Here is a 93,448-nt window from a genome sequence, read left to right as displayed (position 1 = left end):
CCGCCCTCTCACGGCGGCAACACCGGTTCAAATCCGGTTGGGGTCACACTAGGAAAAAGCCTTGATTCTTCGGGATCAAGGCTTTTTTGTTTATATCTGTCTTTTCCAAGAAAGATCAAAAGCGAGAAGCCACATGTGTTTCGAAAAGCAACCATAATGGTGGCTTCTCGAAACACATGTGGCTTCTCAGCGGTATAGGGGGGCTGGATTTACTGTGCCGATGCCTCAGCAGAAGCAGTAGTCGCCTCCGCCGAACCTGCAGCAGTCGCCTCAGCAGAAGCGCTCGGGCTCAGCGACGGAACCGGCGAAGCAGACGCAGTACCCGGAGCACGACGCACCATACGCCAGGTGCCGTCCTGGTAGTGCGCCACAATCTGACCAGCCACCGGCTTGCCCGGGTACTTGAACACCTCGGTCAGCGGCTGCACACGATCGTTGGTCTTGCTGTACACACCAGCACCCTCAGCACCATCAATCACCATCTCGGTTGCCCAAGTGTAGTAGCCGGTGCGGGTGTCCTTGGTCGGGCGGTCAGCGGTCAGCGACAGAACCATCGGACGCTCCGAACCAATAACCCAGCCGCTCTCCGAAGCGTACATGCTCTGGAAGAACTCAGCCACGGTCGAGTAGTCGCCGGTGTGGTCAATGTTCGTGAAGCGGGTACCGTCACCGGTCAGCAGCAGGTAGTTCAGGGTAGCCTGCCAGTACGCAATGAACGCGTGCAGACCCTCAACACTGTTCTCACGCAGCTTCGCGGGCTCCACGGGGATCGCAACGTTCACTGCCTTGTGCTCCTTGGTGCCCGGCTCAAAAGTGCCGGTGGAGGAGTAATCGGCAAGAACGACCTCACCCTTCATGCTGGGGCCGGGCTCAACGGTGGTGGTTGCCTCCGCCGTGGGGGAGACGGATGCGGTAGCGCTCGCGGTCGCCGAAGACTCGGTAGTGGATGCGCTTGCGGTCGCCGAAGACTCGGAGGAGTTCGAGGAACATGCGGCAAGAAGCGCGGCGGTACCCAGACCCAGTGCGGTCAGGGCGGTGCGGCGGGTATACATGGTAGACATGGGGCTCTTTCTGAGGTGAATAAAGTATGTGCCGGTATTGAACTAATTCCAGAATATCGCAGGGGAGCGGCCAGCCCAATGTTGTGTGCGCCTCCATGACCCTAAAAGCGGCGGGAGATGACGAAAAACACGGGCTCTCGCTAAGGCAGTAATATTGTTGCTTCTACGCCGGAGAAGAACTGCTTGCTGTAGGCTGGGGTGAATTCGTTGCGTTGCTTCCTCCTGCAGGACCGACTGTCCATGCACCATTTTGGTGTACCAACTCAAAAATGATTTTGCTGGGACCGTCTGGGTTATTTGTGTAGGCTAGCGAAATCTCCAAGCCCTGTGCCGTGGTGTGGACTACGGCCCTACTGTGCATGTAGGTCGTAGCTTTCCAATGGTAGCGGTCTTCGTCAATCTTTTGAGGAGATTCCTCTGTCAACTGGTATAGACAAGGTGTTTCGGTGCCGTATAGCCAGCCGCTGCCGTCTGAATACATTTTCACGTACGCCTTCTTCATCTTTTCCCAGTATTGGTCTACGGTTGCGTCTACAGACTTTAAAGGCTCAATATCCCCAGAAATCATGAGATAGTTCTGAGAAGCCATCCAATATCCCAATGCTGCATACATGCCGCCCTTTGTCTTGTTGCTCATGTTTGCAGGGCGTACGGGTTTGCGCGGATTCTCGGCTTTCTTCTCATGGGTTGCCGGAACGTAAGTTCCTTGCGACTCGTAGTTGTTGAACTTCAGCTCGCCCTTATAGATACGCTGAGCGTCGAGCACACTCGGGTCGCTGAGCGGGCGGACATCGCTAGCACAGGCAGTCAAGGAGGCGAGCGCGGCGGTGGCGGCGATGCCAAAGGCGGCGCGTCGGGTCACGAAGGTAGACATAAGGTACCCTTCAATAGATTATCGGTGTATCTATTTCAGGGTACCTTAGTGTATTTGGGTATGTTTATGATTTTTTCGTTGTCAAACCTTGGAAAATGCTACAAAAGATACGTTAGCTAACGAAAAGCACCGTTTACTAGGGGAAAAGCCATTATCTTCCTATACAGTCGTTTCCCGCGTCTGTATCTTCCTATACCGCCGCATCCTAAACGTTGAGGCCGGAGCCGCTTCCGCCCGAGGAACCGGGAGAAGTCGTCGAGGAACTCTTCGTCTCAACGGTGACCCTCCACGCATCGTTTCGGTATTTCAACACAAAAGTGACCTCATCATTACTGGAATCACCGCTCGTCTCAGCCAGACGAATGTCCCTGTCCTCGGGTACGTAATGGAGAACAGCATCCTTATGGCTACGGGCAATACCCTTCCAGCGGTACTGCTCATCGTTAACCTTCTGCGGAGTCTCTTCGGTCAGGTCAGCCACGAGCGGCGTCTCGGTGCCGTACATCCACCCCTCATTCTTTGCGTACAACTCTACGTATGCCTTCATCTTCTGCACGTAGATGCCGTCCAGGTCCACGTCCTTGAACGGGGTAGCGTCGCCAGTAACCGTCAGGTAGTTCAGGGCTGCGACCCAGTAGCCCAGCGCCGCATACATGCCCGAGGTCGTCTTTGACTTTATATTCACGGGAGGAACGGGCATAGGCGGGTTCTCCGCCTTCTTCGTGCTGCTTGCGGGGTGGTACGTTCCGGTGGACTTGTAGCTATTGAACTTCAACTCGCCCTTGTAGGGGCGCATCGGGTCAACTACGCTCGGGTCCTCCAGCGGGCGGATATCGCTGGCGCAGGCAGTCAAGGAAGCGAGCGCGGCGGTGGCGGCAACGCCCAGAGCGGTGCGTCGAGTAACGAAGGTAGGCATGGGAACCCCTCAATGGTTTGTTCGTGTGCTTTTAAGCGTACCCGAAGAAACTGATACATGTTCAAAGCCGGCACCTGCTCATCTGGGGGAATAGTTCAACACGACCGTACGCAGGCCATGCAAACAAAAAGGGGAAGCTCCCGCACGCAGCCTCAACTGCATTCGAGAGCTTCCCTCATCACTATAAATGACTAGGAACGCGGGTTAGGCACTAGCGCTACTCGCCTCTGAAGAGGGGGAATCAGCTTCTTCATCACTGAGTAAGAACCAGGCGCCATCCTTATAGTCAAACGGAAAATTGGTTGCCTCGCTCTTGGTCGATCCATCAACCAGAGGAACAGGGTCATGACCCTCAACGTGAGCCTTTGCATTGGGATCATAGATAATGCGTCCGAGCCAATCGTAACGGTTGGGACCGCCCTCAACTTTTTTGGGAGCATCAGTCAGCAGCTGAATGGTAACCGGCGCATCCGTGTCATACACCCAGCCCTTACCGGAAGAGTAGATAAGAACAGCATTGGCGTGATCGTTCGCATAGCGGCCTTCAGGGTCAGCCTTCTTGAGCGGCTCGAAATCGCCGGTCATGAACATGTAGTTGAAGCTTGCCACCCAGTAGCAGAGGAACTGGTACATGCCCTCAACGGTCGCCTCGTTCATCTTCTCCGGAACAACAGGCTTCGGCACGTTCTGCGCTTTCTTCTCAGCCGTGGCAGGAACGTACTCGCCGTTCTTCTCATACTTGTCGAGCTTTACGGTACCCTTGTACGACTTCTTAGCGGAAGACGACGCAGATGCTGAGGCGGATGCGCTTGCAGACTCAGAAGCGCTAGCGCTCGCCGAAGCCTCACCGGAAGGGGAAGAAGAGCTATCAGCCAGCGGGCGGATATCGCTAGCGCAAGCAGTCAACGCCGCAGCCGCGCCGGCACCGGTAGCGGCAGCTAGTGCTGCACGTCGAGAAAGAAAAGTTGCCATGAAAAATCCTTAAGTAATGTGTGGGGTTATGAGACTAAATCCTAGAGCCTATGTGCGAGGTAAATCTCCGCCCATAAGATGAACTGAGCAAAGATGCTCTAGGCGTTATTAGGGGTAGCCTCATTTGATGCTTTAGTGCTTGGGCTTGGAGTGCTCTGCTCGCCGCCCTTAGTGGCGGCATAAAACCATCTACCGTCCTTATAGGACAACTTCAGCTTGGCGTGGTCAGGAGTCAAAGCCTTACTAGGGAACATAGGCTCATCTGCTCGCCCTTCAATGCGAGACATTGCATTAGGATCCCTAACAAATCTGATAGGCCAAATGAGGGTGTCGCTACCTGATGCCTTTTCAGGCCGGGGGGTTAGCATCTCAGTTTGAACTGGTTTCTCCGAACCGTAAAACCACCCCTCATTGGTTTCGTATACAGTTACATAACCTTGAAAAGCTTTGACGTCCTTGCCAACAGGGTCAGCTTCTTTCAACGGTTCAACATCGCCGGTAAGTACTAAGTAGTTGAGGCTTGCTTCATAAAAACTATAGGCCGCGTAAGCTCCATCAACAGTATTCTCGTACATATTCGCTGGCGGTCGAGGCCTAGGCATGTTCAGCGCCTTATGCGTCTCATCCGCGGGAACGTACTCGCCCTTCTTCTCATAGTTGTCGAACTTTACCGGCCCCAGATAAGACTTCGCAGAAGAACCGCCTCCAGAGGAGGAGCTAGCGGAGGCAGAGGGGCTAGCAGAGGCGCTAGGACTTGTGGAAGAGGAAGCCTCACTGGAAGGAGCAGAGGAGCTATCCGCCAGCGGGCGGATATCGCTAGCGCAAGCAGTCAACGCCGCAGCCGCGCCGGCACCGGTAGCGGCAGCTAGTGCGGCACGTCGAGAAAGGAAAGTCGTCATCAGAAATCCTTAAATAGTGCGTATCAGAAGATGAAGAAATTTAGCTGTTGTTGTCCAGAAGCATGCGCCACATGCCTTCCTTGTACTCCATGATGAACTTCGTCGTGCGAGGAATCGTCTTTTCTTCCTCAACGATAGTCGCATCAGGCTCACCCTCAATGTGGTACTTAGCGGCAGCGTCATACGCGACGGTCACAAGCCACTCGTAACGGTCCGGCTTATTAGCAACCGGCTGAAGCTCATTCTCCGCAATCTCAATCTTGTACGGCTGATCCGAACCGTAAATCCAACCCAGACCCGACTCATAGAGCTTAATCATGGTCCTAGAGTTGCTCAAAAAAGCCTTCGCCGGATCCGCCTTCATCAGCGGCTCAACATCGCCGGTCAGAATCAGATAATTCTGGGAAGCAAGCCAATAACCCATCAGCGCGTAGGCGCCCTCGGGGCTGTTTTCCTTCATCTTCTCCGGGATCAGAGGCTTCGGCACGTTCTGCGCCGGCGCATTCGCAGTCGCAGGGATGTAGGTGCCGTTCCGCTCGTAGTTATTGAACTTAATCGGACCAACATACGAGCCGGGAGTGTGATCATCAGTCGGAGAAGGCGACGCCGAAGCACTCACAGAAGAGGACGCCGCACCAGAAGCCGCGCCAGACGCAGCATCAGAAGCTGAACCAGAGGAACCGCCGGAACCCTGCGACAGCGGGCGAATATCGCTAGCGCACGCAGTCAGCGCCGTAAGGATGCCGGTCGTACCCACGCCCAGGAGAGCACGTCGAGTGAAGAAGGTAGTCATCGGAAGCCCTTCGTTGGAGCCAATACAGAACAAACAACGACGCCGCGCACCAGAGCAGGCGTAGACGCCCTGTAAAGACCTATCAGTACGTCAATGTATACACCTTTAAGGTTACCCGAGAGCCACCACATAGCCCCGCGACCACCTCAATTGTTCAGAAAATTAAGACCCCACACCCAGCGTTTTACCAGGTGCGGGGTCTTATCACATGAGAAATCACTACGAGAGCGAACCCTCTGCAAAGCGGCAACTACGCGGCGCTCGACAGCTCCCACTTGCCGTCCTTGTACTCCAGGCGGAACCTCGCCACTCTCTTCTTCGACTCATCAGCGCTCGTTGCCTTCTCAGGCTGATTCCTATAATGCCGCATCATCTTCGGGTCCATGTAGGAATAGCCTTCCCAAATAAAGCGGGTATTGTCGCTACCCGGCACCTCACGAGGAGCATCCGTCAGCAGCTCAACAATATACGGAGTTTCCGTACCGTACACCCAACCAGCACCCGACGCATACAGCTTAATCGTGCTCTGATACTTCTCCCAACCGTAGCCGTTGTAGTAGATATGTTCAATCGGGGCCGGGTTACCCGTCATCATCAAATAGTTCAAGCTCGCCAGCCAGAAACTCAAGAAAGCGTACGCACCATCAACGCTGTGCTCCTTGATATTCGCCGGAGGAACAGGCTTCGGCATATTCTCAGCCGGATTCGTAGCGCTCGCCGGAACGTACTCGCCGGTCTTCTCGTAGCTATCGAACTTCATCGGACCCTTATAGGACTTACCCGAAGACGGAAGACCCGAAGCCGCAGAGGCACTCGCAGACGCAGAAGGAGAAGCCGAAGCGCTCGCAGATGCCGATGCGGAAGCAGTCTCGGAGGCGGTCGCCGCCTCCGACGGAGAAGCCGAGCCGGTGCCGCCAGCCAACGGGCGAATATCACTAGCGCACGCAGTCAATGCAGAAAGCGCACCCGCAACAGCAACACCCAGAGCGGTACGTCGAGTGAAGAAGGTAGTCATCGGAAGTCCTTCGTCGGATCCATCACCCACAAAGCCGTCAGCACGAGGCTCACAACCTGCAGGTAAAGACCACATGTAGTACGTCAATGTATATACGTTAAGCGTACCCGAGGCACCCTCCGGCAACCCCGACCATCCGCCGGGTTTTCTCCTGGGTGTTCCCTGGATTTCCGCAGAGCTTTGGCAGCGTTTCGGCAAAAAGAAACCCCGCCCACGGTGCATTACCGCAGGCGGGGGAGAAGCCTATTCACGCTGTCAAAGACAACGGCCTAGACAGACGAAGAGCTACCAGAAGAAGCAGATGCAGAAGAGCTCTCCTTGCCGGTCAGCATAAACCACTTACCGTCCTTGTACTCCACAATGGCCTTCATCAGCTTGCCGTTCGGGCTCTCCGCCGTCTTGAAAGGCTGATCCGACTTACCCTCAAGGTGAATCTTCGCATCAGGGCTGTAGTTCATGTAAGCCGGCCAGTAGTACAGGGTACCGCTACTGGAAGGCTTCTGCGGTGCACTACTAATCAGCTCAATAGTAATCGGGGTATCCGAACCGTACAGCCAGCCAAGATCGTCTCCATACATCACCGCGTAATCCTGCAGCATGTCAACGTAAATATCCGCAGGGTCCGCCTTCTTCATCGGCTCAGTGTCACCGGTCAGCACTGCATAGTTGAAGCTTGCCAGCCAGTAGCCAATGAACGCGTACATGCCGTCAACGTTCTGCTCGTTCATGTTCGCCGGAACGAGAGGCTTGGGTACGTTCTGTGCCTTCTGAGTAGCGGTCGCCGGAACGTACTCGCCCTTCTTCTCGAAGTTATCAAACTTTACGAAGCCCTTATAGGACTTGCTGGAAGAAGCAGAAGCCGAAGCGCTTGCCGAGGCACTAGCTGAAGCACTAGCGGATGCACTTGCGGAAGCGGAGCTTGACGCTGAGCCATCAGCCAGCGGGCGGATACTACCAGCACACGCAGTCAACACAGCAAGTGCACCGGCACCGGTCGCACCCAGCGCCACGCGGCGGCTCACGCGGGTAGATATGAGGGAAGGGCTCGTCATTATCAGCCTTTCAAAAGAAGTCAACAAAGGAAAGAGAGTGAGTTGACACCCTTATCATACCCTAAACGCGCAAATAGATATCAAATATCGCTACTTGTATCCTTTTGCAGAGAAAAGATCAAAAAGCTGCAATTAGTGCACTAGGAAGCCGAAGGGCTCGCAGAATCCGAGCTCTTATCAGCATCCTTATCCTTCTGAGTGCTCATAAACCAAGCACCCTCCTTATACTCCACAACAATCCGCATCGCCTGGCCCTGAGAATCCTCAGCCCCCACAAGGGACTTATCGCGGTTATCGCCCTCCGTCAGATGCCTCTTCGCATTCTGATCAACTAGGGAACGAGCACGCCAGAAATAACGAATACGGTCGCCCTCAATCTGCGTGGGAGTATCCGTCAACAGGTACACAGACATCGGCTCACTCGTGTCATAAATCCAGCCGCGCCCCGTCTCATAGAGCTTAACCATCGGCTCAAGCTCCTTATAATAATCGCTGCTCGGGTCCGTCTTCTTCAACGGCTCAATATCACCCGTCAACGCCAAATAATTAAAACTAGAAATCCAATAACCAATCAGCGCATAAATACCGTCAATACTCAGCTCCTGCACCTTCTCTGGCATGATCGGTTTGGGTACGTTCTGCGCCTTCTGCTCAGCCGTGGCAGGAACATACTCGCCGTTCTTCTCAAAGTTATCGAAGGTGACCTTACCCTGATACGACTTATTCGCAGGCGGTAGCGCCGACGAAGCAGACGGGCTCGCTGAAGCACTCGCGCTCGCCGAGCCAGACTCAGCAACATCAGCTGGCGGATGCACCGTACGCGCACACGCAGACACCACAGCGGCAAGACCAATACCGCCCACACCCAATACGGCGCGGCGGCTCAAAGCGATGGACTTAGAAGAAGAGCTAGTCATCAGCAGTCTTTCGAAGAGGTCAACAGATGAGGGGGGGGAGTGAGTCGACACCCCCATCATACCGGGCGCACCTTAGAGCCACCGGAAAACACAGGCGAACATCAAGTAGCCGAACACAGCCGAGCACAGGGGAGCACAGACGGGCATAGACGAAGAAACCCCGCGGCCGTTATTCCGAATATTTTCGAAGAAAGAACAACAGCCGCGGGGCAAAACAACAGGAGAGACGTGCAACCTAGCGGAGCAAATGCGCAAAATTACGGCGCGCATGAGCTACCTTCGGGCTCACCACAAACGCACAATAACCCTGCGCCGGATTCAACGCGTAATAATTCTGGTGATACTCCTCAGCCTCATAGAACACACCCAGCGGCTTAAGCTCCGTAACAATCGGGGAGGAATACAGCTGCTGAGCACGCGCCACCGCACGCTCAAACGCCTCACGCTGCTGCTCATCAGCGTAGAAAAGCACCGAACGGTACTGCGAACCGGTATCCGCGCCCTGACGATCCCAACTGGTCGGGTCGTGGCTCGTGAAGAAAATATCCAACACCGTATCCAGGTCAATCACCTGCGGGTCAAAGCTGAGCTTCAGCGCCTCCTGATGGCCGGTCGCACCCGAGCACACCGAACGATAATCAGGGTCGGGAGTCTCGCCACCCGTGTAGCCGCAGACGCTCGCCTCAACCCCGCGGAACTGGCGGTACACCGCATCCAGGCACCAGAAACAGCCGCCGGCAAGAACAACATCAGTCATGATTCCTCCTCGAACTATAAATCCACACTACCTGAAGAACACCGCTGAGCCGCATAATATTCCCGAGTTACCGCCGCGCCACCTGCCACAATAGAGGTATGACTGAAAAACTAGAAACCCCCACCCTCGCAGAAGTCGTTGACGCCTTCCACACGCTCTTCCCGCCGCAGCTCGCCGCCGGTTGGGATGCCTCCGGTCTCGTTGCCGGTCGCGCCGCCGCTAAAGTGAGCACCGTCCTTTTCGCAGTGGATGCCCTCACCGCCACCGCTGAAGAAGCCGTAGTCGAAGGCGCACAGCTACTCATCACCCACCACCCGTTGCTGCTCCGCGGCGCAAAGTTCATCCCCGACAGTGACTACAAGGGCAACGTGCTACACACCCTCATCGAAGGCGGATGCGGTCTGCTCGGCGCGCACACCAACGCAGATGCCGCCGTCGAAGGCGTAAACGAAGCACTCTGTGACGCTATCGGCCTGATCGATCGCGAACCGCTCACCGAAGCGCAAACCCAGGTACTCGACGGGCAGGAACACGCGGTAGGCACCGGCCGCATCGGCACCCTACCTGAAGAAATCACCCTCAAGGAACTCGCGGAACGCCTCGCAGCGGCACTGCCCGCAACCGCCGGTGGCCTGCGCATTGCGGGACGCGCCGACCAGCTGATCCGCCGCGTCGCCCTCTGCGGTGGTGCCGGTGATTCCCTCTTCGACGCGGTGCGCGCCACTGACGCGCAGGTCTACATTACCGCAGACCTGCGTCACCACCCCGCCAGCGAATTCCGCGAAACGGCACGAGTTGACGGCAGCAACATCGCGCTGATTGATTGCTCCCATCCGGCCAGTGAATCGCTGTGGTTGCGTTCGGCGGCTGACCGTCTGCGTGCCCTGCTCGCCGAGCGCGGCTACGGCATCGAAACGAAGCTGTCCGCGCTCAACACCGACCCGTGGGACTTCACCGTCTCCACCGGCGTGGCAACCGGTCAGGATGCGCACTCGGCAAGCACCGAACCCGCCGCCGCATGGACTAGCCTGGCTGAAAAGTAAGCGCTGAAAAATAGCCGCTGAATAGCTACCAAGAAGCAGTCTTCAAAAATTTAGGCACAGTAAAGCCCGGTCTATACGAACCCGACAGGAACCTCTCATCAAGGATCCTGACGGGAACGTGCAGACCGGGCATTACTTCTGCGGGAGCAATACTCTGCAGGGCTTGGGGTGCCAAGCGCAGGCGGTCTAAATGACCTTACTTAGCGCGAGCCTGGAACGCCTCAATCAGAGTCTCCAACTCACCATGAGTCACCATGTGCTGAGCATCAAAAGCGCCGCTAGCGTTCAGCACCACCTTGTTCTGCTGAGCCCACAGAATCTCGCGGTAGAACGCCGAACCGGGAGCCACATCGCTGTAGGGGGAGTTGCCCGTCACTGCGGGCGAACCAGCCGCACGGTAGGCGAACGCCGCAACAGTAGCATTCGAAATGCCGGCATCAGCATGGAACTTACCGTCCGACCAGCCAAAAGTAATGCCCTTCTGACGAGCCCACACGTAGGCGGGGAAGTTCGGGTCGTCGGTCTTCACATCCGGCCACGGGGAAGTCTCGGGCAGCTTCACCTCGGGAGTACCCGCCTGGATGTACAGGGCAGCTGCGAGCTCACCGCGAGTTGCGGGGGTCTTCAGCTTCTCATCGGAAGGATCAGGCTTCTGGTTGTCGTCCTTCTTGGGATCCTGAGCGTTGGGCAGGTTTGCATCCTTGTAACCGTTCGTGCCGTTCAGATCCAGGTCCTGCCATGCGAGCAGGGTACCGCGGCCCTCAGTGGACTTGCCCACGACCGGCGCGAGCAGCTCGCCCGTCTCGCTGTAACCGTCGTTAGCCCAAACCTCAATCACGTACTTCTTCGAAGCATTCAGAGTGTTTGCCGGAAGATTCACGGTACCGTTCAGGTTGCCGTCACGGTACGCCGAAGCCTGGGTGGGGTGGTCAAACTCGATAATGTCGCTGGTTGCCAGAACCGGGGTGTTCGAGCCCTTCTCGCGAACCACGAACTGGACACCCTTAACGGAGTGAATATCGCCGTTGAACCCCTGGCCACCAACGTTCAAATCCTGCGACTTTGCGGTATCAGCCACAGCGTTGTAACTCAGGCGCGGTGCGAACGGCGCAGGCTTCTCACCCAGAGTGTTCAGCACCTGAGTGCTTACCACGTTCTTGCTGGTCCACAGCTCCTGAGCGGTCAGAGGCTTCTGGCCCTTCTGCTCAGAAACCACGTGAATCTCGTAGCGGACATCGTACTTGGTGCCGCCGGTCGGATCGTGGAAGTTGTCATCATCAACGAAGTAGTAGGCGGCAAGATCGTACGCCTCAACCTTCAGGTCAGCCTCAAAAGTGCCGTCATCGGCAACGGTGAAGTCCTGACCCTCCACAAAGCGCAGCATCTTCGAAGTCGGAATCTCGTAGCCAGACGGTGCGTAGTTCGCGGGAGCAATGTACAGCGCCACGGTACCGTGCTGAGCGCGCCACTCCTTGGTGTAGCCTGCGCCCTTCACATGGACGGTACCGCCCTCGGTCGTGATGAGGAAGGGGTTCACGCCGTCGTACTTGTAACCGTCAGGGATGGAAACGTTCAGGGTCGGGGTATCCGCAGCGTCCTGGTGAGCAGCCTGCGGGGTAGCGGCAGCAACGGCTGCATCAGCGGCAGGAGCCGCATTCTGAGCCAGCGCCGGGGCCATCGGCAGAACCATGGCACCAGCCAACGCCAGCGCGCCGCAACCCTGAGCTGCGCGGAGGAAAGAGGACTTAGAGTTCGGAAGCGAGGACATAATACATCCTTAAAAGTTGTTTCTCGTGGAGCTGTGCCGGCTCACCGGCGGGTAGGGAATTCGCCGTTGAATCTGCATACACCCTATGAGAAAAGTGGTTGGAAGCCCCGTCGGTTTCGGGGACATTTTCACCCTATCAAACCCTCTAAACGATGTCAGGAAACACTCAAGAGAAGCTTGAAGGTTCTGAGGTATTTCACAGGTTGATCAGCCGATAAAAACCGAACCCCGTGCATCCTGAGAAGAAGACTCTCAGGGTTCACGGGGTACTAAGGCTAGAGCCAGTCCGGCTTACTTAATTAATTTTGCTCAGGGTGAAGAAAACGAGTCGAAAAATAGTACATCATCCATTCCAGCTCGCCACGAGTCACGGGGGATGCTGAATCAAACACGCCGCCCCCAGGATTGATAATACTCTGCTGAGTCACCCACAGAATCTCGCGGTAGAACGCGGAACTCGGCGTAATATTCGGGAAGGACGAAACACCCTGCACCTCCGGCGAACCAGCCGCACGGTAGGTCAGCGCAGCTACGGTAGCGTTCGAAATGCCGGCATCCGCGTGGAACTTGCCGTCCGACCAGCCGAAGGTAACACCCTTTTCACGAGCCCAAATGTATGCGGCGTAGTTCGGGTCGTCCGTCTTCACATCCGGCCACGGGGAGACCGCCGGGAGGTCCACCTTGGGGCTTTCCTTCAACCTATAAAGGTAGGAAACCAGCTCGCCGCGGGTAGCGGGCTGTTTATCTTCATCGCCGTAAAGATTTGTCGAAAAGGTCTCACGGCGTACATCGCGAGGGTTAGCAAGCGTGAACTGGTGAACACCCTCGAACTTCAAGTCCAAACTGGCCAAATAGCCACCGCGGTGCTCCGGTGCATAACCCACCAGCGGGGTGATCAGAGTCTTATCCGTCTCGCTGGCATAGCCGTAATCACTCCGCGCCTCAATAACGTACTGCTTGGAAGGGTCCAGAGTGTTCGCCGGAATCTTGATGGTGACGAAAGCGAAGCCTCCCTCCAGAATGTTCGAGTAGGTTTCCTTGTCGTATTGGTAGTACTTTATGTCACTCATGGCCAAGACAGGGGAGCCGGTACTCTTCTCACGAATGAGGTACATCATGCCCTTCGATCCATAGAGATCCCCGTTGAAGCCCACGCCCTGAATCAGCAGCTCCTGATCCTTCGTGGTGTCCTTCAGAGCATCGTACTTAAACATGGGTGAGAACGTACCAGGGTGATAATCATTGGCGTTCAGAGCCTGATGAGCCACAACATTCTTGCGAGCCCAAATATCCTGAACGGTCGACTGCTGCTGACCCTTAGGTTCGGCAAGGATACCGACCTCGTAACGCACCTTCTCCAGGGTCATATCCGGGGCGTACTCCGTGAGGGGGTAGTAACTCTCCAAAGTGTCGGGCTTGATCTTCAGGTAAGCGTCAAAGGTGCCGTCATCTTCGATGGTGAAGTCCTTACCCTCTTCAAAACGAAGCATCGACGTGGAAGGCTCCACATTACCAGGACGGTCCTGAGTAGCAGCAATATAGATGACCACGGTGCCGTGCTGCTCGCGCCACTCCTTGGTGAAACCGGTGCCCTTCACCGTCATTTCGTTGTACTCACCGGTGTACAGGGCGTCGCTCTTTTTCCTGAAGAGGTCACGTCCGTCCAGGAAGTCGTACTCCCCATAATCAACGGTGAAAGACGGCTCAGCCGCAACATTCTGGGTTGCAGGGGTATTGGCAGTCGGCGCGTTAGCCACAGGTGCGTTTGCGGCGGGTGCTGCATCCTGCGCGAGAACCGGGGTCATCGGCAGAACCATTGCGCCCGCCAGCGCCAGTGCACTGCAGTTGCGAGCCGCGTGCAGGAATGAAGACTTAGAGTTCGGAAGTGAGGACATGAGACATCCTTAAAGTCGTTTCTCCGGGGCTGTGCAGTCCAGAGCTGTGCAATCCGGGGAGGCGCAATCTGAGGTGGTGCGAGCTCACCGGCGGGTAGGGAATTCGCCGTTGAATCTGCATACACCCTATGAGAAAAGTGGTTGAGTACCCCCGTCGGTTTCGGGAGTACTCCCACCCTAGCAAAGTGTTGAACAGTTGTCAGGAAACACTCAAGGAACGCTTTAAGGTTTTCGAAAATCTCACACAGTGAGTAGCTGTTAAACGCTGAAACCCCGCGCTCCCAAACAGAAAACCTGTTCGAGAACACGGGGTATTCAGCTCAGAACTAGTCCGCCTTACTCAGCGTGGTTCTACTTGGCACCGTTCTACTTAGCTCGATTCTGGAAGTTGAACAGCATCTGCTCCAGCTGACCACGATTCACCAGGTCCGTCGCATTAAAAGCGCCGAAATCCGGATTGATGACATACTGCTGCGTGGACCACAGAATCTCACGGTAGAAGGCGGAACTCGGATTAACATCCGTGAACGAAGAAACACCGGAAACAGCCGGGGAACCCGCTGCGCGGTAGGTGAACGCCGCAACGGTAGCGTTCGAAATGCCGGCATCCGCGTGGAACTTACCATCAGACCAGCCGAAAGTAATGCCCTTCTGACGAGCCCACACGTAGGCGGCGTAGTTCGGGTCGGTGGTCTTCACATCCGGCCAGGGGGAGGTCTTAGGGAGGTTCACCTTGGGGCTACCAGCCTGAGCGTACAGCGCCGCAGTCAACTCGCCGCGAGTAGCGCGCTGCTGCTGCTCCTGGTAGGTGAGCTTCGAGGTGAAGGTCTTGTATTCTCGCGCGGGCGCAGTAGCATCCATGAAGTCCGGAACACCCTCAAACTTCAGATCCTGACGGCCCATAAGAACACCGCGGTGCTCCGGCGCCAAACCCACAATCGGGGTGATGAGAGGCCTGTCCTTCTTGGTGAGGTCGTAGTCGTAGTCGCTCCACGCCTCAATGACGTACTGCTTAGACGAATCCAGGGTGTTTGCGGGGATCTTGATGGTGCGGTAAAGAGTGCCTCCCTCCAGGCGGGTTACGCCATCGGGACCTTCATAGTAGGACTTCATATCGCTCATCGCCAGGACGGGGGTGCCGGTGCCCTTCTCACGAATCACGTACATGGCACCCTCACGGCCGGGCAGCTCCTCACCAACGAAACCCTCACCCTGGACCAGCAGTTCCTGATCCTTCGTGGTGTCCTTCAGAGCATCATACTTCCACTTAGGTGCCATGACTTCAGGATGGTAGGCGCGGGTGTACATCGGGTGGTGGGCGATAACGTTCTTGCGAGCCCAAATATCCTCAATGCTCGACTGCGGCTGGCCCTTAGCCTCGGTCAAAATACCCGTCTCGTAACGCACCTCATCCAGGGTGATACCCGGGAAATAATCGATGGGAGTGTAGAAACTCTCCAGAGCCTTAGCCTTGATGGTCAGCTTTGCCTCAAAAGTGCCGTCATCGGCAATGGTGAAGTCCTTACCCTCTTCAAAGCGAAGCATCGAGGTTGAAGGCTCTGCGTTACCGGGGCGATCCTTCGTAGCGGCAATGTAGAAGACAACGGTGCCGTGCTGCTCACGCCATTCCTTGGTGAAACCGGTACCCTTCAGGGTCACGGTGCCGCCCTCACCGGTGTAAAAAATGGTGTCATAGTCGGTGGAGTACGTCGGCTGCGCGGCAACATCCTGAGCCGCAGGCTTGGGGGTCACAGCATTTGCCGCCGGTGCATTAGCAGCAGGTGCCGCATCCTGGGCGAGTGCCGGAGTCATCGGCAGAACCATCGCACCAGCCAGCACCAGTGCGCCGCAACCCTGCGCCGCACGGAGGAACGAAGACTTAGAGTTCGGAAGCGAGGACATACATCATCCTTACGGGTCGTACCCACCGGGATGATGCAGTTTCATAGGGTTTCGGGGTGAGAAATCTCCGTCGAATCTGCGCCAACCCAATGAGAAAAGTGGTCGAATATCCCCGTCGGTTTCGGGGACATTTTCACCCTATCAAAGGGTTGGACAGATGTCAGGAAACGCTCAAGAAAAACTTGAAGGTTCTGAGGGTTCTCACAGGTTGACCAGCCACTAAGAACTGAGAACCCAGCACGCTAAACTCAGCACGCTAAACCCCAAAAACAGAGCCCCGCGCTCCTGGGCAGAAAACCTGCTCGGGAACACGGGGGTGTTCAGCTGGCTATGTTTAGCGAGACTGGAAAGCAGCCAGGACAGTCTCCAGATGACCGCGAGTCAGCAGCTGCTGAGGAATGAAATACTGACCACCGTACACCGTAGTCAAATTCTGGCTAGCCCACAGAATCTCACGGTAGAACGCAGAACCAGGCTTAACATCCACGTAGGGGGAATTACCCGTCACCGCAGGAGAACCAGCCGCGCGGTAAGTGAACGCTGCAACGGTAGCGTTCGAGATGCCAGCGTCCGCGTGGAACTTGCCGTCCGACCAGCCGTAGCTGATACCCTTCTCACGAACCCAAATGTACGCAGCGTAGTTCGGGTCGTCAGTCTTCACATCCGGCCAGGGGGAGGTCTCGGGCAGCTTCACCTCGGGCGCGCCGGCCTGAAGGTACAGAGCCACCGCCAGCTCACCGCGGGTAGCGCGCTCCTTACGCTGCTCATCGGTCAAGCTAGGCTTCTTATCCTCAACAGCGTCAGAGCCCTTGAACTTCAGGTCCTGAGAAGCCAGCAGAGTACCGCGGCCCTCGGGTGCCTTACCCACAACGGGGGCGACGAACTCGCCGTTCTCGTAACCGTTGTTACCCCAAACCTCTACGACATACTTCTTCGCGGGATCCAGAGTGTTCGCCGGAACCTTTACGCTACCGGACAGCTCACCATTCACAAACTCAAAGGCGCGGTCGTGATGGTTGTACTCAATGAGGTCGCTCGTCGCCAGAACCGGGGTGTTCGAACCCTTCTCACGGATTACGTACTGAACACCCTTAGGGGAAGCAATCTCACCGTAGAAGCCGGTACCCGAGAAGTAAATATCCTGATCCGCGGTGGTGTCGCCCAGAGCCTTGTACTTCACCTCGGGGGCAAACGGGCTGGGGCGGAACGCCTGAGTATGCACCGCAATACGGCGCACCACGTTCTTGCCAGCCCACAGATCTTCAACGGTCAGCGGGGGCTGACCCTGCTTCTCAGCAACCAGGTCAACCTCGTAACGCACCTCGTAACGCGGGATACCGGGGAAGTAGTTGCGAGGCTCGTAGTAGCGCTGAAGCACGTCCGGCTTGACCGTCAGCTGAGCATCCAGGGTGCCATCCTCGGCAATGGTGAAGTCCTTACCCTCCTCAAAACGGAGCGGCGTATCATCAGCGGGCAGAAGGTCACCATCGGGAACACCCTGAGAAGCGGCCAGGTAAACCGCTACATTGCCGTGCTTTTCACGCCACTCCTTGGTGAAACCCGAACCCTTCACGTGGACGGTGCCGCCCTCAAAGGTGTACAGTAGCGGATTCTTGCCGTCGTACAGAACGTCGAATGTCGGAGCGTCCTCCTGGACAGCCTTAGCGCCCGGAACATCCGCAGCCTGCGAACCATCGGAACCGTTAAAGTTCAGCGTCTGAGAAGCGAGCAGGGTGCCATGACCCTCGGGTGCCTTACCCACGACGGGGGTAATGAACTCGTCGCCCTCGTAGCCGTTGTTGCCCCACACCTCGACAACGTACTGCTTTGCCTTATTCAGGGTGTTCGCCGGAATATTGACGGTACCGGTCACATAGCCGCCCTGGTAAGCAAAAGCCAGTTCCTCGTGGTTATATTCGATGATGTCGCTAACCGCCAGAACCCGCGCCCTCAGGGTCTTCTCACGCACAACAATCTGAACACCCTTCGGGGAGTTAATATCGCCATTGAAACCCCAACCTGAGAAGTTCAGAACCTGATCGTTACCGGTATCCTTCAGAGCGTTGTAGCGCCAGTGCGGGGCGAAAGCATCAGTCTTCTGGGCGACAGCGGCCTTCGGAGCAGGGTCAGCCGGCAGAGAACCAGCCGCCGCAACTGCAGGAGCATCTGCGGCAACATTCTGGGCAAGCGCCGGAGCCATCGGCAAAACCATCGCGCCAGCCAACGCCAATGCACCGCAACCCCGTGCTGCACGGAAGAAGGACGAAGCCTTGAAATTCGGAAGAGCGGACATAATCATTCCTTATCGGTCGAACCCATCGCGCCAATGCAGTTTCTAAAAGGGAGTGAGAAATCTTCGTCGAATCTGCGCCAACCCAATGAGAAGTGGTCGAATATCCCCGTCAATTTCGGGGACAATTTCACCCTATCAAAGGGGCGAATAGAAGTCAGGAAACACTCAAGAGAGACTTGAAGGTTCTGAGGGTTTTCCCAGGTTGACCAGCCGTTAAAAACTGAACCCAGCATGCTGAACCCCGCGCACAGTCCTCAAAACAACAGTCTTCAAAAACACAAGCGGCCCCGCACTCCATTCAAGGAGTACGGGGCCACCAAACACACACTAACCAAGCGCTAAAACTAGGCAGTGTAAAAACTACGAAGTGCGGAAGTACAGGTACATCATCATCGCAACACGACCACGAGACGTCTGAGCCGTCGGCTCAAAAGCATTACCCTCAGACACCGTCGACACGCCATGGCGAGACGCCCACACAATCTGACGGTAGAACGGAGTCGCAGACGAAACATCGCTAAACGGGGAAGTACCCGACATCTGAATCTTCTGCGCACCATCAGCACGGTACAACAAAGCCGCAGCAGAAGCATTCGACAGGCGCGCCTCCGCATGGAACTTACCATCAATCCAACCGGACGTAATACGCTCCTGACGCGCCCACAGGTACGCATCATAGTTCGGGTCAGACTCATCAACATCCGCATACGGCGAATGCTCCGGACGGGTCACCGCTGGCGAACCCGCCAGCTTATAGAACATGGTGATCAACTCGCCACGAGTCACTGGATCCTCAGCACCAAAATGGTCCTCAGAAAGCGGCTCCATCGTCTGGGTACGAACAGCCCAACGGATACCCGCATAGTATGAAGAATCCTCGGGAGCATCAGCAAAAATAGTGTTCGCATCCGGCGCGGTCACGGACGGACGCAGAATCTTCGGGCCCTGGGTCGAAGAACTCGACACCAGAGCAGAAGTAGAAGTCGCCGAAGCGGTCGCCGGCGCAGCAGTATCCGCCGAAGAAAGACGCGCCTCCGACGGATCATAAAAAGAGAAAAGAGGTGAGAACGGCAGATACAAAACACCCGCCAGCGCCACAGCGCCAACAGCCAGCTCAATACGGCGGCGCTTACGCTTCTTCGACTCAGCCTGAGAAGAAGCCTCGGGGGTGCCCTCCGGTGCCAGCAGAGGTGCAGAAGAATTATGGGCAGTATCAGTCGACTGCTTAAAATCCTGGGACATAAATCCTCAATGTGGTTGATGTGTCGGTGTGTGATGGGCTCCCTCTAGTTCTACGCACCCAGCCGGATAAGGGCGCGCACCAAGGGGGCGCAACAGTCCTAAGCATAAACCACAGCTTGAAAAATATTAATTTACACTCCACAGAACATTCTTAAAAAAGGGGAGTAGAGCACCCCAAAAATCCGCCCAATAGCGGGTACCGCATGAGGCGCGCCCCACATGCGGTACAGCCCACATTAGCGTGTTAGCCGGCAAAAATACCTCGAAAAACCGCGGAACAGCACCGGGCGACAGTCCCGCACGCGCCCCTACAGATACCTTGCAGGCACCTCATAAACGCCCTGCAGGAGACACAGAAAGCCGGGCCGGCGGGATAAAACCAACGTTTCATCGCCGCCAGCCCGGCATAATCTCTAGAACCTAGAAGCTAAACCCAGTGAACTAGCAAAACCCTAGCGGACCTTGTAGTTCATCAAGAAACCAGCCAGCTCACCACGGCTCACCAGCGCAGACGGGTGGTACTCAGAGCCCGGGAAAACCTGCAGCTTCTGCTGCTTAGCCCAAGTGATCTCGCGGTAGAACGCAGAACCGACCTTCACATCGGTGTACGGTGCCTCAGCCACAGCAACCGGCTTCTTACCATCGAAACGGTACAGGAACGCCGCAACAGTAGCGTTAGAGACAGACGCATTCGCGTGGAACTTACCGTCAGACCAGCCGAAAGTAATGCCCTTCTGACGAGCCCAAATGTAGGCGGCGTAGTTCGGGTCATCAGTCTTCACATCCGCGTACGGGCTAGTCGCCGGCAGATTAACCTTCGGGGAACCAGCCAAACGGTACAGCGCAACGGTCAGGTCGCCGCGGGTTGCATCATTATTAACGCCGAACCAATCCTTCTCACGAGAATCAATCAGCTTCTGATCAGCAGCCCACAGAACAGCCTTGTGGTTCGCGTGAGCAGCCGGAACATCAGCGAAACGCTCACGAGCCTTCTTGTTCGCAGACTCACCAGTCAGAGTCAGGTAATCGGCAGCGATGCGCTCGCGCTGACCATCGGCGTAGTTAATGGTTACGAAAATAGCGTAGCGGCTATCCTCATCCAGCTTGGTGCCGTCAACGTTAACGGTCGTCTCAAATGCGCCGGTTGCCACGCGGTCAGCGTTCAGAGTGATGCTATCCAGAGCCTCACCGGTCGGGTTGCCGTCAGCCTCAGCCTCAGAGAACAGAACGTTCACGGTAGCGCCAGCCGGAACCTTGAAATCCTTACCCTTTACACGGATAGTGGTCGAAGAGCTCAGATCAACCTTGTCAGTGCTCAGGGACACCGAAGGCGAAGCAGTCTTAGCGTTCTCGCCGTTCACCGGAACAAACGCCTGAGTGCTCAGCGCCTGGCCGTTCGCCTCATCGTTATCTTCCGGAACGTTGAACTCAAAAGTCTGCACAACATAGGAGCTGCCGGACTTCAGGGTGCCTGCCGGGATGTCCAGAACGGTCGAGAAACGGCCGTTGGTGTAGCCCATGTACTGGCCGAAGAAAGCAGAGTAAGAGGTGAACTTAGCCTCCGACTGAGCCAGCGCCGGGCCGGTCGCCTTGCCGGTTGCAGGATCAACCGCACGAACCGCCACAATTAGCGACTCGCTACCGTTGTACGAAATGTTCTGGAAACCGGCACCGTTCACGGTGACCTTAGTGTTCTCAGAAGCATTCACCGACGAAGCGTCGTACGACAGGGTCGGGGAATCAACGGTGGGAACATCCGCAACCTTCAGTTCAGTACGAACCTCATCCGCGGGAATCCAGCCGTCTTCAGCGTCATCGCGGTAACCGAGCACAACATCGAAGGACGAGCCATTGGCCTCCAGATAGTTAGCGCCGATAGAAGCGGTCAAGTTCACGGTGCCGTCAGCCGCAAAAGCGGAGGCGGGAACATCCTGAACGTAGAAGGGGTAATTACGCGGGTGGTGCGGCGGGAAAGCAACGCTTTCACCCTTCGGAACAACGTACAGGCGGAACGACTTGCCCTTGACGAAGTCCTTAGAGAAACCGGAGCCGCTAACGGTCACGTTGCCGCCCTTGAGAATGTCAAAAGTGCCGGAGGTAACCTGCAGACGCTGCGCACCCTGAGCCTCACCCTGCGCAACAGCCTGAGCTGCTACCGGAGCAGCAGGTGCGGCAAACGCGGGGGAGAGAGGCAAGAGCATGGCGCCAGCCAGGGTGATGGCACAGCTGCTCTTAGCCATGTTTTTGGGTAGCGCAAAGCGCATGTGGTTGGGAAGTGAGGACATTGTAATCCAATCAGTTTTTATCGGTGTCACGCATCGAGTGTGGTGCGCATAAACACCGTAGCAAATAGTTAAGACGTGCTGGAACCTGAAAGGTCATCAGCGCGAAAATGTCTGTGTGTTTTGTTGCATATCTTAAGGTGAAGTATAGCTTTAAAAAGTATGTGCATGACGTGGAAAATATGCCTAAATATTGTGCTGATAAGCACAAACACTGGTCACTGTACAAAAAAGAAAGCACAAAAAACCCACCGCATTCGAAAAATTCACACCTATGCAACCTCTGCAGGTTGAGAATATTCACAATGCGGTGGGCAAGGCAACATAAAAGTCACCCACAATAAAAATGGCACATAAACAGAGCCATAAAGTCGCCTATTTGACGAAAGCTGCCCAAAATAGCTAACACCGAGAACGGGACACTATGTGAGACTGCTGCCGCCGTGCTCCATGCGGTACAGCATCGTAGCGAGTTCCGTGTGCCCAATAAACGACGGCACATACGCCTCATAGGTAGACTGTTCGCTGATATAACCCCAAATGTGCTGATCAATCGCCCACTGGGACTCCTTACGGAACGAGTAATGCCAGCCAAGAACAGTATTCCACCCGCGTTCAGAAGAACCACCCGGCAGACTACTCTTCTTTGACGCCGAAGAAACAGGACGAGGCTTCGCCGCAGGAACCTTACCCTGCGCCCTCTGATACCTATACAGGAACGCCACTGCCGAAGAATTGTAAACCCTCGCCTCCGGGTGGAAATTACCATCAACCCAACCGAACGTAATGCTCTGCTGACGAGCCCACACAATCGCAGCATAGTCCGGGTCGTTGGGCTGAACATCCGGGTACGGGCTGGTCTCCGGAAGCTCAACCTTCGGCGAGCCCGCCAACATATAAAGAGCCACCGTTAGATCACGGCGCGTCATATTCTCAGAAGAATAGGACTCTGACTTGGGAAGCTGTTGAGCCTTGTACCACCTCTTCGCAGCCTCACTCTCCTCAAACGCGTTCACCACCAAACCAATGTCAGTAGAAACAACCTGCTGCACAGAATCCGCGGCACCACCCTGACCGGGAAGAACCTTCTCCACCACCAGCTTGTAACCGCCCTGATAATTCAGCGCCTCACCGGGAACAGTGAGCGTAGCCTCCGTGTAACCGCTCTGGATACGGTCAGCCGAAATATCCTGCTCCAGCGCCTTCTGACCCGTCAGATTGCCAGAAGCATCCGTAGCCTGTAGCGAGAAACGGTAATGGCCCTCGGTGAGCTTTGGCAGATTCACGGCACGCACCTGCAACGTGTTCTTCTCCCAATAGGGGCTCACCTGCGGTGAATCAGAATAATATTGGTCCCTCTGCTGCGGCTCAACACGCAGAACCGGGGCGGCATCCTTCACCTCGGTGTTCGAGTTGGGTGAGCGCACCGGAATAAACGGGGCAACATCCGTCAGGAGGCTACCGGGGACCTTCTCCTCATCTGGATTCGGGAAGAAGCCGCTGTAGACGCCAATCATGTACGACTTGCCCGGCTGCAGAGTGCCCGCAGGAATTGTCACATCCGCAGAGAAATAGTTGTTGAGGAAACTCCAGCAATAGTATTCGCCGCAATCCGTATAACGAACTGCATGCGTGAAAACGGGTTTGCCCACCATCTTTCCCGTTGCAGGGTCAACCTCATACAGCATCAGATACGCCGGGGCGCTCCCCGGCTCAAGAAGCTGCTTAGAGAGAATATGGTAGCCCTCAATCTTCAGCTGCGTATCAACCCAGGGGTTATCAATCGCCGGCATGCTGTACACATAAGTAGTCTGACCCGGCTCAGGGTCCTGAGTCAGGCTGAGCGGAGTGTGGGCAGTAAGACGGGGATCCTCATACTCCTCGGCGTTCGGCTCGCGCTCGCCCGCCGGGTAGTAGGTCAACACCACGTCAAGGGCAGGCGAAGGGATCGCCCGGATGGTCTGCTTCTTGACCTCGAAGGTGAAGGTGAGGCTTCCGTCCGGGTTGTCGTGGACGATACCGTCTTCTCGAAGATGATCGACCTTGCCACGGTACAGGGGATTTTGGGTTGCCTCACTGGTACGGGACCACCCGTAATCGGTACCACGGTTCACGAGGCCGAACTGGAAGAGCTTGTACTTCTTACGGAACTCGGGGCTCAACGGGGAGGTCGTCACGGACACCGTGCCTCCCTGAGAAATGTTGAGGGTGCCGGTAGTGACCTTCAAATCAATCTTGTCAGCATCGCTAATACCGGTTGCGGCATCCGCCTCAGCGGCGCCGGGGACGGCAGCTACGGGGGTTGCCTGCAACGATGCGGCAGGGGAGACGGGGCTCGCCGGATCCGCTTGAGCAGGCTCCACCTGTGCGGGTTTCGTCTGTGCCGCATCAGCATGCGCAGCAGGGGTGACCGCCAGAGCCGGGGTCATGCCCAGCAGCAGGGAGAGGCTAATTGCCTTCTTACCCCGGGTATTTTGGAGGCGGTTTTTCTGGGCAGGCGTCTTAGCGCCCTGAGCTGTGGTTGGTCGGAAGAAAGAAGACACGGTTATCCCATCTAATGTTCTGCACTGTGCTTTCTATACCGGGCTCTCTACACGGTGGTTTTTGCACACCGGGTTTTCTGCACAGTGGTTTTCTGTACGGTGATTGAAGTGAGTGAGGGAAAAGCTGAGTGAAAGGGGAGAAATGAACGGTGAAAATGAACGAAAAGTTGAGTAAAAGGGGGGGGCACCAGGGGCCTTAGCGAAAGTGTTGGCGGGCTGAAAAGCCGGGCGAATTAGCCCGAAATTTTCAGCCCGCCATCACACCGATTGTAAAGCAACACAACAACATGCTGTGTTGCCGCAGGAGGCGACTCTCAAATAGCTACTTCACGGCAACTACTTGAGACGACTGCCGCCGTGCGTCATACGATAGAGCATCAGTGAGAACTGCCAAGAGGAAACAGTATCCAAGCTGAAATTCTCACCGTGGCCTCGATAATATTCTGCGTATCCCCAGATAATCTGCTGGGTAGCCCACAACGATTCCCGCCAGAATGCAGTATCCATACGCTCATACTCGGGCCAGTGCACGCGCGAACGTGAATCCGGTGTGGGAGACTCCTCCGGTACATTACTGCTATCTGACGTATCGCTCTTCGGTACAGGCGAAGACGGCAAACTGCTCGACTCCGGCGAAGACGCAGGGGTTAGCGCTCGTTGGTACCTGTACAGGAACGCCACCGTCGAGGCAATCGAAAGGTTCGCCTCCGGGTGGAACTTACCATCGACCCAACCGAACGTAATACCCTTCTGACGAGCCCAAATGTACGCGGCATAGTCTGGATCATCCGGGGCTACATCCGCATAAGGGCTGGTTGCAGGCAGCTCAACATGAGGTGCGCCCGCAAGACGGTACAGCGCCACCGTGACATCGCGGCGACTCAGCACAGCCTTATGATCATCCAGAAGAACCTGCTGCTTAACCCACTCAACAGCCGCTTCCCGCTCCGCAGTGTAGCTTACAAAGAGCTCAAGGCCCTCAGAAGTGACCTGCTCGACCGCATCCGCGGCACCGTCCTTACCAGGGATTACCTTCTCCAGAACAACCCTGTAAGACCCCTCATAATTCAGCGCGCTACCGGGAATATTCAGCTTCTCATCCGTAGAACCATTCAGAAGGTGTTCAGCAGGGATAACCTGTTCCAGAGCCTTCTCGCCGGTTGGCTCGCCAGAATCATCCGTCGCTTGAACCGAGAAACGGTAATGGCCATCGGTAAGCTTCGGAAGATTCGAGACGCGTGCGGTGAGGGTATTCATCTCCTGGTACGGGCTGATGCGCTTATTCAGAATGTACAAGTCCGGACGCGCTACAGGCTGGTCAGGGTTAGGCTGCGTAGACCGGACGGGAAGGAACTCAGCGACACTGGTCAGCAGGCTACCGCTGTACTCCTCTTCGCCAGGACGAGGCAGATTAGAACCGTAGATACCAATCATGTAGAGCCTGCCCGGCTTCAACGTACCCGCCGGAATCGTCATCTCCGTGCTGAAGTAACGATTATGGAATCCGCCGCAAAGTTGTCCGCAACTTGTCAGCGGAATCATGTCGGAGAAAACAGGGCGTCCCATAATCTTTCCGGTGGCCGGGTCAGCCTCGTAGAGGGTGAGGTGCGCAACCGATTCATGACCACCTACCGCATGAGGATCGAGGATATGGTAGCCCTCAACTGTCAGAGTGGTATCCTGCCACGGCTTATCGATCGCCGAAATGCTGTAGCGGTACGTTGGCTGAACAGGCTCAGGGTCACGCACTACCGGCAGAGAAGCTCGTGCCGTAAGACGGCGGTCTGTCGACTCCCAACGCAAATCCGGCTCAGCTTCATCAGACGGGTAGAACGTCAACACGACATCGAAGAGAGTGCCCTCGGGTACATCAAAGATTTGCTTGCGAACATCAAAGGTGAACGTAATGCTTCCATCAGGGTTTTCATGAACCTTCCCCTGATTTCGAAGGGTAGCGACTCTCTTACCGTACTGGGCTTCAGGTAGCTTACTGCCGTAGCTTGACCACTCGTAGTCCTTCCCTCGCTCCACAATGCCGAACTCGAAGAGCGTGTACTTCTTGCGGAACTCAGCACTCAGCGGTGCAGTCGTCACAGAGACAGTGCCGCCCTCAGAAATATTGAGGGTACCTGAAGTGACCCTCAAACGCACTTCATCAGATGCGGGAGGATTTATCGGGGTCGGAGGAGCAGCCAGCTGCACGGGCGCAGTGACCGTAAAAATGTGACTACCCTTCTGATAAAGAGAATCTGAGAAAGCTACCCTCAGCTCTGCCTCAGAACCAAGGTACACATTCTGCAACTCCTTGATGACTGCAGAGTCAATTTCAAGTTCTACGGTGCGGGTACCGTCAGGGTTACGGACAACAATAATGTCATAATCAAAGTAAGGAATGTCAGTAATTCCGACGATAGTCTTTCGAGCGGTTTTACTATAAATGTCGACGGATTTGACGTAATACCCCAAATCAACTTCCGGAGAAATGTTAGAAATAGTAACTTTATATTTCCCTGCATGGTACGGATCAAGCGTCTGAGGAGACAGTGAAACCTTGGGAAGGGTATTGCGGTACGTATTGCTCTGGTAAGGCATTTTCGCGGGGTTCTTACCCACAGGAATGAAGGGGAAATCGCGCGCTACAGCGTTAATGCCGAAGGGAGAAGAATCAACCCCAGAGGGATAAGATCCAACCACGCTCAGATAATACCCCTTACCAGGCTTTAAAAAACCGGCAGGAATCGTAATCTTACGCTGAAAACGACCGTTAGGAATCAGACCATGAAAAACCCGCTTCAAGTACGGAGAATCTGCAGGAACTAAATCCTCGAAATCTAAATAACGATGATAACTTTCAGGATTATTCGGGTCGATTTCCACAAGGGTGAAACGCAGCTTATTCATCCCGTCAAAACCCGAACCCGTCATATTGATTTCAATCGGTTTTCCGGAATTAATCTGCTCCTCAGAAATAGAATCCACATCATAGGTAATAGAAGGCAAAGCAGACTGCGGGAAATTACTCGTCACGGCGAGTGCTGTGCGAATACGGTCCTCAGTGCTCCACTGATAGGGGTGTGCGTCATCCAGCGGACGGTAGGTCAAGATAACTTCGTACTCCATGCCTGCAGGTATACCGTTGGAGGATACTTCCAAGTCGGCGCTGAAAGTTCCGTCTGCTGAAAGCCTCGGAACATCAAAGCGCGGCCCCTGGTATGTGGGCTCCTGGTAAGGACCGACATAGGTAGAGGAACCCTTGGGCGCAATAATGAGGCTACGCAGCTCATGGTGTGCCAAGAATTCGGGAGTGAATCCAGTACCCTCAACATGCACCGTGCCACCAGTCTCAATTTTTAACGTGCCACTGGTGACACGCAAAGTCGGTAGCGAACTGGTCTGCTCGCCCTGGGCTACAGGATTCTGCTGGTTTTCTGTCTGGCGCTGGTTCAAAGCTGCAGCGGGAGAGGCGGGGGTCGCCTGTTCCGGGTCTGCCTGAGCGGGGGCAACCTGAGTCGGCCGGTCAGATGCCGCCTGGGCCGGTGTTGCGAGCGCCGCCGGAGTAATACCCGCAAGCGGGCTCAAACCCAGCAACAGTGACAGGCTGAGCGCGCGGGCGCTCGCCGGGTGGCGCGGCGCAGTTGAGCGGCACCGGGCGCCTCGTGGTGTGAAGAATGAAGACATCATTATCCCATCTACAAAAAACTATACGGTGAGTGAAGCGAGCGAAAAGGTTGAGCAAATCAAAGGTCGGGAAACCGGGGCGCTACTCGCGGGAAGACTCCCATCAGGTAACGCTCCCGATTCCCCTCGCCGGTGCCTGTAAAGGATGCTAGGGGCGGGACAGGTCCAGCTGTTGAGCCTGCGGCACAACGACTCGAAGAATACAGCCCGCCAGACCCCTCACGCACCGAAACTAACTAAGACGGCTGCCGCCGTGCGTCATGCGGTAGAGCATGACCGAGAACTCCGAAGAGGAAACAGCGTCCGAGCTGAAACTCTCGGCGTAGCGGTGATCATAATCCGTATAACCCCAGATGAACTGCTGAGTAGCCCACAGCGACTCCCGCCAGAATGCAGTATCCGTACGCTCATAATCGGACCAATGCGAACGCGAAACCCGAATCGGAGAATCACCCGGCACGCTACTGTTCTTGGGCACAGACGAAGGCGGCACACTGCTCGACTCCGGCGCAGGAGCCGGCGCGACCATCCGCTGGTACCTATACAGGAAGGCCACCGCAGAACGCGTCGAAAGGTTCGCCTCCGGGTGGAACTTGCCGTCCGCCCAGCCGAACGTAATACCCTTCTGACGAGCCCAAATGAACGCGGCGTAGTCCGGGTCGCTCGGCGCCACATCCGCATATGGGCTGGTTGCAGGCAGTTCAACATGAGGCGCACCCGCCAGACGGTACAGCGCCACCGTCACATCGCGGCGACTCAGCACAGTCTTACTCTCATCCAGAAGAGCCTGCTGCTTAACCCACTCGACAGCAGCCTTCTGCTCCTCAGCAGTATTCGCCAAGAGATCAAGATCCTCAGAAGCCACCGACTCGACCGCATCTGCGGCACCGTTCTTGCCGGGGGTTACCTTCTCTAGAACAACCTTGTACGATCCCTCATAATTCAGCGCGCTACCGGGAACGTTCAGCGTCTCCTCAGCGGCACCATCGTGGATGCGCTCAGCGGGAATAACCTGCTCCAGAGCCTTCTCACCGGTCAGCTCGCCGAAAATATCCGTTGCCTGAATCGAGAAACGGTAATAGCCCTCGGCAAGCTTCGGAAGATTCGAGACACGCGCGGTGAGAGTATTCATCTCCTGATACGGGTTGACGCGCTTATACGGAATGTACAAATCCGGACGCGCTACAGGCTGGTCAGGGTTCGGCTGGTTATCGCTCGGCTGCCCCGACCGCACCGGAAGGAACTGCGCAACACTGGTCAGCAGACTACCGCTATAATCCTCCTCACCAGGGTGAGGCAGATTAGAACCGTAGATACCAATCATGTAGAGCCTGCCCGGCTTCAACGTACCCGCCGGAATCGTCATCTTCGTGCCGAAATAGTTATTGCGGAAACCCGTACAGTGATGCAAGCAGTTGCCCGTCAATGGAACAACATGGGAGAAAACAGGGCGTCCCATAATCTTTCCGGTAGCCGGGTCTGCCTCATACAGAGTGACGTACGCCTGGCTGTCGTATCCACCTACGATATTCGGGGGAAGAATATGGTAGCCCTCAACCGTCAGAGTCGTATCCTGCCACGGCTTATCAATCGCCGAAATGCTGTAGCGGTACGTCGGCTGGTCAGGCTCAGGGTCGCGCACCGTGGGCAAGGGAATTCGTGCCGTAAGACGATAATCTTCATACGGGTAGTCGTGCGGGTCAGGCTTATCGGACGGGTAGTAAGTCAGCACCACATCGAAGAGCGTACCCTCCGGAACCATCATCCACTGCTTCGGGATGTCAAGAGCGAACGTGACGCTCCCGTCAGGATTATCGTGGGCCTTACCCTCAGCACGGAGGCTGGCAACCTTGCTGCCGTACTGCGCCTCAGGAAGGGGATTGCCGTAATATGGCTCAAGGTAATTCTCACCGCGCTCCACAATGCCGAACTCATACAGCGTGTACTTCGAGCGGAACTCGGGGCTCAACGGGGAGGTCGTCACGGACACCGTGCCTCCCTGAGAAATGTTGAGGGTGCCCGAGGTGAGCTTCATGCCAACCGGGTTGTCAGGTTTCTTATCCTCAGCAGGGGTGGGAGGGGTCAATGGGGTAGGGGAATCCGCCAGCCGAACTGGTGCAGTAACCGTAAAATTATGAATCTCTGAACCGTAGTAAGGATTATCTGAGAAATAGACCCTCAGTTCCGCTTCGGAACCCAAATACACGCCCTGTAGCTCTTTAATATCCTCAGCATTAATTTCAAGTTCTACGGTTTGGGTGCCGTCGGGGTTACGGACCACAATTTTGTCACGTTCATAGTAATGGTCACTATTAACGCTGAGGTTGGCAATCGTTTTTTGAGCAGTTTTATTATAAACACTGATTGACCCGATATAGTACCCCAAATCAACTTCCGGGGAAATATTAGAAATAGTAACTTTATATTTCCCCTCATGGTACGGGTCAACCGTCTGAGGGGACAGCGAAACCTTCGGAAGGGTATTGCGGTACGTATTGCTCTGGTAAGGCATTTTCATGGGGTTCTTGCCCACAGGAACGAAGGGGAAGGCACGCCTCATAGCAATCGGGCCTGAAGGAGAGTCTCCCTGTACCGACAGATAATAACCCTTGCCTGATTTCAAAAGACCGGCAGGAATCGTAATTTTATGCTGAAAATGACCGTTAGGAATTAGGTCATGAAAAACACGCTTAGAATACGGAGAATCCGAAGGGTCAAAAGGTTCCAGCTCCTTGATATATTTATGGGTAACATTTGCAGACGGGTCATATTCTACGAGAGTAAAACTTAGCTTATTCATCCCGTCAAAACCCGAACCCGTCATATTGATTTCAATCGGTTTTCCGGAATTAATCTGCTCCTCCGAAATAGAATCCACATCATAGGTAATAGAAGGCAGAACAGACGCCGGAAAATCATTCGTCACAGGGAGCGCCGTACGAATACGATCCTCAGTATTCCACTGATAGGGGTGCGCTTCATCTAGCGGGCGGTAGGTCAAAATAACTTCGTACTCCATGCCCGCAGGTATGCCGTTGGAAGATACTTCCAAGTCAGCGCTGAAAGTCCCGTCTGGGGCAGGCGCCGGAACGTCAAAGCGCGGCCCCTGGTATGTTGGCTCCTGGTGAGGACCCACGTAGGTAGAGGAACCCTTGGGCGCAATAATGAGGCTACGTAGCTCATGGTGCGCCAAGAATTCGGGAGTGAAGCCGGCACCCTCAACATGCACCGTGCCTCCGGCATAAATTCTTAGTGCTCCGCTAGTGACGCGCAGAGTCGGTAGCGAACTGGTCTGCTCGCCCTGGGCTACAGGATTCTGCTGATTGTCTGCTTGTTTCTGAACCAAAGCTGCAGCGGGGGAGGCTGGGGTCGCCTGCGCCTGCTGCTCAGGTGCCGCCTGGGTCGGTGTTGCGAGTGCCGCCGGGGTGATACCGGCCAGCGGACTCAAACCCAACAGTAGCGACAGGCTGAGCGCGCGGGCGCTCGCCGGGTGGCGCGGGGCGCCTCGTGGCGTGAAGAATGAAGACATCATTATCCCATCTACAAAAAACTGTGCGGTGATTGAAGCGAGCGAGTAGATGAAGCGAGCGAAGAAGTCGAGCGGATAAAACGTGAAAAGAAAACCCCGAACAGGGGAGAAGAAGCCCCGTAAAGCCTGGTGCCGGGCAAAAGAACTCGCAGAAGGCAGGGAAGAAAAATCGGGACGGTACCGGCGGGCTGAAAAGTCGAACTAATCCGAACATTCCAGCCCACCGGTTACCCCTCACCACAACTGGGCGCTACTTGAGATGGCTACCGCCGTGCTCCATGCGGTAGAGCATCAACGCCAAGTCATAGACAGACGTTGTCTCCATGAAAAAGCGTTCGTGTTCCCAACCCCTGGTGTAGCCCCAAATGCGTTGCTGCACAGCCCACCGAGATTCACGCCAAAAAGCACTACCCTCCTCCAAATCCAGAACCCATGGGTTAGCGCTCACCTCAGATTCATCCGACCCCGGCAGGCTACCGTTACGAGACTGCGGTGCGGCAGTCGGCAAGCCGGGAGACATCATACCGCGCGAACGCTGATACCTGTACAGGAACGCCGCCGTCGAATAATTGTGCATGTTCATCTCCGGGTGGAAATTCCCATCCGCCCAACCGAACGTAATGCCCTTCTGACGAGCCCAAATATACGCGGCGTAGTCCGGATCATCCGGAGTGATATCTCCATAAGGACTCGTCGCCGGAAGCTCCACTCTCGGCGAACCCGCAAGACGGTACAGCGCCACCGTCACATCGCGGCGCGTCATATAGCTGTTCCTACCTGAATCAGAAAACTCAGGAAGAACCTGACGGCGCTTAAACCATGCCCAGGCGGCGTTGACCTCCTTATTCTTCGTAAACTGCAGCTGTAGATCCTTCGAAGTAAGCTGCTCAACCGACTCAACCGTACCGTCCTTGCCGGCAGTCACCTTTTCCAAGAAGAGCCTGTACGAGCCGTCATAATTCAGCGGCGCACCGGAGATGGTCAGCTTCTCATCCATCGTGCCGTCATGGATGCTCTCAGCAGCAATCTCCTGCACCAGCGTCTTCTGACCGGTCAGATGTCCCTGCTCATCAACATGTTGTACCGAGAAACGGTAAGAGACCCCAGGCTGCTTCTTCAAACCGACGGCGCGTACCGGCAAGATATTTTCCTCATCATAAGGGCTCACCGTCGTAGCCTTCAGAAACATCTCAGGGCTAGCCGATTCCTTATTAAGCGAACGTACCGGAATGAAATCTGCAACATCATTCAGCAACTCACCGGGGTAATTCTCATCCTCCGGACGGTCTTTACCGTAGAAACCAATCTTATAGACCTTACCCGGCTTAAGCGTTCCCCCAGGAATCGTAATAGACGTCTTAAAATGCCAATTCAGGAAATAAACGCGCTCTCCACTACGGGAAGCCGGGTACGGAATCCGAGTGGTGAATTCTGGTTCGCCTACAATCTTTCCGGTCTTCGGGTCGACTTCATAAAAAGCCAGAAGCGCGGGGCCATCCTTGCCCTCTCGACTACCGCTCGTAAGGATATGGAACCCCTCAATCGTCAGAGTCGTATCCTTCCACGGGTCATCAATTGCGGGCACACTGAAAATGTACGTCGTCTCAGTCGGCTTAGGGTCCTGCACAACATTAATAGGTGCACGCGCCACAAAACGGAATTCGGACGGCCAAGAATCCTCCCGGTGGCCCTTCTTGTGGTACGTCAAAATGACGTCGAAAAGAGTGCCTTCATTAGCCTCAATAATGTACGGCCCAATATTGAGAAAGAAGGTGTAGCTCCCGTCTGGGTTTTCTACCATCTGCTTCGGGTTGGGATCACGGTCAAAGAGGTAGCCAAAGTAGGCATATCCGTCAATGCGGGCATACGCGGCTTTGAAGTACGAAGAACCGCGGTCAACCAGAGAAAATTCGTAGAATTCGTAATTCTGGCGGAATTCAGCACTGAGCGGAGGCGTCGTCAGCGTTACTGTGCCGCCTCGAGAAATGTTGAGAGTCTCAGGAGAGACTTTAAACCCTTCCATTTCAGGATGGCGAGATTCATCTACCTTCGGAAGCGAAGACGTGGCTTCGTCAGCATCTTCTTGAGCTGCGGCGGGGGAGGCGGGGGTCGCCTGTTCCGGGTCTGCATGAGCAGGTGCAACCTGTGCCGGTTGTGCCGGGTGTTCGGGAGCCGCCAGCGCCGCCGGGGTGATACCGGCAAGCGGGCTCAAACCCAGCAGCAACGACAGGCTGAGCGCACGGGCGCTTGCCGGGTGGCGCGGAGAGGTGGAACAGCGCCGGGCGCCTCGTGGTGTGAAGAATGAAGACATCATTATCCCATCTACAAAATTTATACGGTGATTGAAACGAGTGAGTAGATGAAGTGAGTGAAAAAGTTGAGCGGATAAAGCCTGAAAAGACCCCCCCAAAAAAACAGAGGAGAAGTAGCCCCGTAAAGCCTGGTGCTAGGCAAAAGAACTCGCAGAGGCAGGGAAGAAAAACCGGGGTGGCACCGGCAGGCTGAAAAGTCGAACTACGTCGAGCATCCCAGCCCACCGGTTACCTCACTCACCACGACCCGGCGCTACTTGAGGTGGCTGCCGCCGTGCGCCAAGCGGTACAGCATCAACTTCAAATCACCAGAGGAAACGAAAGACCTATCAAAGTCCTCATAGACGTATTCCCCATCAACGCGGTAACCCCACATGCGGTGATCAACAGCCCACTGAGCCTCACGCCAAAAAGCGCTACCCTGACGAACCTTATGCTGCCAGCCGCTAGCACTCCGAGGCGCATCCTGGTTACCCGGCACAGACAAGCTACGCGGCAACGAGGCAGAGGTCGGCGCCTTCGGCGTGACCTGACCCATCGCCTTCTGGTACCTGTACATGAACGCCACCGTCGACGGGGTCGAAAGCTTCGCCTCCGGGTGGAACTTGCCGTCCGCCCAGCCGAAGGTAATACCCTTCTGACGAGCCCAAATGTACGCGGCGTAGTCCGGGTCGTTCGTTGCCACATCCGCGTACGGGCTAAAAGCAGGCAGCTCAACCTTCGGGGAACCAGCCAATCGGTACAGCGACACCGTCACATCGTGGCGCGTCATACCGCTATGCCAGGACATCGGCGAAGGATTAGGCAAAATATCACGATCAGCAAACCACTGCTCAGCAGCCTGCAACTCACCCTCACGCGTCAGCTTCAGAGGAATATCCTCGAAAGCAAGCTGCTCCACCGACTCGCCGGCACCATCCTTACCGGGGGTGACCTTCTCCAAGACCAGACGATAAGCACCCGAATAGCTCAGCTGCTGAGCGATCGTCAGATTCAGCTCCACCCTGCCATCCTTGATGAGGTCAGCCGGAATCGCCTGCTGGAACACCGTCTGACCGGTCAAACGCCCCTGCTCATCAACATGCTGCACTGAGAGGCGGTACGATCCTTCACCCGGCGCAAAGAGCCCGGTAGCGCGTGCCGTAAACAAGTTCGTCTGCGCGTACGGGTTCAGGCCCACCGACCCAAGGTGCAGTGTGGGCCCCGCGGACTCCTGCTCGGGAGAATGCACCGGAAGGAACTCGGCAACATCATTCAGCATAGAACCCGGAGAATCTTCCATGCCGGGGTAAGGCAACCCGTTCCCATACATACCAATAAAGTAGAGCTTGCCCGGCTTCAACGTACCCGCAGGAATCTTCAGCTCCGCACTGAAATAGTTATTGCGGAACCACCTGGTGTTAACCCCGTAGTACGTGTAGTCATCCCGCTGAGTGAACACAGGCTCACCCACCATCTTTCCCGTTGCAGGGTCAGCCTCATAGATAGCGATGACCGGCCAATCATTACCAACCATTTCACTAGCCTGGGAGAGGATATGGCGTCCCTCAACCCGCAGCGTCGTATCCTTCCACGGGTCATCGATAGCGGATTGACTGAAGGTGTAGGTCCCACGGGTCGGTTGCGCATCCTGAACCACATCAATATGGGCGCGGGCATACAAACGGTTGGACCTACTCGAAGGTTCCGGCTCAGCTTCATCCAACGGGTAGTAGGTCATCACTACATCGAAGAGCTCACCGTCGGCAGCCTCAACGTACTGCGGGGGAACCTTAAACGTGTAGGTGAGGCTACCGTCCGGGTTCTCCCGCACCTGATGATCCAGATCCTTGAGCATCCCGCCGTACTCGTCGAGAGGCGCATAAATATTGTGTTCCGCATACACGTACACCGACCCGCGCTCCACCAGAGCCAGCTCGTGGAAAGTGTACTTCTTACGGAACTCGGCGCTCAACGGGGAAGTCGTCACCGACACCGTGCCACCCTGAGAAATATTGAGGGTTCCCGAATCGACCTTCAACTTAACATTCGCCGGGTTCTCCCAATCAACAGCATCAGCGGCAGGAGGGGCCATCGGAAGCTGCGCGCTCACCGTGAACTTATGGCTACCGTACGAATACTGAGAATCCGAGAACACCACACGCACTTCAGCCATCGAACCGCGAGAAGAAGGCCTATTGTAGGAATCACCGTGAACCTTATACTCAACCTCCACGGTCAGAGTGCCGTCAGCGTTGCGGGTTACCAGCTCGTCACGCTTATAGTATTGACCCGCTACATCATTCCTCGCAAAATATCCCTGCTCACCAGAGGTAGCGTTATAAATCGACACAGAGTCAAGGTAGTACCCCAGGTCCACCTCGGGGGAAATATTAGAAATAGTTACCTTATAGACGCGGTCCTGACCGGGATCAAAATCCTGCGCGGCAACAGATACCTTCGGCAGGGTATTCCTGAACGAATTATCTTGGTACGCCATGTGCGCAGGGTTATTGCCCACAGGAACGAAGGGGAACTTGCGCGTCAGCTTATTCCACCCGTGGGTTTCTACACCGGAAACACCCAGGGAATACCCCTTACCGGACTTCAAAACTCCCGCGGGGATAGTGACCTTTTTCTGGAAATAGCCGTTAGGAATCAGGCCCTTGAAAATGCGCTGATTCTCTTCCGTATCCGGTGCCTTCAGTTCACCAAGCGAAGCCACATTATCGTTCGTGACCTTTCCCTGCTCATCATGCTCGGACAAGGTGAACTTCACGGAGCTGACATCCTGAAAACCGGTACCCGTCAGCGTCACCTCAATCGGCTGACCTGAGGCAATCTGCTCCTCAGAAATAGCCGAAACATCATAGGTGATGGAGGGGAGCACAGCCTTCGGGAGGTTGAACTCCACCGGCAACGCCGTACGGACGCGGTCCTCAGTGTTCCACGCGTAGGGGTGCGCATCGTCTACGGGGTGGTAGGTCAGGATGACCTCGTACTCCAGGTTCGCCGGCAGGCTATTCGCCGGAACCGTCAGGTCAGCGCTGAAACTGCCGTCAGTAGCCGGTTTCGGGGCGTCAAAAACGAGGCCGCGGTGATCGACCTTCTGATAGGGGTTAGCGTAGGTCGAAGAGCCCTTCGGGGCAATCGTGAGGCTACGTAGCTCATGATGTGCCAAGAACTCGGGGCTCAGCCCGGTGCCCTCCACGTGGACGGTACCGCCGTGAAGAATGTCGAGGGAGCCGCTGGACACGCGCAGGGTCGGCAGGGGTGCATCCTGCTTATCGCCCTGTGCAGGTCCGTTCTGCACGGGTGCTGCTTGAAGTGCTGCCTGCTGCTTGCCTGTCTGCTGCGTATCTGCCTGCTGGGCGGGGGAGGCGGGCGCCGCCTGAGCCGCCACCGGCGTCAAAGCCAGCAGCGGAGTCAAGCCCAACGCCAGGGAAACACCCACAACTTTTCGGTGTGTACCATGGGGCGGTTTAAAGAATGAGGACATCATTATCCAATCTGAATTTTCTGCATGAAAGAGGGCGAATGAGAAAAGAAGTTGAGAGGATAAATGAGTGACAGTCCACCGCACCGAACTCGCCCCGAATCCATATCGTAGAGGAGCCGTAGCGGCGGCATGCTGAAGTGCAATTTCAGCCTACCAACCCGCGTCTTAAACAATCAATGAAAACACGAGAAAAACATGCCGATGAGAGTTATAAGACAAAAAATTCAAAAATTACGCCCCGGTTTTAGATAAAGCCCAAACCCCCAAAAGACCACACAATAGAGAGGCAAAAATTGGATACATAACCATCACTAAAAACGGTGCCTAACAGCGTCCGCACTAGAAAACAGGCACACGAAAAGGGGCGGTGAAAGAAAAACTCTCACCGCCCCTTCTATAGGCTATAGGCCACTATCTTCAGCTGCTGTTCTTAGAAGTCAACCCAAGCTAAAACACGCAGGGGCAACCGTACGGTTCAAGGCACCTGCCGAATCCTAATCATCGATATAGGGGCTACTGGGGATGGTGTCAAGCATGTCGAGCATTGACAGGACACGAGCCAGCTCCTCGCGGGTAGCAGTCTTGGTCGGACGGAAATCCTTGCTCTTATAGTGATATCTCGTATCGATATTCACCGACGAGTGCAGCCACACCGACTCGGTGTAGAACGGGGCACCCGGCTTCATATCCTGCGGGGTAGTGGGACGGAACCAATAAGAACGACGACCGGGGGTAAGCATAAAGTAACGGTAGAAGAACGCAGCCATCGTAGCGCGGCTAGCCACCGCCTCCGGGTGCATCTTACCGTCAGACCAGCCGGAAGTCAGACCGTTCTGATACGCCCAAATATACGCCGGGTAACGCTCATCCTTCGGAGACAAATCCGGGAAAGGAGAACGCGCAGGAAGCTTCACCTTCGGCGAGCGGGCGCCTCGGTAGATTGCATCCATCAGGTCGCCACGGGTCACCGCACGCTTAGGGTAGAAGCAACGTTCCTTATCGAGCAGCAGAACCTTTGCCTTACATGACCTGTAGATATCGGGGGCGTACTCGCCATCCATATCAATGTCCACAATGAAAGGTGCCCACGCGAACTCCGTGTCAATCTTGGGGCGAACTTCAAGAGTGCGCAGAATGGTGTACTGCTCACGGCGCGGACGAAGAGACAGGCGAACACCAAAGTCTGCATTCGGGCCACCGGTGATCTCAGGATCAATGACGTGATGCCTAATGTAGACATCATTCTCGATGCGCTTCTTCGGCTCAAGAGAGAAGAAATAGAACTGGGTGAAGCCCTTCTCCTTGGTGTAGTAGCCAACCTCAATGTACGGGGTGTACAGGCCGCTATCAATCACGGCCTGCAGGCCGGTAATCTCGTAGCTGAGGTTGAAGCCGCTAATATCAAACGACGCCTCAGTAATCTTGAACGTCAGCGGAGTAGTCTTAACGTCCAAGGTGGCAGCCTGAGCGCCCTGCTCACCGGCATGGTGTGCGCCCAACGCGCCGGCGACTGTTAGCGCTGCCGCACCCTTAATGAGGGCGCGACGAGAGGAAAAATTAGACATATCGTTGTCCCATCGATGTGTTTCTGAGTGGTTACTTCTACGCTAGCAAACCAATAACCGTTGGGTAAGCCTCTAGTCGTTTGCTATACGTACGTGGCGTGACGTGTTTCCATGTGTGCTGAGTTGAGAATATGAGTGTTTGTGAGTGAAATACCCACCATCAATGGCGAGCCGTTTAATACTATAAACATTTTTACTCGCAAAAAGAAGGCGGATAGTTGGACACTAACCGCCTTCTCTGCTCATCAAAAGCTACCCCTAAAATGTGGGGAAATGTGGTTTTACAAGGGGTAATACAGATTTAAGCCACTAGAAAAATAGTTAAAAAATTTTCAATATGATGCAAAAAATAAGCGGAAACAAATAGTTGGGCAACCTACTGCTCATGCACCAGCAGCGTCAAAATACCCGCCTTACGCGCCGTCGGCAGGGTACACTCCACCGACCAATCCTCGCTGACCGCTTCCAAAAATTCGGCAATACCAGCCGTAGAGCCATCAATTGGACGAGCCGCCAAACCCGACTGAATCAGGTAGCGTGCAAACAGGCCGCGGTAATGCTTCGCCATGTGCGAGACGACCTTACGCGAACCATCAGCAGCCACACGCTCCACACGAACCGCCAGAGTCTGCGACGGGGGAGTCACCCACGACTTCGCGTAGGCGGCAGAACGGCAGTCCAGAATCAGCTGGTCCTTCGCAGTCGACTCCAGAGCAGTACCCAGCGCACCTTTCCAGAAGGAGGCGAGCGCACCCACCGATCCCAGCTTCACGCCCATCGAGAGGCGGTAGGCGGGGATTGCGTCTTCGGGGCGCAGAATACCCCACAGTGCCGAAGAAATCAGTAGCGACCAGTGCGTGGCATCGCGTTCGGCGGGGGAGAAGCTCGCATAATCCAGCGCCTCAAAGAGCACACCCGTGTAGGTGCGGATCGCGGGCTGTGCCGGTTCGGTCAGCAAGCGGGTATTGCGTTCCACCTCTGCTGCGAGGGATGCACCCACCTTGAGCTCCGTGAGAGCATCGGGGCCCGAGCTAACTGCCGCCAGCTCCTCCAGGACGCTCTCACGCTCGGCGGTCAGCTCAGGGAACGAGAGGTCAGCGAAGCATACGGGCGCGTTGCCAGCCGGGGCGGGGGTCTTACCTTCAGACGGGGGAAGAAGAATCAGCATCTCTCCAGTGTACCCGCGAGACGCAGGGTAGCTACGAGGCGCAGTGTAGTTGCGAGGTTCCTGCATATGCCCGCGAGGCTGCTTGTGCGCCTCCTCGTATCCCCGTGTACCCGCGAAACGAACCCGGAAAATAGCCACCTCCAAGGGTGTGCGTATAATGGGTTGGGTGAAACGGGCCGTCTGGGCAATCGCGAGGCACACGTGCTTCGAGGAAAGTCCGGGCTCCACAGCACAGGATGGTGGATAACATCCACTCGGGGTAACCCGCAGGCCAGTGCCACAGAAAGTAAACCGCCGCGGTTCGCCGCGGTAAGGGTGAAAGGGTGGTGTAAGAGACCACCAGCGGGCGCGGTGACGTGCCCGGCTAGGTAAACCCCATTCGGAGCAAGGTCAAACAGAATACGCCATGGTAGGGTAGTGCGCCCGATCCCCGTCAGCTTCCTTCACGGAGGTGGGGTGCGTATTCGGGTAGACTGCTTGAGACGTGCGGCAACGTACGTTCTAGATAGATGATTGCCTCGAAACGCCCCTTCGGGCGGCGTTTTAGACAGAACCCGGCTCATAGGATGACCCGTTTCACGCTACCGTTGGCTGATGGAAAACATCATCGGCTGATGGGAAAACGAAGACCGCGAATGCGCCTTGAGAGTGCATTCGCGGTCTTCGTTTTAAGCTCTGTCTAAGAGTCCTCTGCCGAAAGCTGGAGGGGCTTAGAAACTTGGGTGAGCCAGCGATTAGTGGCCGAACGGGTCCGGATCCACGCCGGGCATCCACGAGTTACCGTCGACGGTCCAGCCTTCCTTCTTCACGACCTTCTTCATCTTGCTGGTCCACTTCTTATTTAGGCGGTTCACGTACAGCTTGCCGTCCAGGTGATCGGTCTCGTGCTGCATGCAGCGTGCGAACCAGCCGGTCGCCTCAAAGTGGACGGGGTTGCCGTGCTCGTCAAGACCGTTCACGGTCACCCACTCGGCGCGCTTGAGGGGGAAGCCGTAACCGGGGAAGGACAGGCAGCCCTCCTCCTCCTCGTACGGGTCCGGGTCAGCGGTAGAAATCTTGCCCAGGGTCAGTACCGGGTTGATGATGCAGCCGCGCGGGGGAACGCCGTCCTCATTCTCCATCTTGTAGGTGAAGATGCGCAGACCCACACCAATCTGCGGTGCCGCCAGGCCCACACCGTTGGATGCGTCCATGGTCTCGTACATGTCAGCCACGAGCTCCTTGAGTTCATCATTAAACTCGGTGACGGGTGCCGCGGGGCGGTGCAGAACGGGGTTGCCGTGAATAACGATGGGGCGAATAGCCACGGAATTATCCTTTGCTTGTGTTGAACGGGAACTGCTGAACGGGAACTTGCCGGGTGCCCCTGTCGCATGAGGATGCGGGGCGTGCCCTGTTCCCGCTCGCTGGTTTAAAGTGCGGGTGTAAAAGCTCTATTCCGGTAAACCGTGTGCGGGGCAACCGAACAGGGGATAACGCGAACAGAGGGTAAAGCGAAAGGGCCGTTACGGATAACCATAACGACCCTTTCCATCGGGGTGATCGACGGGGGTTGAACCCGCGACCTCCTGGACCACAACCAGGCGCTCTGCCAACTGAGCTACGACCACCATGTGCTTCGCTTGGTTTCCCTTGCGATATGCAACGGATACTACTGTACAGGAGATTCAGAAACCTGCCAAGTTGAAAAGCCGTGATGCTCGTTACATGCTGTGCTTACGCCTCGGACGCCTCTGCCGCCTCAGAAGCGGATGCCTCAGCCTCGCGCTCAGCCGCCTCGCGTGCGGCACGCTCAGCCTCCACCTCACGCGCAATCTGCGCCGAAGCAATCGCGTCCGGGCCCTGCGGCACAAAAATGGCGCGGCGGTAATACTTCAACTCATCAATCGAGTCCTTGATATCGCCCAGTGCGCGGTGGTTACCGGTCTTCGCAGGGGCGCTATGACGAGCCGCCGGGTACCAGCGCGCCGCCAGCTCCTTAATGGTCGACACATCAATCACGCGGTAGTGAAGGTGCGCCATGACCTCGGGCATGTAGCGCTCCAAGAAACGCTTATCCATGCCCACCGAGTTGCCGCCCAGCTGCGCTTTGCCCGCCACCGGAACATACTTCTTGATGTAGCGAAGCACCTGCTCCTGCGCGTAATCCATCGACACACCGTGCTCAATATCGGGCAGCAGACCCGACGCCTCATGCATCGAACGGACAAAGTCATTCATGTTCTCCAGCGCACCGGCAGGAGACTCATCACCGGGCTTAATGACGAACTCAACGCCAGAACCCAGAATGTTCAAATCGGCATCCGTGACCAGAACACCCACCTCGACGAGAGCGTCGTTCTCCACGTCCAGGCCGGTCATCTCGCAGTCAATCCATACAATACGTTCACTAGAAATACTCACCCTCCCACTCTACCCCCAAACGCCGCCGACCCGGCGGGTAGCACGTCACAAAAGGGCACAAGATGGTGCAAGACGGCACAGGCGGATGGGCAAACGGCGGCAATGGGGGAGAACTGCACCCCTCTGCGGGCCCTTGAGGAACGTCCACAAGTGCCTTCGCAACAGTGATTCTCGCAAGTGCATCCAAGGGCTCCGGTATGATAAAAACCAGAACGACGATGCAGACAGAAAGGGAGTTATGCGCGCACCAAAGGAGCTAGCACACCGGCTCACCACCCCCGGCGCACACGACGCACCTCTCTCACCCAAACTCTTGGACTACGTCAATAATCACCGTCTGCGCACGCTGATTATCGGCACCATCGGCTCCATCATGGTCACCCTCGGCTCCTACGCCGTCGGCTGGCTCGCCGACAGCTCCAACTTCTGGCGTTACGAAATTATTCGCGCCATCCGATTCGAAGCCGCGTGGGTCATCACCGGCATTATTCTGCTCGCCCTCGGCGCCATGATCATGTGCCGTGAATGGCTGCGCATCTACCAGAAAATGGGCGACTGGAACGAACCCAACACCATGCGGTGGATGATTGCCGTCACCGTCAGCTGGTCCCTGCCACAGGTCTTCGCGTTCACCATCTACAGCCGCGACATGTTCTCCTACTACGGTCAGGGCATGGTCATGGCGCACGGCCTCAACCCGTACAAGCACGGTGTCTCCGAAATCTCGAACTTCATGCAGAACGGCGCGGACCCCATGTGGGCGGAATCCCCGCCGCCGTACGGCCCGGTCTCACTCAAACTCGAAGAGTGGATCGTGCGCCTGGCGGGGGAGAACATCGACCTCTCCCTCTTCTACTTCCGCCTGCTCTCCGTGCTCGCGGTTATCGGCATCCTCTTCTACGTGGCAAAGCTCGCCAAGGCGCACGGCTTCAACCAGGTCCGCGCCCTCTGGCAGATCGGCCCGAACCCGCTGTTCATCGCATCGTTCATCGCCAGCGGCCACAACGACTCGCTCATGACCATGTTCATGCTCGGCGGCCTCTACTACGCCAAGCGCTACCGCGACACCCGATGGGGCGGACCCCTCGGCGTGACCTTCGTAGCTCTCGGCGTTGCCGTCAAGCCGCTCGCCCTCGTGGTGCTGCCCTTCGTGGGTCTGCTCTGGGCGGGTAAGAACGCCTCCTGGCCGCGCAAGTTCATCTTCTGGGCGCTCTCCGGCGTGCTGCTGCTTGCCGAAATGGCGCTCATGGGCTGGGCAACCGGACTGGAATTCGGCTGGATCAAGGCACTGTCCACCACCGGCGGCCAGTACATCTGGTACACCCCCTTCGGCCTGGTCATCGGCGCAGCATCCCTGTTCGTTCAGGGTGATGCCTTCGAGGTCATCCGCAAGCTCATCGAAACCGTCGGCAAGGGCATCGGTATGCTCGGCGCGGTAGCCATGGCATTTGTTGGACGTGACCGCAACATCGTGCGCCACGCCGGCCTCGCCATCCTGTTCATGCTCCTGTGCAGCCCCATGATTCAGCCCTGGTACCTGCTCTGGGCAATCCCGATGCTCGCCGCAACCGGCCTGCGCTCGCACTTCCAGCTCATGTGGTACTTCATCACCACGCTGTTCTTCATGGCGTACGGTGTGAGCGACCAGCTGAACGTTTCGCCCTACCTGCGCGACTTCAACCAGGACATGGGCCGACTCATCGCGACGGTCATCTGCCTGGGCTACATCATCTACCTGGTCGCCCTCGACCCGGCAACCCGCCGCCTGGTGTACGTGAGTCTGCACCCCACGCAGATTCGCCGCACCACCATCCGCTTGTGGTGGCAGTTGTTCCCCGGCGCATCTAGCCGCCGTGCACGCCGCCGCGAGGTGAAGAAGGCAGAACGGGATGCCGCTAAGGTAGGCTCCTAACGGCTAGCTGGATGGATTGCCCATTGGAACGACTTCCGTACGAGAAGTGCGGTGCATGAGAAGCGCAAATTCTCATGTACCCTAGAGGAAGGCCTCAGTAGCTCAGAGGATAGAGCAGGAGCCTTCTAATCTCTTGGTCGGGGGTTCGATTCCCTCCTGGGGCGCCAGATACGAAAACCGCCCCGCACCCTAAACTCAGGGTGCGGGGCGGTTTTCTTTATGCATTTACGTTTGTGTGCCGCCGTATGTAAGGAGGCGGTGCCGGGAGGCTATTTCTTGGTTGGGACTATTTCTTCTTAGTAGGGTTCGTGTCCTTGCAAGAGTTGAGGACGCGCTCCATGACCTTCTTCTCGTCCGCGGTGACCCACAGCTTGTACTTCGCCTTCACGTGCACCTGGCGTGCCACGTAGGTGCAGCGGTAGGCGGTGTTGCTCGGCAGCCACTCGGAGGCGTCCGCATCGGACTTCTGCTGGTTCGCCGGGCCGTCCGCGGCGAGCAGGTTCTCCGGGTCGTTTGCCAGCTGGCGGCGCTGCTCGGCGGTCAAATCCTGAGCGCCGGTCTGCCATGCGTTCGATAGTGCCACCACGTGGTCAATCTGCACAGCCGAGGAGGTCTTCTTACCGCGCTTGAACTCGATAGTCTTGCCGGTGTACGGGTCAGCCAGAGTGCCGCTGATGACGGTGCATGCGTGGGTCCTGACCTTGAAACGAACATTGGTCAGGTCGCGGCGCAGAATATCGTCGCGGGTGTTGCACTTGTTGCCGTCAACGTCATCCCATGCGGGACCGAACTGGTCGCGAGAGTAGCCGGCCTTCGAGGCGCGATCCTTCACCTGTAGGGACGCCAGTTCGCTCTTCGCGGTCGCCAGATCCGGTGCGAGCGCGGTTGCGGGGTCAACCGCCTTGTAGGGGTTCTTGACCTCGGCGAGGGTTTCCGTTGCGACGTTCGCTTCTTCGTCATCTGCGGTGGAGGAGGTGCTCTTATCGGTGCCGAGCAGACCGTCCACGCCGTTCTTGCTCACGTAGACCAGACCAATAATCAGCACGATCACGGCAAACACAGCGAGCAGGCCGTAAATGAGGCGCTTCTTCTGCGGGTCCATCGAATCGGGCAGCTTGGGCAGGTTGCGTTGCAGCTGCTGAAGTTCCTGCAGGGAAGGCAGGTTGTTGTTCGCGGGCTTTTTGCTCACGGGTTCTCCAAGGCGGGTAGACGGGATGCGGCTGAGTGCACCGCATCATCAAGGATAGAGGGCACGGAGCTGAAATAGTGAACTGGAGGGCAAAAATAGCCGCCCCGACGCTGAGATACCTGTCACCATGTCGGGTGGGGTAGGGGTTGCGGAGGTTTTGGTGAGGGGGATGGGGGTCTTTGCCGTGGGGGAGCAGTCGTCATATTTCTGCAGGGAGCGTGCTACTGACGGGTAAATTTTGAAAAAACGGGGCGAAAAGTTCAAAAAATCTATCCACAGGCGGCACTCAAAACTGCAAAACGCGAGGTTATCCACAGAAGCGGTAACCGCCGGGTGCAAGGTCGGCATAGCGCTGGCAAGGTGAAGGAACCCACCCACTAGTTCTAAGGAGAAACCATGAGCGACACCATCCTGATCCGCGGATTCACCGCCTCCGACCCGGCACTGAGCACCCTGCCCAACGGGGTGCCCGTCGTGAACTTTCGCCTCGCCAGCACCCCGCGCTGGCAGGACGCCACCGGCACCTGGAAAGAAGGCACCACCAACTGGTACACCGTGAAAGCCTACCGCCGCCTCGCGCAGAACATCGCCACATCCATTGAGAAGGGGCAGCCGCTGGTCGTGAGCGGTCGTCAGCGCATTAGCCGCTGGAACCGCGAAGACGGCACGCAGGGCACCACGGTAGAAGTGGACGCCCTCGGCATCGGTCACGACCTGAACTACGGTACGAGCACCTTCGCCCGCACCGTGGAGAAGCGTACGGTCAACGAGGGAGCCATGCAGGGCGCGCCGCAGCAGGGTGTGTCGTTGCAGAACCCGGTGCCCCAGAATCCGGTGCAGCAGGAAGCGCCTCAGTACGCACCCCAGCAGAACGCGGAGGCGCCGGGCATGACCGCTCCGAGTGCTTCGGTGCAGAACGGTGCATCCCAGAGTGGGGGAGCCCAGAGTGACGAACCCCCCTTCTAAAAGTGCTCCCCGGATGCTTGCATAAACGCGGGTGCATTGGGATAATGGAGCATTGTGTTGACATCGGGCACGCCCCTGCCGCAGGGGGGAGAGCGACCAACGATGTCAGCCTTCGGGCACCAATCCTGTCCGAAGCATCAAGTTTTCTGTCCCGCAGTGGGGCAGAGCAATCTGAGTCTATTTGACCTGCGGCAGATGGCTCTGGAGATCTACAACTATGCAGACTCTTGACTTCCTCGACAAGAAGTCCCTCCGTGACGACATCCCCGCATTCGGCCCCGGTGACACCCTGAACGTTCACGTTAAGATCGTTGAAGGTAAGAACCACCGTATCCAGGTCTTCAAGGGCTTCGTCGTTGGCCGCCAGGGTGCAGGCGTTCGCGAGACCTTCACCGTCCGCAAGGTTTCCTTCGGCGTTGGTGTTGAGCGTACCTTCCCCGTTCACTCTCCCTCCATCGAGAAGATCGAGGTTGTGACCCGCGGTGACGTCCGTCGTGCAAAGCTGTACTACATGCGCGACCGCCACGGTAAGGCTGCTCGTATCCGCGAGAAGCGCGAGTTCTAATCTTTATAGATTCAGAATTCTGTTGCAAACCGCTCCCCAACCGCATTCCGCGGGAGAGGAGCGGTTTTTGCATATTCTGAGAACCTTGCCGCTCTCAGGAAACAAAAGCCCAAGAGCGCAAACACTCTCGATACAATAGCTAGGTACCGTTTCACTCGAGCTAGGTATCTCTCAAACGAAAGGCTCACTCCAGCATGGCAGACGACAAGAACACTGCGAACACCAGCCCCTTCCCTGAGGGATACCAGCCTCAAAGCCGCCGCGAGCGCCGGGAAATGGAAGAATACTTCGCGCGCCTCGCCGCCGAAAAGGCAGCAGCTGAGAAGGCTGCTGCCGAGCAGAGTGCCGCAGCGAAGAATACCGAGCGCGAAGAAACCGCCGATGAGGAGACTGCCGCAGACGTGGAAACCACCAAAGACTTCTCCGAAATGACCCCCAAGGAACGCCGCAAGGCAAAGCGCGCCGAACAGGCAGAGCTGACCTACTCCCAGGCACAGGAAGAAGGCCGCCTCGGCGAATGGTTCTGGGTGCAGGCACGCGAGGGCGGCACCGTCATCCTCTACGCGCTGGTCATCGCATTCCTGGTCAAGACCTTCCTGCTGCGAGGCTTCTACATTCCCTCCGGCTCCATGGAGCAGACCCTGCAGGTCAACGACCGCGTGTTCATTAACGTGGCGGGCTCCTACTTTAGCGAGCCCAAGCGCGGCGACGTGATCGTCTTCAAGGACTCTCAGGGCTGGATTCCCTCCACCCAGAAGACCAGTAGCCCGCTCAAGGACGCCCTGTCCTTCGCGGGTATTCTGCCGGATACCTCCTCGAACTTCCTGGTCAAGCGCGTTATCGGCACCCCCGGTGACGTGGTCGAGAGCGACGGCACCGGCAAGATCAAGGTCAACGGTGTAGAAATCACCGAACCGTACCTGTACCCCGGCAACCCGCCCTCGGAGGTCCCCTTCAAGGTGACCGTGCCCGCCGGCAAGTACTTCGTGATGGGTGACCACCGCAGCAACTCCGCCGACTCCCGCTACCACATTAGCGACGGCACCGCGTTCATCTCCAAGGACGACGTGCAGGGTAACGTGTTCGTGGTGGCGTGGCCGCTGAACCACTTCGGTCTGCTGCAGGATCAGAGCTCGGTGTTCTCCTCGATTCCCGAGCCGACCTCCACCCCCTCTAAGTAAGCGAGCTTGGGAATGATGGTGAGCGCCCAGAAGAACGCAACGAAACCCGCACAAGCTAAGCCTGCGAAAGCAACCCCGCCCGCCGCCGACCTCGAGTACGAGCAGCAGCTCTTCGCCTCCGGCGCCCGCACGGTTGCCGGAATTGACGAGGTGGGCCGCGGCTCCATGGCGGGCCCGGTCACCGTGGGCGTCGCAATCCTCACCCCGGACGCCACCCTCGATGTGGGCGGGCTGATCGACTCCAAGGCGCTCTCACCGGCACGCCGCGAATCCATGGTTCCCGAAATCCGCCAGTGGTGCGCCGTGGCGGTCGGGCACGTGGAACCGGCAGATATTGACCGGCTCGGCATGACCCTCTCGCTGAGGCTTGCCGCCCAGCGTGCGCTCGCCGAGCTGGCGCGCCGCGGATACCGTGCCGACGCCGCCCTGCTGGACGGTAAGCACGACTGGTTCACCCCTCCGCAGGAGGACCTGTTCAGCGCGCTGGCACCGGATCCGGCGCAGGCACACTACAACGCGCTGCTCGCCCAGGCGTGGGAAGGCGCAGGTGAGGGCGGTGCAGGTGAGCCCGCGCAGATGCCGGTGACCATGGTCATCAAGGGTGACTACAAGTGCGCCTCCATCGCCGCCGCATCGGTGGTTGCGAAGGTGGAACGTGACGAGCTGATGGTTCAGCTGGATACCCACTACCCGGGGTACGGCTGGGCAAAGAATAAGGGCTACGGATCCGCCGCTCACCGCGAGGCGATTAGCGTGCAGGGCCCCAGCCCGCAGCATCGACTCTCATGGTCGCTTCCGGCGACCGCCGAGTAGATTGAGGCCGCCGCGGCACAGCGCGGCTAGGGCGCGTGGTGTTCCTGAAAACCGCGCCTCGGAAGCCTGCGAAAGCCTAACGTGCCACCGCTGAATCAGTACTACAAAAGCCCAGGAAAGGAAGAGTAGTGAGCGCAGAAGACCTCGAAAACTACGAGACCGACGCCCAAATGGCGCTCTACCGCGAATACAAAGACGTCATGTCACTCTTTAGCTACGCGGTAGAAACCGACCGACGCTTCTACCTGGCGAACCAGGTGGACGTCACCCCGCACGTGCAGGACGGCACCCTCTACTTTGAGGTGAGCATGAGCGACGTGTGGGTGTGGGATGTATTCCGCTCCAACCGCTTTGTGAAGAAGGTGCACGCCTACTCGGTGCGTGACGTGAACGTGGAGGAGCGCCTGCCCAACCAGGAGTTCACCGTGCCGGAAATGCCGGACTTTAACGCCTAGCTCACGCCTGATTTACCGCCTTGCCGGGGGTAAGCACGGGTAGGCGCGCCGGTGCCGGGCGGCAGAGCTGGGTGTTGAAACCGCGTGATGAAGCTGCGTTATGAAACCGCGCGAATATGACGCGTCGAATCGGCACCCGAGCGGCGTTTTTAAAAAATATGCCCCAAAATTTCAAATAAATGGCTGTGGATAACCTCTAATTCCTTCTAGGAGCCGAGGTTATCCACAGTTTTTCGTTAACCGCGTTCGGGCACGCGCGCGGCGGGCACAGTAGAAGCACTACCGCTATCTACCGGGGGAGAGACCCATGACAACAGCCCGAATAACAGCCCGCGCCGCAACCCGAAGCGCACCCCGCAGAACCCTGATTCAGAGCGCTCAGCCTCAGCGAACCCAGCCCCGCGCCCACAGCGTCGGTCGTTGGGGTGAGGAGCTGACCGCCCGCATCTTGGAGGCGAACGGCTACCGCATCCTGGAGAGGAACTGGCGGCCGCCCGCCGGACTGGAACACGAGCAGATCCGCGGCGAGCTCGACCTGATTGCTATCGACCCCGAGGACGAACTGGTTTTCGTTGAGGTCAAGACCCGCAGTAGCGAAGACTTTGGGCACCCGTTTGCGTCCATTGACCGCGATAAGGCGCGCCGCACGCGCTCGCTGGCGATTCTGTGGTGCAGGCTGTGCGAGAACCTGGATTTTCCGCGCTTTCGCATCGACGCCATTGCGGTGACCGGGACCTGCGAAACCTTCACCTTCGAGCATCTGAAGGCGGTGGCGTAATGGGATTCGCACGCACCTATTCCGTTGCGCTCGTGGGCTTGCGCGGGCACATCGTTGACGTCGAGGCAGACATTTCGCAGGGCCTGCCCGGCTTCGTGCTGCTGGGCCTGCCGGACACCGCCCTTAACGAGTCGAAAGAGCGTGTGCGCTCCGCGGCGAAGAACACCGGTATTACCCTCACTCAGCACCGGCTCACCGTGAACCTGACCCCGGCAACCCTACCCAAACGCGGCTCGGCGTTCGATCTAGCCATTGTGGTTGCGGCGCTGCAGGCGGAGAAGAAACTGCACCCCAGCGGCGATAGCGTCTTCCTGGGTGAGCTGGGTCTGGACGGAACGCTACGCCCCGTGCCGGGCATCCTGCCGGCGGTCAAAGCCGCCGTGGATGCTGGACACCACCGCGTGATTGTGCCCGCCGAAAATGCTGAGGAGGCGGCGCTCATCCCCGGCGCGCAGGTGAGCGGTTTCCGCTGCCTGGCTGAGGTTTTTGCCGCTCTCGGCGCGGAGAGTCAGAAGCTGACCTACCCGCCCGCCCCGCAGACGGAGGCGAGCGCACCGGTAGCGAAACCGGCTGAAATTCCCTCGGACATGAGCGATGTTGCCGGTCAGTCGCAGGGTCGTTTCGCCCTGGAGATTGCCGCCGCGGGTGGTCACCACATGCTGCTGACGGGACCTCCCGGTTCGGGTAAAACCATGCTGGCGGAGCGCCTGCCGAGCATCCTGCCGACCCTCGACAACGATGCCGCGATGGAGGTGACCGCGATTCGTTCCCTCTGCTCGGCGGGGGAGCACCTGAGCGAGCTGGTGCGTCAGCCGCCGTTTGAGGCGCCGCATCATAGTGCCTCCGCGCCGGCGATTCTGGGCGGCGGCAGCGGTATTCCCCGCCCGGGCTGCGTGTCTAAAGCGCACCGCGGCGTGCTTTTTCTGGACGAGGCGCCGGAGTTCAAACGTACGGTGCTCGATTCGCTCCGTCAGCCCCTGGAGTCGGGGACCGTGACCCTGGATCGTTCGAGCGCGTCGGCGACGTATCCGGCGCGTTTTCAGCTGATTCTGGCGGCGAACCCGTGCCCCTGCGGCATGAACGTTGGCACCGGTACGGAGTGCACGTGTGCCCCGCGTGAGCGTCGCGCCTATTTTGGGCGGCTGTCAGGCCCGCTGGTGGACCGCATTGACGTGAATGTGACGGTTCCGAAGGTGTCTTCCACGGAGCTTGCGGGCGGTCAGGTGAATGAGAGTTCGGCGCAGATTCGCGAGCGCGTCATGGCGGCGCGGGAGGCTCAGCGGGAGCGTCTGGAGCCGTACGGGTTGAAGACGAATGCGGAGATGAACGGCAAGATTTTGCGCGGCCCGCTGCGTCTGGATGCGAAGCTCACCGGCGAACTGAACGCCGCCGTGGACCGCGGAACGCTGACGGCTCGCGGCTACGACCGGGTGCTGCGTATCGCCTGGACCCTCGCCGATTTGGAGGGCGCCGCCTACCCGAGCCGGGAACACCTGGACGTGGCGCTCTTTTTGAGGCAGCAGGGGCAGCTGAAATAGCGTGCTGACGCTTTGATCGCCGAGGCGTTAGCGAAGAAGTGTTCACGAGATTGAGTCACTCACGAGAGGAGAAAATCATGAGTGAGAAGAAACTGAGAAAACGAGCTGAAGAGGCCGAATTGAAAGACATTGGGCTGAGAGAAACAGCGCCGGAAGAGCGTGTGCCTGAAGAGCATGTGCCCGAAGATGTGCCGCAGGATTTTGTGCAGGAGGAACTGCAGATCCGCCTACCCGGTCACACCCTGGATGCGCACGCCCTGGTGCGTGAGAGGGTGGCGCATATTCTGTCGCTGGGGCAGGAACCCTCGCCGAGCCCGTATAACGCGGCGCGGTTGCCGGGGTTCCTCGCCTCCTGTCTGAATCCGGTGTACCTGGATGAGGCACCGGAGTCTGCAAACCAAGAGGATGCTGAATTAGTAGCCAAAAAATCTGCTGATACCGCAGACGCAACCACCCCCGTAGCTACCGCACCGCTCTTCAATCCCGCCCTCAGCGCGGAGGAGCTTGAGGCGGCGTGCCGCGAGTACATCCGCTGCTGTACCGCTCAGCTGATGCGTTACGCCGAACCCGCCGATGAGCTCGTGGTCGAATCCCTCGCCACCCTGGGCGCGCCGCTGACCCTGCACTACCTGCTGACCGGGCACATCCCCGATGCGCACACCTGGGAGCACGGCGAACCGGATGAGCAGCTCAGCGAATTTCTGCACTCGGTGGGTGCGCCCGCCGAGGGGGAGTCCACCCTGTTTTTCAGCGCGAATGGCTATTACACGCCGGGTGAGCATCAGATGAGCCGCGATAAGTTCGGCAAGGCGCTCGCGACTCGCCGCCTGCGCTGGAACCGCCGCATGGAACGCACCCTGAACGCGGAGGCGCACATGGCGGCAACCTGCGGGGCGTGGCTGGTCACTCCCGCCGATCCGCTGTGGCCGCCGCAGCTGAACGATTTGGGGCCCGCCCGACCGTACGGGCTGTGGTGCCGAGGCGATTCGCGGCACCTGCTGGATGTGGCCTCTGCCCCGAGCGTGGCGCTGGTCGGTTCGCGCGACCCGAGCATTTACGGTACGGAGGCGACGACCCACCTTGCCGCCGAACTGGCGCGCCGCGGGTACACGGTGATTTCTGGTGGCGCGATGGGCATTGATATTGCGGCGCATCGGGCGGCGCTGACCCAGCAGGGCAGCGGCCTGCCGACCATCGCCTTCATGGCGGGTGGGCTGGATCGGCTGTACCCGGCGCAGAACTCGGATGCGCTGAACATGATTGTTGACCGTGGGCTCATTATGAGCGAGGTGAGCGTGGGCAACACCCCCACGCGGTGGCGTTTTCTGGAGCGTAACCGGCTGATTGCGGCGTTGGCGCGGCACACCATTGTGGTGGAGGCGCGCTGGCGTTCCGGTGCGCTGAACACGGCTCGTCACGCGATGGAGATTGGGCGTACTCTTTGGGCGGTTCCGGGGCAGATTAACTCGCCGAACTCGGTGGGTACGAACCGCCTGCTACGCGATGGACTAGCGCAAACACTCACCGAGGCCGCCGATATTCTCGAGTATGATGCCGCCGCGGGTTTTGAGCTGGGCACCGAGCACGAGAGCGAATGGGACCGGGCAGCCACCTCCAGCGCGCTGGATGAGCTGACCGAACGACAGGGTAGGGTCTGGGACGACCTGAGCCCGCGCTCCTACCGCGGCGTGGACGAGATTGCCGCAGCCCTCGGGTTGAGCGCTCGTGACGTGATGGCTGACCTGTTCCACCTGGGGCGCTGCGGTCTGGCGGAGAGTAGCGGAACGAGCTGGAGGAAGGTCCGCCCGGCTGCCGCAGCGTAGGAGAGCCACTGAGCACCCCGCTATAGCGGGATGTGAGGGTCAGTCATGATGGGACGGCAGGTCATGACGGGGCGGTGCGTAGAGAGCGTAGAACCTCTCTACAATTGGGGTAGGCTCGCGCGTACTGGCGCGGAGCCTACCCCGCCGTCCTAACGGCAGATGCGCCAGGGATCGAAATACAGCCGGGGACAGAAATACACTGTCGAGAAGCATCAACGCCGCTAGAGTCAGGAACCGGAACTACGAAAGGAGGGACGCATGACCCCCGCCCGCCAGCACGAAAACCGAGCTGAAAACAGGAACGAGAACCGGGAAGAATACCGAGATGAGGCTCCCTCCGCGACCCTGCCGGTGACCTATACCCGCAGCCTCGCCGCTAATCATCCCGGAACCCACACTGAGGGTCCAGAACCTGCCCTGCCCGGCTCGGCTCTACCCGATTCTGCACTGGGCGTTTCCGGCGAGGTGTTCCGCCCCGTCCTGGACCGTTTTGAGCGTTTTCTACGCTATGAGAAGCACCGTTCCGAAGAGACGATTCGCTCCTATATTTCGGATTTGGAGGGCTTCTTCGGCTACATGGCGCGCCGCGGTGTGCGGCACCTGGACAGCATTGATGCATCCCTGATTCGTGAGTGGTTGGGTTCGTTGCATTTGCGGCAGGCGGCTCGTTCTACGGTGGCGCGCCGCGGCTCGACCCTGCGCACGTTCTTCACCTGGGCTCAGGAGGAGGAACTGGTGCACGCCAACCCCACGCGCGGTATGCGCACCCCCAAGCGTGAGAATCACCTGCCGCCGGTGCTGAGCCGTGAGCAGATGAACCAGCTACTAACCACCCTGCAGGAGCGTCGGGCGCAGGATCCTCGTGATGCGCGCCTGCTACGTCTGGAAGCCGTGGTTGAGGTGCTGTACGCCTCGGGCATGCGTATTTCTGAGCTGACCGGCCTGGATTTGCAGAGCGTGGACCGTGCAAATAAGACGGTGCGCGTGCTGGGTAAGGGCAATAAGGAGCGCGTGGTGCCGCTGGGTACCCCGGCGCTCAAGGCATTGAATCGTTGGGTGTCGTATGGTCGTCCGCAGTGGATTCCGGAGGGCGCTCAGGGTGTGACGGCGCTGTTTATTGGCCCTCGGGGTGGGCGTGCAAATGCCCGTCAGATTCGTGAGGACCTGACCCGTCTGCTGCGCACGGTGGAGAACACTCAGGCGTCGGGTGCGCACGTTTTGCGTCATTCGGCGGCGACTCACCTGGTCGATGGTGGCGCCGATATCCGTTCGGTGCAGGAGCTGTTGGGTCATTCATCGTTGGCGACCACGCAGATTTACACGCACGTGTCGATGAAGCGTCTGGCGGAGACGTACGCGCGGGCGCATCCACGAGCCTAGGGGTGGCAACCCGAAAGTTAGCTGTCTCTCTATTTGAACCTTGCCCGTTCGGGTTGTGCGAATGGGTGAATTCAATCTAAGCTATACACTGTTCAACCACTGTCTGAGCTCCCGGTGCACCCCAAAATTCTTGCACTGCGATGTTTATGCAAAGCGGCTGAACAAGGTAGCATAGGTAACAGACTAACCGTGGTCTCCGTCTCTGCGGAGGCACCGCGTACGAGTACTAAAAACCAGAAAGGTCGCACCGCATGCGCGCACTCGTTTGCCCCGGACAGGGCTCCCAGAAGAAGGGCTTCCTGAGCCCCTGGCTCGAGATTGAAGGTGTGCGTGAGCACCTGGAACGACTCTCCGAAGCGGCAGGCATCGACCTGATTCACTACGGCACCGAAGCCGAAGAAGAAACCATCAAGGACACCGCAATCGCCCAGCCCCTCATCGTGGCTGCAGGCATCGTCACCGGTCGCCTCGCACTGCGTGAACTTGAGGGTGAAGAGCTCATCTTCGCGGGTCACTCCGTCGGCGAAATCACCGCGGCAGCCCTCGCCGGTGTGCTCAGCGACGAAGACGCAATGCGTTTCGTGCGCGTACGCGCCAACGGTATGGCGGAGGCGGCAGCCGCCTCCCCGACCGGCATGGCTGCAGTACTCGGCGGCGTTGAAGAAAACGTCCGCGAAGCCATCGACGCAGCAGGCCTGGTCGCAGCAAACTCCAACGGCGGCGGCCAGATCGTAGCCGCAGGCCCCATCCCCGCCATCGAAGCATTCGCCGCGAACCCGCCCGCACGCGCTCGCGTCATTCCCCTGAAGGTCGCAGGCGCATTCCACACCGAGGCAATGGCACCCGCCGTGCCCGCCCTGGAAGAGTTCGCCGCATCCCTGCAGGTATCCGACCCGACCTCCGCACTGCTGACCAACCGCGACGGTTCCGCCGTGGCATCCGGTGAAGAGTTCGTCAAGACCCTCGTCTCCCAGGTCACCAGCCCCGTCCGCTGGGACCTGTGCATGGCAACCCTGCTCGAGCGTGAAGTCGCCGGCATTATTGAGGTCGCCCCCGCAGGCACCCTGGTCGGCCTGGCAAAGCGCGCGATGCGCGGCGTGCCCGGCACCTCCATCAACACTCCCGAGGATCTCGCCTCGCTGAAGGGCTAAACGTCGCAGGAGAGCGCTCAGCCCTCCCCACGCTAGGAACCCTTCACACTAGACATCACTTTAGACATGCGAGGCACACAGTGTCTTGCGAGCATCAGCACTAAGGATTGAATACGTGACTACCCTCAAGCAGTACGAAATCAACCGCTACTCCCGCATCCTCGGTTACGGCGCAGCCCGCGGTGATGTCATCGTCCCCAACGATGACATCGTTGAGGCAATCGACTCCTCCGACGAGTGGATCAAGCAGCGCACCGGCATCGCAACCCGCCACCGCGCCAGCGAAAACCAGTCGGTAGCCGACCTCGCCATCGATGCCGCCAAGGACGCCCTGGCAACATCCGGTGTAGCCGGTGAGGACATTGAGGCGGTCATCATCTCGACCATCTCGCACCCTTACGCAACCCCCTCCCTGGCAACCCTGGTCGCCGACGCAATCGGCTCCAAGTGCCCCGCATACGACATCTCCGCAGCGTGTGCAGGCTTCTGCTACGGCATCGCCCAGGCAGACGCCCTCGTCCGCGCAGGCACCGCAAAGCACGTGCTGGTCATCGGCGTTGAGAAGCTCTCCGACTTCATCGACAACACCGAACGTACCATCTCCTTCCTGCTCGGCGACGGCGCAGGCGCAGCAGTCGTAGGCGCCTCCGACGAACCCGGCATCGCCCCCACCGTATGGGGTTCGGACGGCTCCCGCTGGGGCACCGTCGGTATGGACCGCTCCCTGCTGGATATCCGCAACCGCGACTTCGTCGCAAACCCTGTGCAGGAAGGTGAAAAGATCTGGCCCACCCTGCGCCAGGACGGCCCCTCCGTCTTCCGCTGGGCAGTATGGGAAATGGCGAAGGTCGCCAAGCAAGCACTCGAAACCGCCGGCATCACCCCCGACGAGCTCGGCGCGCTCATCCCGCACCAGGCAAACGCCCGCATCATTGACCAGATGGTCAAGACCCTCAAGCTTCCCGACACGGTGGCAGTGGCACGCGACATCGTCGATGCCGGTAACACCTCCGCCGCATCGGTCCCCCTCGCCGCACACCGCCTGCTCAAGGAGAACCCGGAACTCTCCGGCAAGTTCGCCCTGCAGATCGGCTTCGGTGCCGGCCTGGCATTCGCAGCTCAGGTAGTCGTCCTTCCCTAAGGAAAACCACCGGAGCCCGATGCTTACCGCCCCTCACGACCGGCACCGCGCCGGTGCACGAGAAAGAAAATAAAGCGGAAAAGCATCCCCACAAACTCCGAGTTGACGCATGCGTACACCACGCAGACACGATAAACTCGGTAATGCACGCGTACCCCCACCCGGCGGGTGCGATGACCATCGAAAAAACAAAGGAGCCCCTGAATGGCTAACAAGGAAGAGATCCTCGCAGGTCTGGCAGAAATCGTTAACGAAGAGACCGGCGTTGAGGTTGAGGACGTTCAGCTGGACAAGTCCTTCACCGAGGACCTGGACATCGACTCCATCTCGATGATGACCATCGTCGTGAACGCTGAGGAGAAGTTCGAGGTGACCATCCCGGACGAAGAGGTCCAGAACCTCAAGACCGTTGGCGACGCAGTCGAGTTCATCGCGAACGCTGCCTAAGCTATAACCAATAACGAGGCGGCGCGGGCTCTCACCGGCCCGCGCCGCATCGCTATTCACTCTGCTTCATTTCAATACACTCCGGGCTCCCATAGGGGTGTTCCCTACACGCAGTATCAGCCCGGACCCCACAGGTTTATATCCACACACCACCGGATAAACCACCAAATCGACCACCGAAGAGAAAGTGCCACAATGTCTCGAAAAGTGCTGGTGACCGGCCTCGGCGCGACCACCCCCATTGGCGGCGACGTCCCCACCACCTGGGAAAACGCCACCAAGGGCGTATCTGGTGTATCCACCCTCGACCACCCCTGGGTCAAGGAATACGACCTGCCCGTATACATTGCAGGCCAGCTCGCCGTACCCGCCCTCGAATCCGGTCGCCTCACCAAGGTAGAAGCAAAGCGCCTGGATCCCTCGGGCCAGCTCGCCCTCATCGCCGCACGCGAAGCATGGGAAGACGCAGGATTCTCCGGCCCCGACGCCGACTCCGCAGAAGAAGTCGACCCCGAACGCACCGGCGTAGCCTTCGGTACCGGTATCGGCGGCGTGTGGACCCTCCTCGACGCATGGGACACCCTCCGCGAAAAGGGCCCCCGCCGTGTCCTCCCCATGACCGTGCCCATGCTCATGCCCAACGGCAACGCAGCAGCCGTCTCCATGAACCTCAAGGCACGCGCCGCAGCACAGACCGTCGTCTCCGCATGCGCATCCTCCACCGAAGCCATGGAACTCGGCGTCGAAATGATCCGCAGCGGCAAGGCAGACGTCGTCATCGTCGGCGGCGCCGAAGCAGCAATCCACCCGCTACCCATGGCAGCATTCGCCAAGATGCAGGCACTCTCCTCCCGCAACGACGAACCCGAAAAGGCATCCCGCCCCTACGACGTCGACCGCGACGGCTTCGTCATGGGTGAAGGCGCAGCAGCACTCATCCTCGAATCCGAAGAACACGCCAAGGCACGCGGCGCACGCGTCTACGCGGAACTGGCAGGCACCGGCGTCTCCGCCGACTCCTACCACATCACCGCACCGGACCCCGCAGCACTCGGCGCAACCCGCGCACTGCGCGAAGCCCTCGAAGACGGCAACATCGACCCGAAGACCGTCGTGCACATCAACGCGCACGCCACCAGCACCCCCGCTGGTGACCTGCCCGAAGCAACCGCAATGCACGAAACCTTCGGCGAGCACACCAAGAACATTGCCGTCTCCGCAACCAAGTCCATGACCGGCCACCTGCTCGGCGGCGCGGGTGCCCTGGAGGCTGTGCTGACCGTACTGGCTCTGTACCACCGCACCGCACCCTGCACCATCAATCTGGACAACAAGGACCCCCAGATTGACCTGGACGTGGTGACCGAGGCACGCGAGCTGCCCGCCGGCGAGATTGTGGCGCTGTCGAACTCCTTCGGTTTCGGTGGCCACAACGCGGTTGTAGCATTCCGCTCCGTAGAGGGCTAAAACTCTTCGACTGCCTCATAGGAAGGGCACGTCGGACAATGCTAGCGGGGGAGTGCCCCCTCTGCGGCGCTGGCGCGCCTTGAGGACGGAGCCCCCGCCGCGCATTCCCGACGCGCCCTTTATGGGGTTAGTAATAAACGGGGTCGCCTGCGATAGATGTCTATCGTAGGCGACCCTGTTTGCGTATGAGGTTTTACCCGCGGGGTAGTTGTTTGAGAGGTTGTACCGGACAACACTCGCGGGGGAGTGCCCCCTCTTCAGCGCCTGGGGGCGCTTCGAGGACGGAGCCCCCGCTTCGCGTGTCCGGTACGCCCTCTGGGTCGCCTATCCCTCGGGTTGGTTGAGATAGGGGTTGGTCTGGGATTTCCTTCTCGGGTCAGCTCGCCTCGGGCTGGGGTATATGAGGTTGGTCTGGGGCTGAGTTTCGTGTGCAGCTCGCCTAAGTTTGGGGTGGGCAGGGTTTTACGCGTTAAAAACGGGTGGCGTATTCGCTCCGGCACTGCGAATACGCCACCCAAACACACCACACTCCACAAGACAATGCAGAGCGCGCGGGATCAACCATCCCGCAAGGTTCCCGTAACCCCCATCGCGCACCACGGTAGGCGACGACAGAAGAACGGGAGCTTATGACCGTTTGACACGCACAACGCCCCTCGTAGAGGTTTACAAAGGCGTATACCCTGCGATCTTCCGGAAGTTTATTCGGAAGAGCTCCCACGCCGGTTCCGTTGAGAAATAATTCGGTGTGGTTGCCTCCCGATGGTGAAGCACATCAACATCGTGTGCCGCAATACTGCGCAATCCAGTACGCGCAGATGCTGCGTGAAAACCATCCGGGGAATGCAGTCCGTGGGCCAGTTTTCCAGCTTCAAATGGCAGAAGCTTAAGGGTTTGATGTGAGTGCTCGGATGGTCCGAATCATGTAGCTCTCAACGGAACCGGTTTATCGGTGATGGGAGCTCCTGTAGATAAGAATAACCTTAAATCACCCCTGGAGTAAACCTTAAACCAATAATTTAACCTTATTGTTATAATTCCTTGTCATAAAGGTATTGACGGGTGTTCAATATGCCCTGGGTAACCCCCAGGAGGCCCTCATAACTCTTTGGTCTGTTTGGCGCTCTTCACCGTTATGAAACCGTGATAAATCGTCCCCGAAAAATGAAGGACCGGGTTCCGAAGCGGCCCCGTGGGTGACTACCGCGGGGAGTTGCGTAGCGGGACTTGAAGACGCACCGCGGGCACAGTCATAAAACGTCATCTTGTCACGGAAGTTACCCCAGAGAAAACAAATTAAACCCCCGGCGTGCACTGTGGCATAATCGATATCGACATCGTGCTCCGGGGTCGGTGAAATTCCGAACCGGCGGTCACAGCCCGCGAACCGCTCTCGCAGGCAGGCAAAAATCGTACGAATCTTCGCATCCGCGCAGGACGCCAAGACTCCGCTAGAGATGCCCGCCCGCAAGAGAGGCCGAACCGGTGAAAATCCGGTGCCGACAGTACAGTCTGGATGGAAGGTAGCACGAGCAGAAAAAGGCAGGAGCGCACTCCGCCGCACCTCCCGAAAACCTCGGGGTAGCACGCAGGGTGCACTGAAGCAGTTGCTAGAGAAAACTGCTGCTTGCGAAAACTGTTACTTGAGGGAACTGCTACTCGCGAAAAATGCTCGAGAGCACAGGGCTTTTCAATACAGTAGTTTTCAGCACAGTAGTTTTCAGTACAGTGGTTTTCTGCGCGACAGGGGAGAGGCGCCTCCAAGGTGCCGGTACGTTATTCCCCTCGACCGCAGTCGCTGATTTCAGCCACGGCTGGCTGATCTGTTGCTCCCGCCTCAGTACGGATACCGGGCACTGCTTAAGATGCCCGCGGTAGCCGCCCTTTTCTGTTCCTCTCCCCGGAGCCGCCGCAGATGCGCACACAGCGCATCCGACACACGGTCCAACTCAGAGAGGAAAGAAACAATGGACATCTTGCGGTGGCTCTTCGACGCACAAATTCACGTGGGGGACCAGTCCCTCCTCGTGCGCGAAGTTCTCGGAAACGCATTCGGCCTGGCATCGGCGCTCGGCGGCATGCGACGCAAAGTATGGGCGTGGCCCGTCGGCATTCTCGGCAACCTGCTGCTCCTCACCGTCTTCCTGGGCGCCCTCGTCGGCAGCCCGCACCCCGTGACCATGCTCGGCCAGGCAGGCCGCCAGATCATGTTTATTGCCGTGTCCATCTGGGGTTGGCATCGTTGGCGCGCAACCCGTGCCGCCGGTGGTGACGCCTCCGAAGGTGCCGCGGTAATCCCCACGTGGGCCACCAACACCGAACGTGCAGGCCTGGTCGTCGCCATGGTGGCAGGCACCCTGCTGCTCACCCCCATCTTCCGCGCACTCGGATCCTACGAACCGGTCTGGTCCGACGCCTGGATCTTCACCGGCTCGCTACTCGCCACCTACGGTATGGCGCGCGGATGGGTTGAATTCTGGCTCATCTGGGTTGCCGTCGACCTGGTCGGTGTGCCGTTGCTGTGGAGCGCAGGCTACTACGCGACCTCCCTCATGTACGTGTTCTACGGATGCTTCACCCTCGTCGGTTTCTTCGTCTGGTGGCGCACCCGCAACCTGGAGGCGCAGAAGACTCGGGTGCAGACCCAGTTCCCCGACGTGACCGTTGAAGTAACTGACGTACAGAAGGGTCGTGCATAAGATGCCGCAGAACCCCTCGCTACAGGTGCTGGCGAGCGCGCACCTGCCCGTAACCGTTGCCCCGAGCGTTCCTCTGCCGCACAACGAGGCGGACTACTCCGCCGCGGAGTACGGTCACCTCGCCGGGTTGCCCGCCGCACGCACCCTCCAGCTGCCCGACCCCGAGCAGGCGCTCAGCCACGCAGACGCCATGACCCTGGCGCTGCAGGCGGCACGCCAGGGCATCCGCGGCGCGAACCCCCTCGTCGGCGCCGTTATTACCGACAGACACGGGCACCTGTTGCACGTGGGCTACCACCGAGGCGCAGGCACCCCGCACGCCGAAGCTGACGCTCTCGCCGCCGCCCGTGCCGCGGGAACCGACCTCACCGGCGCGCGCATGTACGTGAGCCTCGAGCCCTGCAACCACACCGGACGCACCGGCCCCTGCTCCCACGCCGTCGCTGAGGCGGGCATCAGTGAACTCTACTACGCCTACAGCGACGACACCGAAAACGCAGCCGGAGGCGCCGCCTACCTGCGCTCGCAGGGCGTTACCGTGCACGCCATGGAGGAGTTCGCGAACGCCTCCTACCTGCTGAATGAGCGCTGGTTCATTGCCGCCGCCGAACGCCGCCCCTTCATCACCGCAAAGAGCGCCTCCACCCTGGACGGGTTCATCGCGGCTGCTGATGGCACGAGCAAGTGGATTACCGGCCCCGCCGCGCGCATTGACGGGCACCTGATTCGTCACCGCGCCGACGCCGTCATGATCGGCACCCGAACCACCCTCATGGACGACCCGACCCTGGACGCGCGCGACGCCAACGGGGAACGCTTCGAGAAGCAGCCGCTGCGCGTGGTCATGGGCAAAACCGAGATTACCGAGAACTACCGCGTGCGCGGCCTCAACCCGCCCGAAGGCGTGGAGGCGGACCCGCAGAACTTCCTACAGGTCTTCACCCACGACCCGCGCGAACTGCTCGATGAGCTGTACGCCCGCGGGGTGCGGCACCTCATGATTGAGGGCGGCCCCGGCATGGTCGGCCTCTTCGCCGGTGAAGACTTCATCGACGAGATGGTCTGGTACCGCGCCCCCATGATCATGGGGCAGGGTAAGAGCGCCGTGTACCGTCTGCTCGTGGACACCCTCGCGCAGGCGCCGCGCCTGCAACTGGACGACCTGGGAATGTTCCCGGCGGTGCGCGTGCTCGGCAACGACACCGCAACCCACCTGGTGCCGGCACCTCGTGGAACGGCGCAGGAACCGGGTGAGCGGCGCACCCTGCCGAAGCTGGACGCCTGCCACGCGCCCGAACCGAGATTAGATTAGCCGAGGCTGGACTAGTCGCGGCTGGACTAGCCTCCGCTTGGGCTAGTCTCCCTTCGGCTGAGCGCGGGCGGGGGAGTAGTACCTCAAGGACCCCCGCCGGAGCCCGGCTAGTTTGTGCCGGCTGGTTCGCATGCTGGCACAAAAGCTCCCCGTCACGGGGAATATTCGAAAAATACGTATAGTTATACCGACGAACAAACCATCGCCGCCCGTCGCCCTCAACGACGACGCCCCGGCGGACACGGCGAGAAAAGGAAAGCACACATGTTTACCGGAATCATTGGCGCCCTCGGCACCGTAGAATCCATCACCCCCATCGAAGGTAGCGACGCAGCCTACCTGACCCTCAACGCCGGAGACATCGTCGCCGACCTCGAACACGGCGGATCCCTCGCCGTCAACGGTGTATGCCTCACCGCTATCGACCTCGACCAGCTGCAGCCCGGCCAGTTCCGCGCCTACGCCATGGGTGAGACTCTGCGCCGCACCAACCTCGGCAACCTGAACCCCGGCGACACCGTCAACCTGGAGCGCTGCCTGCCTGCCGGTGGCCGCCTCGACGGTCACGTCGTGCAGGGCCACGTGGATGCGGTTGGCACCCTCGCATCCGTCACCGCGCACGAGGCGTGGAGCACCCTGCGCTTCAACCTGCCCACCGAACTGGCACCCCTGCTCGCTGAGAAGGGCTCCATCGCTGTTTCTGGCGTGTCCCTGACCGTCACCGCGGTATCTGAGCCCGGCGAAACCCCCGCATGGTTCGAGGTCGGCCTGATTCCCGAAACCCTGAAGGCAACCAACCTCGGCGCGCTCAAGGTCGGCGACAGCGTGAACCTTGAGACCGATGCGCTCGCTAAGTACGTGCAGCGTCTGACCGCGTTCGCAGGCGTGCCCCAGGCTGACTCTGCGCACTCCGGTGAGCAGGTTGCGCCGCGTCGCGCCGACGCCGCAAGCGTCCTCGACAGTGTGCAGACCGCAGTGGACGCTATCGCCGCAGGTCGCGCCGTGGTCGTCGTTGATGATGAAGACCGCGAAAACGAAGGCGACATCATCTTCGCCGCCGAGCACGCAACCCCCGAGCTGATGGGCTTCATGATTCGCTACACCTCCGGCGTGGTCTGCGCGCCCCTGAGCAACAAGCGTGCCGACGAGATGAACCTGCCGCCCATGGTCACCAACAACGAGGACCCCAAGGGCACCGCCTACACCGTCTCTTGCGATGCGGCGTCCGGCGTGAGCACCGGCATCTCCGCGGCGGACCGCGCACGCACCGTGCAGATCCTCGCGGATGCCTCCTCTACCCCGGCTGACATTACCCGCCCGGGCCACATCTTCCCGCTGCGCGCCGTTGACGGCGGCGTGGCGGAGCGCCCCGGCCACACCGAGGCCGCGGTGGAGCTCTCCCTCGCGGCGGGCCTGTCCGGCGTGGGCGTTATCGCCGAGGTCGTGCACGACGACGGCTCCATGATGCGTTTCGACGCCCTGCGCGCCTTCGCCACCGAGCACAACCTGCCCATGATCTCTATCGAAGACCTCATCAAGTACGTAGCTAAGGCGTAGGAGAACGCATGAGCGAAACCCCTAACACCCAGGCAACGCCGGGCACTTCCGCATCGGGCACCCCGGTCGAGCCGGTTGAGGCGCAGGCTGAAGAGCTCAGCGCCGATTCCCTGCGCATCGCCTCCCAGCTCGCTGAAGGCTACCGGGTCAGCCCCCTCGACATGGTGCCCAACCCCAGCCCGCTACTGGTCGAAAGCACCGAAGAGGTCGCCGTACCCACCCCGCAGGGCCTGTTCGGTTTGCGCGCCTGGCGATTCGCAGACGGTGCCGAGCACATCAGCGCCCGCGCCCTCGACCGTGACGGCACCCCCGTACCCGCTGAGGACGGGGGAGTGCCCGCGGTACGCATCCACTCCGAATGCGCCACCGGCGACATTTTCGGTTCCTTCCGATGCGATTGCGGCCCCCAGCTGGAGAACGGCCTGCGCATCCTCAGCCGCACCGGCGGGTACCTCATCTACGTGCGCAACCACGAAGGACGCGGCATCGGACTGGTCAACAAGCTCCGCGCCTACGCGCTGCAGGATGCCGGACTCGACACCCTCGACGCGAACCTGGCGCTCGGCCTGGACGGCGACATGCGCGACTACTCGCAGGCGGCACTGATCCTGCAGGAACTCGGCGTGAACGAGCTGAGGCTCGTGACCAACAACCCCGCCAAGCAGGAGGCGCTCGAAAGCCTCGGCCTACAGGTCACCGAAATCATCCCGGACGAAATTCCCGCCCGAGTCGAGAACGCACACTACCTGCAGACCAAGCGTGAGCGTATGCGTCACGTGCTCAAAAGCGCGTAGCGGCGCCCCGTAACGGCGCAGGGTAGAAACCCCGCGGCACCCCTGCACACTAAACTTTTCAAAAACCCAAACCCACAAGGAGAACACAATGAGCGGCGTAGGCGCAGCAGACACCACCCTCAACCCCGAAGACTACAAGGGCTTCAAGCTCGCAATCGTAGCGGCAAGCTGGCACACCCAGGTCATGGACGGCCTCATCGACGGTGCGCAGCGCGCAGCACGCGACGCAGGCATCGAGCCGACCCTCGTGCGCGTACCCGGAACCTTCGAACTGCCCGTCGCAGCAACCCGCCTCGCCGAGAAGTTCGACGCCATCGTCGCGCTCGGCGTGGTCATCCGCGGCGGCACCCCCCACTTCGACTACGTCTGCCAGGGCGCAACCAACGGCCTGACCGACGTGTCCGTGCTGACCGGCCGCCCCATCGGTTTCGGCGTGCTCACCTGCGACAACGAGCAGCAGGCACTCGACCGCGCAGGCTTGGAAGGCTCCAACGAAGACAAGGGCTACGAGGCGACCGCAGCGGCACTGCAGACCGCAGCAACCCTCAAGCAGTTCAGCAACTAACACGGCTGAACGGTACGCGGCTCAGTTTCACGAAGAGAACTATTGACTCTTCACCGTGGAACTGGGCCGCAGTACCGGTTACACTGAAACAACCCGCGCGCAGGGCTTACCGGGCCTTAAAGGGCTTACCGGGCCTTATCAGGCATGATCGGGCGTGATGAATCTGGCATGTATGCGCCAGATAGACACGCCGGCACATACGGTAAAACCCTCATGCACCGGTAAAACCCCGCGCGGCAGCTAAGGGACACAGCGCACCGACGCGCTCCCAACCCAACACAAGGAGTACAGCAATGCAGGATTTGGGCACCATCACCCCCAGCCTCGAAGAATTCCGCGCCCGCGCAGCCAGCACCCGCGTCATTCCCGTACACATCAAAATCCTCGCCGACTCACTCACCCCCATCGGCATCTACCGATCCCTCGTACTCCAAAACGACCAGGGCGAACCCGTCGAAGCAGCCCACGGCACCTTCCTGCTCGAATCCGCCAAAATCTCCGCGGAAGGCGAATCCGCAGCCTGGGACCGCTACTCCTTCATCGGCGCATCCTCCCGCTCCACCCTCACCACCGTTGACGGCGCAGTCCACTGGCAGGGCCGCACCCCCGCCGGCGCACCCGTCGACGGCGACCCCGTAGAAGCCATCGCCAAGACCCTGCAGATGCTCTACACCGAACCCGACCCGACCCTGCCGCCGCTCACCTCCGGCCTGGTCGGCTACCTCGGCTGGGACGTCGTGCGCCACTGGGAGCACCTGCCCTACCCGCCCGCAGATGACGTGAACCTGCCTGAATTCGCGCTCAACATGGTCTCCGACATGGCAATCCACGACAACAAGGATGGCACCGTCCTGCTCGTCGCCAACGCCATCAACTTCAACGGCACCAGCGAAAACGTCGACGGCGCCTACGAGGACGCAGTAGCGCGCCTGCACAGCATGCTCCGCCGCCTGCAGCGCGGCGCCGCAGCGACCACCTCCATTCTCTCCGGCGTGGCAGACGTTGACCGTAAGGTCCGCGAAGACGTCACTCTCACCTGGAGCGAACAGGGCTTCAAGGACGCCATCGACCGCTCCAAGAAGAACATCATCGACGGCGACGTCTTCCAGATTGTGCTCTCACGCCGATTCGAAGCCGAAACCAACGCCAAGGCACTCGACGTGTACCGTGTACTGCGCCAGTCCAACCCCTCGCCGTACATGTACCTCTTCAACTTCGAAGACAGCAACGGCACCCCCTTCCACATCGTCGGCTCCTCCCCGGAGGCGCTCGTCACCCTCAAGGACGGCATCGCCAGCACCCACCCTATCGCCGGTTCCCGCCCGCGCGGCGCAACCCGCGAAGAAGACCTCGCACTCGCCGAGGAACTGCTCGCCGACCAGAAGGAACGCTCCGAACACCTCATGCTCGTCGACCTGGCACGCAACGACCTCTCGCGCATCGCCAAGCCCGGAACCGTATCCGTCGACCAGTTCATGATTATTGAGCGATTCAGCCACATCATGCACATTTCCTCCGCCGTCAGCGCCGAACTCGACCCGCAGTTCAGCGCCTACGACGTGCTGCGCGTCGCCTTCCCGGCAGGCACCCTCTCCGGTGCCCCCAAGCCGCGCGCCATGCAGCTCATCGACGAATACGAACCCACCCGCCGCGGCGTCTACGGCGGCGTATGTGGCTACTTCGACTTCGCCGGCAACATGGACATGGCAATCGCCATCCGCACCGCCGTACTCAAGGAAGGCACCGCCTACGTACAGGCAGGTGCAGGCCTCGTCATGGACTCCAACCCGGACTCCGAAACCCTCGAAACCGTCAACAAGTCCGCCGCCCCGCTGCGCGCCGTGCTGACCGCCTCCGGCCTGGCACCGCTGGACGCAGACGCAGTCGTCAACGCCACCAAGTAACCCAAGGAGACACCATGAGCACCGTTCTCGACGAGATCATTGTCGGCGTCCGCGAAGACCTCGCCGCCCGCGTACAGCAGGTTCCCCTCGAGGAAATGAAGAAGCGCGCCCTCGCAGCCGCACCCGCCCGCGACGCGCTCGCCTCCCTCCGCGGTGAAGTACCCGGCGGCGGCAACGGCACCACCGCACGCATTATCTCTGAGGTGAAGCGCTCCTCGCCCTCCAAGGGTGCGCTCGGCGAGATCCCGGACCCCGCCGCGCTCGCCGCACGCTACGAGGCAGGTGGCGCCGCAGCAATCTCGGTACTCACCGAACAGCGCCGATTCAACGGCTCCCTCGCCGACCTCGACGCAGTCCGCGCCGCCGTGAACATCCCCGTGCTACGCAAGGACTTCACCGTCGACGAATACCAGATCTGGGAAGCACGCGCACACGGCGCCGACCTGGTCCTGCTCATCGTCGCAGCCCTCGACGAGCAGACCCTGCGCGAATTCCTCGAACTCACCGAATCGCTCGGCATGAACGCCCTCGTCGAAACCCACACCCCCGAAGAAATCGAGGTCGCCCAGCGTATCGGCGCCAAAATCGTCGGCATCAACGTGCGTAACCTCAAGACCCTCGAAGTCAACAACGAACACTACGCATCCCTCGCAGCGCACCTGCCCAACTCCGTCATCAAAGTCGCCGAATCCGGTGTCGCCAGCATCGAGGACGTTCGCGCCTACGCAGGCGCCGGTGCCGATGCGGTACTCATCGGTGAAGCGCTGGTACGCTCCGGCGACCCGGAAGGTACCGTGCGTGAATTCTCCAAGGTGCCTGTGACCCGATAGGGGGTGCTAAAAGAAGGCGACCAAAACACACGAAGCGGGGGAGTGAGGCTTCCGTGGGGTAGTTGTTTGAGAGGTTGTACCGGACGCCGCTCGCGGGGTTTGGGCTCTGTGGGTTAGTTGTTTGGAAAGTGCGTACCGGACGCCGCTCGCGGGGGAGTGCCCCCTCTTCAGCGCCTGGGGGCGCTTCGAGGACGGAGCCCCCGCTTCGCGTGTCCGGTACGCCCTCTGGGTCGCCTATCCCTCGGGTTGGTTGAGAATAGGGGTTGGTAAGTGGTTACCTTCTCGGGTTAGCTCGCCTGATTCTGGGGTAGGGGTATATGAGGCTGGTACGTGGTTAGCTTCTCTGGTTAGCTCGCCTCAGTCTGGGATAGGGGTATATGAGGCTGATCTAGGGTTGGGTGTTGCTGGTAGCTCACCTGATTCTGGGGTTATTTGTCCTGTCGGATTTTTTATCTATTTCCCGAACATAAGCCTGGTACGTGAAAAGCCGGTGCCTGCTACGAAGCAGGCACCGGCTTTTCACTTGTTATAGAGCTCTTAGCGGCCCGTATAGTCCGCGTCCGCAATATCCTTCGGCCAGCGCGCCTTCCGGAACGGCGCCCACGTAAACGCCGCCGCCACCAACAACAAACCACTGATAATGAACGCCGGAACAAAGCCCCACGCATCCGCAATCAAACCAGCCACCAGCGGACCCAAAATCATACCAAAATCACTAAACATCTGATACACCGCCAACACCTGACCACCACTGCGGCGAGTACCAATCACATCAGACACCGCAGCCTGAATCGACGGACCCATAAACGCCGCACCAATACCCAAGCACGCCGTCAACGACACAAACACCCATGCCACCGGCGCGAAACCCATAAACGTCACCGCAGAACCCGCCAACAGCAAACCCGAAAACGCCATCACACGGCGACCAAAACGATCCGAAAAACGGCCCGAGAACGTCTGCGTCAACGCATTACCAAACGAATTCGTCGCCATCGCCAAAGAAGCCAACAAGGTACCCGCAACCGAATTAGACATGTCACCACCGGTCGCCAAATACGCCGCCGCCAACGGAATAATCGACGACTGCACACCAAACACCGACCAGCCAATCGCCCAATTCGAAACCAGCGCAGAGCGGTAATTCGAGAACTTCAACGCGTCACGAACCGTCATCGCAGGCAGGTCGCTCTTACCCGAAGAATCCCCAGGCTTAGCCCCCTGACCGGATGCGCCAGCAGGCGAGGGAGCCGCCGACGGCAACACCCCGGTGCCCTTACCTTCAGCCAGCGCCGCCGCCTCCATAATCGCGTCACGCTCAGCCTCCAACGCCGCCTGCGACGGCATCAAAAACCACACAATCAAGCCCGCCGCCAGCAGCGAAAAACCATACACAATGAACGGCGCACGCATACCAAACGGCGCCAGCGCGCTCGCAATCACCGGGCCCAGTAGGTTACCCAGCAGGAACGCCGTCGCATAATAGCCCGAAATACGGCCGCGCATATGCGCCGGGGACAGGCGCACCAGCAGACCCATCGCAGAAACCGTGAACATCACCGAGCCGATACCCGCCACCGCACGCGAAGCCAGCAGCACCCAGTAATCCCAGGCGAACGCAATCATAAACGACGTTACCGACACAATCAGCATGCCAATCGTGTACACCGGACGCTCACCCCAACGGGTAATCAGCTGACCCGCCGACGGCGCAAAAATCAGGCGCGTAATCGCCAACGCAGAAACCACCATCGTCGCCATAGTGACCGTGGCGTTAAAATTCTGCGCATAATTCGGCAGCACCGGCGCCACCAAACCAAAACCCACCGCAATCATGAACGACGCAACAATCAGAACCTTCAAACCGGTCGGCACACGGTTCGGGTCAATCGTGCGCGGGTCAAAAACAGGCGGTGTTGTGGCAGGGTTCCTCATGTTCATCCTCGAAATCGTGCGGTGCCGTGCGGCAGCCGCAGGCCCCACCCGCAACTGCCCAACATGTGTTCGGCTAAAAAACTTAACAGTGTCCAGTCTACTCCGCCGACAGCCGGGCATGCGCGTAATCTCGACCAGCCAAACCGCCCAAACCGGTAAGCTAGTAGTGTGAATGAAACGATGATGATAATCTGCGCAATCGTGCTGGGTGTACTGGTGATCGCCGGTGTACTTTTCGCCGTTCTGCGCCGACCCAAGAAGACCGCGAACCTGCAGTCTTTGCGTCAGGAGGCGGCAGAAGCCTCCGGCGGATCGGCGGAAAAACCCGAAAGCTCGGCACCTCGCGCTATTGAACTTGATATGCCCGACCCGTCCGCGGGTCGCCTGGTGCGCCTGCGTGCCCGCCTGGCACGCTCCAACAACATGCTCGGCAAGGGCCTGCTGGCTCTGCTCTCCCGCGACCGCATCGACCAGGACGTCTGGGACGAGGTCGAAGAAACCCTGCTGCTCGCCGACCTGGGGTCCGAGCCGACCACCCGCCTGGTGGATGCGCTGCAGCAGCGCGTGCGCGTTGAGGGTACGAGCAACCCCGCCGCCGTGAAGAAGATGCTCCGCGAAGAGCTCGTGAAGATTGTTCGCCCCGATATGGACCGCGAACTGAAGACCGCCGGCAGCGACGGCAACCCCGGCGTGGTGCTGGTCGTTGGTGTGAACGGCGTCGGTAAGACCACCACGGTCGGTAAGATTGCCCGCGTGATGGTCGCTGACGGTCAGACCCTGCTCCTGGGCGCCGCGGATACGTTCCGTGCGGCCGCATCCGAGCAGCTGACCACCTGGGGTGACCGCGTGGGCGTGAAGACCGTGCGTTCCGAGAAGGAAGGCGCCGACCCCGCATCCGTCGCGTTTGACGCCGTGAAGGCTGGCAAGGAGCAGGGCGTTGACACCGTGCTCGTGGACACCGCGGGCCGCCTGCAGAACAAGTCCGGTCTGATGGATCAGCTCGGCAAGATCAAGCGCGTTATTGAGAAGGAAGCGCCGGTCACCGAGGTTCTGCTCGTGATTGACGCGACCACCGGCCAGAACGGCATGGTTCAGGCGAAGGTCTTCGGCGATATCGTGGACGTCACCGGTATCGTGCTGACCAAGCTCGACGGCACCGCAAAGGGCGGCATCGTGGTCGCTATCCAGGAGGAGCTCGGCGTTCCCGTCAAGCTCATCGGCTTGGGTGAAGGCCCGGACGACCTGGCACCGTTCGACCCGGAAGCGTTCGTGGACGCACTGCTGGACTAATTTCCCTTTTGCGCCGAGAAGCCACATGTGTTTGAAGCACATGTGGCTTTTCGCGGTTAATAGGCGTGTAATGACGGCGAGCAGTACACGATTCGGAGCTCTGGGATATTCTGAAACTAGAAGATGTGCCAGCCCCTCAAACGGTTCCGCGCATCGCACACCATACAACCCAATTCACCCCGAACCTCAGCGAAGGAGCCACCATGGCAGCCACCCTCCCCGGAACCCTTCCCAGCACCAACTACCAGCCCACCTACCGCTCCAACGGCGCGTGCGAGGACCTCGCCGGGCTCGTTGCACCGTACAGCCTGTCGCGCACCCAGCTGGCTGAGGCTACCGGCATCGCTGACGAGGCTACCGTGAACAGCTGGGTTGAGCAGTGCCGCCCCGACCTCGCGGCGGACGCGCCCGTGCCCCTCGAACCCGTGCTGCGGTACCTGGACGAAACCTACCTTCCCGACCCCGCAAACTGGCCCGGCGATAACGCCTACGACGAATTTATCCTCGAGAACGTTGCCGCCCGCATGCTCGCCCGCGTTGTTGCTGAGTCCTTCGGCGCTGACCGTTCGGGTAACAACCGTGAACTTCTCGCGCTCATTGCAACCCTCGTACTGATTGCCCGCTGCTGGGCGGGCACCGATGAGGCTTTCCTGACCTTACTCAACGCCGAGCCCACCGCAGAGGCGGAAGAGTACCTGCAGGAGGCTATCGCGAACGCCCCCGAGTCCCTGCACCCCCTCCTGACCGGGCTTCTGCTGCCCGCCCTGCGTGAGGCGCGCGGCACCTTCACCGCTCCCGAGGCGCAACTGCTGACCGGCTACGCGCTCGCCGCCGGATACTTCGCGGGTGAGCACCCCTACGAGACTCTGAACGGCATCCACGTTGCGTTTGCCGCAAATGACCGTACCCTGCCCGATGCTGAGCTGATGACCCGTGTTGAGGACGTCCTCAAGGCTAATTTCCAGGCTGCCCGATCGGAAGTCGGCGCTGCTGACGAGAACCAGGAGCCGCACCACGTCACCCTGCCCGACAATCGGGACGGCTACGAGACCGCCGCACACCTGATTGCCGCCCTGCCGCAGGCGCACAGCGTTATCGCTTTCAACGCCCAGCCCGGCGAAGGAACTAATGCGCTCGCTGACGACCGCCGCGCCGCCTTCACCCTGTACCTGTGCTACCTGCTTCTGGGTGATGACGATTCCTTGGAGCAGCATGCCGCTGAGCTGTACCGCGCCAGCTGCGAGGGATAGACGCTGAAAAGCCACATGTGTTTCGAAAAGCCACGTTTTTGGTGGCTTCTCGAAACACATGTGGCTTCTCGCTGTTAATGGTGGTGAGTGTGGTGGGATTATTCTCGACGTTGACTTTACGTGGTGGCTTTACACAGCGACGGGCTGTTCCGCGCGAATCGCATTGTAGGTGGCGTCGCTGACGGTCACGCCGTACTGATTGGAAGCGAGCCGCAGGATCTCCTCAACGGTGTAGATGCGGAATACGCCGCCTCCGGTTGCCTTAGTGTATTCACGCAGCAGCTGACGGTTCGCCAGCTGACGCACGGGTTCGCCGCCCGATGCGGCGCGTACCTGCTGACCGTTGCGCAGCCAGGTGTCGCGCACACCGCCGGTGACGAATACGCAGTCGGTGCCTTTCACGCGGGTGGTTGCTTCGGCAACGCACTGGTTCCAGAGCGCGAAGTCGGCGTCAAAGCTGGCGTTAGCGAGCAGCGGGTGGCCCTGTGCGAGGGCTTCGCGGCACTGCTGTTCGTGGCGTTCGGGGCTGGGCACGGCACCCACGTGTCCGGTGAAGATGCGGTTCAGTCGCGGCAGGATCGTGTCATCTTCGCGGCGTGCCATGTTGATGGATCCGGTGTCGGTGGTGGGTTCAAGGATCTTCATGATCTGCGCGATGGAGTGGTCCAGCTGGTGCGTGACTGAACGCAGTGCGCTCCAGGGGGAGTTGCGTTCTTCGGGCAGGGTTTCTTTGAAGGATGCGAGCGCTGAGCGGACGCGGTCTGCGGCGGCGGGTACGGGGGAGGCGCCGTCGAGTGCTGCCCAGAATTCTTTGAGTGCCTGGTGGGGGAGGAATGCGTGTCCGCGCAGCTGGGAGTAGACGCGGAGGATTTCGTCGCTGATGTGGGCTGGGTAGTTGTAGAGGCATGCAAGCGCGGTGGAGTCGAAGGCGACGAGAATTCCGGGGTGAATGGAAGTCAGCGGGGCGCGATCGAGTTCCTTGTACTCGACGAAGTCTGAGTACAGGGTGCGTGCTTGACGGGTGATTGACATGAATCCCCTCCGGGTATCGAGTATGGGTGGTCAAATGCGAGTGCCGGAGAAGTCGAGGAGAATACCTATTTCAGTGTATCGGCCTTCTTTGGCAGGTGATGGAGTTTCGGTATAAATATTTTGTTTATTACGTTTGTGTCTAACCCGAGGGTGTGTTAGTGCATGTCAGAGTCATTTTCGGGTCTATGTTTTGACTGTGAATTTCGCCGCGTGACGTCTATGTTGTGCGGTTTTGTTTTCATAGTTATGAGCAGTATAGAACAAAATATGCATTAAGGTGCAAGATTCGTTGAATGGGTCACAAAATAACGTCAGAAAACTCCTCCTACCTGCACATAGGACGCATATAACACGCGGGGGACAGGGCGAGAAAGTAGATGAACATTTATTCCCTCCTGTAGACTTTAAGTGATTCAATTTGATAAGGAGAAGAGTAATGTCAGAGCTGACCACTCAAAACCAGGCGGAGGAGCAGAGCCCGGCCCGCACCGTCGTCGTGGCAGAAGACGAGGCACTGATTCGCCTCGACATCGTCGAAATTCTGAAGGACCAGGGTTTCGATGTCGTTGCAGAAACCGATAACGGCAAGACCGCCGTCGAGCTAGCGCAGAAGCACCGCCCCGACCTCGTCCTCATGGACGTGAAGATGCCGATCATGGACGGTATCACCGCAGCTGAAGAAATCGCGAAGGAGCAGATTGCTCCCGTCGTTCTGCTGACCGCATTCAGCCAGAAGGAACTCGTCGACCGTGCCGTTGAGGCAGGCGCTATGGCGTACGTCGTCAAGCCTTTCTCCCCGAACGACCTGGTCCCCGCAATCGAGGTGGCAATCAGCCGCTACGAGCAGATTCGCGCTCTCGAGAAGGAAGTTGGCACCATCCGCGATCAGTTCGAGACCCGCAAGCTGGTTGACCGCGCAAAGTCGCTGCTCATCACCAAGATGAACCTGACCGAGCCGGAAGCATTCCGCTGGATTCAGAAGACCTCCATGGACCGCCGCCTGTCCATGCGTGAAGTTTCCGACACCATCATCAAGCAGCTCTCCTAAATACGAGACGTACAAAGTACACATCGGTACAGGTACGAACGTACGCTACGGCGAAGACTAGGGTTCGCCCGTATGCGCTTTCAGCCGGTCAGCATCTGGCCAGCACCTTTTCATGACACGCTAACGCCCCATCCCTCACAGTGAAGCTGAGGGACGGGGCGTTAATGTTTAACCTCTGAAGCTCGCATCCTGCCGGGGCAGCCGGAGCGTTTCTAAGCCCGGAGCATTTATGCGCCAGTGATGCGGGGTAACCCAACGCTGCAAGAGCTGCAGCGTCAGGCGGTCTTAGCGCATGTAGCGGTTGAAATCGTCTTCGTCATTGTTGGGGCCGCTAATGGGACGGTCCGTGGGCGAACCAGCCCAGAGCATACCGCCAGTACCGAGCATCACGCCCAGCCACCAGAAGCTACCGGGGTTATTGATGGCGGTCACCAGGCACACCAGCATCACACCGATTGCGATGGGCAGGACAATGCGCTTGGCGCGCACAATCTTCGGGTAACGCTTGAAATAGGGGGTGCGCTCGCGGGCCATGGTGCTCCTTCTGGTCGTACCTTCTGGTGGGTGTTGGGGGCTGTGTACCCCGTGCTTCTACGATTTTAGGCTACTTGCGTAGGCTGTAAGACTTTATGCAGTGGGAGTTTATGCAGTGGGGCGGGGGATCAGCATGTTGGTGATGCGCGCCGTGCAGGTGGTGCGGCCGCGCTCATCCACAATGTCGATGGAGTGGATGCACAGGGTGCGTCCGAGCTTGACGGCGGTGCAGGTTGCGGTGACCAGACCGGAGACTGCCGGGCGCACGTGGGTTGCGTTGATGTCTACGCCGACTGCTACGAGGTCTTCGCCGCCGTGCACACCCGCGGAGAGGGAGCCGAGGGTTTCGGCAAGGACCACGTTGGCGCCGCCGTGTAGCAGACCGATGGGCTGGGTGTTACCGGCGACGGGCATGGTCGCGACGGTGCGTTCTGCGGTGAGTTCCTGGAACTTAATGCCCATGGCGGGGATGAGCTCGCCCAAGCCGCGGGGGAAGTAGGGGTGCAGGTGTTCGGGGATTCCGCTGTCGGTCAGCTGCGCCTTGATTTCTTCTGCGCTGAGGGTCGTGGGTGCTGCCGCGCGGACGGGTGCGTGCTGTGTGTTGTTTTCAGTCATGACTTCCAGTGTACTCCCCGGTTAGGGTGCCTTTGACGCGATGGTCGGTTTCTTGTCCAGCCTCCGGGCACGATTCAGCCCCGCCTCCTGAACTCAGGAGACGGGGCTGAAAAACGCTATGTGAGCGGATGAGGATTAAGCGGAAATAGCTTCTGCCTTTTCGATGTCCTCGTCGCGAATTTCCTTATCGGGGTTCGCTCCGATTGCCTTGGAGATACGCTCGGTCAGGGCTGCGATGGTCGCGTCACCGGTCACGTTGGTTGCGGTGCCGAAGGAGTCCTGAGCCAGGTACAGGGCAATCATCAGGGCGATCATGGAGGAGTCAAAGCCGAGCATGGACTCGAGCAGACCGATTGCGGTCATCACGCCACCGCCGGGAACGCCGGGAGCGGCAACCATCATCACGCCGAGCACCAGAATCATGGGAACCAGCGAACCGAAGTCGGGGCTCTTACCGGTCATGAACAGCACAGCCACCGCGCAGGAGGTAATGGTAATCATGGAGCCGGAGAGGTGAATGGTCGCGCACAGCGGAATCGCGAAGTCCACCACGCGAGCAGAGATGCCAGCTTTCTTTGCCGAACGCACGGTCACAGGGATGGTAGCAGCCGAAGACTGGGTGCCGATTGCGGTGAAGTACGCGGGCATCATGGTCTTGAGCATCTGGATGGGGCTACGGCGAGACACCGCGCCAGCCACCGAGTACTGCAGGGTCAGGGTGACCCAGTGCAGGATAATCACCATGACGAAGACCAGACCGAAAACGGAGAGGATCTTGGCAACCTGACCGGCGAGGGTCATGTTCGCGAACACACCCACAATGTGCACGGGCAGCAGGGGGATAATCACGTAGCTGAGCATCTTCTCAACGATGACCTGGAAGTCCTCGAAGAGGTTCAGCATCGCACGGGTCTTCAGCGCGGTAATGCCCAGGCCCAGGATGAAGGAGAGAACCAGCGCGCTGAGCACACCCATAATCGGGGGCAACTGAATGGAAACGTAACCGGCGGAGAGTGCGTTCTCCGGGTTGTCGAAGGATGCCAGCTGCTGACCCTTCAGGATGATGGGGTAGAGCAGCAATGCGCAGGTCAGTGCCAGGAAGCCCGCAAGGATGCTGGAGAGGTATGCCAGACCCACGGTGATGCCGAGCATCTTGCCTGCACCCTGCGCGAGGGAACCAATACCGGGCACGATGAAGCCGATAATAATCAGCGGAATCGCGAAGCTCAGGAAGGCACTGAATACGGTGGAGAAGGAGACGAAGAGCTGCACAATGAAGTCGGTGGGGATGGCTGCGCCGGTTGCGTCATTGATGCCGCTAATCATTCCGGGGGTCAGCATGCCGATAAGCACACCCGATGCAATCGCGATGATAATCCACGCGAGGAGGGGAAGTTTTTTGAGTGCCTTCATAGTTTCCTAAATGAGGGGTCGTTGTGTGTTGAGCGCGGGAGGTGCCCTCACGGTCCGGTGAATCCTGTCGGTGAATTCTGCCAGTGAATTCTGGGTAGAGTTCTGCCTATGAATACACGGGGTGTGGGGATTTCCTACGCTGGAGGCGATAATAAGGTTATATATTATCTGGAAACTGTATTATTATCCACCTTACATAGTGGCTTGGGACACAATTTTCGGGAAGAAAACTTATCAAACGCACCCCACCGGCACTTATATATGAGGTAAAACTCTTTCCGTACACCCCGTGATTCCGCTATATGGCACAGCACCGGCACCCAATACGGCACGGGCGCCTCCCCGCAGGACTGACCAGCAACAGGGCAGACCCTCAGCGCCGACCGGCAGTCGTCACAAAACCGTCCGTCACGAAGCTTCCCGTCACGAACCCAGCCACCGAGCAAACTCAGACTCGATACACTAGAAGAGTGACTACAGAGAACAAAACCCTCCTGCTCATTGACGGACACTCCCTCGCCCTACGCTCCTTCTTCGGCATCTACACCATGGCCGAAAAGACCGGACAGCACATCTTCGTGCGCAGCGACGGCCAGCACACCGAAGCCGTCCACGCCTTCCTCTCCACCCTGCTGAGCATCATCAAAGACAACCAGCCCAGCCACATCGCCGTAGCCTTCGACCTGCCCGGCGGCACCTTCCGCACCGCCGAATACGGCGAATACAAGGGCGGCCGCAACGCCATCCCCGAAGCCTTCAACGGCCAGATCGACCTCATCAAAAAGATGCTCGGCGCGCTCAACATCCCCGCGCTCACCTACGAAAACTACGAAGCCGACGACATCGTCGCAACCCTCACCCGCCGCGGCACCGAAGCCGGCTACAAGGTCCTCATCCTCTCCGGCGACCGCGACATCTTCCAGCTCGTCACCGACGACGTCACCCTGCTCTACCCGGTCACCACCGGCCCCTCCAAGGGTATTCAGCGCATGGACCCCGCCGCCGTCGAAAAGAAAACCAAGGTACCCCCGCACATGTACCCCGACCTTGCCGCCCTCACCGGCGAACAGGCGGACAACCTGCCCGGCGTACCCGGTGTAGGCCCCGGCTTCGCCGCCAAGTGGCTCGGCGAATACGGCTCCCTCGACGCCGTCATCGAAAACAGCGACAAGATCGGCGGCAAGAAGGGCGAAGCACTACGCGAAAACATCGACAACGTAGTACGCAACCGCCGCCTCAACCAGCTCGTCAACGACCTCGACCTGGACATCACCCTCGAAGACACCGCCTTCACCCCCGACCTGGACGCACTCAACACCTTCTTCGACGAAGTAGAGTTCCGCACCATCCGCAAGCGTGCCGCCGACACCCTCGGCCCCATCGTGCGCGCCGCAGGTTCCGCAGGCTCTGCAAGTTCCGCAGGCTCCGCCGCAGAAGCAGGGGAGGAGGGCGCCACCAAGAAGGCACCCACCGGCCCCGTCTACGCACCCATCAACACCAGCGCACCCACCAAAAACGCAGACGCAGCAGCATTCCGCGCCTTCTGCGCCGCCGCAGCCGAAGAAAACTACGGCACCGACGAACAGGGCGCGCCCATCGCCGTACCCGAACGCCTCGAAGGCGCCGTGACCCTCTACCCGGTCACCAACCTGCCCGTAGCACGCCCCGCCATCGGCGACGCACCCGCCGTCAAGGTCACCAAAACCAAAATCCGCGCCGCCGAAGAAAACCCCGAACTGCTCGGCGTGCTCCTCACCAGCAAGAGCACCAGCCTCTGGATCGACACCCGCACCATCGACCCGGAACTCGACGCCGCCCTCGCCGCCTGGCTCTCCGACGAAGCAGCCCGCAAAATCGTCATGGACCTCAAAAACCAGCGCAAACTCCTGCGCGCCCACGGCTACGAACTCGCCGGAGCCGTCGAAGACCCCGCACTGTCCTCCTACATGTGCGGCTTCATCCCCACCGCAACCCGCAAGCTCTTCTCCGAACGCATGGAAGACCTCGCCGAACGCTACCTCTGGATCCCCAAGGACTCCTACGCGCAGCTCGTCTTCCAGCCCGAAGAAGACGAGGCGGAACCCTCCCTTTTCAGCATGCCCGGCGAAGCCGAACCCGTCGAAAACCTGCGCTACTTCACGCAAATCAGCCGCATTATTCACGAACTCGCGCGCCTGCTGCACTTCGAGATGGAAGAGCACGGCCAGCTGAAGGTCTACGAAGAAATCGAACTGCCGCTGCTCTACGTCCTCGCAGACATGGAACAGGCGGGCATCGCCGTCTCCGACGCGCTCCTGACCGAACTACACGACACCTTCTCCGCACGCGCAGCCCAAGCACAGGACGCCGCACGCGCCATCATCGGCGACACCGTTGAAACCGACGAGGGCGAAGAACCCCTCAACCTCGCCTCCGTCAAACAGCTGCAGACCGTGCTCTTCGACAAGCTCGCCCTGCCGCACACCCGCAAAATCAAGTCCGGCTACTCCACCGACGCCGAATCCGTCACCGAACTGCTCTCCAAAATCTCCCCGGAGTCCGACGGTGCCGCTTTCCTCGGTGCGCTCGCCGCCTACCGCGACAACATCAAACTCGTACAGACCGTCGAAGGCCTGCAGAAAGCAGCCGCCGACGACGGACGCGTGCACACCACCTTCCAGCAGGGTGCCGCCTCCACCGGTCGACTCTCCTCAACCGCGCCGAACCTGCAGAACATCCCGATCCGCACCGAAGAAGGCCGCCGCATCCGTGGCGCCTTCATCGTCGCGCCCGCACCCGTCGACGGTGTGGAATACGAGGGCCTGCTCACCGCCGACTACTCGCAGATCGAAATGCGCATCATGGTGCACCTCGCCGCCGACGAGAAGCTCATCGCCGCCTACGAAGCGGGGGAGGACCTGCACCGTTACGTCGGCTCCGAAGTCTTCGGCGTCGCCCCCGAAGACGTCACCGCCGAGCAACGCTCCAAGGTCAAGGCAATGTCCTACGGCCTGGCATACGGCCTGTCCCGCTTCGGCCTCGCCAAGCAGCTGAACATCAGCTCCGACGAGGCAGGCGAACTGCGCACCAACTACTTCAAACGCTTCGGACGCGTGGGGCGCTTCCTGCGCGGCGTGCTCAAGCAGGCACACCAGGACGGCTACACCGAAACCATTTTCGGCCGCCGCCGCGTGCTACCCGACCTGGACTCGCCCAACCGTGTACGCCGAGAAGCCGCCGAACGCGCCGCCCTCAACGCCCCGATTCAGGGCACCGCCGCGGACATCATCAAGATCGCCATGATCAACATTCACCGCCGCCTGCGCGAAGAGGGCCTCAAGACCCGCATGCTGCTGCAGGTGCACGACGAAATCATCCTCGAAGTCGCCACCGGCGAGCGTGAAGCCGCCGAACGCGTACTGGTCGAGGAGATGAGCGGTGCCGCCTCCCTGCGTGTTCCTCTGGACGTGCAGGTCGGCTGGGGCAAGTCCTGGCAGGAGGCGGGCCACTAGGCTCAGCTCCTCAGTTCCCGCTTGGGAAAGCTGGGTCGCTTGGCTCCGCTTGGAGAAACAGTGCTCATCTTGGGTTTCGCTTGGAAAGGCGGTATTCGTCCTCGTTCCTACAGGGGACCCGCCCTCGCTTCGCTTCGGGCACCCTGATGTCACTACGGACGATACCGCCTTTCCGTGCTGGGATACTGTGCGGGCGCGGCCGCGTTTTCCGGATGCGCCCTCAGGGTGTCAGCCCGGACGCTCTCCGCAACGAAGCAAGGAGGGGCGGAGCGTCCGGGTGACGGGTGCCCCTGCGTAGGCGCGGAGGAAATATGCGGCGCCCCGCCCCTCCCATGGTGAGAGGAACGAGGACGAGCACCGTCCCGCAACCCCCCTCCGCAAACCACAACTCCAAAACCGCAAATAAGTACGGGAATTCCGGGCGCGTAACCATTGACGACACGCCCGGGATTCCCGTACACTGTTAATCGCGTGTACCAACGTACGGGTTTTCTATGCTCTTTTTCTCCTTATTTTCTCCTTGAGAAAACGGGGAGAAGACGGGCACAGACCACTCGCACACCCTACTTAAAGCATCTGCTTCCGGTAGGCGGTACACATTGTAAGTATCCGTCAGCTCGACGTTTCCTCACCCCGTTCAAAGGCGTTAGCGGCCCTATGCCGTGCGCGCCGGGGTGAAAAAGTGAGCCGGCCGGCGCCTCCACCCGGGGGTGTTGAACGGTGAACCGGCAGCGTCGACCTATTAGAAATCCAATTGGAGCCCTCACTACATGAGCACCAACATCCCTCAGGTCGCAATCAACGACATCGGCGACGAGCAGGCATTCCTCGAGGCTGTCGAGAAGACCATTAAGGTCTTCAACGACGGCGATCTCGTCTCCGGCCAGGTCGTTAAGATCGACCACGATGAGGTTCTGCTCGACATCGGTTACAAGACCGAAGGCGTCATCCCCTCCCGCGAGCTGTCCATCAAGCACGACATCGACCCCTCTGAGGTTGTCGAGCTCGGCTCCGAGGTTGAGGCACTCGTCCTCACCAAGGAGGACAAGGAAGGTCGCCTGATCCTCTCCAAGAAGCGCGCACAGTACGAGCGTGCATGGGGCGACATCGAGAAGGTCAAGGAAAACGACGGCGTCGTTACCGGTACCGTTATCGAGGTTGTCAAGGGTGGCCTTATCCTCGACATCGGTCTGCGTGGCTTCCTGCCCGCATCCCTCGTTGAGATGCGCCGCGTCCGCGACCTCGCACCTTACATCGGTCAGCAGATCGAAGCTAAGATCATCGAGCTGGACAAGAACCGCAACAACGTTGTTCTGTCCCGCCGTGCATACCTGGAAGAGACTCAGTCCGCTGTTCGCTCCTCCTTCCTCAACGAGCTGGAGAAGGGTCAGGTCCGCGAGGGCGTTGTCTCCTCCATCGTCAACTTCGGTGCATTCGTGGACCTGGGTGGCGTGGACGGTCTGGTTCACGTTTCCGAGCTGTCCTGGAAGCACATCGACCACCCGTCCGAGGTTGTCGAGGTTGGCCAGCCCGTTACCGTCGAGGTTCTCGAGGTGGACCTGGACCGCGAGCGCGTGTCCCTGTCCCTCAAGGCAACCCAGGAAGATCCGTGGCAGGCATTTGCTCGCACCCACGCTCTGGGTCAGATTGTTCCCGGCAAGGTCACCAAGCTCGTTCCCTTCGGTGCATTCGTGCGCGTTGAGGACGGCATCGAGGGCCTCGTCCACATCTCCGAGCTGGCAACCCGCCACGTTGATCTGGCTGAGCAGGTCGTCTCCGTTGGTGAAGAGGTCTTCGTTAAGATCATCGACATCGACATGGACCGCCGCCGCATCTCCCTGTCCCTCAAGCAGGCAAACGAGGGCGTTGACCCCAACGCTACCGAGTTTGACCCCGCTCTGTACGGCATGGCCGCAGAGTACGACGAGGCCGGCAACTACAAGTACCCCGAGGGCTTCGACCCCGAGGCTAACGAGTGGCTGGAAGGCTTCGACGCACAGCGCGAGGCTTGGGAAGCACAGTACGCAGAGGCACAGGCTCGCTTCGAGGCTCACAAGGTGCAGGTTGCTAAGGCTCTCGAGGCTGACGCAGAGGCTGCAGCAGCAGCTCCCGCAGCAGCTGAGCCCGCACCGACCTCCTACTCCTCCGAGGAGCCCGCTTCCGCAGGTACCCTCGCATCGGATGAGGCACTGGCTGAGCTCCGCAAGAAGCTGACCGGCAACTAATCTGCCGCTCAGATGAGCACTCATCAGGCGTAATAGCCGATAGGTAACCCCGCACGGGGTGCCTAGAGCAGGGGAACCCCCTCATCTCCCGTTTGGGAGGTGAGGGGGTTCTTTGCGTTATTGGGGGTGTGGCTTTTAGCCGGCGGTCATCTGCGCCCACACGGCGCGCACTTGCTCGGCGGTCTCCTCCAGCGAGCCGCCATTATCAATAATCCAGGTGGCAATAGCCTCACGCTGCTCGTCGGTTGCCTGCGCGGCGATGCGGGCGCGCGCATCCTCCTCACTCATACCGCGCGAAGACACCAGGCGCTGCAGGCGAGTCGCCAGGGGAGTGCGCACCACGACCACGCCCTCAAAGGCGGACGGGTCGCCGGTCTCCACGAGTAGGGGAATGTCCTCCAGCACCACGCCGCTAAAACCGGGCTCGGACTGCGCCTGCTCCACCAGCTGCGCGGCACGCTCACGAATGGCCGGATGCACAATCGCGTTCAGACGCAGGCGCGCCTGCTCATCATTGAACACGATACGCGCCAGGGCGGGGCGGTTGAGGCGGCCGTCCTCGTCGAGCAGATGCTCACCGAACTCCGCGACCGTGCGGGCGAGTACCGCCTCCCCGGGCTCCATGAGGGAGCGGGAGATAGCGTCCGCATCCACCAGGAATGCGCCCTGCTCAACGAAAAGGGAGGCGATGGTGCTCTTGCCGCTGCCGATACCGCCGGTGAGGGCGTAACGGTGCAGGGTGGTAGAAGCGGGGGAAGAAGACTGGGACATGGACGGTGCTCCTGACGGGCTGTGCCACAATAGATAGGTACTGATTAGAGGAGGACACATGCAGGAAGAAACTCGCGCCAACCGCTACCTTGTGCCGCGCGGCGATGAGCCCTATGAGAGCCTCCTCGAAATTAAGCGTAGCGAATTTATTGGTCACATCAAGCGCGTGAGCACCGTCGAGGAGGCACGCGCTTACATTGAGTCGGTGCGCAAGACTTACCACGACGCCCGTCACGTGTGTTCGGCGTTCATTATTGGTGCTGACCGCGATATTCAGCGTTCCTCCGACGATGGTGAGCCCGCCGGTACCGCCGGTGTGCCGATGATGCAGGCGTTGCTGGCGCGTCAGACCCGCGAGGATGGCACCACCGACCTGTCGGATGTGGTTGCGGTGGTCGTGCGCTATTTCGGTGGCATTAAGCTTGGCGCGGGCGGTTTGGTGCGTGCCTACACTGATGCGGTGGTGCAGACCCTGGACGGTGCGCTATTTGATTCGCGCGAGCGTCTGCGTGTGGGTCAGGTGCCCAGTTCGCATGCGGATGCTGGCCGCCTGGAGAACGAGATCCGTGCCGCCGGTCTGAACGTGCTGGGTACCGAGTATGGCGCGGAGGGTGCCACGATTTCCCTGGGCGTATTTGACCGCCCGGAGGAGCTGGAACGTGCCGAGGAGCTGGTGGTGAGCTTGAGTTCCGGCGCGGCGAGCGTGACCTGGGGGGACACGCAGTGGGTGGATTTGCCGGTCTAGGTTACCGGCCCCCTAGATTCCAGATCCTGGATTCCCCGTCTTAGATTCCCGCTCCTAGATTTTCCGTTCCTAGATTTCCGTTCCTCCCGGATTTCCGGGCTAAAGCGCCCGTATAAAGCTCTCAAAACCTGAAACATAGCTCAACCTTAGTTAATAGTTACTCTAACCCTAGTAATTGCCCGCTAAAGCTGATAGCCTAAAAAGCGTTGCGGAACGCACACGCCCCTCCACAGCATGGGCAACGGGTTCATCACCAGCGGTAACCCAGCCCGGCGCCTCCACGGGGGAGCGGGTGCGCCCGCACCGACGGGCGGGGCTCAACGCTGACATCTCAGCGCGGAGAACTGGGTACTATCTCAGCGCTGAGGTCCTGATGCTGACGTCTTGAAGCTATAGCTTAGTTACTCAAGGAACGAGGCACAGCTGTATGCCGGTACTATACGATCCGGCAGACGGTGGTGTGTGTGCGAACCATCTGCCGGTAGGCGCCGAGCCCCGCCCGTCACTCTATAAAGAATCAGCTAACGAACGCTCTGAAGAGCTCAAGGTCGTGAAAACGTGACGCAGTCGGGAACCTACCGAGAACAAGTAGTCGAACAAGCAGGCAAAAACTCATCAGAGCAGTCCGCGGGTAGCCGCGGCGGCACCGCAACCCTCAACCGCCAGGGAGCGCGCCTCCACAAGCGGGACAGCGCTGAGCAGCTTGAACCCGCCACCGTCGCCCAGCTACTCAATGCCTACCGCCAGCAGAACCTCGGCACCCTGCTGGGCGTGCTCACGCAGCGTCCGGCAGAGTTTGCCCGTCAGCTCGGCAGGCTCTGCCGCGTCTTCCCCGAACATGTTCACGCTATCGCCCAGGCGTTCGGCACCGTGGGCCGCGCCCTGCCCATTGACGAGCTGGTGCGCCTGCACAACCGCTACTCCAACGCCGCCCGCGGAGTCGGCGAACACCTCAGCCTGGATAACTCCGGTGTGGCGCACCTGGTTCAGAGCCCAGCGCTGAGCCGTGAAGGTGCGGGCCACCTGCTCATGGCGGTTGAACTCTGCCTCGCCGGCAGGATGCGCGGGCTCACCATCGCGATGCCCTCCACCGAGGCGTTCACCCCGGCTGAGCAGGCGCCGAGCCTCGGATCCTGCAACCCCGCCCTGGACGGTGCCCTCAACGTTTTTGAACCGGCAGGTTGGGAGCCGTTCCCCCTGGACGGCAGCGAAGTGCTACTCGCGACCGGTGTGCGCGATGTACCCGACGGTTACGAGCTGTCCCTCTGGCTGCTCGACGACGACTACCTGTGCCGTGCCCGCATTGAGCGCGGCGCCCCGCAGGTGTGCGTGGCAAGCTTCTACGATGAAGAAGTCATCACCCGAACCGTGGAAGAAACCGGGTCGGGTGAAGCCGGTCTGGTCGAGAACTACCGCGTGGAGGAATACGCGGAACTGGACTTCCTCAACGCCATGGACCGGCAGGTACGCTACGTGGCGGTCACCGCCGCCGTGGGGGAGCCGCTGCTGTCTGTGCTGAACGAGAAGAGTGCGGTGCCGAATAGCATTCCCGACCCTGCCGCTTTTGCGAACGGTGCGGGCGCCTCCCGGTTTGAGGGCAATGCCCTCCCGGATATCCGCACCGCCGCCGTGGTCGGTAAGGGCCTGCGCACCGTCAATCACCGCGGCATGTTGCCGGTGTTGGGTGTGCCGAACCGCACCGTGTGCGCTGTGATTGACTTGTATAAGCAGCGCATCTGCGTGCCGGGTGTGGGTATTCCGCGCGGGCTGAGCGTGGAGGATGAAGAGCGCACCATGCAGCTGATTTTGAGCGCCCTGAACGGGTACCTTCCGCTGACGAACCGGTCGCTGATGAGCCTCGCCGGAGCCACCGTGGAGGTGCGCTAAATTCTTACCCGCGAGGTGCCCCACTGGTGTGTAGTCACCGGTGGGGCAGTTAGCGGTAGGGTAGTTAGCGGTGAGGCGGTGGGGGTCGTGGTGAGCGCATTGCGCGTCATCGTATTGCGCCAGCAGAAAAGGGTGACCAATCCGGGCGCGCATCGGGCGGCTTTCCCCTAGGATGGATACATGAGTTACGCACCCCAGATTAACCGCGTTGTCGCCCCCTTTGAGGTCATTAGCCCCTTCCAGCCTGCCGGTGATCAGCCGAAGGCTATCGCCGAGCTTACCGAGCGTGTGCAGAACGGTGAGAAGGATATTGTGCTGATGGGCGCTACCGGTACCGGTAAGTCCGCGACCGCAGCCTGGCTGATTGAGGCGGTGCAGCGTCCGACTCTGGTGCTCGTGCAGAATAAGACTCTGGCGGCGCAGCTGGCGAATGAGCTGCGTGAGCTGCTGCCGAATAATGCGGTGGAGTATTTCGTCTCGTACTACGACTACTACCAGCCTGAGGCGTACGTGCCGCAGACCGATACGTTCATTGAGAAGGACTCCTCCATCAATGAGGAGGTGGAGCGTCTGCGCCACTCGGCGACGAACTCCCTGCTGACTCGCCGTGACGTGGTGGTGGTTGCGACCGTGTCCTGCATTTACGGCCTGGGCACGCCCGAAGAGTACATTGAGCAGATGGTGACTTTGCGTCGCGGTGAGGAGATTGACCGTGACGAGCTGTTGCGCCAGTTCGTGGCGATGCAGTACGCGCGTAACGACATGGACTTTCACCGCGGCACGTTCCGTGTGCGCGGAGATACCGTCGAAATCATCCCCATGTACGAGGAGAACGCGATCCGCATTGAGTTCTTCGGTGATGAGATTGAGGCGATTTACACCCTGCACCCGCTGACCGGCGAGGTGATTCGCGAGGAAGAAGAAATGTACGTCTTCCCCGCAAGCCACTACGTTGCTGGCCCGGAGCGTATGGCGAAGGCTATTACCTCCATTGAGGATGAGTTGCGCGAGCGCCTGCAGACCCTCGAATCCCAGGGCAAGCTGCTGGAGGCGCAGCGTCTGCGCATGCGCACCACCTACGACCTGGAAATGATGGAGCAGATGGGCTTCTGCAATGGCATTGAGAACTACTCGCGCCATATTGATGGTCGTGCCCCCGGTAGCGCCCCGAACTGTTTGCTGGATTATTTCCCGGATGATTTTCTGCTGATTATTGACGAGTCGCATGTGACGGTCCCGCAGATTGGCGCCATGTACGAGGGCGATATGTCCCGTAAGCGCACCCTGGTGGAGCACGGTTTCCGTTTGCCGTCGGCGATGGATAACCGCCCGTTGAAGTGGGAGGAGTTCCTGGAGCGTATCGGTCAGACGATTTACCTCTCGGCGACCCCCGGTAAGTATGAGCTGTCGCAGGCTGATGGTTATGTGGAGCAGATTATTCGCCCGACCGGCCTGATTGACCCGGAGATTGTGGTCAAGCCGACCAAGGGGCAGATTGATGATTTGCTTGAGGAGATTCGCGTGCGCGTGGAGCGTGATGAGCGTGTGCTGGTCACGACCCTCACCAAGCGCATGGCGGAGGATCTGACCGAGTACCTGCTGCAGCACGGCGTGAAGGTGCAGTACCTGCACTCCGACGTTGACACTCTGCGCCGTGTGGAGCTTCTGCGTGAGCTACGCCTGGGCACCTTTGATGTGCTGGTCGGTATTAACCTGCTGCGTGAGGGCCTGGACCTGCCGGAGGTGTCCCTGGTTGCGATTCTGGATGCCGATAAGGAAGGTTTCCTGCGTTCGACCACGTCGCTGATTCAGACCATTGGTCGTGCGGCGCGTAATGTGTCCGGTCAGGTGCATATGTACGCCGATAAGATTACGGATTCTATGCGCGTGGCGATTGATGAGACGAACCGCCGCCGCGAGATTCAGCAGGCGTACAACCGTGAGCACGGCATTGACCCGCAGCCGCTGCGTAAGAAGATTGCCGATATTACGGATGTTCTCGCCCGCGAGGAGGAGGACACCCGCGAGCTTCTGCAGCTGCGTAAGAGCGGTAAGAAGGGTGCCCGCACGGTGAGTGCGGGGGCGAAGACCGGTTCTGCGACCTCTTCGAAGATTGCCACGAGCACCCCGGAGTCGGAGGAGCTTCTCGCCCGTGCGGAGGCGCGCGTTCGTGCCGACGGCCTGGCGGCGGCACCCGCCGAGGACCTGCTGGATTTGATTGAGCAGATGAACGAGCAGATGCGCGTGGCGGCGGAGAACCTGCAGTTTGAGTTGGCGGCGCGTCTGCGTGATGAGCTTGCCGATTTGAAGAAGGAGTTGCGCCTGATGAAGGAGGCGGGTCACGCCTAAACCCGGTGCTCTAAACACCGTGTTCTAGCCCGGTGTTTAGGGGGCCGACTTGGGTTTTTCGCCATGAGATAATTCATTGCTCGTGAAGTTCCACTGAGTGCAGATACATGCTGTACACTATCAAAGTGTTTTACGTGTCAAATAACACCGTGATGCTTCCGAACGATAAAGAAAAATCTGTGACTATTTCAAATAACCCTTCAGACGAACACACTACGGGAGCTTGTTCCGTTACCCGCCGCAACCTCACCCGCGGCGCGCTCTGGGCTGTGCCCGCTATTGCCGCCTCCACGGCGGTGCCCGCATTCGCAGCCTCGGCTGATGATTGCAAGACGGTTAAGGGCCCGGACTTTACCCAGGTCGGCGGCTGGATGATTACCAACCCCGCCAGTGGCGCTCTGCAGTCGCGCACCAAGAACAAGCCCGTGACTGCGCCGGTGACCGGTCAGGCGTGGTGGTCCATGGAGAACGCAACCTCCCCGAACCCCGCGACGATCCGTCTCATGTCCGTGTACGAGGCGACTCACGGCCCCGAGGGCGACCTCAACCTGAACTGTGGTGAGTTCGTGATGACCTACAACGTCTCCGCGCTGGAGGCGACGACCGGCACTACGCACCTGCACCCGTCCATGGACATTTACTTCTTCTCGCCCGAGGGTGAAATCATTGACCGTCAGGTCTTCACGACTGACCCGACCGGCAAGGCAACCGTCATGACCCGCAACGGCAAGACTCAGACCGTTCAGGGTCAGGTCATTCCCTTTGCGTCGAGCGTGAATGATCAGGCGACCGGTATCTCTGCGCGTTTTGCGCTGCGTGGCGATAAGCTCATGGAAGGCATGTACCAGTTCGAGGTGGTTATTACCGTCCCGACGATTCGTGAGAACGACAAACTGGATACGAACAAGCAGGTGAACGCGATTGCTTTCACCCCGCCGACCTTCAACATGGTCTCCTAAGCTCAACACTCCTAAGTTCAACCTGGTCTCCTAACTGAATGAAATATAGAAGTAGCCCTCCCCGTGCATGGTTCACGGGGAGGGCTACTTTGATGTGGGCTTGCTACGCGGTGCTGGTCTATGCGTGCTGGTCTGCGATGTGTTGCTCCCACTGCACCGCTCTACGCTGCACCTTTTTACGCTGTGCCGCTTGCCGCTGCGCCTTTTATACGTCGCCATTCTCTAGTGCGGCGGCGTCGTAGCGCTCGCGGGCTTCGAGTACCGCCTGCATATTGTCCTGCGCCCAGTGGCGCAGGGCGGCCATCGGCTCAATGAGGGTCGTACCGAGCGCGGTCAGTTCGTAGTCCACACGTGGCGGAATGGATGCGGTGACCCGGCGTTCTACCAGGCCGTCACGTTCCATGGAGCGCAGGGTCTGGGTGAGGACCTTGGGGGAGACGCCCTGAATCATTGCTTTGAGTTCACTGAAGCGGGCGACGGGCTGTTCGGAGAGCGCCGCAACAATGAGCGGGGTCCACCGGTCGGTGAGGTGGCGCATCACGGTGCGGGAGGGGCAGGCGTGGGCGAGAATATTGGCGGGCAGGTCGTCCTGCGGGGTGCGGGCGGCTTCTATGGTTTCGCGTGTGGGGGAGGTGAGCGTGGTGGTCATAGCTACTGTCTTTTCAATCTGCTGAGGGGCTATTTTTGGGGGTGATGAGGGGTGCGAAAAATATTTTTAAATATTTTCGGTACACCCCCAATAGTTACCTTGAGGTATCCAGTTTCTAATAGATACTATAAAACCATCACGCGGAACACCGCAAGAAAACTACAGAAAACGTACCTGAAAGGAACCCCTCATGAACATCGCAATCATCGGCGCAACCGGCATGGTCGGCGCACGCACCGCAGCAGAAGCAATCTCCCGCGGCCATCGGGTCGACGCCTACACCCGCTCCGGCAAGGCACCCGAAGGCGCTACCGCCCACAGCATCGACCTCGCAGACACCGCAGCACTGGTTGACGTCGTCAACAACCACGACGTCACCATCATCGCCGTCTCTGCGGGCCGTGGCACCTCCGCACAGCCGGTCATTGACGCGCACCGCGCACTGATCGCGGCAGCACCTACCGGTCGCCTGCTGGTCGTCGGCGGCGCCGGCTCCCTCGAGGACGGCAACGGCAACCGCTTCGTTGACGGTGAAGGCTTCCCGGAAGAGTACAAGCCCGAGGCGAAGGCATTCTCCCAGATCCTCGACGAGTACCGCGCCTCCGAGGGTCTGAACTGGACCATGGTCTCCCCGGCGTTCGAAATCGCACCGGGTGAGCGCACCGGCAAGTACAACACCGCACTGGACACCCCCGCAGGTGAGTTCATTAGCGCCGAGGACTTCGCTGTCGCCCTGGTTGACGAGGCGGAGGAACCCAAGCACGCGGGCCGCCGCTTCACCGTTGCCAACTAGTAACAGCGCCAACTCATAGCGGCGCTACTAGACCGCGTGTATTCGTCACGCAGAACGCCGCATCCGACAGGTCAACCCCGCCGGATGCGGCGTTTCGGCACACCTCGCTCCTGAAAGTCCTCCCGGGGGGGGGCTCCTGTGCGAAAACCCCAACCTGCTGTATAATCGTTCACCGAGCAAGGGAGTATCCCACCAATCGACTCATCGTCAGCACGTTAGCCGAAGGCGCCTAACCGGTGAATCGGGCCGACCTCCATTCAGGTCGGCGGGAGAGACTTGTGGTCCTGTACGCACACCACAAGAAAGGCTCCCCATGGAAGTTACCGGGTTGCAATGGTTGGTTACTATTCTCATCATCGCGGGTCTGTTGGCCTTCGATTTCGTGTTCCACGTTCGTAAGGCGCACGAACCCACCGTCAAGGAAGCGGCCATCTGGTCGAGTATTTACATCAGCATCGCGCTGCTGTTCGGTCTGTATATTTTCGTGACGAACGGCCCCTCCGCCGCCACCGAATTCTACGCAGGCTACATCACCGAAGAAGCTCTCTCGGTCGATAACCTCTTCGTCTTCATGATCATTATGGGCACCTTCCGTGTCGCCCGTGAGAATCAGCAGAAGGTTCTGCTCTTCGGTATCGTCTTCGCGATTCTGGCGCGCGGCACCTTCATCTTCGCCGGTGCGGCAATCATCAACTCCTTCGCCTGGGTGTTCTACATCTTCGGCCTGGTCCTGCTCATGACCGCAGGTAACCTGCTCAAGGACGAAATCACCGAAGGCGACGGCGACGACGAAGCAGACAACATCATGGTCCGCCTCGCCAAGAAGTACCTGAAGACCAGCGACCACTTCGACGGCGATAAGCTCTTCACCATCGAAAACGGCAAGCGCGTCATGACCCCCATGATGCTCGTCATGGTCGCTATCGCCGGTTCCGACCTGCTCTTCGCGCTCGACTCAATCCCCGCGATCTTCGGCCTTACCCAGTCCGTCTACATTGTGTTCACCGCGACTGCGTTCTCCCTCATGGGTCTGCGCCAGCTGTACTTCCTCATTGACGGCCTGCTGGACCGCCTCGTCTACCTCTCCTACGGCCTGGCGACCATCCTCGCGTTCATTGGTGTGAAGCTCATCCTGCACGCAATGCACGAGAACAACCTGCCGTTCATCAACCACGGCGAGCCCGTGCACGTTGTGGAGATTACCACCGAAATGTCGCTGATGGTCATCGTGGGCGTTCTGATCATTACCGTGCTTGCCTCACTGCTCAGCCCCAAGGGTCGCGCACTGCAGACCATCCAGCGTGTTCAGGCGCTCTCCGAGAAGTACCTGGCACTGCCCGAGGATGCACCCGCCGCCGAGCGCGCGGACATCACCGCCCGCTGGCAGCAGGAAACCGAGAAGCTCAACGCCATTCCCGCCAAGCTGCGTGAAGAGCTGATCGAGAAGGAAGACGAATACCACGCCCTCGTGATGCGTGCCCGCACCGCGCAGGATGCGCACGCTTCCTCCAAGTAGCAGTTTGAGCTACTGAGCCTGCGGCCTCACGAGGCTGAGCGCTCACACTAAAGCCCCTCACACCGATTGAACTGCGCCCCGAAACTTGGACGCTTTAAATAGTAACCCTTATGCGGCTTCCA

At 59.1% G+C, this 93,448-nt stretch carries 67 protein-coding genes, 2 tRNA genes, 1 other RNA gene and 1 riboswitch; of the genes, 36 read left to right on the top strand and 34 right to left on the bottom strand.

What is annotated here, in order from left to right; all coding sequences use genetic code 11:
* Positions 1-198: hypothetical protein (locus RQ593_RS06965; protein WP_311450177.1), on the top strand; the 198-nt coding region annotated here is incomplete at its 5' end.
* An 11-nt stretch (positions 199-209) separates the two neighbouring features.
* Here RQ593_RS06965 and RQ593_RS06960 read toward each other — a convergent pair.
* From RQ593_RS06960 to msrA, 10 genes are all read right to left on the bottom strand, one after another.
* Positions 210-1,061, bottom strand: coding sequence for a DUF6318 family protein (locus tag RQ593_RS06960; RefSeq protein WP_311450176.1), 852 nt, complete (start codon positions 1,059-1,061; stop codon positions 210-212).
* A 163-nt stretch (positions 1,062-1,224) separates the two neighbouring features.
* Complete coding sequence (locus RQ593_RS06955) at positions 1,225-1,935, bottom strand: DUF6318 family protein (protein WP_296545262.1); 711 nt, start codon at positions 1,933-1,935, stop codon at positions 1,225-1,227.
* Positions 1,936-2,140: 205 nt separating this feature from the next.
* On the bottom strand, positions 2,141-2,851 hold the full coding sequence (locus RQ593_RS06950; RefSeq protein WP_311450175.1) for a DUF6318 family protein: 711 nt from the start codon (positions 2,849-2,851) through the stop codon (positions 2,141-2,143).
* A gap of 204 nt (positions 2,852-3,055) precedes the next feature.
* Positions 3,056-3,823: a DUF6318 family protein gene (locus RQ593_RS06945; RefSeq protein WP_311450174.1), complete on the bottom strand. Its 768-nt coding sequence runs from the start codon at positions 3,821-3,823 to the stop codon at positions 3,056-3,058.
* Positions 3,824-3,921: 98 nt separating this feature from the next.
* Entirely contained in the window at positions 3,922-4,722 is an 801-nt protein-coding gene (locus tag RQ593_RS06940) for a DUF6318 family protein (protein ID WP_049354795.1), read from the bottom strand.
* Between the two features lie 40 nt (positions 4,723-4,762).
* Positions 4,763-5,515 (bottom strand): DUF6318 family protein, encoded by a 753-nt coding sequence (locus RQ593_RS06935; RefSeq protein ID WP_311450173.1) that lies wholly within the window; start codon positions 5,513-5,515, stop codon positions 4,763-4,765.
* Between the two features lie 250 nt (positions 5,516-5,765).
* Positions 5,766-6,530, bottom strand: a complete 765-nt coding sequence (locus tag RQ593_RS06930; protein WP_294642909.1) for a DUF6318 family protein — start codon at positions 6,528-6,530, stop codon at positions 5,766-5,768.
* A gap of 269 nt (positions 6,531-6,799) precedes the next feature.
* Positions 6,800-7,582 (bottom strand): DUF6318 family protein, encoded by a 783-nt coding sequence (locus RQ593_RS06925; RefSeq protein WP_311450172.1) that lies wholly within the window; start codon positions 7,580-7,582, stop codon positions 6,800-6,802.
* A gap of 140 nt (positions 7,583-7,722) precedes the next feature.
* Positions 7,723-8,499: a DUF6318 family protein gene (locus tag RQ593_RS06920; RefSeq protein ID WP_311450171.1), complete on the bottom strand. Its 777-nt coding sequence runs from the start codon at positions 8,497-8,499 to the stop codon at positions 7,723-7,725.
* A 235-nt stretch (positions 8,500-8,734) separates the two neighbouring features.
* Positions 8,735-9,256 carry a peptide-methionine (S)-S-oxide reductase MsrA gene (gene msrA, locus RQ593_RS06915; RefSeq protein WP_311450170.1) on the bottom strand — a complete coding sequence of 174 codons (522 nt, stop codon included), beginning with the start codon at positions 9,254-9,256 and terminating at the stop codon, positions 8,735-8,737.
* 98 nt (positions 9,257-9,354) lie between these two features.
* Between msrA and RQ593_RS06910 the strand changes: the two genes are divergently transcribed.
* Positions 9,355-10,299, top strand: coding sequence for a Nif3-like dinuclear metal center hexameric protein (locus RQ593_RS06910; RefSeq protein WP_049337723.1), 945 nt, complete (start codon positions 9,355-9,357; stop codon positions 10,297-10,299).
* A gap of 196 nt (positions 10,300-10,495) precedes the next feature.
* Here the strand turns inward: RQ593_RS06910 and RQ593_RS06905 are convergent, their stop codons facing one another.
* From RQ593_RS06905 to RQ593_RS06845, 13 genes are all read right to left on the bottom strand, one after another.
* Complete coding sequence (locus RQ593_RS06905) at positions 10,496-12,067, bottom strand: gluconolactonase (RefSeq protein ID WP_294645801.1); 1,572 nt, start codon at positions 12,065-12,067, stop codon at positions 10,496-10,498.
* 299 nt (positions 12,068-12,366) lie between these two features.
* On the bottom strand, positions 12,367-13,962 hold the full coding sequence (locus RQ593_RS06900) for a hypothetical protein (protein ID WP_049349969.1): 1,596 nt from the start codon (positions 13,960-13,962) through the stop codon (positions 12,367-12,369).
* A gap of 366 nt (positions 13,963-14,328) precedes the next feature.
* Positions 14,329-15,864 (bottom strand): S-layer homology domain-containing protein, encoded by a 1,536-nt coding sequence (locus tag RQ593_RS06895; RefSeq protein ID WP_070688840.1) that lies wholly within the window; start codon positions 15,862-15,864, stop codon positions 14,329-14,331.
* Between the two features lie 334 nt (positions 15,865-16,198).
* On the bottom strand, positions 16,199-18,157 hold the full coding sequence (locus tag RQ593_RS06890) for a gluconolactonase (protein WP_070690167.1): 1,959 nt from the start codon (positions 18,155-18,157) through the stop codon (positions 16,199-16,201).
* Positions 18,158-18,517: 360 nt separating this feature from the next.
* The gene (locus RQ593_RS06885) at positions 18,518-19,399 is read right to left on the bottom strand and encodes an S-layer homology domain-containing protein (protein WP_311450169.1); all 882 of its coding nucleotides are present in this window, start codon (positions 19,397-19,399) and stop codon (positions 18,518-18,520) included.
* Positions 19,400-19,851: 452 nt separating this feature from the next.
* Positions 19,852-21,684, bottom strand: coding sequence for an S-layer homology domain-containing protein (locus tag RQ593_RS06880; protein WP_311450168.1), 1,833 nt, complete (start codon positions 21,682-21,684; stop codon positions 19,852-19,854).
* A gap of 419 nt (positions 21,685-22,103) precedes the next feature.
* A complete protein-coding gene (locus RQ593_RS06875) occupies positions 22,104-24,224 on the bottom strand; it encodes a peptidase (RefSeq protein ID WP_311450167.1) in 2,121 nt (706 codons plus the stop codon).
* 336 nt (positions 24,225-24,560) lie between these two features.
* Positions 24,561-27,905, bottom strand: coding sequence for an S-layer homology domain-containing protein (locus tag RQ593_RS06870; RefSeq protein WP_311450166.1), 3,345 nt, complete (start codon positions 27,903-27,905; stop codon positions 24,561-24,563).
* Between the two features lie 229 nt (positions 27,906-28,134).
* The gene (locus tag RQ593_RS06865; RefSeq protein ID WP_311450165.1) at positions 28,135-31,434 is read right to left on the bottom strand and encodes an S-layer homology domain-containing protein; all 3,300 of its coding nucleotides are present in this window, start codon (positions 31,432-31,434) and stop codon (positions 28,135-28,137) included.
* A 247-nt stretch (positions 31,435-31,681) separates the two neighbouring features.
* Positions 31,682-33,745 (bottom strand): superoxide dismutase, encoded by a 2,064-nt coding sequence (locus tag RQ593_RS06860; RefSeq protein WP_049354781.1) that lies wholly within the window; start codon positions 33,743-33,745, stop codon positions 31,682-31,684.
* Positions 33,746-33,996: 251 nt separating this feature from the next.
* Complete coding sequence (locus tag RQ593_RS06855) at positions 33,997-37,176, bottom strand: siroheme synthase (RefSeq protein ID WP_311450164.1); 3,180 nt, start codon at positions 37,174-37,176, stop codon at positions 33,997-33,999.
* Positions 37,177-37,715: 539 nt separating this feature from the next.
* Complete coding sequence (locus RQ593_RS06850; RefSeq protein ID WP_049354779.1) at positions 37,716-38,786, bottom strand: S-layer homology domain-containing protein; 1,071 nt, start codon at positions 38,784-38,786, stop codon at positions 37,716-37,718.
* A gap of 376 nt (positions 38,787-39,162) precedes the next feature.
* The gene (locus RQ593_RS06845; RefSeq protein WP_311450163.1) at positions 39,163-40,020 is read right to left on the bottom strand and encodes a peroxide stress protein YaaA; all 858 of its coding nucleotides are present in this window, start codon (positions 40,018-40,020) and stop codon (positions 39,163-39,165) included.
* Positions 40,021-40,126: 106 nt separating this feature from the next.
* On the opposite strand from RQ593_RS06845, the gene rnpB reads away from it, so the two are divergent.
* An RNA gene (gene rnpB, locus RQ593_RS06840) (RNase P RNA component class A) lies at positions 40,127-40,532 on the top strand.
* A 156-nt stretch (positions 40,533-40,688) separates the two neighbouring features.
* Here the strand turns inward: rnpB and def are convergent.
* The 3 genes from def to orn form a co-directional block, all read right to left on the bottom strand.
* Positions 40,689-41,261, bottom strand: coding sequence for a peptide deformylase (def, locus tag RQ593_RS06835; protein ID WP_049334074.1), 573 nt, complete (start codon positions 41,259-41,261; stop codon positions 40,689-40,691).
* A 230-nt stretch (positions 41,262-41,491) separates the two neighbouring features.
* Positions 41,492-41,564, bottom strand: a tRNA-His gene (locus tag RQ593_RS06830).
* 106 nt (positions 41,565-41,670) lie between these two features.
* Complete coding sequence (gene orn / locus RQ593_RS06825) at positions 41,671-42,357, bottom strand: oligoribonuclease (protein WP_304193266.1); 687 nt, start codon at positions 42,355-42,357, stop codon at positions 41,671-41,673.
* Between the two features lie 238 nt (positions 42,358-42,595).
* Between orn and mptB the strand changes: the two genes are divergently transcribed.
* Positions 42,596-44,269 (top strand): polyprenol phosphomannose-dependent alpha 1,6 mannosyltransferase MptB, encoded by a 1,674-nt coding sequence (gene mptB / locus RQ593_RS06820; protein WP_311450162.1) that lies wholly within the window; start codon positions 42,596-42,598, stop codon positions 44,267-44,269.
* A 91-nt stretch (positions 44,270-44,360) separates the two neighbouring features.
* Positions 44,361-44,436: transfer RNA gene (locus tag RQ593_RS06815), tRNA-Arg, on the top strand.
* 119 nt (positions 44,437-44,555) lie between these two features.
* On the opposite strand, the gene RQ593_RS06810 is transcribed toward RQ593_RS06815, so the two are convergent.
* Positions 44,556-45,458, bottom strand: a complete 903-nt coding sequence (locus RQ593_RS06810) for an HNH endonuclease family protein (RefSeq protein WP_311450161.1) — start codon at positions 45,456-45,458, stop codon at positions 44,556-44,558.
* 396 nt (positions 45,459-45,854) lie between these two features.
* Between RQ593_RS06810 and RQ593_RS06805 the strand changes: the two genes are divergently transcribed.
* The 20 genes from RQ593_RS06805 (at position 45,855) to trpC (ending at position 68,824) form a co-directional block, all read left to right on the top strand.
* Positions 45,855-46,424 (top strand): single-stranded DNA-binding protein, encoded by a 570-nt coding sequence (locus tag RQ593_RS06805; RefSeq protein WP_049354774.1) that lies wholly within the window; start codon positions 45,855-45,857, stop codon positions 46,422-46,424.
* 217 nt (positions 46,425-46,641) lie between these two features.
* Positions 46,642-46,989, top strand: a complete 348-nt coding sequence (gene rplS / locus RQ593_RS06800) for a 50S ribosomal protein L19 (RefSeq protein ID WP_049337710.1) — start codon at positions 46,642-46,644, stop codon at positions 46,987-46,989.
* A 194-nt stretch (positions 46,990-47,183) separates the two neighbouring features.
* The gene (gene lepB, locus RQ593_RS06795; RefSeq protein WP_311450160.1) at positions 47,184-48,170 is read left to right on the top strand and encodes a signal peptidase I; all 987 of its coding nucleotides are present in this window, start codon (positions 47,184-47,186) and stop codon (positions 48,168-48,170) included.
* Between the two features lie 15 nt (positions 48,171-48,185).
* Positions 48,186-48,983 (top strand): ribonuclease HII, encoded by a 798-nt coding sequence (locus tag RQ593_RS06790; RefSeq protein WP_311450179.1) that lies wholly within the window; start codon positions 48,186-48,188, stop codon positions 48,981-48,983.
* Positions 48,984-49,111: 128 nt separating this feature from the next.
* Positions 49,112-49,438: a DUF2469 domain-containing protein gene (locus RQ593_RS06785; protein WP_005506259.1), complete on the top strand. Its 327-nt coding sequence runs from the start codon at positions 49,112-49,114 to the stop codon at positions 49,436-49,438.
* 307 nt (positions 49,439-49,745) lie between these two features.
* On the top strand, positions 49,746-50,216 hold the full coding sequence (locus RQ593_RS06780) for a YraN family protein (RefSeq protein ID WP_311450159.1): 471 nt from the start codon (positions 49,746-49,748) through the stop codon (positions 50,214-50,216).
* Positions 50,216-51,754 carry a YifB family Mg chelatase-like AAA ATPase gene (locus tag RQ593_RS06775; RefSeq protein WP_311450158.1) on the top strand — a complete coding sequence of 513 codons (1,539 nt, stop codon included), beginning with the start codon at positions 50,216-50,218 and terminating at the stop codon, positions 51,752-51,754. Before RQ593_RS06780 ends, RQ593_RS06775 begins: the two co-directional genes overlap by 1 nt.
* A gap of 77 nt (positions 51,755-51,831) precedes the next feature.
* Positions 51,832-53,577 carry a DNA-processing protein DprA gene (dprA, locus tag RQ593_RS06770; RefSeq protein WP_397545900.1) on the top strand — a complete coding sequence of 582 codons (1,746 nt, stop codon included), beginning with the start codon at positions 51,832-51,834 and terminating at the stop codon, positions 53,575-53,577.
* Between the two features lie 258 nt (positions 53,578-53,835).
* Positions 53,836-54,957 carry a tyrosine recombinase XerC gene (locus RQ593_RS06765; protein WP_311450156.1) on the top strand — a complete coding sequence of 374 codons (1,122 nt, stop codon included), beginning with the start codon at positions 53,836-53,838 and terminating at the stop codon, positions 54,955-54,957.
* Positions 54,958-55,208: 251 nt separating this feature from the next.
* Complete coding sequence (locus RQ593_RS06760) at positions 55,209-56,108, top strand: ACP S-malonyltransferase (RefSeq protein WP_311450155.1); 900 nt, start codon at positions 55,209-55,211, stop codon at positions 56,106-56,108.
* A 115-nt stretch (positions 56,109-56,223) separates the two neighbouring features.
* On the top strand, positions 56,224-57,249 hold the full coding sequence (locus RQ593_RS06755; RefSeq protein ID WP_311450154.1) for a beta-ketoacyl-ACP synthase III: 1,026 nt from the start codon (positions 56,224-56,226) through the stop codon (positions 57,247-57,249).
* 204 nt (positions 57,250-57,453) lie between these two features.
* Positions 57,454-57,696 (top strand): acyl carrier protein, encoded by a 243-nt coding sequence (locus tag RQ593_RS06750; protein WP_005506250.1) that lies wholly within the window; start codon positions 57,454-57,456, stop codon positions 57,694-57,696.
* Between the two features lie 195 nt (positions 57,697-57,891).
* The gene (fabF, locus tag RQ593_RS06745; RefSeq protein WP_311450153.1) at positions 57,892-59,163 is read left to right on the top strand and encodes a beta-ketoacyl-ACP synthase II; all 1,272 of its coding nucleotides are present in this window, start codon (positions 57,892-57,894) and stop codon (positions 59,161-59,163) included.
* Positions 59,164-60,498: 1,335 nt separating this feature from the next.
* Positions 60,499-60,697, top strand: a riboswitch (FMN riboswitch).
* Positions 60,698-61,130: 433 nt separating this feature from the next.
* On the top strand, positions 61,131-61,862 hold the full coding sequence (gene pnuC / locus RQ593_RS06740; RefSeq protein WP_311450152.1) for a nicotinamide riboside transporter PnuC: 732 nt from the start codon (positions 61,131-61,133) through the stop codon (positions 61,860-61,862).
* A gap of 1 nt (position 61,863) precedes the next feature.
* On the top strand, positions 61,864-63,174 hold the full coding sequence (ribD, locus tag RQ593_RS06735) for a bifunctional diaminohydroxyphosphoribosylaminopyrimidine deaminase/5-amino-6-(5-phosphoribosylamino)uracil reductase RibD (protein WP_311450151.1): 1,311 nt from the start codon (positions 61,864-61,866) through the stop codon (positions 63,172-63,174).
* Between the two features lie 264 nt (positions 63,175-63,438).
* Positions 63,439-64,731 (top strand): 3,4-dihydroxy-2-butanone-4-phosphate synthase, encoded by a 1,293-nt coding sequence (gene ribB / locus RQ593_RS06730; protein WP_070678048.1) that lies wholly within the window; start codon positions 63,439-63,441, stop codon positions 64,729-64,731.
* An 8-nt stretch (positions 64,732-64,739) separates the two neighbouring features.
* A complete protein-coding gene (locus RQ593_RS06725) occupies positions 64,740-65,525 on the top strand; it encodes a GTP cyclohydrolase II (RefSeq protein WP_311450150.1) in 786 nt (261 codons plus the stop codon).
* An 88-nt stretch (positions 65,526-65,613) separates the two neighbouring features.
* Entirely contained in the window at positions 65,614-66,090 is a 477-nt protein-coding gene (gene ribH, locus RQ593_RS06720; protein ID WP_005506244.1) for a 6,7-dimethyl-8-ribityllumazine synthase, read from the top strand.
* 293 nt (positions 66,091-66,383) lie between these two features.
* Positions 66,384-67,994 carry an anthranilate synthase component I gene (locus RQ593_RS06715; RefSeq protein WP_311450149.1) on the top strand — a complete coding sequence of 537 codons (1,611 nt, stop codon included), beginning with the start codon at positions 66,384-66,386 and terminating at the stop codon, positions 67,992-67,994.
* A gap of 14 nt (positions 67,995-68,008) precedes the next feature.
* The gene (gene trpC, locus RQ593_RS06710) at positions 68,009-68,824 is read left to right on the top strand and encodes an indole-3-glycerol phosphate synthase TrpC (RefSeq protein ID WP_005507463.1); all 816 of its coding nucleotides are present in this window, start codon (positions 68,009-68,011) and stop codon (positions 68,822-68,824) included.
* 537 nt (positions 68,825-69,361) lie between these two features.
* Here trpC and RQ593_RS06705 read toward each other — a convergent pair.
* Complete coding sequence (locus tag RQ593_RS06705) at positions 69,362-70,759, bottom strand: MFS transporter (RefSeq protein ID WP_311450148.1); 1,398 nt, start codon at positions 70,757-70,759, stop codon at positions 69,362-69,364.
* A 180-nt stretch (positions 70,760-70,939) separates the two neighbouring features.
* Between RQ593_RS06705 and ftsY the strand changes: the two genes are divergently transcribed.
* Together ftsY and RQ593_RS06695 are read left to right on the top strand one after the other, a co-directional pair.
* A complete protein-coding gene (gene ftsY / locus RQ593_RS06700) occupies positions 70,940-72,049 on the top strand; it encodes a signal recognition particle-docking protein FtsY (protein WP_304193505.1) in 1,110 nt (369 codons plus the stop codon).
* A gap of 203 nt (positions 72,050-72,252) precedes the next feature.
* A complete protein-coding gene (locus RQ593_RS06695) occupies positions 72,253-73,299 on the top strand; it encodes a glycosyltransferase (protein ID WP_311450147.1) in 1,047 nt (348 codons plus the stop codon).
* 129 nt (positions 73,300-73,428) lie between these two features.
* Here the strand turns inward: RQ593_RS06695 and RQ593_RS06690 are convergent, their stop codons facing one another.
* A complete protein-coding gene (locus tag RQ593_RS06690; protein ID WP_311450146.1) occupies positions 73,429-74,331 on the bottom strand; it encodes a PIN-like domain-containing protein in 903 nt (300 codons plus the stop codon).
* 436 nt (positions 74,332-74,767) lie between these two features.
* Here RQ593_RS06690 and RQ593_RS06685 point away from each other — a divergent pair, with 436 nt between their 5' ends.
* Positions 74,768-75,379, top strand: a complete 612-nt coding sequence (locus tag RQ593_RS06685; RefSeq protein WP_311450145.1) for a response regulator — start codon at positions 74,768-74,770, stop codon at positions 75,377-75,379.
* Between the two features lie 285 nt (positions 75,380-75,664).
* Here the strand turns inward: RQ593_RS06685 and RQ593_RS06680 are convergent, their stop codons facing one another.
* From RQ593_RS06680 to RQ593_RS06670, 3 genes are all read right to left on the bottom strand, one after another.
* The gene (locus tag RQ593_RS06680) at positions 75,665-75,913 is read right to left on the bottom strand and encodes a hypothetical protein (protein ID WP_219101554.1); all 249 of its coding nucleotides are present in this window, start codon (positions 75,911-75,913) and stop codon (positions 75,665-75,667) included.
* A gap of 108 nt (positions 75,914-76,021) precedes the next feature.
* A complete protein-coding gene (locus RQ593_RS06675) occupies positions 76,022-76,528 on the bottom strand; it encodes a hotdog fold thioesterase (protein WP_311450144.1) in 507 nt (168 codons plus the stop codon).
* Between the two features lie 135 nt (positions 76,529-76,663).
* On the bottom strand, positions 76,664-77,941 hold the full coding sequence (locus RQ593_RS06670) for a dicarboxylate/amino acid:cation symporter (RefSeq protein ID WP_311450143.1): 1,278 nt from the start codon (positions 77,939-77,941) through the stop codon (positions 76,664-76,666).
* 470 nt (positions 77,942-78,411) lie between these two features.
* On the opposite strand from RQ593_RS06670, the gene polA reads away from it, so the two are divergent.
* Positions 78,412-81,432 carry a DNA polymerase I gene (polA, locus tag RQ593_RS06665; RefSeq protein ID WP_311450142.1) on the top strand — a complete coding sequence of 1,007 codons (3,021 nt, stop codon included), beginning with the start codon at positions 78,412-78,414 and terminating at the stop codon, positions 81,430-81,432.
* A 770-nt stretch (positions 81,433-82,202) separates the two neighbouring features.
* Positions 82,203-83,657 (top strand): 30S ribosomal protein S1, encoded by a 1,455-nt coding sequence (gene rpsA / locus RQ593_RS06660; protein WP_005506223.1) that lies wholly within the window; start codon positions 82,203-82,205, stop codon positions 83,655-83,657.
* Positions 83,658-83,792: 135 nt separating this feature from the next.
* Here rpsA and coaE read toward each other — a convergent pair whose 3' ends face one another.
* Positions 83,793-84,428, bottom strand: coding sequence for a dephospho-CoA kinase (gene coaE / locus RQ593_RS06655; protein ID WP_311450141.1), 636 nt, complete (start codon positions 84,426-84,428; stop codon positions 83,793-83,795).
* A gap of 58 nt (positions 84,429-84,486) precedes the next feature.
* On the opposite strand from coaE, the gene RQ593_RS06650 reads away from it, so the two are divergent.
* The 4 genes from RQ593_RS06650 (at position 84,487) to RQ593_RS06635 (ending at position 90,368) form a co-directional block, all read left to right on the top strand.
* Entirely contained in the window at positions 84,487-85,173 is a 687-nt protein-coding gene (locus RQ593_RS06650) for a YigZ family protein (protein ID WP_060823533.1), read from the top strand.
* A gap of 558 nt (positions 85,174-85,731) precedes the next feature.
* A complete protein-coding gene (locus RQ593_RS06645; protein ID WP_311450140.1) occupies positions 85,732-87,060 on the top strand; it encodes a 2-oxoglutarate dehydrogenase in 1,329 nt (442 codons plus the stop codon).
* A 180-nt stretch (positions 87,061-87,240) separates the two neighbouring features.
* Positions 87,241-89,409, top strand: a complete 2,169-nt coding sequence (gene uvrB, locus RQ593_RS06640; RefSeq protein ID WP_311446002.1) for an excinuclease ABC subunit UvrB — start codon at positions 87,241-87,243, stop codon at positions 89,407-89,409.
* Positions 89,410-89,588: 179 nt separating this feature from the next.
* Positions 89,589-90,368, top strand: a complete 780-nt coding sequence (locus RQ593_RS06635) for an ornithinee aminotransferase (RefSeq protein ID WP_311450139.1) — start codon at positions 89,589-89,591, stop codon at positions 90,366-90,368.
* Between the two features lie 205 nt (positions 90,369-90,573).
* Here RQ593_RS06635 and RQ593_RS06630 read toward each other — a convergent pair whose 3' ends face one another.
* A complete protein-coding gene (locus tag RQ593_RS06630) occupies positions 90,574-91,017 on the bottom strand; it encodes a winged helix-turn-helix transcriptional regulator (RefSeq protein WP_397545899.1) in 444 nt (147 codons plus the stop codon).
* 190 nt (positions 91,018-91,207) lie between these two features.
* On the opposite strand from RQ593_RS06630, the gene RQ593_RS06625 reads away from it, so the two are divergent.
* Together RQ593_RS06625 and RQ593_RS06620 are read left to right on the top strand one after the other, a co-directional pair.
* Complete coding sequence (locus tag RQ593_RS06625) at positions 91,208-91,810, top strand: NAD(P)H-binding protein (protein ID WP_311450138.1); 603 nt, start codon at positions 91,208-91,210, stop codon at positions 91,808-91,810.
* 313 nt (positions 91,811-92,123) lie between these two features.
* Positions 92,124-93,326 carry a TerC family protein gene (locus RQ593_RS06620; protein WP_311450137.1) on the top strand — a complete coding sequence of 401 codons (1,203 nt, stop codon included), beginning with the start codon at positions 92,124-92,126 and terminating at the stop codon, positions 93,324-93,326.
* The last annotated feature ends 122 nt before the right edge of the window (positions 93,327-93,448 follow it).

Source organism: uncultured Rothia sp. (genome assembly GCF_963507905.1).
In the GTDB taxonomy this organism is placed as follows: Bacteria; Actinomycetota; Actinomycetes; order Actinomycetales; family Micrococcaceae; genus Rothia.
The sequence above is the reverse complement of the archived record's forward strand: the minus strand, read 5'-3'. Positions and strand labels throughout refer to the sequence as shown.

Bases quoted from the DNA above. Each gene is read 5' to 3' on its own strand.
- RQ593_RS06845 (WP_311450163.1), bottom strand. From the start codon at position 40,020: ATGCAGGAACCTCGCAACTACACTGCGCCTCGTAGCTACCCTGCGTCT.
- RQ593_RS06620 (WP_311450137.1), top strand. From the start codon at position 92,124: ATGGAAGTTACCGGGTTGCAATGGTTGGTTACTATTCTCATCATCGCG.
- RQ593_RS06860 (WP_049354781.1), bottom strand. From the start codon at position 33,745: ATGATGTCTTCATTCTTCACACCACGAGGCGCCCGGCGCTGTTCCACC.
- ftsY (WP_304193505.1), top strand. From the start codon at position 70,940: ATGATGATAATCTGCGCAATCGTGCTGGGTGTACTGGTGATCGCCGGT.
- mptB (WP_311450162.1), top strand. From the start codon at position 42,596: ATGCGCGCACCAAAGGAGCTAGCACACCGGCTCACCACCCCCGGCGCA.
- RQ593_RS06910 (WP_049337723.1), top strand. From the start codon at position 9,355: ATGACTGAAAAACTAGAAACCCCCACCCTCGCAGAAGTCGTTGACGCC.
- RQ593_RS06715 (WP_311450149.1), top strand. From the start codon at position 66,384: ATGCAGGATTTGGGCACCATCACCCCCAGCCTCGAAGAATTCCGCGCC.
- RQ593_RS06920 (WP_311450171.1), bottom strand. From the start codon at position 8,499: ATGACTAGCTCTTCTTCTAAGTCCATCGCTTTGAGCCGCCGCGCCGTA.
- RQ593_RS06925 (WP_311450172.1), bottom strand. From the start codon at position 7,582: ATGACGAGCCCTTCCCTCATATCTACCCGCGTGAGCCGCCGCGTGGCG.
- RQ593_RS06805 (WP_049354774.1), top strand. From the start codon at position 45,855: ATGAGCGACACCATCCTGATCCGCGGATTCACCGCCTCCGACCCGGCA.
- RQ593_RS06885 (WP_311450169.1), bottom strand. From the start codon at position 19,399: ATGTCCCAGGATTTTAAGCAGTCGACTGATACTGCCCATAATTCTTCT.
- RQ593_RS06705 (WP_311450148.1), bottom strand. From the start codon at position 70,759: ATGAGGAACCCTGCCACAACACCGCCTGTTTTTGACCCGCGCACGATT.
- RQ593_RS06775 (WP_311450158.1), top strand. From the start codon at position 50,216: ATGGGATTCGCACGCACCTATTCCGTTGCGCTCGTGGGCTTGCGCGGG.
- RQ593_RS06765 (WP_311450156.1), top strand. From the start codon at position 53,836: ATGACCCCCGCCCGCCAGCACGAAAACCGAGCTGAAAACAGGAACGAG.
- RQ593_RS06725 (WP_311450150.1), top strand. From the start codon at position 64,740: ATGAGCGAAACCCCTAACACCCAGGCAACGCCGGGCACTTCCGCATCG.
- RQ593_RS06675 (WP_311450144.1), bottom strand. From the start codon at position 76,528: ATGACTGAAAACAACACACAGCACGCACCCGTCCGCGCGGCAGCACCC.
- RQ593_RS06945 (WP_311450174.1), bottom strand. From the start codon at position 3,823: ATGGCAACTTTTCTTTCTCGACGTGCAGCACTAGCTGCCGCTACCGGT.
- RQ593_RS06905 (WP_294645801.1), bottom strand. From the start codon at position 12,067: ATGTCCTCGCTTCCGAACTCTAAGTCCTCTTTCCTCCGCGCAGCTCAG.
- fabF (WP_311450153.1), top strand. From the start codon at position 57,892: ATGTCTCGAAAAGTGCTGGTGACCGGCCTCGGCGCGACCACCCCCATT.
- rplS (WP_049337710.1), top strand. From the start codon at position 46,642: ATGCAGACTCTTGACTTCCTCGACAAGAAGTCCCTCCGTGACGACATC.
- RQ593_RS06865 (WP_311450165.1), bottom strand. From the start codon at position 31,434: ATGATGTCTTCATTCTTCACGCCACGAGGCGCCCCGCGCCACCCGGCG.
- dprA (WP_397545900.1), top strand. From the start codon at position 51,832: ATGAGTGAGAAGAAACTGAGAAAACGAGCTGAAGAGGCCGAATTGAAA.
- RQ593_RS06900 (WP_049349969.1), bottom strand. From the start codon at position 13,962: ATGTCCTCACTTCCGAACTCTAAGTCTTCATTCCTGCACGCGGCTCGC.
- RQ593_RS06650 (WP_060823533.1), top strand. From the start codon at position 84,487: ATGCAGGAAGAAACTCGCGCCAACCGCTACCTTGTGCCGCGCGGCGAT.
- RQ593_RS06950 (WP_311450175.1), bottom strand. From the start codon at position 2,851: ATGCCTACCTTCGTTACTCGACGCACCGCTCTGGGCGTTGCCGCCACC.
- RQ593_RS06870 (WP_311450166.1), bottom strand. From the start codon at position 27,905: ATGATGTCTTCATTCTTCACACCACGAGGCGCCCGGTGCCGCTCAACT.
- RQ593_RS06955 (WP_296545262.1), bottom strand. From the start codon at position 1,935: ATGTCTACCTTCGTGACCCGACGCGCCGCCTTTGGCATCGCCGCCACC.
- rpsA (WP_005506223.1), top strand. From the start codon at position 82,203: ATGAGCACCAACATCCCTCAGGTCGCAATCAACGACATCGGCGACGAG.
- RQ593_RS06960 (WP_311450176.1), bottom strand. From the start codon at position 1,061: ATGTCTACCATGTATACCCGCCGCACCGCCCTGACCGCACTGGGTCTG.
- RQ593_RS06895 (WP_070688840.1), bottom strand. From the start codon at position 15,864: ATGTCCTCGCTTCCGAACTCTAAGTCTTCGTTCCTCCGTGCGGCGCAG.
- RQ593_RS06780 (WP_311450159.1), top strand. From the start codon at position 49,746: ATGACAACAGCCCGAATAACAGCCCGCGCCGCAACCCGAAGCGCACCC.
- RQ593_RS06940 (WP_049354795.1), bottom strand. From the start codon at position 4,722: ATGACGACTTTCCTTTCTCGACGTGCCGCACTAGCTGCCGCTACCGGT.
- lepB (WP_311450160.1), top strand. From the start codon at position 47,184: ATGGCAGACGACAAGAACACTGCGAACACCAGCCCCTTCCCTGAGGGA.
- RQ593_RS06790 (WP_311450179.1), top strand. From the start codon at position 48,186: ATGGTGAGCGCCCAGAAGAACGCAACGAAACCCGCACAAGCTAAGCCT.
- RQ593_RS06670 (WP_311450143.1), bottom strand. From the start codon at position 77,941: ATGAAGGCACTCAAAAAACTTCCCCTCCTCGCGTGGATTATCATCGCG.
- RQ593_RS06685 (WP_311450145.1), top strand. From the start codon at position 74,768: ATGTCAGAGCTGACCACTCAAAACCAGGCGGAGGAGCAGAGCCCGGCC.
- RQ593_RS06890 (WP_070690167.1), bottom strand. From the start codon at position 18,157: ATGTCCGCTCTTCCGAATTTCAAGGCTTCGTCCTTCTTCCGTGCAGCA.
- ribD (WP_311450151.1), top strand. From the start codon at position 61,864: ATGCCGCAGAACCCCTCGCTACAGGTGCTGGCGAGCGCGCACCTGCCC.
- RQ593_RS06750 (WP_005506250.1), top strand. From the start codon at position 57,454: ATGGCTAACAAGGAAGAGATCCTCGCAGGTCTGGCAGAAATCGTTAAC.
- RQ593_RS06695 (WP_311450147.1), top strand. From the start codon at position 72,253: ATGGCAGCCACCCTCCCCGGAACCCTTCCCAGCACCAACTACCAGCCC.
- RQ593_RS06880 (WP_311450168.1), bottom strand. From the start codon at position 21,684: ATGTCCTCACTTCCCAACCACATGCGCTTTGCGCTACCCAAAAACATG.
- ribB (WP_070678048.1), top strand. From the start codon at position 63,439: ATGTTTACCGGAATCATTGGCGCCCTCGGCACCGTAGAATCCATCACC.
- uvrB (WP_311446002.1), top strand. From the start codon at position 87,241: ATGAGTTACGCACCCCAGATTAACCGCGTTGTCGCCCCCTTTGAGGTC.
- RQ593_RS06630 (WP_397545899.1), bottom strand. From the start codon at position 91,017: ATGACCACCACGCTCACCTCCCCCACACGCGAAACCATAGAAGCCGCC.
- RQ593_RS06935 (WP_311450173.1), bottom strand. From the start codon at position 5,515: ATGACTACCTTCTTCACTCGACGTGCTCTCCTGGGCGTGGGTACGACC.
- RQ593_RS06850 (WP_049354779.1), bottom strand. From the start codon at position 38,786: ATGTCTAATTTTTCCTCTCGTCGCGCCCTCATTAAGGGTGCGGCAGCG.
- RQ593_RS06625 (WP_311450138.1), top strand. From the start codon at position 91,208: ATGAACATCGCAATCATCGGCGCAACCGGCATGGTCGGCGCACGCACC.
- coaE (WP_311450141.1), bottom strand. From the start codon at position 84,428: ATGTCCCAGTCTTCTTCCCCCGCTTCTACCACCCTGCACCGTTACGCC.
- RQ593_RS06680 (WP_219101554.1), bottom strand. From the start codon at position 75,913: ATGGCCCGCGAGCGCACCCCCTATTTCAAGCGTTACCCGAAGATTGTG.
- ribH (WP_005506244.1), top strand. From the start codon at position 65,614: ATGAGCGGCGTAGGCGCAGCAGACACCACCCTCAACCCCGAAGACTAC.
- pnuC (WP_311450152.1), top strand. From the start codon at position 61,131: ATGGACATCTTGCGGTGGCTCTTCGACGCACAAATTCACGTGGGGGAC.
- RQ593_RS06760 (WP_311450155.1), top strand. From the start codon at position 55,209: ATGCGCGCACTCGTTTGCCCCGGACAGGGCTCCCAGAAGAAGGGCTTC.
- RQ593_RS06930 (WP_294642909.1), bottom strand. From the start codon at position 6,530: ATGACTACCTTCTTCACTCGACGTACCGCTCTGGGTGTTGCTGTTGCG.
- msrA (WP_311450170.1), bottom strand. From the start codon at position 9,256: ATGACTGATGTTGTTCTTGCCGGCGGCTGTTTCTGGTGCCTGGATGCG.
- RQ593_RS06690 (WP_311450146.1), bottom strand. From the start codon at position 74,331: ATGTCAATCACCCGTCAAGCACGCACCCTGTACTCAGACTTCGTCGAG.
- trpC (WP_005507463.1), top strand. From the start codon at position 68,009: ATGAGCACCGTTCTCGACGAGATCATTGTCGGCGTCCGCGAAGACCTC.